General features: G+C 53.0%; 88 protein-coding genes (2 of these 88 cut by a window edge). 43 read left to right on the top strand and 45 right to left on the bottom strand.

Going from position 1 to position 115,343, the window contains the following annotated elements; all coding sequences use genetic code 11:
- Positions 1-845: the 3' portion of a PAS domain-containing methyl-accepting chemotaxis protein gene (locus tag ATY27_RS06895; protein WP_208932024.1), read on the top strand. 727 nt of this gene lie to the left of the window's left edge; 845 of the gene's 1,572 nt are visible here — the last part of the coding sequence; its start codon lies beyond the left edge, outside the window; its stop codon occupies positions 843-845.
- 41 nt (positions 846-886) lie between these two features.
- Here ATY27_RS06895 and ATY27_RS06890 read toward each other — a convergent pair whose 3' ends face one another.
- From ATY27_RS06890 to ATY27_RS06880, 3 genes are read right to left on the bottom strand one after another with little or no spacing between them, the layout of a single operon-like run.
- Positions 887-3,319, bottom strand: coding sequence for a diguanylate cyclase (locus ATY27_RS06890; RefSeq protein ID WP_208932025.1), 2,433 nt, complete (start codon positions 3,317-3,319; stop codon positions 887-889).
- Positions 3,312-3,752 (bottom strand): nucleoside deaminase, encoded by a 441-nt coding sequence (locus ATY27_RS06885; RefSeq protein WP_208932026.1) that lies wholly within the window; start codon positions 3,750-3,752, stop codon positions 3,312-3,314. Before ATY27_RS06885 ends, ATY27_RS06890 begins: the two co-directional genes overlap by 8 nt.
- Positions 3,753-3,805: 53 nt before the next feature.
- Positions 3,806-4,714: a LysR family transcriptional regulator gene (locus ATY27_RS06880; RefSeq protein WP_208932027.1), complete on the bottom strand. Its 909-nt coding sequence runs from the start codon at positions 4,712-4,714 to the stop codon at positions 3,806-3,808.
- Between the two features lie 116 nt (positions 4,715-4,830).
- Between ATY27_RS06880 and ATY27_RS06875 the strand changes: the two genes are divergently transcribed.
- The gene (locus tag ATY27_RS06875) at positions 4,831-5,589 is read left to right on the top strand and encodes an SDR family oxidoreductase (RefSeq protein WP_208932028.1); all 759 of its coding nucleotides are present in this window, start codon (positions 4,831-4,833) and stop codon (positions 5,587-5,589) included.
- Here the strand turns inward: ATY27_RS06875 and ATY27_RS06870 are convergent.
- Both ATY27_RS06870 and ATY27_RS19830 read right to left on the bottom strand, forming a co-directional pair.
- Positions 5,521-7,875 (bottom strand): exonuclease domain-containing protein, encoded by a 2,355-nt coding sequence (locus ATY27_RS06870; RefSeq protein ID WP_208932029.1) that lies wholly within the window; start codon positions 7,873-7,875, stop codon positions 5,521-5,523. The genes ATY27_RS06875 and ATY27_RS06870 overlap by 69 nt on opposite strands.
- Positions 7,876-7,959: 84 nt before the next feature.
- Entirely contained in the window at positions 7,960-8,277 is a 318-nt protein-coding gene (locus tag ATY27_RS19830; RefSeq protein WP_244151361.1) for an excalibur calcium-binding domain-containing protein, read from the bottom strand.
- A 132-nt stretch (positions 8,278-8,409) separates the two neighbouring features.
- Between ATY27_RS19830 and ATY27_RS06860 the strand changes: the two genes are divergently transcribed.
- The 4 genes from ATY27_RS06860 to ATY27_RS06845 are packed head-to-tail and all read left to right on the top strand — an operon-like array spanning position 8,410 to position 14,891.
- Positions 8,410-9,648, top strand: a complete 1,239-nt coding sequence (locus ATY27_RS06860) for an efflux RND transporter periplasmic adaptor subunit (RefSeq protein WP_208932030.1) — start codon at positions 8,410-8,412, stop codon at positions 9,646-9,648.
- A gap of 12 nt (positions 9,649-9,660) precedes the next feature.
- Complete coding sequence (locus tag ATY27_RS06855; RefSeq protein ID WP_208932031.1) at positions 9,661-12,786, top strand: efflux RND transporter permease subunit; 3,126 nt, start codon at positions 9,661-9,663, stop codon at positions 12,784-12,786.
- Between the two features lie 10 nt (positions 12,787-12,796).
- On the top strand, positions 12,797-14,257 hold the full coding sequence (locus tag ATY27_RS06850; protein WP_244151362.1) for an efflux transporter outer membrane subunit: 1,461 nt from the start codon (positions 12,797-12,799) through the stop codon (positions 14,255-14,257).
- A gap of 22 nt (positions 14,258-14,279) precedes the next feature.
- Positions 14,280-14,891 (top strand): TetR/AcrR family transcriptional regulator, encoded by a 612-nt coding sequence (locus ATY27_RS06845; protein ID WP_208932032.1) that lies wholly within the window; start codon positions 14,280-14,282, stop codon positions 14,889-14,891.
- A gap of 31 nt (positions 14,892-14,922) precedes the next feature.
- Here ATY27_RS06845 and ATY27_RS06840 read toward each other — a convergent pair whose 3' ends face one another.
- From ATY27_RS06840 to ATY27_RS06830, 3 genes are read right to left on the bottom strand one after another with little or no spacing between them, the layout of a single operon-like run.
- Positions 14,923-15,732, bottom strand: coding sequence for a hypothetical protein (locus ATY27_RS06840; protein WP_208932033.1), 810 nt, complete (start codon positions 15,730-15,732; stop codon positions 14,923-14,925).
- On the bottom strand, positions 15,732-17,237 hold the full coding sequence (gene glpK / locus ATY27_RS06835; RefSeq protein WP_208932034.1) for a glycerol kinase GlpK: 1,506 nt from the start codon (positions 17,235-17,237) through the stop codon (positions 15,732-15,734). Before glpK ends, ATY27_RS06840 begins: the two co-directional genes overlap by 1 nt.
- A 17-nt stretch (positions 17,238-17,254) precedes the next feature.
- Entirely contained in the window at positions 17,255-19,528 is a 2,274-nt protein-coding gene (locus ATY27_RS06830; protein WP_208932035.1) for a patatin-like phospholipase family protein, read from the bottom strand.
- A 337-nt stretch (positions 19,529-19,865) separates the two neighbouring features.
- Between ATY27_RS06830 and ATY27_RS06825 the strand changes: the two genes are divergently transcribed.
- The 5 genes from ATY27_RS06825 (at position 19,866) to ATY27_RS06805 (ending at position 26,763) form a co-directional block, all read left to right on the top strand.
- The gene (locus tag ATY27_RS06825; protein ID WP_208932036.1) at positions 19,866-22,388 is read left to right on the top strand and encodes an ExeM/NucH family extracellular endonuclease; all 2,523 of its coding nucleotides are present in this window, start codon (positions 19,866-19,868) and stop codon (positions 22,386-22,388) included.
- Between the two features lie 26 nt (positions 22,389-22,414).
- Entirely contained in the window at positions 22,415-22,966 is a 552-nt protein-coding gene (locus ATY27_RS06820) for a cohesin domain-containing protein (RefSeq protein ID WP_208932037.1), read from the top strand.
- A gap of 229 nt (positions 22,967-23,195) precedes the next feature.
- A complete protein-coding gene (locus tag ATY27_RS06815) occupies positions 23,196-25,517 on the top strand; it encodes an EAL domain-containing protein (RefSeq protein ID WP_208932038.1) in 2,322 nt (773 codons plus the stop codon).
- Positions 25,514-26,353: a DUF3034 family protein gene (locus ATY27_RS06810; protein WP_208932039.1), complete on the top strand. Its 840-nt coding sequence runs from the start codon at positions 25,514-25,516 to the stop codon at positions 26,351-26,353. Before ATY27_RS06815 ends, ATY27_RS06810 begins: the two co-directional genes overlap by 4 nt.
- Positions 26,341-26,763 carry a group 1 truncated hemoglobin gene (locus ATY27_RS06805; protein ID WP_208932040.1) on the top strand — a complete coding sequence of 141 codons (423 nt, stop codon included), beginning with the start codon at positions 26,341-26,343 and terminating at the stop codon, positions 26,761-26,763. Before ATY27_RS06810 ends, ATY27_RS06805 begins: the two co-directional genes overlap by 13 nt.
- Here the strand turns inward: ATY27_RS06805 and ATY27_RS06800 are convergent.
- Positions 26,754-27,467: a transporter substrate-binding domain-containing protein gene (locus ATY27_RS06800; protein ID WP_208932041.1), complete on the bottom strand. Its 714-nt coding sequence runs from the start codon at positions 27,465-27,467 to the stop codon at positions 26,754-26,756. The genes ATY27_RS06805 and ATY27_RS06800 overlap by 10 nt on opposite strands.
- 132 nt (positions 27,468-27,599) lie before the next feature.
- Here ATY27_RS06800 and ATY27_RS06795 point away from each other — a divergent pair, with 132 nt between their 5' ends.
- Positions 27,600-28,571, top strand: coding sequence for a D-2-hydroxyacid dehydrogenase (locus tag ATY27_RS06795; protein WP_208932042.1), 972 nt, complete (start codon positions 27,600-27,602; stop codon positions 28,569-28,571).
- 25 nt (positions 28,572-28,596) lie between these two features.
- On the top strand, positions 28,597-30,567 hold the full coding sequence (locus tag ATY27_RS06790) for a hypothetical protein (RefSeq protein ID WP_208932043.1): 1,971 nt from the start codon (positions 28,597-28,599) through the stop codon (positions 30,565-30,567).
- 58 nt (positions 30,568-30,625) lie between these two features.
- Here ATY27_RS06790 and ATY27_RS06785 read toward each other — a convergent pair whose 3' ends face one another.
- Positions 30,626-31,453, bottom strand: coding sequence for an RNA pseudouridine synthase (locus tag ATY27_RS06785; protein ID WP_208932044.1), 828 nt, complete (start codon positions 31,451-31,453; stop codon positions 30,626-30,628).
- 104 nt (positions 31,454-31,557) lie between these two features.
- On the opposite strand from ATY27_RS06785, the gene ATY27_RS06780 reads away from it, so the two are divergent.
- Positions 31,558-32,208 carry a choice-of-anchor H family protein gene (locus ATY27_RS06780; RefSeq protein WP_208932045.1) on the top strand — a complete coding sequence of 217 codons (651 nt, stop codon included), beginning with the start codon at positions 31,558-31,560 and terminating at the stop codon, positions 32,206-32,208.
- Entirely contained in the window at positions 32,205-33,137 is a 933-nt protein-coding gene (locus ATY27_RS06775; RefSeq protein ID WP_208932046.1) for a hypothetical protein, read from the top strand. The genes ATY27_RS06780 and ATY27_RS06775 overlap by 4 nt, the downstream gene beginning before the upstream one ends.
- Here the strand turns inward: ATY27_RS06775 and ATY27_RS06770 are convergent.
- The 3 genes from ATY27_RS06770 to ATY27_RS06760 all read right to left on the bottom strand — a co-directional run bounded on the left by ATY27_RS06770 (position 33,103) and on the right by ATY27_RS06760 (position 38,113).
- Positions 33,103-34,194, bottom strand: a complete 1,092-nt coding sequence (locus ATY27_RS06770; RefSeq protein ID WP_208932047.1) for a hypothetical protein — start codon at positions 34,192-34,194, stop codon at positions 33,103-33,105. The two genes, ATY27_RS06775 and ATY27_RS06770, sit on opposite strands and share 35 nt — an antisense overlap.
- On the bottom strand, positions 34,184-36,613 hold the full coding sequence (locus ATY27_RS06765) for a hypothetical protein (RefSeq protein ID WP_208932048.1): 2,430 nt from the start codon (positions 36,611-36,613) through the stop codon (positions 34,184-34,186). The genes ATY27_RS06770 and ATY27_RS06765 overlap by 11 nt, the downstream gene beginning before the upstream one ends.
- 108 nt (positions 36,614-36,721) lie before the next feature.
- A complete protein-coding gene (locus tag ATY27_RS06760) occupies positions 36,722-38,113 on the bottom strand; it encodes a PhoH family protein (protein ID WP_208932049.1) in 1,392 nt (463 codons plus the stop codon).
- 205 nt (positions 38,114-38,318) lie between these two features.
- Between ATY27_RS06760 and rapA the strand changes: the two genes are divergently transcribed.
- The 5 genes from rapA to ATY27_RS06735 all read left to right on the top strand — a co-directional run bounded on the left by rapA (position 38,319) and on the right by ATY27_RS06735 (position 44,575).
- Positions 38,319-41,231 (top strand): RNA polymerase-associated protein RapA, encoded by a 2,913-nt coding sequence (gene rapA / locus ATY27_RS06755; RefSeq protein ID WP_208932050.1) that lies wholly within the window; start codon positions 38,319-38,321, stop codon positions 41,229-41,231.
- Between the two features lie 11 nt (positions 41,232-41,242).
- The gene (rluA, locus tag ATY27_RS06750) at positions 41,243-41,893 is read left to right on the top strand and encodes a bifunctional tRNA pseudouridine(32) synthase/23S rRNA pseudouridine(746) synthase RluA (RefSeq protein ID WP_208932051.1); all 651 of its coding nucleotides are present in this window, start codon (positions 41,243-41,245) and stop codon (positions 41,891-41,893) included.
- 178 nt (positions 41,894-42,071) lie between these two features.
- Positions 42,072-43,133: an OmpA family protein gene (locus tag ATY27_RS06745; RefSeq protein ID WP_208932052.1), complete on the top strand. Its 1,062-nt coding sequence runs from the start codon at positions 42,072-42,074 to the stop codon at positions 43,131-43,133.
- Positions 43,134-43,248: 115 nt separating this feature from the next.
- A complete protein-coding gene (locus ATY27_RS06740; protein WP_208932053.1) occupies positions 43,249-44,025 on the top strand; it encodes a DUF3530 family protein in 777 nt (258 codons plus the stop codon).
- Between the two features lie 202 nt (positions 44,026-44,227).
- Positions 44,228-44,575 carry a DMT family protein gene (locus ATY27_RS06735; protein WP_208932054.1) on the top strand — a complete coding sequence of 116 codons (348 nt, stop codon included), beginning with the start codon at positions 44,228-44,230 and terminating at the stop codon, positions 44,573-44,575.
- An 11-nt stretch (positions 44,576-44,586) separates the two neighbouring features.
- Here ATY27_RS06735 and djlA read toward each other — a convergent pair whose 3' ends face one another.
- From djlA to ATY27_RS06720, 3 genes are read right to left on the bottom strand one after another with little or no spacing between them, the layout of a single operon-like run.
- A complete protein-coding gene (djlA, locus tag ATY27_RS06730; RefSeq protein WP_208932055.1) occupies positions 44,587-45,384 on the bottom strand; it encodes a co-chaperone DjlA in 798 nt (265 codons plus the stop codon).
- A gap of 2 nt (positions 45,385-45,386) precedes the next feature.
- Complete coding sequence (gene murU / locus ATY27_RS06725) at positions 45,387-46,061, bottom strand: N-acetylmuramate alpha-1-phosphate uridylyltransferase MurU (RefSeq protein WP_208932056.1); 675 nt, start codon at positions 46,059-46,061, stop codon at positions 45,387-45,389.
- Positions 46,049-47,062: a phosphotransferase gene (locus ATY27_RS06720; RefSeq protein ID WP_208932057.1), complete on the bottom strand. Its 1,014-nt coding sequence runs from the start codon at positions 47,060-47,062 to the stop codon at positions 46,049-46,051. Before ATY27_RS06720 ends, murU begins: the two co-directional genes overlap by 13 nt.
- A gap of 108 nt (positions 47,063-47,170) precedes the next feature.
- Here ATY27_RS06720 and lptD point away from each other — a divergent pair, with 108 nt between their 5' ends.
- The 7 genes from lptD to ATY27_RS06685 all read left to right on the top strand — a co-directional run bounded on the left by lptD (position 47,171) and on the right by ATY27_RS06685 (position 55,892).
- Positions 47,171-49,480, top strand: a complete 2,310-nt coding sequence (lptD, locus tag ATY27_RS06715; RefSeq protein ID WP_244151363.1) for an LPS assembly protein LptD — start codon at positions 47,171-47,173, stop codon at positions 49,478-49,480.
- An 11-nt stretch (positions 49,481-49,491) separates the two neighbouring features.
- The gene (surA, locus tag ATY27_RS06710) at positions 49,492-50,781 is read left to right on the top strand and encodes a peptidylprolyl isomerase SurA (RefSeq protein WP_208932058.1); all 1,290 of its coding nucleotides are present in this window, start codon (positions 49,492-49,494) and stop codon (positions 50,779-50,781) included.
- Positions 50,781-51,776, top strand: coding sequence for a 4-hydroxythreonine-4-phosphate dehydrogenase PdxA (gene pdxA / locus ATY27_RS06705; RefSeq protein ID WP_208932059.1), 996 nt, complete (start codon positions 50,781-50,783; stop codon positions 51,774-51,776). The genes surA and pdxA overlap by 1 nt, the downstream gene beginning before the upstream one ends.
- Positions 51,769-52,614: a 16S rRNA (adenine(1518)-N(6)/adenine(1519)-N(6))-dimethyltransferase RsmA gene (gene rsmA / locus ATY27_RS06700; RefSeq protein ID WP_208932060.1), complete on the top strand. Its 846-nt coding sequence runs from the start codon at positions 51,769-51,771 to the stop codon at positions 52,612-52,614. The genes pdxA and rsmA overlap by 8 nt, the downstream gene beginning before the upstream one ends.
- On the top strand, positions 52,611-52,982 hold the full coding sequence (gene apaG, locus ATY27_RS06695) for a Co2+/Mg2+ efflux protein ApaG (protein WP_208932061.1): 372 nt from the start codon (positions 52,611-52,613) through the stop codon (positions 52,980-52,982). The genes rsmA and apaG overlap by 4 nt, the downstream gene beginning before the upstream one ends.
- Positions 52,982-53,794 carry a symmetrical bis(5'-nucleosyl)-tetraphosphatase gene (locus tag ATY27_RS06690; protein ID WP_208932062.1) on the top strand — a complete coding sequence of 271 codons (813 nt, stop codon included), beginning with the start codon at positions 52,982-52,984 and terminating at the stop codon, positions 53,792-53,794. Before apaG ends, ATY27_RS06690 begins: the two co-directional genes overlap by 1 nt.
- Before the next feature lie 85 nt (positions 53,795-53,879).
- Positions 53,880-55,892, top strand: a complete 2,013-nt coding sequence (locus tag ATY27_RS06685) for a methyl-accepting chemotaxis protein (protein WP_208932063.1) — start codon at positions 53,880-53,882, stop codon at positions 55,890-55,892.
- Between the two features lie 142 nt (positions 55,893-56,034).
- On the opposite strand, the gene ATY27_RS06680 is transcribed toward ATY27_RS06685, so the two are convergent.
- The 5 genes from ATY27_RS06680 to rplU all read right to left on the bottom strand — a co-directional run bounded on the left by ATY27_RS06680 (position 56,035) and on the right by rplU (position 58,891).
- Positions 56,035-56,412, bottom strand: coding sequence for a DUF3718 domain-containing protein (locus ATY27_RS06680; protein WP_208932064.1), 378 nt, complete (start codon positions 56,410-56,412; stop codon positions 56,035-56,037).
- Positions 56,413-56,489: 77 nt separating this feature from the next.
- Positions 56,490-56,981: a type 3 dihydrofolate reductase gene (gene folA, locus ATY27_RS06675; protein ID WP_208932065.1), complete on the bottom strand. Its 492-nt coding sequence runs from the start codon at positions 56,979-56,981 to the stop codon at positions 56,490-56,492.
- A 9-nt stretch (positions 56,982-56,990) separates the two neighbouring features.
- A complete protein-coding gene (cgtA, locus tag ATY27_RS06670) occupies positions 56,991-58,148 on the bottom strand; it encodes an Obg family GTPase CgtA (protein ID WP_208932066.1) in 1,158 nt (385 codons plus the stop codon).
- 158 nt (positions 58,149-58,306) lie between these two features.
- On the bottom strand, positions 58,307-58,564 hold the full coding sequence (rpmA, locus tag ATY27_RS06665; protein WP_031566953.1) for a 50S ribosomal protein L27: 258 nt from the start codon (positions 58,562-58,564) through the stop codon (positions 58,307-58,309).
- An 18-nt stretch (positions 58,565-58,582) separates the two neighbouring features.
- Positions 58,583-58,891 (bottom strand): 50S ribosomal protein L21, encoded by a 309-nt coding sequence (gene rplU, locus ATY27_RS06660; protein WP_031566951.1) that lies wholly within the window; start codon positions 58,889-58,891, stop codon positions 58,583-58,585.
- A gap of 210 nt (positions 58,892-59,101) precedes the next feature.
- On the opposite strand from rplU, the gene ispB reads away from it, so the two are divergent.
- Positions 59,102-60,073, top strand: a complete 972-nt coding sequence (gene ispB, locus ATY27_RS06655) for an octaprenyl diphosphate synthase (protein WP_208932067.1) — start codon at positions 59,102-59,104, stop codon at positions 60,071-60,073.
- A gap of 67 nt (positions 60,074-60,140) precedes the next feature.
- Here the strand turns inward: ispB and mdh are convergent, their stop codons facing one another.
- A complete protein-coding gene (gene mdh / locus ATY27_RS06650; RefSeq protein ID WP_208932068.1) occupies positions 60,141-61,079 on the bottom strand; it encodes a malate dehydrogenase in 939 nt (312 codons plus the stop codon).
- A 259-nt stretch (positions 61,080-61,338) separates the two neighbouring features.
- Here mdh and argR point away from each other — a divergent pair, with 259 nt between their 5' ends.
- A complete protein-coding gene (argR, locus tag ATY27_RS06645; RefSeq protein WP_208932069.1) occupies positions 61,339-61,806 on the top strand; it encodes a transcriptional regulator ArgR in 468 nt (155 codons plus the stop codon).
- Positions 61,807-61,835: 29 nt separating this feature from the next.
- On the opposite strand, the gene ATY27_RS06640 is transcribed toward argR, so the two are convergent.
- The 7 genes from ATY27_RS06640 to ATY27_RS06610 all read right to left on the bottom strand — a co-directional run bounded on the left by ATY27_RS06640 (position 61,836) and on the right by ATY27_RS06610 (position 72,205).
- The gene (locus ATY27_RS06640; protein ID WP_208932070.1) at positions 61,836-62,762 is read right to left on the bottom strand and encodes a Dyp-type peroxidase; all 927 of its coding nucleotides are present in this window, start codon (positions 62,760-62,762) and stop codon (positions 61,836-61,838) included.
- Between the two features lie 1,335 nt (positions 62,763-64,097).
- Entirely contained in the window at positions 64,098-65,369 is a 1,272-nt protein-coding gene (locus ATY27_RS06635; RefSeq protein WP_208932071.1) for an ammonium transporter, read from the bottom strand.
- A 12-nt stretch (positions 65,370-65,381) separates the two neighbouring features.
- Complete coding sequence (gene glnK, locus ATY27_RS06630) at positions 65,382-65,720, bottom strand: P-II family nitrogen regulator (RefSeq protein WP_208932072.1); 339 nt, start codon at positions 65,718-65,720, stop codon at positions 65,382-65,384.
- 200 nt (positions 65,721-65,920) lie between these two features.
- Entirely contained in the window at positions 65,921-66,289 is a 369-nt protein-coding gene (locus tag ATY27_RS06625) for a YacL family protein (protein WP_208932073.1), read from the bottom strand.
- Positions 66,290-66,362: 73 nt separating this feature from the next.
- Positions 66,363-68,960, bottom strand: coding sequence for a bifunctional aconitate hydratase 2/2-methylisocitrate dehydratase (acnB, locus tag ATY27_RS06620; RefSeq protein ID WP_208932074.1), 2,598 nt, complete (start codon positions 68,958-68,960; stop codon positions 66,363-66,365).
- A 286-nt stretch (positions 68,961-69,246) separates the two neighbouring features.
- Positions 69,247-71,319: a M13-type metalloendopeptidase gene (locus tag ATY27_RS06615; RefSeq protein ID WP_208932075.1), complete on the bottom strand. Its 2,073-nt coding sequence runs from the start codon at positions 71,317-71,319 to the stop codon at positions 69,247-69,249.
- 223 nt (positions 71,320-71,542) lie between these two features.
- Positions 71,543-72,205 (bottom strand): TetR/AcrR family transcriptional regulator, encoded by a 663-nt coding sequence (locus ATY27_RS06610; RefSeq protein ID WP_208932076.1) that lies wholly within the window; start codon positions 72,203-72,205, stop codon positions 71,543-71,545.
- A gap of 120 nt (positions 72,206-72,325) precedes the next feature.
- Here ATY27_RS06610 and coaD point away from each other — a divergent pair, with 120 nt between their 5' ends.
- From coaD to ATY27_RS06595, 3 genes are read left to right on the top strand one after another with little or no spacing between them, the layout of a single operon-like run.
- Positions 72,326-72,808, top strand: coding sequence for a pantetheine-phosphate adenylyltransferase (coaD, locus tag ATY27_RS06605; RefSeq protein ID WP_208932077.1), 483 nt, complete (start codon positions 72,326-72,328; stop codon positions 72,806-72,808).
- Positions 72,805-74,220, top strand: a complete 1,416-nt coding sequence (locus ATY27_RS06600; RefSeq protein ID WP_208932078.1) for a capsule assembly Wzi family protein — start codon at positions 72,805-72,807, stop codon at positions 74,218-74,220. The genes coaD and ATY27_RS06600 overlap by 4 nt, the downstream gene beginning before the upstream one ends.
- Before the next feature lie 45 nt (positions 74,221-74,265).
- Positions 74,266-75,246 (top strand): hypothetical protein, encoded by a 981-nt coding sequence (locus tag ATY27_RS06595; RefSeq protein ID WP_208932079.1) that lies wholly within the window; start codon positions 74,266-74,268, stop codon positions 75,244-75,246.
- Here the strand turns inward: ATY27_RS06595 and ATY27_RS06590 are convergent.
- From ATY27_RS06590 to ATY27_RS06570, 5 genes are all read right to left on the bottom strand, one after another.
- A complete protein-coding gene (locus ATY27_RS06590) occupies positions 75,178-76,263 on the bottom strand; it encodes a heparan-alpha-glucosaminide N-acetyltransferase domain-containing protein (protein WP_208932080.1) in 1,086 nt (361 codons plus the stop codon). The two genes, ATY27_RS06595 and ATY27_RS06590, sit on opposite strands and share 69 nt — an antisense overlap.
- Before the next feature lie 76 nt (positions 76,264-76,339).
- A complete protein-coding gene (locus tag ATY27_RS06585) occupies positions 76,340-77,662 on the bottom strand; it encodes a sugar MFS transporter (protein WP_208932081.1) in 1,323 nt (440 codons plus the stop codon).
- A gap of 89 nt (positions 77,663-77,751) precedes the next feature.
- On the bottom strand, positions 77,752-78,882 hold the full coding sequence (gene nagA, locus ATY27_RS06580) for an N-acetylglucosamine-6-phosphate deacetylase (RefSeq protein ID WP_208932082.1): 1,131 nt from the start codon (positions 78,880-78,882) through the stop codon (positions 77,752-77,754).
- 110 nt (positions 78,883-78,992) lie between these two features.
- Positions 78,993-79,991 carry an SIS domain-containing protein gene (locus ATY27_RS06575; protein ID WP_208932083.1) on the bottom strand — a complete coding sequence of 333 codons (999 nt, stop codon included), beginning with the start codon at positions 79,989-79,991 and terminating at the stop codon, positions 78,993-78,995.
- 13 nt (positions 79,992-80,004) lie between these two features.
- Positions 80,005-80,931 (bottom strand): BadF/BadG/BcrA/BcrD ATPase family protein, encoded by a 927-nt coding sequence (locus ATY27_RS06570; RefSeq protein ID WP_208932084.1) that lies wholly within the window; start codon positions 80,929-80,931, stop codon positions 80,005-80,007.
- Between the two features lie 312 nt (positions 80,932-81,243).
- On the opposite strand from ATY27_RS06570, the gene ATY27_RS06565 reads away from it, so the two are divergent.
- The gene (locus ATY27_RS06565; RefSeq protein WP_208932085.1) at positions 81,244-83,850 is read left to right on the top strand and encodes a family 20 glycosylhydrolase; all 2,607 of its coding nucleotides are present in this window, start codon (positions 81,244-81,246) and stop codon (positions 83,848-83,850) included.
- Between the two features lie 70 nt (positions 83,851-83,920).
- Here the strand turns inward: ATY27_RS06565 and ATY27_RS06560 are convergent, their stop codons facing one another.
- Positions 83,921-84,922, bottom strand: a complete 1,002-nt coding sequence (locus ATY27_RS06560; RefSeq protein ID WP_244151364.1) for a Gfo/Idh/MocA family oxidoreductase — start codon at positions 84,920-84,922, stop codon at positions 83,921-83,923.
- 24 nt (positions 84,923-84,946) lie between these two features.
- A complete protein-coding gene (locus ATY27_RS06555; protein WP_208932086.1) occupies positions 84,947-85,897 on the bottom strand; it encodes a glycoside hydrolase family 16 protein in 951 nt (316 codons plus the stop codon).
- A 737-nt stretch (positions 85,898-86,634) separates the two neighbouring features.
- Between ATY27_RS06555 and ATY27_RS06550 the strand changes: the two genes are divergently transcribed.
- Genes ATY27_RS06550 through ATY27_RS06520 form a run of 7 tightly spaced genes read left to right on the top strand, consistent with a single transcriptional unit; the run spans position 86,635 to position 96,546 of the window.
- A complete protein-coding gene (locus tag ATY27_RS06550) occupies positions 86,635-87,822 on the top strand; it encodes an efflux RND transporter periplasmic adaptor subunit (protein ID WP_208932087.1) in 1,188 nt (395 codons plus the stop codon).
- Complete coding sequence (locus ATY27_RS06545) at positions 87,819-90,911, top strand: efflux RND transporter permease subunit (RefSeq protein WP_208932088.1); 3,093 nt, start codon at positions 87,819-87,821, stop codon at positions 90,909-90,911. Before ATY27_RS06550 ends, ATY27_RS06545 begins: the two co-directional genes overlap by 4 nt.
- Positions 90,912-90,924: 13 nt before the next feature.
- Positions 90,925-91,887 carry an acyltransferase gene (locus tag ATY27_RS06540; RefSeq protein ID WP_208932089.1) on the top strand — a complete coding sequence of 321 codons (963 nt, stop codon included), beginning with the start codon at positions 90,925-90,927 and terminating at the stop codon, positions 91,885-91,887.
- 15 nt (positions 91,888-91,902) lie between these two features.
- Complete coding sequence (locus tag ATY27_RS06535) at positions 91,903-92,352, top strand: hypothetical protein (protein ID WP_208932090.1); 450 nt, start codon at positions 91,903-91,905, stop codon at positions 92,350-92,352.
- On the top strand, positions 92,352-93,947 hold the full coding sequence (locus tag ATY27_RS06530; protein ID WP_208932091.1) for a GMC family oxidoreductase: 1,596 nt from the start codon (positions 92,352-92,354) through the stop codon (positions 93,945-93,947). The genes ATY27_RS06535 and ATY27_RS06530 overlap by 1 nt, the downstream gene beginning before the upstream one ends.
- Positions 93,944-94,978 (top strand): alpha/beta hydrolase fold domain-containing protein, encoded by a 1,035-nt coding sequence (locus ATY27_RS06525; protein ID WP_208932092.1) that lies wholly within the window; start codon positions 93,944-93,946, stop codon positions 94,976-94,978. Before ATY27_RS06530 ends, ATY27_RS06525 begins: the two co-directional genes overlap by 4 nt.
- A 59-nt stretch (positions 94,979-95,037) precedes the next feature.
- Complete coding sequence (locus tag ATY27_RS06520) at positions 95,038-96,546, top strand: tryptophan halogenase family protein (RefSeq protein WP_208932093.1); 1,509 nt, start codon at positions 95,038-95,040, stop codon at positions 96,544-96,546.
- A 61-nt stretch (positions 96,547-96,607) separates the two neighbouring features.
- Here the strand turns inward: ATY27_RS06520 and ATY27_RS06515 are convergent, their stop codons facing one another.
- The 3 genes from ATY27_RS06515 to ATY27_RS06505 form a co-directional block, all read right to left on the bottom strand.
- Positions 96,608-98,119 carry a tryptophan halogenase family protein gene (locus tag ATY27_RS06515; protein WP_244151439.1) on the bottom strand — a complete coding sequence of 504 codons (1,512 nt, stop codon included), beginning with the start codon at positions 98,117-98,119 and terminating at the stop codon, positions 96,608-96,610.
- 5 nt (positions 98,120-98,124) lie between these two features.
- Complete coding sequence (locus ATY27_RS06510) at positions 98,125-99,672, bottom strand: tryptophan halogenase family protein (protein WP_208932095.1); 1,548 nt, start codon at positions 99,670-99,672, stop codon at positions 98,125-98,127.
- A 124-nt stretch (positions 99,673-99,796) separates the two neighbouring features.
- Positions 99,797-102,862, bottom strand: coding sequence for a TonB-dependent receptor (locus tag ATY27_RS06505; protein WP_208932096.1), 3,066 nt, complete (start codon positions 102,860-102,862; stop codon positions 99,797-99,799).
- A gap of 456 nt (positions 102,863-103,318) precedes the next feature.
- Here ATY27_RS06505 and ATY27_RS06500 point away from each other — a divergent pair, with 456 nt between their 5' ends.
- Complete coding sequence (locus ATY27_RS06500) at positions 103,319-104,347, top strand: LacI family DNA-binding transcriptional regulator (RefSeq protein ID WP_208932097.1); 1,029 nt, start codon at positions 103,319-103,321, stop codon at positions 104,345-104,347.
- Between the two features lie 60 nt (positions 104,348-104,407).
- Here ATY27_RS06500 and ATY27_RS06495 read toward each other — a convergent pair whose 3' ends face one another.
- Positions 104,408-105,658, bottom strand: a complete 1,251-nt coding sequence (locus ATY27_RS06495; RefSeq protein WP_208932098.1) for a DUF819 family protein — start codon at positions 105,656-105,658, stop codon at positions 104,408-104,410.
- A 436-nt stretch (positions 105,659-106,094) separates the two neighbouring features.
- Here ATY27_RS06495 and ATY27_RS06490 point away from each other — a divergent pair, with 436 nt between their 5' ends.
- Positions 106,095-106,847, top strand: a complete 753-nt coding sequence (locus ATY27_RS06490) for a 3-hydroxybutyrate dehydrogenase (protein ID WP_208932099.1) — start codon at positions 106,095-106,097, stop codon at positions 106,845-106,847.
- 77 nt (positions 106,848-106,924) lie between these two features.
- Positions 106,925-110,455: a PAS domain-containing hybrid sensor histidine kinase/response regulator gene (locus tag ATY27_RS06485; RefSeq protein ID WP_244151365.1), complete on the top strand. Its 3,531-nt coding sequence runs from the start codon at positions 106,925-106,927 to the stop codon at positions 110,453-110,455.
- Positions 110,456-110,466: 11 nt separating this feature from the next.
- Here the strand turns inward: ATY27_RS06485 and ATY27_RS06480 are convergent, their stop codons facing one another.
- From ATY27_RS06480 to ATY27_RS06460, 5 genes are all read right to left on the bottom strand, one after another.
- Positions 110,467-111,936, bottom strand: a complete 1,470-nt coding sequence (locus ATY27_RS06480) for a diguanylate cyclase (RefSeq protein WP_244151366.1) — start codon at positions 111,934-111,936, stop codon at positions 110,467-110,469.
- Entirely contained in the window at positions 111,937-113,163 is a 1,227-nt protein-coding gene (locus ATY27_RS06475; RefSeq protein WP_244151367.1) for a WD40 repeat domain-containing protein, read from the bottom strand.
- 95 nt (positions 113,164-113,258) lie between these two features.
- Positions 113,259-113,837 carry a DUF3617 family protein gene (locus ATY27_RS06470; protein WP_208932101.1) on the bottom strand — a complete coding sequence of 193 codons (579 nt, stop codon included), beginning with the start codon at positions 113,835-113,837 and terminating at the stop codon, positions 113,259-113,261.
- A gap of 40 nt (positions 113,838-113,877) precedes the next feature.
- Positions 113,878-114,525: a response regulator transcription factor gene (locus ATY27_RS06465; protein WP_208932102.1), complete on the bottom strand. Its 648-nt coding sequence runs from the start codon at positions 114,523-114,525 to the stop codon at positions 113,878-113,880.
- A gap of 522 nt (positions 114,526-115,047) precedes the next feature.
- Positions 115,048-115,343, bottom strand: the 3' portion of a protein-coding gene (locus tag ATY27_RS06460; RefSeq protein ID WP_208932103.1) for a hypothetical protein. The gene runs 280 nt beyond the window's last position; only the last 296 of its 576 coding nucleotides appear in the window; its start codon lies off the right edge, out of view — the gene reads right to left on this strand; it ends in the stop codon at positions 115,048-115,050.

Raw genomic sequence — 115,343 nt, 5'->3', positions numbered from 1 at the left:
TGACGCGGATTGAAGATTCCGCCACTACGGTCGCACAGCGTTCAGTGTCCGCTTACGAATTGTCCAGTCAGTCGGTGCAGCATCTGCAACAACAGCAACAACAGACGGAGCTGGTTGCCACCGCAATGCATCAGATGACCACGACCATCGCCGAAGTCGCCAGTCATGTGCAGGAAACCGCAACCAAAGCCAATGATGCCGATGCGCTGGCACGGCAGGGTTCAGCCATTGCCCGGCAAACCCGCGAAGCTATTTTGCAGCTGCAGCAAACAGTCAACGGGGTGAGCCAGGCGGTCACCACCCTCGCCGGCCAAACCAGCCTGATTAATCAGGCGGCACAAATCATTGAACAAATCGCCGACCAGACCAACCTGCTCGCTTTAAATGCAGCGATTGAAGCAGCTCGCGCCGGAGAACAAGGCCGTGGTTTTGCCGTTGTTGCCGATGAAGTCCGTCATCTGGCCTCCCGCACCACCGAATCCACCCGGCAGATCTATCAGATCATCCGGCAACTGTCTGAACAGGCGAAAAGTTCGGTCACTGTGGCTGAAAATGGTGTACAGGACGCCGCAGTTGGGGTGTCCAAAGTGCAGGAAGCCGAACAAATGCTGAGTGGCATCAGCGATGTGGTGATTGGCATTGCCAGTATGGCCACGCAAATGGCCGCCGCGGTAGAACAACAATCTCACGTTGCTGAGGACATTAATCAGCAAGTCGTCTCAATCTCTACACTTGCCAACGACAGCATGCAAAGCGGTAAAGAGGTGTGCCACAGCAGTGAGCAGTTAAACAATACGGCCGAAGAACTGCATGAGCTGGTGCTGCGTTTTCGCCGCGATACCTGACAAAGATGTTATGGCAAGAAATTGACGCTGCCAGAGCCGGTTTATCGGCCCTGATGGCGCTGTTGTTTCTGCTGATACATCCGTTCATCCGCAATACGGATCAGTTGCTCCGCATCTGATCCATCATCCGGAAACAGCGCCTGACCAATACTGCAGCCTATCTGTACTGTTGCCATACTCAACACAAATGGTTGCGCCAATGCTTCGGTGATTTTCGCGGCGACTTTGCTGACTTCCAACGGCGACTCCAGCTGCGGCAGTAACACGACAAATTCATCGCCGCCAAGCCGTGCCACTGTGTCCGAAGCCCGCAGTAGTTTGCGTAAAGATTCGCCGATAGCTTGGAGCAACTCATCACCGGCGGCGTGACCGTATTCATCATTAACCGGCTTAAATTTGTTCAGGTCCAGCAGTAAAACTGCCAGCTGGCGCTGATGCCGGCTGCAATAAGTCAGCGCCTGCTGCAGCCGATCCATAAACAGCGCCCGGTTCGGCAAGCCGGTCAGGCTGTCGTGCTGCGCCATATAACGCATTTGTTGTTCCGTTTTGCGCCGTTCTGTCAAATCGCGGGCGACTCCAACTACACCGATAAATTCGCCGGCTTCGTTATAAATACCCCCGGTTTTCACTTCGCTCCACACGGTCCCGCCATCTTTATGCGGTTGTTCCAGGTCGGCGACAAATTCCGGATAAGGCTTACCAGCCGCGACCAGCGCACTGGCCTGGATCATTTGATTCCATACCAGTTGTGCCGAATCCGGCGTTAAAGCTTCCGTCAGGTGCTGTTGCATCACTTCTTCGGCGGTAAAACCGCGTTGGCGTTGCACCGAAGGACTGACATAAGTGATATTGCCGACCAGATCCATAGTCCAAATCACATCGCTGGCATGGTCGGTCAGCAGCCGGTGGCGGGCTTCACTCTGGCGCAATGCTTCCCGGTCACGCTGACGTTCCAGACTAATCGCGATCAACGAGCCAACATCACCGAGTAATTCATAATCCTGCGCGCTGAATTCGGGTTGCTGCCAGACCAGCAAAACACCGGGGATCTGGCTACAGTCGCCTTGCAGTGGAAAGGCACAAAACCGCAGCTGCCCTGCGGCCACACCGGTAAATTCCGGGCTGGGATTGCCGAGCTGCGGCACCGCCAATAAATTTAGTCCGGGAATATCACAATCGTTGTCAAACACCGCGATCCGTTGCTGCATATCGCTCCAGCCCGCAGCGCTCAGATCGATATGGATCAGTTGCGGCAGCTCGCCGCGCCGGTCCAACAATAACAGCGGATGAAAATCGCTGCGAAATTGCTGCAATTGCTGTAACACGCTGGTCAGCAGTTCATGCGGCGCAGTTTCATCCCGCAACATTTGTTGCAGGATCTGACTGCGCGCATGTTGCCAGCCTTGTTGCTGACGCTTTTGTTGCAACAACTGATGCAAGCGGCGATTGACCTGGGTGATATAGGCCAGCAGCGCTAGTGCGAGTAACAGCCCAAGCAACACCAGCAGCGCAATTAATACCCAGGTTAAATCAATAGTACTGGCCGGCTCGTATAAAAACCCATCCAGATCCGGAATGGTCGTTAACAGGCCCTGTTGCTGATACACCGACGCGATATGCATCCAGCGCACCGGATTAATATAACCAGGCTCGATTAAATCGGTCTGCAATAACGACTGCATCGCTGCCGCTTCGGCCAGCAGCAGCGACCGGCTTAACCCGCCGGGATAATGTTGCACCATGTAATCGACCACTTCGGCCGGATGCTGCATGGCATAGGACCAGCCTTGCAGGCTGGCGGCGCGGAATTTTTCCACCAGCTCCGGTTTTTTCCGCATCAGCGCCGCGCTGGTAAACAGATTGTCACCGTAAAAATCAATGCCGGCACTGCGCGGAGAAAATAAATGATAAGGGATCCCTGCTTGTTGCAGCAGAAGCGGCTCGTTACTGCTATATGCCGACACGGCGGCGACCTGACCATTGATCAGGTCCGGCAATGAGGTGCTGTGCTCCACCAGCTGATAATCCGCATCGGTCAGGCCTTCGCGGCGTAAATAAGCCCGCAGTTCCTCGGCACCGGATTCCAGCATCACTTTCTGACCACGCAGTGCCTGGATATCCGGTATCGCACCAGTCGGCCGTGACAACAGCACCAGCGCCGAATGCTGGAATACGTTGGCCAGTAAGTGCACTTGCTGGCCTTTGGCATAATCCAGTAACAAACTGCTGGTGCCAACGCCAAACTGCGCCCGGCCTGCCATCACTTCGTTCAGTACCTTTAGCCCGGGACTGGCTGCGACCAGTTCAACTTTTAAGCCGGCCTGCGCGTAATAACCTTGTTGCTCTGCCGCGTAATAACCAGCGAACTGAAAACCATGCTGCCACTTTAGCTGCAGGCGGACTTTTTCTGCCGCCAGCAGGACGCCAGCCGGCCAGCACAGCAGCAATAAGGTCCAGAACCAGCGGCTACTCACCGATATCCTCGAACCACAATGCCGGACGTTCGGCAATAAATTGCTGCATCAAAGACTTACAGCGTTCATCCTGCAGATTTACCAGTTCAACGCCACGGCTTTGCAGATAAGCTTCCGGTCCCTGAAAGGTCTGGTTCTCGCCAATCACCACTTTCGGGATGCCATACAACAGCACAGTGCCACTGCACATATCACAGGGCGATAACGTGGAATACAACACGGCACGGCGATAATCGGCGGCGCTAAGCCGGCCGGCATTCTCCAGACAGTCCATTTCGGCATGCAAAGTACAGCTACCTTTTTGCACCCGTTGATTGTGGCCCCGCCCGACGATTTTGCCGTCAATGACCAGTACAGATCCAATTGGAATGCCATCTTCGGCCAGACCCAGTTCGGCTTGTTCTATCGCCGCCTGCATAAAGGGATCAGACATCTTGCACTCCGCTGCTAAGTTCTGCTTAAGCCTGTGCCGTCAATGGCTTGCCGTCAAGGTTGCTGCAGCAAAGGCGTGATTAAATTCTGCAACCACTGCAAAGCCCAATGCAACCGCGGTGTCAGATGGCGCCGGTGTGGATACAACAGCCAGACCGGCATCGCCGGCTGCGGCAGCCCCGGCAACACTTCGACCAGCGCCCCGCTGGAAAAATACTGCTGCAGGCCAAATTTCGGCGCCTGGATCAGGCCCAAACCCTGCAGGCACGCAGTCTCATAACTGTCGGTATGATTGACCGTCACCGCGCCCGGTAACGCAAAATACTGCAGCTGCTCGTGCAGCAAATAGGCCGGCCCCGGGTCCTGCGCGCCAAAATGGCGGACATAATGCACCTGCTGGTGGCCAGCCAAATCCGCCAGCTGCAACGGCGTGCCAAACCGCGCCAGATAGGCCGGGCTGGCCGCCAGTGTCAGCGGTGCAACACCGAGCTGTTTCGCCACCAGACCTTCGCTGTCGACACTGCCGATGCGCAATACCAAATCAAAACCTTCGGCGACCAAATCCACTTTGCGATCGGTGCAGCTGATATCCAGTTGTAATTTGGGCTGCGCTGCCAGTGCCGCCGGCAACGCCGGAAGTATCAGCAATCTTGCGATGCCGGTAGGCAGGTCAATCCGCAGTTTTCCGCTCAGTTCGCCTTGTTGCGGCACAAACAGCTGATTCAACTGATCCAGTTCGGCCAGTAGCTCAACACAACGCGGATAAAACAACTGGCCGTCACTGGTCAGCTGCACTTTGCGGGTGGTGCGTGCCAGCAAGCGGCTGCCCAACTGAGATTCGAGCTGGCGCACCAGTGTCGACACATAAGTATTCGACAGGCCCAGACTTTCCGCCGCCAGATGGAAACTCTTTAGTTCGGCAGTGCGGGCAAAAACCCGGTAAGCCAGCAGTAAATCCTGCATGCCAATTATCCTCAATTAGCGAATAGTTTAAGCATTTTTAGCATATTTATTGGCTATCTGCTTATCAATACACTGCAGCTGTCGGTGGCACTTTCGCCCACCTGAAGGAGCAACAGATGAGCAATAAAATCGTTTTGATTACCGGCGCCAGCCGCGGTCTTGGCAAAAACGGCGCGTTAAAACTGGCACAGGCTGGCTTTGATTTGATCCTGACTTATCAACACAATGCACTGGAAGCTGAGCAAGTGGCGGAACAGGCACGGGAATTAGGCCAGCGTGCCGTGGCGCTGCAACTGGATTTAGCGGCCCCGGATACGCTGCCCGATTTTGTCCGCTGCCTCAGTGAAACCCTGCAGTCGCGTTGGAATGGCCGCACACTGGACGCGCTGATCCACAATGCCGGCATCGGCGTCCATACGCCTTTTACCGAGACCAGCATGGCGCAGTTTGATCAGCTGCTGAACATCCATGTTAAAGGGCCGTATTTCCTGACCCAGCAGCTGTTGCCGCTGTTGGCCGATAACGCCCGCATTTTGCAGTTGTCGACCGGCCTGACCCGTTTTGCCATCCCGGGTTACAGCGCTTATGCGATGATGAAAGGCGCAGTGGAAACTATGACCTTGTATCTGGCGAAAGAACTGGCGCCGCGTGGCATCCGCGTCAATGTGCTGGCCCCAGGGGCAATCGAAACCGATTTTGGTGGCGGCGCCGTGCGGGACAATCAGGCGATTAACCAATATCTGGCAGCCAACACGGCACTCGGCCGTGTCGGTCAGCCGGATGATATAGGCGCTGTGATGCGGTTGTTACTCAGTGACGACGCTGGCTGGATCACCGCGCAGCGCATCGAAGCCTCCGGTGGTATGTTCCTCTGAGTTGGTAGTTATCTGTGCTGTCGCATTGGCCGATCTTTGCTGATTAATCAGCAACAACAATTCGGCCGTTGCGGCAGCATCGGCGAACGCGCGGTGGTGCTGCGTCAATTCGATACCAAAATGCGCCGTCAGATTGCCGAGGCTATAGGAGGCTAAGCCGGGGAAATAACGCCGGCTCTCCACCACAGTACAAAGCTGCGGTAACTGCAGCGTATAACCGCAGCGGGCAAATTCGGCGCGGATAAAACCATAATCAAAGCGCACATTGTGCGCGACAAAAATACAGCCCTGCAGCAACTGCCACAGTTCAGCGGCGATGTCACTGAAACCTGGCGCTGTTGCCACCATGCGATCGGTGATGCCGGTGAGCTTACTAATAAAAGACGGAATGCGCCGCTGCGGGTTAATCAGCGTCGAATAACGCGCAATTTCACGGCCATATTGCAGTTTGACCAAACCAATTTCGGTCACCCGATCATTGCCAGCCGTGCCGCCGGTGGTTTCGACGTCGACCACGGCATAAATCCGCGCCGGATCCAGCACCCACTGCACCCGCTCCAGCCGCAGCGCAAAGCCAAGGTCGCGCAGGCTATAGAGCCGGCTTAACTGATTGCGCCGCACACTGTCGCCCGGGGCTTTGATTTCAATAAACTGCAGATCCTGCACTTGCCCGTTATTTTCACTGTCGCAGTCACGCCACAGCATTAAATCCGGATAACCACTGCTATGACGGCGAAAATCCAACGCCATTTTGCGTAGTACCGCAGCCAGAGCGCCGGCCGGCGCCCCCTGAACCAGCGCCAGCAGCGGCCGCGTCAATTCCGGATACCAGCTGAAAATTGCGTTCTGTTTGCCATAATGGCGCGTACTTTGCGCCAGCAAATAACGGCAAGCCGCGGCTTTGTCGTCCAGTAGCTTCAGCTGCGCCTCAATAGCCACACCATGGCGCTGATAAAACAGCGGCGTGGTTAGATCACGCGGCCGGCGTTCAAATTCGTTGTAAATACTGCTGTCGGGCGCTTCAAATAACTGCGGCCACAGCAACAAGCCAAACAGAGCCAGCCACAGGTTGTTTTCCAGATGTTCAGCCTGATAACCCTGCTGCCGGTAATAAAACAAGGCACCTTGCTCCGGTGCATTGGCCCAGAGTTCGTCCAGCGCTAATACAGCCGCTTGCTGCAGCAGATGTGTGGTTGCGGTGATACGGCTTTGCTTGAATACGCGGCGGCTGAAATCCAGCGCCAGATAATATTCTTCGTCGCAACAAGGTTCGGTTTGCATTTGCGCCAGCAACGCCTTGAGCTCGTCGCGCCGGCCCAGCTTGTGATACAGCCGCATCAGGCGTTCCGACGCCGGATAGCCGCCACCGGCCAGATACCAGTGAATGGCGGTATCGACCTGGCCGAGCCGCTCCGCCTGACGGCCCAAGGCTTCACAGAGTTTCTCCCGCGCCAGTTCAGTGCGCTCATCCAGCGGTTCCGGCCATAATGCTGACTGCGCCTGCCATTGCTGTAATTGCTCAGGGCTCAGCACACTGTTTTTGCGTGGCAGCGCCTCGCGCAGTGCGGCTTTTAATTGAGCATAGGCATAAGCCGCCTGCGCGGTGGCCACATCAAGAAAGCGCGCCTGATACAGCGGTTCGCTGCGATCCGCGGCTCCCGCAGGTGCGGTACCGGCCTGGGCTTCAGTGCGCAGGCCACCGGTTGCCATCACGCCTAAATCGCGCAGCGTAAAAGCGGACAAATCGGTTTCAATCCGGCCAAAAAACAAAAACAATAAATACTGCAAGGCGTCGGTCTGACGCAGCGCCAGCCAGTCGCCACTTTGTGCCAGTAACGCGGGTTGCAGTAACGCGGCATCTGTCACTGCTTGTTGCAAGGTTGCTTTATCAGCAGATTTTTTCGGCAATTGCAGCAGTTGGTTCTGGGCCAGCCCCAGCTGCAACAGGTCCCACAGCTGTTGTTTATTGGCTTTCAGTAACCAATTGGCGAGATCGGCATCTTGTTCCGGCCGCGCGGCAAAACCACTTTGCAGCAACAGCGTTGCGGCCGCCGGCTGATCGCTGATTTCGGCATACTGCAGGTCCGCCAGGGCAAACACAGTGCCTTTGCGGCTGAACATCCGCAGCCACAAGCGCCGCGCGTCCGGCGACAAAGCACGATAATCGCCAATAAATTGCAGCTCCACCGGCCCCAACAGCCCGGCATATTGCGCTTCCACGCGTGCCAGAAACTCAGCGAAATGCTGCAGATAATAATCCGGGGGTAATACAACAGGCGCAGGCATCAGCAAGTCCGGTCAGAAAAAAGCTTGTCTTACTGTAGCAAAATAAATACTGGATAAACAAACAGCATTTTAGTCCAAAAATCTTCATCTCCATCGAGAATCGTTTTCGCATGGTTCGCCATCGTTATCACCATCCATTTTGGTATTAGGGCAATTGGCGATAAAAAACTCAGCTTCTTCAAGAGTTTTCATCTGACTACAATACTGCCGGCCATCACAGGCAAAACTCTGCGTTGCCTGCTGTGAACTGGTATCTGACCATCGCGGATCTTCATTCAATGCTGCAGGCGTTGCAGCAACAGTCACCTCTGGTGGCGCTGTGCTAACAGCGACAGATTGGTGACCACGCCACCACTGCCAAATCCCAATCAAAATAACCAGAACCAAGAGTTTATTCAGCATTTCAAAGTTCCTTTTATCGTCACAGTCAGCTCTCTTTATGCAACATTTACCCAATCCTGACAATTCTCCCCGTTGATTTTTTCACCGCCATTAATTAGAATGAACGTTCACTCTAATTTGGAGATCTTTCTGATGCAGCCTATTCGTCGTCACCAACCTCTGCTGCAAAGCACTTTCACCCTGCTTGCCAGCGCCTTGTTTTTAACAGCCTGTGGCCAGCAAGCCCCTGCCACACAAGGCGCAGGCCCTGCAGCTCCGCAAGTAGGCGTTGTTACCCTGCAACCGCAGGATGTCACCTTAAGCCGTGAATTACCGGGCCGGGTGCAGGCCGCGCAGATCGCTGAGATCCGGCCGCAAGTCAGTGGCATCGTACAGGCGCGCCATTTTACCGAAGGCAGCCGGGTTGAAGCCGGCGCCACTTTGTATCAAATCGACCCGGCGCCTTTTACTGCGGCGTTGTTAAGCGCACAAGCGGCCGAAGCCAGGGCCAAAGCCAATATCGCCAGCACGCAGGCCAAAGCTGAACGTTATCGCGAACTGCTGAAAATCAAAGCGGTCAGCCGGCAGGATTTTGATGAAGCCGAAGCGGCTTTTTTACAGGCCAAAGCCGATTTACAAAGTGCTAAAGCCCAGGTCAGCACGGCACAAATCAATCTGAATTACAGCAAAGTGCTGGCCCCTATTGCTGGTCAGATCGGTAAATCGACGGTGACCACCGGCGCTTTGGTCAGTAGCGGCCAAAACCAGGCACTGGCCACAATCACACAATTAGACCCGGTGTTTATCGACCTGACGCAGTCCAGCAGTGAATTGCTGGCGCTGAAACAAGCACTGGCGAAGGGCGCTATCGGCCAGGCGGCCAGCCAGACCGAAGTCAGCCTGAAACTGGAAGATGGTTCCGTCTATCCGCACAAAGGTACCCTGCAATTTGCCGAAGTGACGGTGAACCCGGATACCGGCTCTGTCACTTTGCGCGCCAGCTTCCCGAATCCTGACCAGCTGCTGCTGCCGGGCATGTATGTCCGCGCCACGGTGCAGGAAGGTCAGCAGGCGAACGCCATGCTGGTGCCGCAACGCGGCGTCAGCCGCAACGCCAAAGGTGAAGCCACCGCGCTGGTTGTCAGCAAGGACGGCAAAGTGGAGCCGCGCCTGCTGCAAACCCACCGCACCGTCGGCAGTAATTGGTTAGTCACCGCCGGTTTACAGGCGGGCGACCAACTGATTGTTGAAGGTCTGCAAAAAATCCGCCCCGGCGCTGTGGTACAGGCGGTACCGGCGACCTCCACTGAAGTCCCTTCTTCTGCAGCGCCTTCCCCTGCAGTCAATGCCAGCAAAGGTTCTGCCCCGGCAGTACCGGCTGCGGCCCGTTAAGCGAGGTTCCTGATGTCGCATTTTTTCATCAACAGACCGATTTTTGCCTGGGCGCTGGCGATCATGGTGATGCTGGCCGGTGTGCTGGCGATCCGTGCCCTGCCCGTGGCCCAGTATCCATCGATTGCGCCGCCGGCCATTAGTGTCAGCGCCAGTTATCCCGGTGCTTCCGCACGCACGCTGGAAGATACCGTCACGCAAGTGATCGAACAGAAAATGAAAGGATTGGACGGCCTGATGTATATGTCGTCCACCTCGGAGTCGAGTGGCCAGGTTACGTTGACGCTGACATTTAATGCGGAAACCGATCCGGATATCGCCCAGGTCCAGGTGCAGAATAAACTGGCACTGGCGACGCCATTGTTGCCGCAGGAAGTGCAGCGCCAGGGCGTCACCGTGGCCAAATCAGCCCGTAACTTTCTGATGGTGGTCGGTTTTGTTTCCGAAGACGGCAGCATGACCAACATCGATATCGGCGATTATGTTGCATCGAATGTGCAGGACATTATTTCGCGCGTCGAAGGTGTCGGCGAAGTCCAATTATTCGGTTCGCAATATGCAATGCGCATTTGGTTGGACCCGGCCAAGCTGCAGAATTTCAAGCTGACGCCGGCCGATATCAGCGCAGCCATTGTGGCGCAAAACGCTCAGGTGTCGGCAGGTCAGATTGGTGGTTTACCAGCGATGCAGGGCCAGCAACTGAATGCGACCGTGACGGCACAAAGCCGGCTACAAACGCCGGAACAGTTCCGCAATATTCTGCTGAAAAGCGCTTCCGATGGCAGCGTGGTGCGGCTCAGTGATGTCGCAACGGTCGAGCTCGGCGGTGAAACCTACAACGTCGTCGCCCGCTACAACGGCAAACCTGCCTCAGGTATCGGCATTAAACTGGCGAGTGGCGCCAACGCGCTGAATACCGCCGACGGCGTCAAACAGGCGCTGGCCGATTTAACGCCATTTTTCCCGGCCGGCCTCAAAGCGGTGGTGCCTTACGACACCACACCTTTTGTCGCGCTGTCGATCGAAAAAGTCGTGCATACGCTGATTGAAGCCGTAGTGCTGGTGTTCTTAGTGATGTATCTGTTTTTACAGAACTTCCGCGCCACGCTGATCCCGACTATTGCCGTGCCTGTGGTGTTGCTCGGTACTTTTGCCATCCTGTATGCCTTTGGTTATTCGATTAACACGCTGACGATGTTTGCCATGGTGCTGGCGATTGGTTTGCTGGTCGACGATGCCATCGTCGTGGTGGAAAACGTCGAGCGCGTGATGACCGAAGAGAAATTGTCGGCGCTGGAAGCAACGCGCAAATCGATGGATGAAATCAAAGGCGCACTGGTCGGCATCGCCATGGTGCTGTCAGCCGTTTTTGTGCCGATGGCTTTTTTCGGTGGTTCGACCGGGGTGATTTACCGGCAGTTTTCCATCACGCTGGTGTCCGCGATGGCCTTGTCGGTGCTGGTCGCCCTGGTGTTAACGCCGGCGCTGTGTGCCACTTTGTTAAAACCCAGCCATGTGCATCAGCCGGGATCGCTGGCCGGACGCTTCTTTGGCGGCTTTAACCGTGGTTTTGATAAAACCAATCAGGGCACGCAGAGCTTGGTCGCCAAAATGATTGCGCAAAGTAAAAGATACCTGCTGGTGTATGGCCTGATTTTTGGTGGCCTGATCTACATCTTCAGTCAGTTACCCTCAGCGTTTTTACCGGACGAAGACCAAGGCATTTTGTTTAATCAGGTCGTGTTGCCGGCAGGCAGCACCACAGAACAAACGCTGGGTGTGGTCAAAAAAATGGAGCAACACTTTCTGGTCGATCAACAGGAAGCAGTCAAATCCATTTTCACTGTGGCCGGTTTTAGTTTTGCCGGCTCCGGCCAAAATGCGGCCATTGGCTTTGTGAACCTGAAGCACTGGGATGAGCGGCAAAGACCGGACCTGAGTGTCGGCGCCGTCGCCGGGAAGGCGATGGGCTATTTCTCCACCATTAAAGAAGCTTTTGTATTTGCCTTCCCGCCGCCAGCGGTGGTGGAACTTGGCACTGCCAATGGCTTTAACATCTATCTGCAGGACAGAGCCGGCCTTGGTCACGACCAGCTGCTGCAGGCGCGTAATATGTTGCTCGGCATGGCCGCCAAAAGCCCGGTGCTGGCAGGCGTACGCCCCAATGGTCAGGAAGATACACCGGAGCTGAAACTCGATATTGATTTAGCCAAAGCCGAGGCGCTCGGGATCAGCCAGGCCAACATCAACAGCACGCTCGCCACTGCCTGGGGCAGCAGCTACGTCAATGATTTTATTGACCGCGGCCGGGTGAAAAAAGTCTTCCTGCAAGGCGCAGCCGACAGCCGGATGGCACCGGAAGACCTGAATAAATGGTATGTCCGCAATACCAAAGGCGACATGGTGCCATTCGCCGCCTTTGCCAGCAGCCACTGGAGCTACGGCTCGCCGCGGCTGGAACGCTACAACGGCTTCTCTGCGATGGAAATTCAGGGCGCTGCAGCACCGGGTTACAGCACAGGTCAGGCAATGGAAGAAATGGAACAGCTGGTAAAACAGCTGCCACCCGGTGTTGGTTTTGAATGGACCGGCATTTCTTATCAGGAACGGTTAAGTGGTGGCCAGGCGCCGCTGCTGTATGCGCTGTCGTTGCTGGTGGTATTCCTCTGTCTGGCGGCGCTGTATGAGAGCTGGTCAGTTCCTGCCGCCGTCATGATGATTGTGCCGCTTGGCGTGTTTGGTGCGGCATTGGCTGCGCTGGTCGGCCAGCTGTCCAACGACATCTACCTGCAGGTCGGTTTGCTCACCACTATTGGTCTGGCGTCGAAAAACGCCATCCTGATCGTCGAATTTGCTATCGCCCGGATGGAACAAGGTCTGGGGCTGGTCGACGCCGCGATTGAAGCGGTGCGGTTACGGCTGCGGCCGATCCTGATGACGTCGATGGCCTTTATCTGTGGCGTATTGCCGCTGGCGATTGCCTCGAGCGCAGGCTCTGGCGCGCAAAACGCGCTCGGCATCTCGGTGATTGGCGGCACTTTAGCCTCCAGTATTCTGGCTGTGGTGTTTGTTCCGCTGTTTTTTGTGGGGGTGCGCCGGGTGTTCCCGGCCAAGCCTGCCGCTGATACCCAGAGTTAAGGAGTTTTAGATGTTGATGCAATCAAAACCAACAGGCAGTACCCGCAGGTTCCGCCTGCAGCTACTCAGCGTGCTGACCGCCAGTGCGCTGACCGGCTGTTCTTTAGCACCGGATTTACCGGCAACTCCTGCAGCAGTGCCGACTCAGTATGCGCAAGCACCACTCGAAACTCAGCACACAGCAGTACCAACCTGGCAGGCATTTTTTCAGGATCCGCGACTGCAGCAGCTGCTCACGCAGGCGCTCAAGCAAAACCAGGACCTGCGTCTGGCCGTGCTGAATGTCGACCGCGTGCGGTCGTTGTACCAAATCAGCGACAGCAACCGGTATCCGGCACTGGATTTATCCGCCAGTCAAAGCCGGCAACGGTTGCCGGCAGATCTAAGCCAAAACGGGGGCCAAAACGGCAGCGCATCGATTCAGCAGCAAGCCAGTGTCACGGTTGGCAGCAGCTGGGAGCTGGATCTGTTCGGCAAAGTGCGGAATCAATCCGAGCAGGCGCTGCAACAACTGTTTGCCAGCGAAGCGGCGCAGCGGGCCGCAACCGTCAGTTTGCTGTCTGAAGTGGCCGGCAGCTGGTATAGCTATGCCAGCAATCTGCAATTGCTGACGCTGGCCCAGCATAGTGCTGCCAGTTATCAGCAGAGCCTGCAGTTGACCGAGCGCAAAGTTGCGCTCGGTGCGGCGTCCGAGCTGACGCTGAGCCAGCAGCAAAGCCTGCTGGCAATCAGCCAGGCCGATATGGCGCGCTATCAGCGTTTGCTGCAGCGCGATCTGAATGCATTGCAGTTGTTGCTGGGCCAGCCGCAAGCTGATCTCAGTGCTTTATTGCCAACAGCACAAGACCAGCTGACGCTGCCGGAACTCGCCGCCGGTAGCCCGTCGCTGCTGCTGACTCAAAGGCCGGATCTTCAGCAGGCTGAACACCTCCTCAAAGCAGCCAACGCCAATATCGGTGTGGCGCGGGCGGCGTTTTTCCCGTCGATCAGCCTGACCGCAAATGCCGGCACCGCCTCCAATGAACTCAGTGGGTTGTTTGCCGGTGGTAGTGGCAGCTGGAGCTTTGTGCCGAACATCAGCCTGCCGATTTTTAATATGGGCCGCACCCAGGCTAACTTGCAGCTGGCCGAAACAGACCGTACTATCGCGCTCGAAACTTATCAGCAGAAGATCCTGCAGGCATTTCGGGATGTGTCTGACCAGCTGGCCGACAAAGCCGGTTATCAGGCGCAGTTAAGCGCGCTGCAAACGCTGGAACACAGCAGTTTTCGCAGCAAACAGCTCAGTCAGGCCCGTTTTGACGCAGGTGCCGACAGCTATCTGCAGCTGCTGGATGCCGAGCGCAGCTGGTATAGTGCACGGCAACAGCTGACCAGTGCCCGTCTGAGTTATCAACAAGCCCAACTCGGCTTGTATAAAGCACTCGGCGGTGGCTGGCAAAGCACGAATGCAAAGGCTGTAACGCAGTAACCCCACAAGCGGAGGAAGCAAAATGAATACAAAAACCAGACGGCAAGATCCATTGCTGGCGCAAAGCCGGCGTTTGCAGGTGCTGGACGCGGCTTCAGATTGCTTCCGCCGCCGCGGCTACCATGGCGCCGGCATGGCCGAAATTTCCAAAACCGCCGGCATGAGCCCGGGCCATATCTACAACTATTTCGACAGCAAAGACGCCATCATCGATGCCATTATTGCGCGTGATATGGAAGAGATGTTTTCGGTATTCGACGGTTTTTTACAGGCCGAAGGTCCCTTGCTGGACGTGATGCTCGATGGCTGTGAAAACGGTGTCGACAAACATCTGGACGTAGAAAAAGGCGCGTTAAAACTGGAAATGATTTCGGAAGCGGCGCGTAATGACAAGGTCGCCGTATCGTTGCAAGCGTCAGACGTTGAAGCCCGCCGGCTGATGAAACAACTGCTGCGCCGTGACGGCAGCCTGGTTCGTGACCTGCCGGAAGCGGAACTCGACAGCCGGATCAGCGTGATGTTTGCGCTGTTTGGCGGCCTGATGATCCGCCGGGTGCTGAATCCGCAACTGGACCGAGATACTGTGTTGATTGCGTTAAAACCGGTGATCCGTACTTTATTGACACCGTTTTAAAACGCACAGCGTAATAAGAAGCTCCAGACTTTCAGTGTTCCGCCAGCAACACTTCCTGCTCTAAAAAACGTTTGCGCTGCAAAAACGCCTGCGCCAGACCATACAGCTGATGTTGATCGGCCAGGTCCACCGCGCGTTGCAGCTGTGCAGCCGTTTTGGGCTCGGCGCGAAAACCGTCCAGCCACTGCGTTAAATCAGGTGGCACGACAAACTGTATTTTGCGGCCATAACGTTTTTGCAGATGGTCAAACACTTCCAAACCGGCGCTGTCAAAATCAAAGGCGCAATAAACCTGCTGATATTGCTCCAGCAATGGGCTTAACAACGCCGAACCGATACGGGACCCGGCCGCAAGCGCCACATCACAGTGGGTCAGCGCAAAAGACTGCGCCAACATCTGGCTACAGAGCGTCAGCACTTGTGGGTAGCGGAAGAAATTTTCTTCATTTTCAATCAGTAACAAGGTTGGTTTTGGCTCGAAGCCTAGGCTCAGCTGTGGCTGCCCATCGCCTGCAGTGCTGCCGGTGGCCAGCACCAGATCCGGCCTTGGGCCGGCACAAGCAGCGTGATACAACAGTAAATAACAATGGGACGTCTGCACCCGGTGTGAGTCGCCCTGCAAACTGGCTGTGACGCGATCCGCCGGTGTACCGGCGCTTTGCAGCAGGGCCTGAAACAACGCGGCATCGGCAATACTGACCTGCCACTTGCCGGCGCCGCTGGCTTTGACTTTAAACAGCTCAGTGCGGCGCTGATAAAACGCCGGCGGCAATAATGCCAGCAGTTTCTGATAATTAACCGCTTTACCCTGCTGCACATTTTGCAGATATTTCAATAACATCAGGGATTCTCCGTTGCCAGCAACTGCGCTACCGCGCGCTGCCAGCCGGCCAGTAGTTCTGCGCGTTGACCAGCGCTTAAATTCGGATAAAACCAGGATTCAGCCCGCACCAGTTCTGGCAAAGCGTCTAAATCGGCATACCAACCAAGCTGAATACCGGCCAGCAAAGCCACACCAAAAGCGGTGGTTTCGGTCTGTAACGGCCGCATCACATTGATATCTAACACGTTTGCCAGAAACTGACAGAACCAGCTGTTATTCACCATGCCACCATCCACCTGCAGGCTTAACAAAGCAGCACCATCAGCACGCATGGCCTGTAATAAATCAGCGGTCTGATAGGCCACAGCTTCCAGCACGGCACGGGCCAGCTGGGCTTTGCCGGTACCGAGCGTTAAGCCGGACCACTGCGCCTTCAACTCTGGCCGCCAGTACGGCGCGCCAAGGCCGGTAAAGGCCGGCACCAGATAAACACCGCCATTGTCGGTCAGGCTGGCCGCCAGCGTTTCCGTTTCTGCCGCGTCCTTGATCAGACCAAGTTGATCACGCAGCCATTTCACTGCGGCGCCGGCGACAAAAATTGAGCCTTCCAGGGCATATTGCGTCTGGCCCTGCACGGTGCAGGCCACAGTACTGAGCAGTTGATGTTTGGACTGCAGTAAATGTTCACCAGTGTTCAACAATGCAAAACAGCCGGTGCCATAGGTACTTTTTAAGCCACCAGCCCGCACACAACCCTGACCGATCGCCGCCGCCTGCTGATCACCAGCCAGCGCGACAATGGGCAGTTCGCGGCCAAACCAATGCGCGTCGGTGCGGCCATAATCGTCGGCACTTTGCCGCACTTGCGGCAGAATTTGCGCCGGAATATCAAACAACTCCAGCAATTCAGCATCCCATTGCAACTGCTGAATGCCAAACAACAAGGTGCGGCTGGCATTGGTGGTATCCGTGGCATGCACCCGGCCGCGCGTCAGCCGCCACAGGATAAAACTGTCAACAGTGCCAAACGCCAGCTCGCCCTGCTCTGCGGCCAGACGCAGCGCCGGCTCCTGCAGTAACCAGTTCAGCTTGGATGCAGAGAAATAAGGGTCCAGACACAAACCGGTGCGGCTACTCACCCAGGCCTGATGACCACGTTGTTGCAGCATCTGACAATATTGCAGCGTGCGCCGGTCTTGCCAGACAATCGCCGGCGCCACCACATCGCCACTGTCACGGCGCCACAACAAGGTCGTTTCACGTTGATTGGTGATGCCAATGCCGCAGACTTTCAGTTGCAAGCTGTCGGCCTGCGCCAGTACTTCGCGACAAACGGTCAATATCGATAGCCACAGCGCTTCGGCATCCTGTTCAACCCAGCCGCTTTGCGGATAATCGCAGGCCAGTTCCTGCTGGGCTTGCGCCCGCACCACGCCATTGCGGTCAAACAACATGGCACGGCTGGATGAGGTGCCTTGATCTATCGCCAGGATCACGTCCTGCGTTGATGTGCCGTCAGTCACTGTTTTCACTCCTTATGTCAGAAGGTTTGCCCCAATGACAAATAAAACCGGTAAGGCTGCTCGGCCGAGTTAGAGTCAGCCTGACCATAACCCAGATACAGCGGCCCAAATGGGCTGTCCCAGCCGGCGAAAATACTGCCGGCCCAAATCCAGTCGTCTACCTGCACATCGCGAACAGCGCTAAACCGCGACTGCCGCACCAGCCCGCGCTCCAGCGACGTGCCCAGATAAAATGGCGCTTTAAACAAACTGAGCCGCGACTCCGGCCACTGATACTGATACACCAGGCTGGCAAACTGTATTTCGGAGCCGAACAAAAAGTTCTTCGGATAACCCGACAGATTCAGCAAGCCACCCAGCGAAAACTGGTCCAGCTCGACCAGATTATTCGGCCCATCAACCCGGTCAAACCGCAGCCGGCCACGTAAAATATGCGACTGCCACTGGCGCGCCGCCTGCGCCTGCAAGCCATACAACTGGCTTTGACTGCGCACCGACAGGTATTCGTCATTCAGTCGCTGCCAGTTGGCGTCAACCCGTACACCACGACTGGGGAAACTGCGGCTGTTCAGCGTGTCATAACTCATTTGCATATTGGTGCCGCGCCGCAAATACGGCAGGCGATCAAACGGCAGTTGCTGCGCCAGAATCGCGGGCAGACGGAAACGACCGTCCCGACGCTGTAGTCCAACCGAGATCTGCAGCGGATCGACCGGTTCCCAGCCCACTGCGGCGCGTAAAGTCAGCTCGCGCTGATTTAATTCGCCGCCGGAGCGGCCGGCATCATCTTCCAGACTGAATACAGTGCGGCTCTGATCAACCTTTAACTCGCCATAAAAACCGGACAATCCCAGCGGCCAATACAAAGTACTGGCCAACTGCTTGTCAGTGCCCAGCGCCACAACGTTTTCCAGTTCAGCGCCATAGGCCGACAAACCGGTCCACAGATGGGACGCTGCCAGCTGATAGTTGTGGGTATTTTCAAAATCATCTTCCAGCGCAAACCGGAAGTTCAGATAAGCGGGCCCCCAGCTTTTGGCTTCTGCTTTTAACAGCAGCCGTTGTTTACCTTCAGCATCCTGCTGCAAAGTGCTGCTGACGCGTTCCAGCATATCCAGGCCGTAAATACGCCGGACGCCTTGTTGCAACGTCTGTAACGACACCGGTTGCTGCAACGGCAGATTTAAGCGCTGCAACAGCAACTGGTCATCCAGCGCAGTGTGATTTTCCAGCGCAACGCCCGTCAGTTCGATCTGTTGTGGTTTGCTGACACGCTGCTGTTGCCAGGCCGCATACAAGGCCGGCTGGCTCAGGCGGCCAAGTGCGGTACGGGCCGCCGTGACCGCAACCTGCCCGGCTGCGATGGCCTGCGGCATTTTATCAAAATCCAGCGTGCCCACTGTTTTCAGCTGCGGCTGGATCAGCACATCGGCGGGCCCCAATAATGCCAGCTGCCGGCTGACCGCTTCTGCCACCAGAAAGTTGGTCAGTTGTTCAGTGATCGCCATCGCGCTGTTTAATTCGCTGCCAGCCAGCAATGGCGAGTCAATCGACACTGCAATGACGTGCTGGGCTCCTAACGCCTTGGCCACACTGATCGGCAAATTGTTAGCCACGCCACCATCGACCAACAGGTGATTTTGCAACATCATCGGCCGCACTACACCAGGAATGGACATCGACGCCTGGACCGCATGCAGCAGATTGCCATGACTCAGCACCACCGCTTCACGATTGGTCAAATCGGTGGCAACGGCACGAAACGGCACTGCCAGCTGATCAAAACTGCTGAGCTCAGGTGCCAGGCCGTACGCACGCTGCAACAATCCCGCCATGGCCTGACCATGCAGCACGCCTTTGGGCACACGTAAACCTTCCGGGCCAACGCCTATATCCAGGTTGATCGGAAATTGATCGCGTTGATCTTTGCGCCGCGCCGGCACTTCATCCCGATCCACCCGGTCACGGAAACCATCACTCCACGGCAGCTCTAACAACAGTTTTTCAATCTCGGCCGGGGATTTACCCTGCGCATACAAGCCACCGACAAAAGCGCCGATGCTGGTGCCGACAATCAAATCTACCGGGATTTGCTGCGCTTCGAGCTGGCGTAACACAGCCAGATGGGCACCGCCACGAGCGCCACCACCGCCGAGTACCAGAGCCACGCAAGGCCGGTGTTGCACCCGGGCACAGGGACTGTCAGCCGGTTGTTTAACCGAATGTTCAGCCTCAGCAACCTGGTGTGCCAGCAACATCACTCCGAACACAAACCAGCGGACTGGGAACATCGGCCTTTTCTCCTGTTGCTGTTATACCAATACAAGCTATTGATAAAAACTAGGATTTAAAACATCTGCGTTAAAAATCTGCTGAGCAGTGTAAATAAATTTTTCAAAATTTTCCTGTTCTCAGATCAACAGCTTAGCTTAAAAATGTGTCAGGTTACTTTACAGTTGCTGTAATGTTTTCTGAAAAACTTAATAAGCCTTTATTGAAATTGTCACAAAGGTCATTTAACGTACAAGCCCCTGGTCGGAGCACATGCAGAATAATAGCCGTCCAGCCGCTCAGACCCTGCGCAGGGTCCGGGACATTCAACCAAAGCTCTTACAAACGGACGTCATCATGAAACTGAATATGTTGTTGCTGGCAATGCTGCTGGCCCCGGCTGTGCATGCAGAACCCTTTATCTCTGAGTATGTCGAAGGCTCGTCAAACAATAAAGCACTGGAAATATACAATCCGGCCGATGTCGCACTGGATCTGACTGGTTATTCCATCAAAGTGTTTTCCAACGGCGCCACCACTGCCGGCAAAACTGTCCCGCTCAGCGGCACTCTGGCCGCCAAAAGCACGCTGGTATTAACTGATACCGCCTCTGCCGCGGCACTGGCTGCCAAAAGCAATATGACGTTCGGCACCAGCAACTTTAACGGTGACGATGCCATCGCCTTATATAAAGGCGCTGATTTAATTGATGTCTTTGGTCAGATTGGCATGGATCCAGGCACCTCATGGGGCAGCAATAACAATTTCACCCACGACCGCACTTTAGTGCGGAAAAGCAGTGTTGTGCAGGGCGACGCCAATGGCAGTGATGCGTTTGATCCCAGCTTAGAATGGGATTTTTACGCCAAAGACGAATTCAGTAATCTGGGCAGCCATAGTGGATCAGGCAATGGCGGCGGTGATGGCGGCGGTGTGGTAGTCCCACCAGTCGGTCCGGTCATTGGTAACTGTGGTGACAGCGCGACGTTAATCAGTGCCGTGCAAGGTGCTGGTGCTGCATCACCAGAAGCAGGTAAAACAGTAGTGGTAGAGGCTGTCGTCAGCCGGGTCACTGCGTTTGCTACCGGCTTCTATATTCAGGAAGAAACCAGCGATTCTGACAACAACCCGGCCACTTCTGAAGCTATTTTCGTATACAACGATGCAGCAGCAGATTATCCGGCAGTTGGTGATAAAGTCCGGGTCCTCGGCAAAGTCGAAGAGTATTTCACCAAAACCCAAATTCGCCGCACTGGCCTGGCTGCCTGTGGCACTGCCACTCCGGTGCAACCTGTTAGCGTGACGCTGCCGGTGAACAGCCTGAATCAGTGGGAAAGCCTGGAAAGTATGCAGGTGACCTTCCCGCAACAGCTGGTCGTTGCCGATCACTATAACCTTGGCACTTACGGCGAGCTGACACTGGCACCACAACGCCTGTTCACACCAACCAACCAATTCCGCCCGGGTACAGCTGAAGCGGTGGCCTTGGCGTCACAAAACAGCCGCAGCAAAATCGTGCTGGATGACCTCGTCAATGGGAAAAACCCGGCCAATATCATATATCCTGCACCGGGCCTGAATATGAACAACCCGGTCCGTGTCGGTGATGCTGTCAATGCCAACTTAAGCGGGATCCTGGACTATAGCTTCAGCGCCTGGCGTTTACTGCCTGCCGGTACTGTGCAATTCACCGCCAACAACCTGCGCGAAGAACAACCAGTCATGCGTAACCTTGGCAACCTGAAGGTAACCAGCGCGAACGTGTTGAACTACTTCAACGGTGATGGCCAGGGCGGTGGTTTCCCAACCTCACGCGGCGCATCAACAGCCGTTGAATTTGAACGTCAGGCCGACAAAATTGTCGCGGCGTTAAGCGCAATCAACGCCGATGTGGTCGGTTTGATGGAAATTGAAAACGACGGCTATGGCAGCACCAGCGCTATCGTCGATTTAGTCAGCCGGCTGAATCAGCGTCTCGGCGCCGGTACTTACCAGTTTGTGCAGGTTCCTGGCAGCACTGAACTTGGCACTGATCAAATCAGCGTCGGTATGTTGTATAAACCAGCCAAAGTGACGCCGCTTGGTAATGCCGTCACCACCAGCGCCGGCGTATTTGGCTTTGGTAACCGCCAGCCACTGGTCCAAAGCTTCAAACAGAAATCCAACAATGAAGTGTTCACTTTTGCCGTCAACCACTTTAAGTCAAAAGGCAGCTGCCCAAGTGGTTCAAGCAATCCTGACCGTGACTTGAAAGACGGCCAGAGCTGCTGGAATGCTACCCGCGTGCAGGCAGCAACTGAACTGACTGCGTGGCTTGCCACCAATCCAACCGGTTCTGCTGATAAAGACGTGTTGATCATGGGCGACTTAAACGCCTACGCCAAAGAAGATCCAATCCATACGCTGGTCGGCAAAGGCTTTGTCAACCTGGTGGAGAAGTTCCAGGGTAACCGCGGTTATTCTTACCTGTTTGGCGGTGAAAGCGGTTATCTGGACCATGCGTTGGCCAGCTCAGCTTTATCTGCTCAGGTCACTTATGCGATGGAATGGCATATCAATGCCGACGAGACCACGCTGTTTGACTACAACATGGAAGATAAAACGGCGCAGCAACAAGCTGATTTCTATCAACCAACTGCGTTCCGTGGCTCTGACCATGATCCGGTTGTGGTCGAACTGGCACTGAAAGCGTTAAACCCGGCCGATCTGGATAAAGACGGTGACGTCGACAACAACGACATCACTCTGTTTAACAACCTGCTGAAATCAGGTGTAAAACTGGGTCTGGAATACGATTTTAACAAAGACGGCGTGGTGTCAAGCAGTGACGCCCGTGCCATGGCAACGCTGTGTACTTACGCTCGTTGCGCTATCAAATAATTACGAATAAACAGTAGGAATTTTAGATGAAAAAGTTAATTGCATTATTCGCGCTGTGCCTGACTTTCAGCAGCCAGGCCACCGTGATCAAAGTTGAACTGGACAAAGCCCAATACCAGAAAGATGAACTGGTACAGGCGCAAATCCGGGTGCAAGGTTATGAAGATGGCCTGGCTGGTTTTAAACTGGACCTGAGTTACTGGACAACTGCGCTCGGTTTTGAGTCTGTGACTTTTGGCCCGCACTTCTCGCCGTTCGAGCCAAATTTTGGCGACTACAGCCAGAGTGGCAGCAAACTGACCATCAGTGAACTGAACCTGTTTGATTTCGCCTGGGATCTGGCTGCAGTACAAGGCCCGGATTTCACGCTGGCAACTATCACTTTTAAGGCATTAGGTGGTGGTTTGCATAAACTGACTCTGGGCAACGTCGAACTGACTGACGCCTGGGGCAGTATGGTTGACGGTGTCAGTCTGCAAAATGGCCTGGTCAATGTGGCAGGTCCTGCGGTACCGGCTCCTGCAACAGCCCTGTTGCTGTTACCGGCACTGCTGATGCTGGCGCGCCGTCGCGCTTAAGCCTGATAGTTTTCCCAAAAAGCCGGCGCCTTTGCCGGCTTTGTCATTTCTGCTGCCGCTCGTCTGTTTACAGCACCAATCCACCACAGATCTTTGAGTCAGACTTAATTAACTGCTATGGTTGATGCGTTCACCCTTCTGGGTAAAATCAGGTTAATCTGTTGTATCAATTGAATAATCAGCAGACGCACTCCGAGTGCTTACTGCTGAAACACCGGCTTGAGGTGGCATGTTAGATTCATTGCGTAGTCGTCTGATCCTGTTATTGCTGGGCATGCTGACCTTTATGACGGTGGCTATGGGCTTTGCTGCACTTGGCGCGATGCAACGCGACAGCGCGGCACAGGCGCGTCAGGCGCTGGATGTTGCCAGCCGGGTATTTCAGGAAGCGCTAAGTAACAGAGCCACCCAGCTGGGGAATTCAGTGCGGCTGGTGGCCAGCGATTTTGGCTTTCGTCAGGCCGTCGCGTTGCGTGAACAGGACACCATTGCCTCGGTACTGGAAAATCATGGCAGCCGTATTGATGCCACACTCACCGTGTTATTGACCCCCCAGGGTGAGCTGATCGCCAGCAGCGGCCAGGACGTCAGCGCTGATCAAATCACACAGTTATTCAAAGATATGCGCTTATCCGGTCAGGATTCTGTGTCCGATATCGTGCATATCGGCAACAACGCGTATCAAATGGTGATGGTCCCCGTGAAAGCGCCGCAGCTGATTGCCTGGGTGGCGATGGGCTTTGCGCTGGATACCGCACTCGCCGGCCAGATTAAAGCGTTGACCGATTTGGATATCAGTTTTGTGTTTGGTCGTGGCACTGCCGGTGCAGAACTGCTGGCCTCCACACTGGCACCGGTGCAACAGATGGACTTAACCGTGGCCCCGGCACCAATCTCACTCCAAGTACTGGATCAGCCACTACTGACCACCGAGCGTCCGCTGGACCGCGCCGGCACTATCAGTGCCCTGTTGCATTTATCGACAGCGCCATGGCAGGAAACCTATCAACAGGCCCGCACTCAGTTATTGGCAATTTTTGGTCTCGGTCTGACACTTGCCGTGTTATTCGCGGTTGGACTGGCGCGCAGTATTACCGAGCCGCTGCAGCTGCTGACCCAATTCGCCCGTGCTATCGGTTTGGGTCAGGCACTGCAGGCCCCGACGATCAAACGCGGAGAAGTTGGTTTACTCAGTGAAACCCTGCAAAAAATGCAGCAAGATATCCGCCAGCGTGAACAACAAATTCTGTTTCAGGCGCAGCATGACACCCTGACCGGCCTTGCCAACCGTCATCTGGTGGAATTGCAGTTACCCATGCTACTGAGCAGTCAGCCACTGTGGTTATTGCTGATCAATATCAAAGATTTTAAACACGTCAACGATGCCTTTGGTTATAAAAATGGCGATTCACTGTTGGTGCAGCTGTCACAACGGCTGGTGAAAGCATGGCCGGTGGCATCGATGATTGCCCGCCTCGGTGGTGATGAATTCCTGCTGGTCAGTCCAACACTTTTACAACAAAAAGACCTGCCAGCACTGCAACAACTGCTGTCGCATGATTTTACTCTGGACAATTCCCGTTTAAACCTGAAGCTGACACTGGCGTTGTATCAGGCCCCGGCCCCGACGGCGGCGTCGGCCGGAACGGCCAATGATGCGCTGCGCCGGGTTGAGATCGCGATGGTCCACGCCAAAACCAGCCATCAGCTCATTGCCGAATATCAGCCAGGTCAGGACGAAAGTCACCAGCGGGAACTGACCTTATTACACGATTTACCGTTATCGCTGCAATCCGGTCATATGTTTGTGGTGTATCAGCCCAAAGTCAGTCTGCACAGCCGCAGCGCACACTCGGCCGAAGCGTTGATCCGCTGGCAACATCCACAACTCGGCTTTGTACCGCCCGATGAATTTATCCGCCTCGCTGAGCATTCCGGGCTGATTTCACGGGTCACCGACTGGATGATTGCACAGGTGATCGGGCAATTGGCAACATGGCGGCAACAAGGCATAGAACTGACGGTCGCGGTCAATTTGTCAGCGTATGATTTACTCAGCAGTGATTTGCCGGGGCAAATCGCGGCGTTATTGGCACAGCATCAGCTGCCGGCAGCAGCACTGGCACTTGAAGTCACTGAAGGTGCGGTAATGCAAGATCCGGAACAAGTGATCCAAAACCTGCAAACGTTACGCGAAATGGGCATTGAACTGGCGATCGATGACTTCGGCACCGGCCAATCATCGCTGGCTTATCTGAAACGTTTGCCGGTGCATGAAGTGAAAATTGACCGGGCCTTTGTCAAAGATATTGAGCATAATCATAATGATGCGCTGATTGTACAGACAACAACCGAGCTGGCACATGGTCTCGGTTTGCTGGTGACTGCCGAAGGGCTGGAGAATCTGGCGGGTCTTGCCAAGTTACAGGCCGCCGGCATAGATAAAGTACAAGGCTATTATTTCGCCAAACCGTTGAAAGCTGCGGATCTGAGCGGTTGGCTGACCGAGTTTCAGCAAAACAACGACAGATGGTTTCCTGAGGTTTCATGAAAAAACCGCTCCTGTGTACCGCATTATTACTGTGTAGCATGAATGTCACCGCCGCCGGCAGCAAAGTGCTGGCCACTGGCGGAGCCACCAGCGTTGAAGGCGCTGCCGGCGGGGGCATAGTGCCATGGGCCGTGATCAATGGCTATGGCAGCTCTGAGCAATGGTCGGTGACCGGTTACGCCAGTCAGGTTGGCGTCGACGATTTTACGCTGAACAGTAAAGGCATCGGGCTGTCCTACGACAACAAATACGAACTGAGTTTTGGCCGGCAGGAATTAAAACTCGATACGATGGGCGGTGAGCTGAACCAACAAATCATCGGCCTGAAATATAAAATTGCCGGAGAGCTGCTGTACAGCGCAATACCGCAGATCAGTGTGGGTCTGCAACTGAAAAAACAACTGGATTTTGCCATCCCTGCCGCTGTCGGCGCCCGGCGTGACAGTGGCACCGATGTCTATGTTGCCGCCAGTAAAGTCTGGCTTGATGCTTTGTGGGGACGCAACGTCTTACTCAACGCCACTGTACGCGGTACCAAAGGCCAACAAACCGGATTGCTTGGTTTTGGTACGGTCAGCAATGACCATTACCAGTGGGTCGGCGAATTTTCGGCAGTGTTGCTATTCAACCCGCAATGGGCCATCGGTGCTGAATTTAAACAAAAACCCAACGAACTGGCGTTTGCGCGCGAAGATCACTGGCGCGATGTGTTTGTCGCCTGGTTCGCCAACAAACACCTGAGTCTGGTGGCGGGCCATGTTGATCTTGGCAGTATCGCGACCTTTGACCGTCAAACCGGATATTACCTGGCGCTGGAGTCCACATGGTCGTTTTAATCCGCTCTGCCCTGTTGTTATTGTTGGTTGGCTGCAGCAGCGCACCAGAACCGAAAGACTGGTTATATCAGCAGCTGGGCGCCGAAACCGGTGTGACCCAGCTGGTTGATGGTCTGCTGACTGAGATTGAACAGGATCCGCAAATCGTCCAGCACTTTAAAGACACCGACATCCCGCGTTTTCGCAAGTTATTGATTGAACAGCTGTGTGAACTCAGTGGCGGGCCGTGCCGCTATAGCGGTGCTACGATGCAGGAAAGCCATACCGGTTTTCAGATCACTCAGGCCGATTTTGATAATCTGGTCGATCATTTAATTAAAGTGATGACGGCACAGAAAGTAGCGATTGGTGCACAAAACCGCCTGCTGGCAAAGCTGGCTCCGATGTACAAAGACGTGGTTTACCGCTGAACCGCAGGAAAGCTCGCTTGCTGGTAATGCTCGGCATAGATTTGCTGCAGGCGACCACTTTGATACAACCGCTGCATGCCACGGTCGAATTCAGCGGCAAGCTGGCGGCCGGTAAAGGTATTCTGAAATACCGGGAATAATTGTTGCGCCGGTGACAGTTGTAAACGTTTTAATTTAGGTCTGAGCGCCTGCGGCACGTTGTAATCATAACTGATATAGGCATCCAGCCTGCCATACTCCAACATATCAAAGCCAAATTGCTCAGCAGAGACTTCCACGCCTTCGACTGGTACCGGTATAAACTGACCGAAGTCATATCCCAGCATCCAGCCGACCGTCTTGCCTTGTAACCCATCGGCTTTGAGCAATGGTTGCAGACTAAACGCCACCACCGGCGGGTCCATATCAATATGCCACTGTGGAAAAAACTGCCGGTTGCCATTGCTGCGATAGTCGGCAAGTAACAGGTCCGCGCGGTTGGCATAAAACATCTGTTTGGCACGTTTCCAGTTGGTTACCCGGAATTTCAACTCAATGTCGGTGCCGCTCAGTGCCTCCCGCAGCACCTGAAAATACAGCCCGCTGCCATCGGCAGCCGACATACCGCCCCAGGCTCCAGCCGCTACGGTGATCGTTTTTGCCTGCAGTGGTAAGCCGATGCTGATACAGGCAAATAAACACAGCAGACGAGTCTGCCTGGCCATTGTCCGGGTCCATTGTTCACACTGCCACTGCCGTGCCAATCCCCGACTCCGCTGTGTTGTTTTAAAAAGTGCTTTATTTTTAGAGGTCTGGTCTGGTAAAAGCAACCTTTTTGATGAAAAGGACTCAGGCTGATGCAGCAAATTGTGTTTCTGGATACGGACACTATGGCGGGCGCCGATTTATCTGTGCTTAAGATCGCAGGCACTCAGCTGCTTTGTTACCCGACAACCAGCGCTGCAGAAGTGTCAAAGCGCATCCGTGACGCCAGCGTGGTGATTAGTAACAAAGTGATGCTTAGCGCAGCCGATCTGGCGACGGCACCGCAGCTCAGACTGATTTGTATTGCCGCCACCGGCACCAATAATGTGGACCTGGCCGCAGCAACCGCACTGGGTATTCAGGTCTGTAACGTGCAGGATTATGCGCTCGGTGCGGTACCGCAACATGCAATGGCGCTGTTATTGGCGCTGAACAATCAGATCTTGCTGCAACAGCAGGCTGTCTTGAGCGGAAAATGGAGTCAGAGCCCGGTTTTTTGTCTGCATCAGCAACCGGTACAAAGCCTGCAAGGCAAAATTTTTACAGTGGTCGGATACGGCGGCTTAGGTCAGGCTACTGCGCAACTGGCGCAGGCTTTTGGCATGCAGATTTGTCTAGCAGAACGCCCGGATGCCGCTTCTGTCCGTCCAGGTCGGGTAGCCTTTCGCGAGGCTCTGGCGAAGGCTGATGTCATCAGCCTGCATTGTCCGGCACAGGCCAACCAAGCACCTTTGTTAGGCAGCGAACAGCTGAGCTGGCTGAAACCCAGTGCTTTGCTGATCAACACTGCCCGCGGTGCACTGATTGATGAGGCCGCGCTGCTGTTGGCCTTACAACAAGGCCGGCTGGCAGGCGCTGCCCTCGATGTACTGGTGCAGGAGCCTCCGCCGGCTGACCATCCGTATCTGACTGTCGCACTACCGAATCTGTTACTCAGTCCGCATATTGCCTGGGCCACCACCGAATCGATGCAATTGCTGGTACAGCAACTGGCCGGCAACATTCTGGCGTATATTGCTGGCTCCCCGGTACGCACTTGCAATATGATCGGGTCTTGTCCCTGACCCTGGTCTTTTTCCGGAGCTGCTGATGCGTCTGTTGTGCTTTCTCATTGCCTTTTGCTGGTTCAGTACCGCGGCAGCTGCTGATTTTCAGGCCGAACGGAAAAAAGTTGAGGCCGATCCAGGTACAGCCATAAACCAGCTCACCGCGCTGGCGGCTCCCACAGCAGAACAGTGGCTGTTGCTCAGCCACGGCTACATGAAAATGCACAATAAAGATGGCGCTTTATCCGCAGTCGATAAAGCGCTTGATCTGGGGTTAACGCCGGCTTTGCACATCGAAGCGTTGCAACATAAAGCACTGGTTTACGGCATTATGTTTCGCGACAGCAAAACGGCGATCGCAGTCCTGCAACAAGCAGAAACAGCGCTGCAGACCTACCATGAAGACGATAAACCCGCTTTGCAGACCAGTATCTATGAAAGTTTTGCCCAAGGTTACAACCAACGCGGCGACATCACTGCTGCACTAAAATATGCTGAACTGAGCGTGGCGATTGCCACTGAATACAAGTTGCCTAAAGCTGAACTACAAAGCCGGTTGATTGCCGGCAGGCTGGCGCTGCAACAAAACAACTTCAGTATGGCGCAACAACATCTGAGCCGAGCCCTGGAATTAGCGCAACAATCTGACGATCAGGCATCGCTTGGCTCTATCCATCTACGCCTCGGCATGGCCTACGACAAACTGGAATTACATCAGCTGGCAGCTGATCACCTGCATCAGGCTGAGCAGTTCCTGCAGATGCCAGATCGTCGCAATCAGCTGGTCACTGTGTTGCTGACGCAAATGGATGTCTGGCTGTCAGCGGGCGATTTAACCCGCGCCGAAGTTGCCCGGCAAAAGGCCCGCGATTTGCTGCAACAGCTAAAAGATCCCTACCTCACCGCACAACTGTCATTCTCTGAGGCGCAATTATCGTTGGCTCAGCATCAACCAGCGGCGGCTGAACAGCAACTGCTGAAAGCCGCGCAGTTGTTCCAGCAGCTGGGTAATCGCAGTATGCAGCACGAAACCAGCATCACCCTGACTGAAGTAGCGCTGCAACAGCAACAACTGGAGAAGGCCCGCGCTTATCTGCCGGCCGACCTGCAAGTCGACACTCTGCCGGTATTTTTACAAAACAAGTATTGGGATGTCTTGTCGCGAATTCATGCCAGCTCAGGTCAATGGCAAGCGGCCTATCAGACAGCATTGACCGCCTATCAGACCCGTTTTGAATTACAGGCCGCGCAACAACAGCAGCGGTTGGACCAACTCACAAAAGGCTTACAGCAGCAGCAAGAAATGGCAACACTGTCAGTGCAGAACAGCATGCAGCAATATTGGCTGTGGAGCCTGCTGGCGGCGCTGCTCGTCAGCTGGCTGGGTGTTCTGCTTTATTTTATTCGGCGGCGCCGTAAGCCTAAGATCACGCCGCCCGGACAAGTCTGGGTCAAAAGCTGGACAGCATTCGGCCGGCAGCTGCGCAAGGACCAACAGCGGGATCCGTCGTTATGTCTCATCGCGGTGCAACTGCAGCAAATCAGTGAATTCAAACTGGCGGCCGGTGAACATCTGCTGCGTCAATCAATGCGGACTTTGCTGGAACAACTGGCCTGTGCGCAATTGCTCGACAGCACCGTGCATACCGATGTGTTGTGGTTATCGGTCAGTCAACCCGATGCGGCATGGCAACAACGGCTCTGGCAGGGGTTATCGGCCATCCAGCAACAACTGCCCGGCCAACCCGCATTCCGCATCTGGCAAGGTCAATTAACCGCATTATTGGGACACGACTGGCAAGAACAGGATATCAACGGCCTGCGTGAACTGGTGTGGTACAGCTGGCAGCAACAACAAGCCGCTGCCGGCGAGTTGTTACATTTTGCACTGAGCGCCAGCCAGCAAGTACCCTGTAGCTGGCAAGCGGATAATTTACGCCAGGATATCAGCAATGCGCTGGCGCTTGGTCTGCTGCAACTACGCTGTCAACCGTTAAAGCAGCAACCAGTTTAAACGGCGCATCGCGCAGCATTCCCGACCGCGCAGGTATGATACGCGCTTTCCCTTTGCTTTACCGCCGTAACGCCGGCGGTAATTCATACTGTCGCAAGCCTTTGCCAGGCAACTCAAACGCTAATCTCGTCGCCTGCAACGCCAGACCCGCCGGGTCCTGATTACCAATGCCGTATTGCGGATCGCCCATCACAGGATGGCCAACCGCAGCAAAATGGCGGCGAATTTGGTGCTTGCGGCCACTGATCAGGTCGATTTCCAACACCGCCCGGCTTGGCTGCTGCAGAACTTGTACCAGGCGAAAACGGGTACAACAGACCTTGCCATCCAGTGGCAGGTTGATTTCACCTTGTGCCTGCAACGTCGCGTCCGGTACACCGGAAACCACGATGCGATATGTTTTTTCAATTTTGTGCTGCTGGATCAGCTGGCTTAACGTCGCAGCCATCGCTTTATGGTGGGCGATCAACACCAGACCACTGGCTTCCCGATCAAGCCGGTGCAACAAAAATACCGGCCGTAGTGGGGTAAAATGTTGTTCTGCCAGCCGCAACAAAGCCAGATGGTCACCCCATTCATTGCCTTGTGACAACAGGCCCGCCGGTTTAAACCAGACGCTGTAGCCGCGTTCATCCGCCAGCAATACCGGCGCATTGGCCTGGCGCTGCAGGATGTCATCATCATAATGCAATTCCAGCACATTGCCGGCCACTACTTCAGCCTGTGTCCGGCGCAGCCGCTTGTGCTGCTTGCCCTGCACCAGTTGCACGGCACCTTTGTTCATGGCGTCTTTCAGCCGGCCTTTGGACAATTCAGGGCAGTTTTTGACCAGCAACTCAATGGCCTGTCCGGGTTCGGTCACGGCGATACGTCGGATTAATTTCATAAGTTATTCAGCTTTTTAACTCAAATAAAACAAGTGCTGAGGGATTCAGCCAAGATTCAGAGCATAGAGACGAGGATCATACCAAAGCCACCGGAGAATCACCTATGAAAACCCAACTGACCGCCTGTTTACTTGCACTGGCCAGCTGCACGCTACACGCCGATCCGACTGAACAGATGTTACCTACCCGTGAGATCCACGCCGACGCCAGCGTAGCGGCCGCCAATACGGATGCAAATACCGCCCCGTCGGCCATCACACTGAACCAGGATTTCAGCAGTAGCAGCTGGTTTGATTCGGTAGATTTAACACTGCGGCACGACCGCGATGGCGACCGTTTTTATACGCAGATTTACATTCGTTTTGATGCTCATACGCAATATACCGAACAGCCGGTGTATGCGGTCTACAGCCTGATTGGCCCCGGTCTGAACCGGATCTTTCATACCAGCAGTATCTTTACTTTATATGGCAGCAGCCGCAGTGACTGGTTCGCCATTGAAGTCGATATGCGTGACTTACCGCGCGATTATTACAAACTGAAAATTGAACTGCGTGATGCACGCAGTGGTGCAAAACTCGCCGAAATTTCAGGGTATGAAGCGGCTGCACTGAATAATCTGGCGTTGGAAGACGGCCCGGCGGACACACCTGTCAGTGTGATAGTGCATGAATCATCTGGCGGCAGTCTTGGCTTTTTCTGGCCGCTGGCATTAAGCTGGTTATACCTGAAGCGGCGGAAGCTGATGTCTTGAAACGAGTTTTATGTACGTTATTGCTGCTAAGCAGCAGTACAGCGTCAGCACAAATGCTGCTACAACGCACAGCCGCAGGCCAGCAAACCGAGTTCAGTTACCAGTTACCAGCGGAACCGGCACTGGTGTTTCGCCTCGACAACAAATTACTCAATCAATATCGAGGCATGAAACGTTATATGCCGCATCTGGCAGAACAGGCTGTCCGGCATGCGTTAATACGCAAAGCCGCTTCGTTACAGCAAAAGGGTGTGCGGATCCAGTTTTCACCACCGAATTTACCGCTGCAGTTCAGTGTTCAGGCCGATGACAATAACAAAGCAGCTGCTGTCGCAGCGACTTTGCGTGCTTTGCAAAATTCAGCGTTAGATGAGTATCTGGCGCAGGGTTATTATTTTCTGCTGGATGATCCGGTCAAAGGCAAAGGCGTAATCCCCGATCATCTGCGTTTTATGCGGGATGCAGTGAGACAACTGCAACCGGTGGCTGATGCGTTTATCGCCAACTATGGCAAAAAAAATATCCGCCAAATCGCCGCCCGGCTGACCTTGTGGATCCAGCAGATCCCATACCGCGACCTGGATAACCGCATAGAATCCAACGGCAAAGGTTATGCCCCGCCGGTGCAGCTAATTTTCGACCACAACGGCGATTGTGACAGCAAAGCTGTGTTATGGGCGACGGTGATGCGTCTGATTTTCCCAACGCTGATGATCAAAATCATCTACCTGCCCAACCATGCCGTTATTGCCGCGCAGGTTCCGGCCACAGATACAGAGCAAGTCATTGATTTTGCAGATGCATCTTTATTACTGATCGATCCGACCGGGCCAGCCCCATTAAAATTAGGGCAGGTCAGCCCGGAATTTCAGGCCGCGCTGCGTAGCAAGCAGTTCAGTCAACGAACTTTTCCGCCCCTCGATCTCTGAGCTGTTCAGTTTGTTTAAACACGGACTCCCATTCCAGCGGGACATGACGAACACCCTGTACGTCACCACGCTCTAATCGCGCCACGTGGATCAGTAGACGAGCAAACGGCCGCAACACCTTGCGTTTAAAACGTGACAACATATAGAAGTACAACACCAGCAGCGGAATGCTATACAGCAACAATTCGCTGGCAAAGCGGATCAGTTCAGCCCTGGTGTCACGCACCGCATCTGGCTGGATGTGCAGGGCAAAGGGTAATGACTCGAGTTGCTGTAAACTGTCATTTTGATCCGAACCATTATAAGTCGTCGCATCCGCTAACTGGCCATCCTGCACGGCCAGCAACACTTTACCAACTTTGTCCATCAGCATCAGCGTGGCGCCATGCTGAGAAACTTTGACCTGCTGTAACATCGCCAGCAAATCAATTTCCAGCAGCAGATGCCCTACTACATTTTTGTCCAGCTTTACCGGGATATGCAGCGCATACCGTTGTTTCAGTTCATCTAATACCAGCATATTGGCCGAACTGCTATTGAGCTGCATATGGACCAATGCGGCGATTTGTTGCACCGCCACATTGGCCAACTCGACGGAGCTGGCGTCCGCATCAGTCAGATGAAACCAGTGCAAGCCTTCAGAAATGTAAGACACATTAAGCAAGTACCGCGTTGCTTGTAACTGCTGACGAAACCAGGGCTCCATTTGCTGTAACATGGCAGTTTCAGCAGCTGTCAGGGGTTGGACTTTTTGTGATTGATCTGCCGGGCGCAATGCAGTCAGCTGCCCTGCAGGCAGCGAAGATTCTGCTGGTGGTTGCTGTAGCGCCTGACTGGCTTTGGTTTGCATCACTTCTGCCAGATGTAACAGCGGCAGCAACTGATGATCAAAATCACTGGTCGCCGCATTTAACTGCAGTTGCCGCAAATCAAGCCGGTCAGATAACGCCATCAGATAGTCCAGCAACGCCATAGAAACGGCCAGCAGGATAATCAGTACCAAACCATTGCGGCGGTTTCTTTTTTGTTCGTTTAACAGCGGGTTGCTAATTTTCATCCGTAATCAATCTTTCCGAAAGTTGAAATAAACGCTGACTCAGCATGGCCAGCCCCTGCGATTGAGTCCAGACCAGCTGCGACTCGTCCAGCGCATCAAGCGCGACCGGCTGGGCGGTGTACCATAGCAAGGGCTGCTGGGTCAGCTGGCCTTGCCACTTCGCTGAATTCTCCAGCGGCAGCATCAACAGCTCATTACGCGGTAATGCCTGTTCCGGCAGCAGCGTCATCGGCTGATAGCCCAACTGACTTAATACTTGTTGCAACACCCAGCCATCCACAGTGTTGGCCGGTGCCAGCCAGACGCGCCGCACCTGAGGACCAAATTCAGCACCTTCGGTTGCAACCAGGGCTTGTTGCAAGGCCCCGCCAAGCACTGGCTTGCTGATCAATCGCAGCTGAAAGCTCTGTTGCAATGTCTGCCACTGATCGGGCTGTTTTGCCAGCACCAGTAATGCCAGCTGCGGGAAATAGCGTCGGACCACCTGAAATACTTGTGTCGCAATTTGCTGATCGGCATTGATAAAAGCTTCATCCAGGATCAGGTAATCCAACCGGGCGTCACTTTGCTCGCTGCACCATTGCATGAATTGGGCAGCATCATCGAGTGGCATCAGCGCTAACCCGGTTTGTTTCAGCATCCGCCGGTACAACTGTTGTGCATCACCGGCCGGACACAGTAATAATGCCGCACCATCAATCAGTTGCAACTCACTACCGGGACGGGCTTCTGCCAATACCTGTAACGGCAAAGTCAGTAGTAACTTATTGCCACTGAATTGTTGCTGTGCCGCACTCAAATGACCACCGGCCTGTTGCAGTCGTTGCAGTGCTGCCGGCCATAGCGTCTGATCCTGGCCCGGATGCAATAAGGTCAGCCATTGTCCGGTCGCGACAGTATCGCCATCATCGCTGATCTCCAGCATCAACCGCTGCGGTTCCGTCACTACGACTTTAATCATCACAGTACTGACATCATGCTGCGCGAGACGAAGACGTACCACCCAATCGAGCGCATCGCGCAAAGCCCCGGCATCCAAACTAACCCAGGCCGGCAGATCCGGCGCCAGTTCCAATAACAATGCTTTGGCTACCTGCTGTTGCAAATGGGTTAATTGCAAACTCAGTAATAATGCCGGCTGACAATACACCGGGCCTTGCGTCTCAGTGCGGGATTGTTGTAACCAAAGTTCTGAGATCTCCCGCAGGTTGTGTGCGGATGAGGGTTGTGTCAACCAGGCCTGTAATAAGGTTTGAGCTATTTTTAACTGGTTTTGTTGCTCTGATGGTTCCACGATTAACGGTTTTATCACCAAGCCAGGATCCGTGACCGGCGTTGCTGCGGGCAACGTAACCTCAGCAGTAGTTTCAGCCAGCTCTGGCGAAGGTAACAACTCATTCCCGCCAAACACCGCAACTTGCTCCTGCTGCTGAACACCACGTTGGATCAGCCAAAATAACAACAGCAAAATCAGACTCAACGCCGATAATCCCAGCAGCAAATACTGCCGCAAAGTTTTGCGCTGCAGTTGCAGGCTATTAAGATCGCGCTCTGCCACCAGGTAAGCCTGCCAGCTATCTGACCAACGCCAGCTGGCGACACTGGAACGTCCAAGATAATTCGGCACAAATAACGGCGTCTGCCCTTGTTTACTGGCGTTCATCAACTGTGCAAGTGGCGTTGCCGGCCACGCCATACTGCCGTCATAACGCTGACTACTGCGGGTTAAGTCTTCCGGGGGGCGTTTCAGTTGAAATTTCAGACTCTGGTCATCACGCAGATCCGTCAGTCCAAAGCGCGCCAATAACGTTTGTTGATAGCGGCTGGGCGATACCAACTGCGCAGTCGCAGACACCAGTAATACTTCGCCGGCGCCGCTTTGTTGCGCTTTTTGCAGATTTTGCTTCAGTGCAGACAAGTCGAACCAGAACAGCAGGTGCTGATTATTCAGTTCAAGGTGCACAGGCGCAACCCACAACGCAGGCAATACCATCGGCGTCAGGAACTGATGATTGCTGCTGAAATCGGTCGCCGTAATGGTAAACAACTGACCGGCGACACTATTGCTGAGGCGGACAGCGCGACCGGCTTCGTCCAGCAACGCATAGCCCAGCAATGCATCCGGCCAGGGCGCGTGCTGAATTTTGTCGTCTAGTTCCTGCCAGGGGTCATAAATCACATTGTCGGTGGTCGCCGGCGTCATGCCCGCTAAATCCGCCCGCAAATAATCCAGATGTAAACGGTAGTTTCTTTGCCAGTCTTCCAGTAATACTTCGCTGCGTTCCAGTTGCAGACTGAGCTGGCTATAGAGTTGCGTTTGCTGGCTTTGATTGGTCTGCAACCAGACCCAATAGCCACAACCCCACAAAAAGCTGAGCGATAGCAGAAAAAACAAACTGGACCAGGAAAACAGTTTCACGGTGGGACGGCATCCTTGTAAGCGGACAGCGACATGCTGACGACAGAACAGACTGACTAGCCTAACGGATTACGCAGGCAAGTCAATCTGTTAACATCTGTAAAACCGCTACAGATTGGCCTCTGCAAAGGAGGCCAGCCGGCTGCGAACCACCCCATTGAGGTTAATCGTGGTACTGCCTTCGAAGTTTTTAAAACGCTCCACAATATAAGTCAGACCCGAAGTCACCGCAGTCAGGTAGTTACTATCAATTTGCGACAGGTTCCCGGAACAAATCAGTTTGGTGCCTTCGCCACAGCGGGTGATGATGGTTTTCAGCTGCGCCGCGGACAGGTTCTGACATTCATCCAGCAACACGATAGCGTGCTGAATGCTGCGACCCCGCATAAAATTGACCGACTTAAACTGAATGTTGGCCTTATCCATGATGTAGTTGACGCTGGAGTGTGGGTGCTCGTCGGTTTTATGCAGCACTTCCAGCGAATCGGTAATAGCTGCCAGCCATGGCGCCATTTTCTCTTCTTCAGTGCCTGGTAAAAAACCAATCGATTCAGCGATTTCCGGTGTGTTGCGCGTCACGATCACTTTGTCATACATGCCGCGTTCAATCACCAGTTCCAACGCAGCCGCCAGCGCCAGCAGGGTTTTGCCACAGCCGGCCGGCCCGGTCAGGATCACCAAATCCATATCCGGGTCCAGTAAGGCGTTCAGCGCCATCGCCTGATAAATGTTTTTCGGGTGAATGCCCCAAGCGTGGCGGTGCATCATCCGCTCAAACCCCAGGTCCAACACTTTAATTTGTTGATCGTTGATCGACACCACACGGCCGGCAAATGTTTCGTGCTCATCCACCAGATATTCATTGATGTAGGCATTGGGTAATAATGTGCGTGGCAAATAGTGGTAGGTGTCGCGGCCTTCGTTTTCACTGCGGCAATCTTTGACCTGACTCCAGAAATCACCGGCAAACTTAAAATAACCTTTATACAAAAACCGCACGTCATCGATCAGCTGGTCAGTGCGATAGTCTTCGACCAGTTTTAAGCCGGCGCCTTTGGCTTTGAGACGCATATTGATGTCTTTGGTCACCAGGATCACTTTGACCGGTGCTTTTTCACGCTGTAAAAACAACGCCGTATTGATGATCAGGTGGTCGTTTTCACCGCCCGGCAAGCCGGGGATCTGGTCGCTGATATGATGGTCATTGACGATGAATAAATGACCACTGGCTTTATCATCGGTATGTTGCGGTAATTTCACGCCCTGTAGCATTTGCTCCGGGGTTGCATCCTTCAGCACGTCCTCCAGTGCGCGGATCGCCACACGAGCTTCGCGGCTGACATCTTTGTGTTTGTCTTTGATATGGTCTAATTCTTCTAACACAGTCATCGGGATGACCACATCATGTTCCTGAAAATTTAAGAAGGCGAAGGGTTCATGCAGCAGGATATTGGTATCGAGGACGTAGATTTTTATGTCTTTACTTCTTCTTCGCGCCATATGCAGCTCCTTAGCAGCGGATGAAAAAACCCGGCGGGTTCTTATGTAATTTAGATCAAGAATCCTTGTACCGGATGACAATCTCATGACGATACAACGCTTTTCATTTGTGACTCAGACGGTGCAGAAAAATTCCCGGCCAGGCGGATGCAGTTTGTCCGGATTTTCAGTACCATAGCGCCCCCTTTGCAGAGTGACCCGGATAATGATGAAATTTGCCCTTGGACAACGCTGGATCAGCGACGCGGAATCGGACTTAGGTTTAGGCACCGTTGTCGGTATTGATGGCCGGATGGTGACCATGTTGTTCCCCGCCAGTGGCGAAACCAGGCTGTATGCCATGAGCGAAGCGCCGCTGACCCGCGTACAGTTTAATCCGGGTGATACGGTGAAAAGTGCGCAGGAATTCAGTCTCGTCATCGAACGGATTGAAGAAGTGAATCAAACGCTGGTTTACCATGGTGAGCGCACTGACACCGGTGAAGCGGTTAGTCTGCGCGAAACCTTTCTCGACCATTTCATCAGTTTCAGTTCGCCACAGGACCGGCTGTTTACTGGTCAGATTGACCGCTTTGACTGGTTCACGCTGCGTTACCACAGCTGGCAACATCTGCATCAGCAACAACAAAATCCGCAACGCGGTCTGGTCGGCGGCCGTTTAAGCCTGATCCCGCATCAATTGCATATCGCCAATGAAGTGTCGCAGCGTCATGCACCACGGGTGTTACTGTCAGACGAAGTAGGCCTCGGCAAAACCATCGAAGCTGGCCTTATCATCCACCAGCAACTGCTGTCGGGCCTTGCCAGCCGTGTATTGATAGTCGTGCCGGAATCGCTGCAACATCAGTGGCTGGTTGAAATGCTACGGCGCTTTAATCTGAAGTTTGCCATTTTTGATGACGAACGCCTGACAGAAGCCACCGCCGACGGTGGCAATCCATTTGAAACCGAACAGCTGGTACTGCTGAGCCTCGACTTTCTGACGCGGAAAAAAGCCGCCTTTGAAGCGGCCGCTGAAACACACTGGGATTTGCTGGTCGTTGACGAAGCGCATCACCTGACCTGGAGTGAAGCAGCAGCGAGCACCGAATATCAGCGCATTGAAACGCTGGCCCAAGACACTCCGGGCGTGATTCTGCTGACGGCAACACCGGATCAGCTGGGTCATCAGAGTCATTTTGCCCGGCTGCGTCTGCTCGATCCCAACCGTTTTTATGATTACCAGGCCTTTGTCGCAGAAGAACAGCAATATAAAGCGATTGCGACATTGGCGCGTGCACTACAGCAGGAAGCGCCATTATCGGGTGACACTGCCGCGCAGCTGCAACAGTTGTTACAGGAAACCGATATCAGCGCGCACTTGTCGCTGCTTAAATCTGCGGACACCGGCAGCGAGCGCGATGCCGCCATCGATGCGCTATTGAGTCTGTTGCTGGACCACCACGGCACCGGCCGCATCCTGTTTCGCAACACCCGCGCCGCTATTGCCGGTTTCCCGCAGCGTCAGCCACAGTTCATTGGCTTGCCGCTGCCGGAGCAATATCAGAATGCCATCAAAGTGCAGCTCAGTTTTATGGCCAACCAGACCGACGAATTCAAAGCGAAAACGCTGTTGTTCCCCGAGCGGATTTACCAGGAATTTGAAGGCAGTAAAACCAGCTGGTGGCAGTTTGACCCGCGTGTTGAAGCGGTGATTGCACTGATTAAACAACACAAATACAAAAAGTTTCTGGTGATTTGTGCCCATGCCGACATCGCCATTGCACTGGAAGAAGCGATGCGGGTGAAAGAAGGCATCCGCGCTGCAGTATTCCACGAAGGCATGTCGATTTTTGACCGCGATAAAGCGGCCGCATATTTTGCGCAAGATGATCAAAGTGCGCAGGCGCTGATCTGCTCGGAAATCGGCTCCGAAGGCCGCAACTTCCAGTTTGCCCACCACTTAGTGTTGTTTGATCTGCCGTTGAACCCTGATTTGTTGGAACAACGGATCGGCCGGCTCGACCGGATTGGTCAGACGCAGGATATCCAAATCCATCTGCCGTATTTCATCGACCAACCGCAGCAAGTGTTACTGGACTGGTATCACCAGGGTTTAGGCGCGTTTGATGCGACCTGCCAGACCGGTGGCGCCGTCTATCAACAGATGCGTGAACGGCTGTTACCACTGTTGGCGCAATCAACGCCAGATCCGGCAGCAGTCAGCAACCTGCTGGCAGATAGTCGTGAGATGAACTTACAGCTGAAACAACAGCTGGAACAAGGCCGGGACCAACTGCTGGAACTGAACTCCAGTGGCCGCGGCCAGGCGCAACAGTTAGTCGAACAAGTCCGCTTACAGGACGACGCCACTATTCTGCCGCTGTATATGCTCAAAGCCTGGGATTTGCTCGGTGTACAGCAGGATGACCGCAGTGACACCAGCATTGTGCTGACGCCTTCAGAGCATCTGCAAGGTCATTACCCGATGCTGGACGAAGATGGCATTACCGTCACTTTTGATCGGGCCACAGCACTGGCGCAGGAAGATATTCAGTTCCTGAGCTGGGATCACCCGATGGTTCAGGGCACTTTGGATATTGTCACACAAGACACGATGGGCAACAGCGCGGCCGCATTGCTGCATAACAAGCAACTTCCGGCAGCGACATTTTTTGTCGAATGTATTTATCTGGTCGAAGCGTCTGCACCGGCGGAACTGCAACTGGGGCGCTATCTGCCACCCACACCCATTCGCTTGTTGCTGGAAAAAACCGGCAAGAATCTGGCGCCGAATGTGCCGTTTGACAACTTTAACCGTCAGCTCAAACCGGTCGGCCGCCAAACTGCCAGTAAACTGGTCGGCGCGCTGCAAAGCACAATCCACCCGCTGCTGGCCAAAGCCGAAGCCTATGCCGATGTGCAGTTAAAACAACTGCAACAAGAAGCTTTGCGCAATATGCATAACCAGTTGCAGGCGCAACAAGACCGGTTACAGGCGCTGGCAAAAATCAACCCGCTGGTACGGCCGGAAGAAATTGCCCACCTCGCGGATAAACAACAGCAGCTGGATCAATACATTGGTAAAGCACGTCTGCGCTTTGATGCGATCCGCGTCATCGTCGTCAGTCACGATTAGGCCACACGGACATGTTGCTGGAGTACCGGCCGCCGCAAACACCTTATCTGGACATCCTGTATCAGGATGAGGCGCTGCTGGTCCTGAATAAACCCAGCGGCTTGTTGTCAGTACCCGGCAAAGCGCTGGAACATCAGGATAGTTTGCAGTTGCGCGTGCAACGGGTGTTCCCGACGGCACGTACAGTACACCGGCTCGATATGGCCACATCCGGTTTGTTAGTGATGGCGCTGACTCTGGATGCGCAACGCGAGCTGAACTGGCAGTTTGAGCGTCGGCAAACGCAAAAACATTATATTGCCAGACTCGAAGGCCGGTTACAGACGCAGGCCGGCACCGTTGACCTGCCGCTGATTTGTGACTGGCCAAACCGGCCAAAACAAATGGTTTGTTTCAGCCGGGGCAAACCAGCCCAGACTCTATTTGAAAACATCGGTTATGAAGAGAACGCCACGCGCGTGCGACTGACGCCGGTCACCGGCCGCTCGCACCAACTGCGGGTACATATGCAGTGGTTGGGGCATCCGATTTGTGGTGACAAATTTTATGGCTCGGCGCCGGACGAAAAAACTGAACGTTTACAGCTGCATGCAGCAATGCTGGGGCTACGCCATCCGCTGACAGGCCAATGGCTGGAGTTTCGGTCACCGGCACCATTCTGAATACAAAGTACCCAAGTGTTAACCGCAGATTCATCTTCAGCGGTTAGCATGACCCCGCTGACGCGTGTTGCGCTGACAACAAAGAGATGTTTTTGTTCAGCAAAACAACAGTAAATTTGTTTAATCTAAACAAATCAAATAAAATTAGCGCGTTGGAAAAACCCCTAAGGAGATATGGATGAAACTGAAAACTAGCGCAATTGCCGTTCTGGCAGCTTTACCCCTGATGACTGCTGTAGCATCAGCCGCCCCTACTGCTGCTGAATTACAAGATCGGGTTTACGGTTCTGTGTTCTGGGAGCACTACGCACCGGACAACGACAAAACTAAATCATTAGACTGGAAAGGTCAGAACAACGGCAACGGCACTGGCCTGAACATCGGTTACCGTATCAGCGAAAGCTGGGGCATCCGCGCAGAATATGTTCGCCAGGATCTGGAATCAGAATTCTCTGACGCCGATATCAAAGGCAACCGCGTTGGTATGGACCTGGTTTACCACGTTGACAGCCTGCCGCTGTACTTCGTGGGTGGTATCAAAAACTACACCACTGGCCGTTCAGCATCTGCTGCCAACATCGGTATGGGTGTGAACATGTTCGTCACTGACGAAGTTGCTTTCTTCGTTGAAGCAAACCGTTACCAGGGTATCAGCAAAGCGTTTGGCGATCATGGCGTGAAAGTAGGTCTGACCTACAACTTCGGCGCTGCTCCTGCCGCAGAACCAGCACCTGCGCCAGAGCCAGCTCCAGCGCCAGCACCGGTCATTGGTGATGCCGATCAGGACGGTGTAACAGACGATAAAGATCAGTGCGCTAACACGCCAATCACTGACAAAGTAGACACTGTCGGTTGTTCAATCTTCACTGAAAACTCAGTCAGCATCGCGCTGAATGCTCAGTTTGATAACGACTCTTCTGTCGTGAAAGAGCAATACCATGCAGAGATCGAAAAACTGGCAACCTTCCTGAAACGCTTCCCGAACACTGATGTAGAAATCGGTGGTCATGCGTCTAACGTTGGTACTCCGGCTTACAACCTGGCGCTGTCACAACGTCGTGCTGACGCCATTGCAGACGTTCTGGTCAGCAACTACGGCATCGAACGCAGCCGCGTGAAAGCAGTTGGTTACGGTATCACCAAACCAAAAGCTGCAGGCAGCTCAAAAGCCGCTCATGCAATCAACCGTCGTATCGAAGCGACTGTGACTGCATCTGTGAAAGAAGCCGTACAACGTTAATTCGTTTTACTGCTGACAAAGCCACCTTCGGGTGGCTTTGTTTTTTCTGCCAGCACTATAGTGCGGCGAAATGTGGCCGATACTGACATTAATCTCAAGTCCGGCGGAATTTACGATGTTGCGAGCCTTCTCCTGTTTTTCCCTGAGTATCCTGCTGTTATGTCTGCCATTTCTGCTCAAAGCGGAGGCTGCGTTATGGGATGAACAACAAACTGCCGCAGATTTACAACGCCAGCTTGCCACCAAACAAATCAATGCGCTGAAATCCGACCAACAATCCTTTTTAACTTTACAACGCACGGCGATGACACCTTTTGTCAAAGGCACTGTGATCTTAGTCCCTGACTGGTCGCAGCATGCCGCCAGTCCACGGGCTGTTGAGTACCTGAGAAACTACTTGATTGATTTTGGCTGGAATACGATGGCGATGATGGTACCGCCTGGCGTGAGTGACCCCAGTATGGAAAACCTGCAGGCCTACCAGCTACAACTGCTGGAACGACTCAAAGTGGTCATGCAGGAGGCCGAAGCTAAACCCGGCACTATCGTCGTGATCGGCCTCGGTCACAGCGGCGCCTTGTTGAACAATCTGTACAAAAATGAAGAACTTAGTCCGCCACAGGCATTAGTGTTAATCGGTGCCGCGATGCAGGACGTCGCGTTAAATGAACAAGTTGCAGAGGCAATCAGTCAGCACAAAGTGCCGACACTGGATTTATTACCACAAATCGACAATGGTTTCGCCCGCAACAGTGGAGCCCTTCGCTTGCAGCTGGTACGCAAACATATCAAAGAAATTTACCGGCAACGGCTGTTGCCGGGCTCTGTGGAACAGGATCACCCTTGGCTCGGCGGGGAGATCCTCGGTTGGCTGCGTTACATCGGCTATTAACAGATGTCGGCTAACTATTTTCAAAACGCTTTATTTGCTGGCAGATTCTGGCACACAGCATCCTAATTCTTGCTGATCGTTGCCTTGAATCCATACAACACAAGCATCGCCTGTCACCGAAACGGTGGTTCAGCAAATGCCAAATGCAAATTACCTGACCGCCCGGTAAACTGAGAATAATTCAGTGATCAAAGGAATATCAATGTCTCCGGTTTTGACTACCATCGGCTTGCTGGTTCTGAGCAATATCTTCATGACATTTGCCTGGTATGGCCATCTGAAACACCTGAAATCATCCGCATTGCTAACCGCCATTCTGGTGTCTTGGGGCATTGCGTTTTTTGAGTACATGCTGATGGTGCCGGCGAACCGCATTGGTTCGCAGGTACTGAGTCTGGCGCAGTTAAAAATTTTGCAGGAAGTGATCACGCTCGCGGTGTTTATCCCGTTTGCCGTGTTGTATATGAAAGAGCCGTTTAAGCTGAATTATGTTTATGCCGGGGTTTGTCTGCTGGGCGCGGTATATTTTATGTTTTATTACAAAAGCTGAGCCGGCCAGGCTCAGCTGCGATGTTGTTTTAACAGCTCGTATGCCGCCTGGATTTGCTGAGTTTTCTGATTGGCCAGCTCCAGCATTTCTTTCGGCAAGCCTTGTGACATCAGTTTGTCCGGATGATGCTGTGACATTTGTTTTTTATAAGCTTTTTTCAGTTCGGCCTCACTACAGTCCGGCGCAACACCTAACAGTTGATAAGCATCGGCCAGCGCATCGGCGGCAGGCGCTTGCTGGGTAGGCCGCCGCGAAAAACGTGATTCAGCTTCGTATCTGCCGAGCAGATATTGTAAACGGGTGTTCGAAATCGCCAGTGCTGCAGCCACTTGTTGCAGCAGTTTCAGTTCGATATCACTTAACCGGCCATCGACATAAGCCACTGAAATCTGGATCTCCAGAAACATCTGCAGCAAATCAGGTCGCCAGCGATATGCCTGACGCAACGACTGCAACTGCTGTTGCAATGGAAACTGACTATCTTTGCCTTCACGAAAAGCCCGCTGTGCTTCCTGCTGTTGCTGCGGTCCTAACCCCAGCTGTTGCATAAACGCCACCGCTTTGTCGATGTGCGCCGTGGTGACAACGCCATCAGCTTTCGCCAGATGCCCCATCACCGCAAAAGTGCTGAACATAAACAAGCCTTGCGCTTCGCTCTGATCGCGTTTGAAGCCATTGAATCCACCGGCTTGCTCAAACTGCTGGCGCATACTGCGGTCAAACCAATGGCCAATAAAAATGCCGATAATCAGGCCCGGAATTTTAAACATCGCCAGGCCAAACAAACCGCCCAGTAATTTACCCCACATATTCAGCTCCTGCTGCGAAAATGAAAATCAGCCTCTGCCAGACGCTGTGGTGTGCCAATGTCGGCCCAATAACCCTGATACAACTCGGCGGTGATCTCGCCACGCTGCATCGCAGCCCGTAAAAACGGCGCCAGTTTTTGTGCACCCGGTGGTACATCATGGAAAAACTCCGGCCGGTACAGCGCAATACCACTAAAAGTATATTTAACCGGACCGTCGACGCAGGCGTAATCTTGCTGCAGCGCAAAGTCGCCTTGCGGATGCTGTGGCGGATTGGGCACCAGCACCAGATGCGCCATTTTATCCGGCGCTAACGCATGCAGCAGTCGGCTAAATGGGAAATCAGTCAATACATCGCCATTCACCACCAGAAACGGCGCATCCCCCAGCAGCGGTAACGCCAAGCGGATCCCACCTGCCGTTTCCAGCCCGGTCTCACCTTCTGGCGAATAAACAATATCAAGGCCAAACTGCCGGCCATCACCAAGCCTGGCTTCGATTTTTTTGCCAAGCCAGGCATGATTAATCACCACCGATTGAATTCCGGCATGGCTCAGCGCCAGCAGATGATGTTCAATCAATGGCCGGTCGCCTACCGGCAACAGCGGCTTTGGCAAGTGATCGGTTAAAGGCCGCATCCGCTCGCCACGGCCGGCAGCCAGAATCATTGCGCGCATGCACTGACCTCAGCAAACCGCGCTAGCACGACTGAGTCAAACCACTGGCTAAATTCGGTCAGTTCCGGATAAATAGCTGCAATATCGCGAACATAACCAACCACTCGTGGCAAATCGGCCAGATAACCGGCTTTGCCATCACGATGGTAGAGGCGCGCAAAAATACCACAAACTTTCAGGTGACGTTGCAGGCCGGTCCAGTCAAACGCCCGGCGAAATTGCACCAGCGAGTAGTCGGCGCTCACGCGGTTGTGTTGCTGTAACAGCAGATAAAACTCATCACGCAGGGACGCCACCAATGCATCCGGCCAGCGCAGATAACAATCCCGTAGTAGAGACACGGCGTCATAGCAAACAGGACCGACAACGGCGTCCTGAAAATCAATCACCGCCAGCGATTGATCGGGCTGGATCATCAGATTGCGGCTATGAAAATCGCGGTGCATGCCCGCTTGCGGTTGCGCCAGTACTTCATCCGCGATCCGTTCAAAAGTACTGTTTAGCATCTGGCTGGTTGTAGCATCCAGCGTGATTTGCAAATGTACCGGTAAAAACCAGTCGAGGAAAATTTGCAGTTCCCGCAACACAAAGGCGCGGTCAAATTGTGGCAACGGGCCTTGCGAGGTGGCCGTGACTGTCTGCATCATGGGTAATAACCGCAACGCCTGACGATACCAGTCAGTTGCATTTTGTGCATTCAGGCTAAATTGCAATAAGTCATCGCCCAGATCCTGCAATAACACCAGGCCGGCAGCCGGATCCGAAGTCAGTACCGCCGGCACTTGCAGACCGGCAGCAGCCAATGCATTTGCCACAGCCATGAAGCGCTGACTATCTTCCAACGCCGGCGGCGCATCCATTAATACCCAATGTGCGGTATCATTTAGTACGCGGAAATAACGCCGGAAACTGGCGTCGCCACTGATCGCGTGAAACTGTATAGGGCTGTCAGCCTGATACTGCTGTAAAAAATTCTGAATTTGTGACAACCTTTCCGCCACCTGAGCACTCCAAACCGGGCAAAAGCCGCACTATAACGGATTAGCCGAGCGGCGAAAATTGATTTATCATACAGGCCCTCTTTTTGCACACAGGTCAGCTGTGGCCTGATGGAACAGAGCAACTTTTTGGAACGCCGGATGAAATACCATGCCTTGTACCTGCTGATGTTCGGACTTCCGGGTCTGGCGCTTGCTGCTGAGCCGGTCAGGCAATGTTACCCTACACTGACGTTGCCCGAGCGGCTGGCGCAACTGGATAAAAATGATAACAACCTGCGGATATTTTCCGGCAAAGTCAGACTGAACGATAACCAAAGTGCTGTATTCAGTGACGGTGTCGAGCTGACGCACCGCGATACCTTATTAAGCGCGCCCAGTGCGACTTTTTCCAAAGCTGAGCAACATATGTTCGCTGACGGCGGCATTAGTTATTACAGCCCACAACTCAAAGTCAGTAGCAGTTCGTTCAGTGCGCGTGTCAACGACAACAATGCCACCATGACCGATGCCGACTACCGCTTTATCAGCCAGGCTGGCCGGGGTTATGCAAAGGAAATGCAGGCGTCCAGCGAACAGGTCACCTTAAAAGAAGCCAGCTTTACCACCTGTCCGGATGGCGACAACGGCTGGGCACTGGAAGCTGAAGATATCCAGCTCAATGCCGATGATGGCTGGGGCGAAGCCTGGAATTCGGTGGTCAAAATCAAAGGCGTGCCGGTGTTGTATTTGCCATATATGACCTTCCCGGTCAGTAATCAGCGCAAATCTGGTCTGTTAATTCCGAAGTTTGGCAGCTCGCAAAAACTGGGCGTGGATTTACAGCTGCCGTATTATCTGAATCTGGCCGACAACTACGACGCCACCATCACGCCACGCTACATGAGCGAACGTGGCACTCAACTGAAAACCGAGTTCCGCTATCTGACAGCACAGGACAGCGGCAAACTACAGCTGGAATTTTTGCCGGATGACCAGGATAAACCCGCCGGTTTTGGCAGTCGTTACCTGAGCCATGTCGAACATCGTTCTGATTTTGCCGATAATTGGCGCGCGCAGGTCGACTTTACCGATGTCAGCGATGATGGTTATTTAAGTGAACTTGGCTCCGATTTTAATAATCAGAGCGATACGCAGCTAAATCGTCAAGCAAGCCTGAGTTATTTTGGTGCAGACGTGCGTTCAGATATCAGATTGCAAGGCTTTGAAATTTTGGGTAATTATGCTGATACATACTCCTACGCGGCGCTGCCGCAATGGGATTTACAATCAGCACGCCCGCTACAACTGCCCGCCGGCGTTGAATTCAGCTGGCACAGTCAGTATTCCCATTTTGCCAATGACAACGCGCCGATTAAACAAGCCGATCGGTTGCATCTGGAACCCACATTACGGTTGCCTTATGTGACGCCGGCCTATGAGCTACAGCTCGAAACCGGTCTGATGTCGACGTTTTACCAGCAAAAACGCCGCACCGATCTGGCCACATTACCGCCAGAACTGGCATTGGTGGCTGAAGATACCGAACGGCATCTGCCGAAAGTACAGCTGAACGGTAAACTGAATTTTGAACGTGACGCGCGTTGGTTTGGTCAGTCGTCGTTACAGACGCTGGAACCACAAATCCAGTACCTGTACATCCCATACCGTGACCAGAGCCAAATCTGGCAATACGATACGGCACGGCTGCAAGATGACTACTACGGGTTGTTCCGGCAAAACCGTTTCTCCGGCCTGGATCGGATCAACGATTCGAACCAGCTGACGCTCGGTGCGACGACGCGGATCTATGACGAATTTGATACTGAGCGTTTCCGTTTCAGCCTCGGCCAAATCCTGTTTCTGGCAACGCCGGATGGGAAAAATCTCGACAACAATCAACCGATCGCTGCCACCGAATCGATCTTTGCTGCTGAATCTGTGCTGCATTTTCAGCAACGCTGGTTTTTAAACAACGGCGTACAGTATGATTCGAAAACTAAGCGGGTGATTAAAAGTAACGTGTCGCTGGATTACCGTGCTGATGATAAAAATCTGCTGCAGTTGAACCATCGCTACAGCCGCTATGTCTCAGGCAACGAGATTGAGCAGTTAGGTGCCTTGGGTACCATGCCGCTGAATAATCAATGGCAGCTGGTTGGCAGCTATTATCGCGATTTACACAATGACCGGATGATTGAAGCCAACGTCGGATTGCAGTATGAATCCTGCTGCTGGGCAGTCCGGCTGATCGCCCGCCGGCAAATTGAGACCAATCTGGATTTGCCGATCAACAATATCAACTCCCCGTTCAAACTCGACAGCGGCATTGCGTTGCAGTTTGTGTTAAAAGGGTTTGGGGATAGTGCCGGTTTTAACGTGTCGGACATGCTGTCCACTGGGGTCTTTGGTTATCGCCGTCCCTATTTATTAAATAATTAGACTGGAAAATTATGAAGTTAACACAGCTGATTGCCGCGACTCTGACCACTTGTGTCATGTTGAATTGCCAGGCCGTCGAAACCAAAGTCGATGCCGTAGCCGCGATCGTCAACAATAGTGTCGTTCTGGAAACTGAAGTACGCGACATGGTCGCCCGCGTGAAAAAGAACGCAGCCAAACAAGGCCAGACCTTACCTTCTGATTCGGCCTTACAGGTGCAAGCCCTGGAACGTTTAATCATGAACAGCCTGCAGCTGCAGGTGGCGAAACGGATGGGCCTGCAAATTACCGATGCGCAGCTCGATCAGACCATCGAAAACATCGCCCGGGAACAAAAAGTCTCTGTTGAGCAATTCCGTGCTCAGGTCGTGCGGGAAGAAGGCAGCTACGAGCTGTTCCGTGAGCGGTTGCGCGAAGAAATCACCACAGGTGAAGTGCTGCGTGCCAACGTACAACGCCGCATTTATGTCAGCCCGCAAGAGATTGATACGCTGACCAAAATGATGGAACAACAAGGCGCCAGTAACGAACAATACAACATCGGCCATATTTTACTGGCACTGCCAGGCCAGCCGAGCGAAGAACAGATCAAAGATGCGGAAAGCAAAGCAGCCAAAGTGATGGAATTGTTGCGCGGCGGCAGCGATTTCAAAAAAATCGCCATTGCATCTTCGTCTGCTGAAACTGCGCTGGAAGGCGGTGATATGGGTTGGATGAATATCAATGAAATGCCAACTTTGTTCGCCGACCAGGTGCGTGGCAAAAAGAAAAAGGATCTGATTGGACCGCTGCGTTCAGGTGCTGGTTTCCACATTCTGACCATCTTTGATATCAAAGGCGCTAACGTGGTTGAATTCGAAGAAATTTCTTCGCGCCATGTCTTAATCAAGCCATCGATCATTGTCAGTGAAGAAAAAGCTAAAAATATGCTGGCGAAATTTGCCGTTGATTTTAAAGCGGGTAAAGCGGATTTCGCCAAGTTCGCCAAAGAAAATTCAGAAGATCCGGGTTCACGTTTAAAAGGCGGCGAACTGGGTTGGGCTGATCCAAACGTGTTTGTTCCTGAATTCCGCGATACTTTAAAATCGCTGAAAAAAGATCAGCTCAGCGAACCGTTCCGCACCGAACACGGCTGGCACATCGTACAGTTGATGGACCGCCGCACCGTAGACGCCACTGCCGAGAAAAAACGTGAACAAGTCACGCGGATGATTTATAACCGCCGCTTCAACGAGGAATCCAGCAACTTCCTGCGTGAGATCCGCGACGAAGCCTTCATCGAAGTATTGGCAGATAAATAATGACGTTACGGATTGGCGTCACACCGGGCGAACCTGCCGGCATTGGTCCGGATCTGATCATTCAGCTGGCACAGCAGGACTGGCCAGCTGAGCTGGTGGTTTGCGCCGATCCATCGTTGTTGTTGGACAGGGCAAAGCTCATTGGTCTGCCGTTGCAGTTACTGCCCTACCAGGCTGACCTGCCACCGCAGCCTCAACGCGCCGGCACGCTGACCATTGCGCCTTTTGCCTTGGCTCAGCCAGTTGAACCCGGCGTGCTGAATGAAAATAATGGCCGCTACGTGGTCGATACGCTGACTTTTGCCGGTCAGCAATCGATGCAAAAGCAGTTTGACGCCATTGTTACAGGTCCGGTACACAAAGGCATTATCAACAAGTCAGGTATTCCTTTTAGTGGTCACACCGAATTTTTCGCCCTGCAATCCAATACGCCTTATGTCGTGATGATGCTGGCAACGGAAGGCTTGCGTGTGGCCTTGGTCACGACGCACATTCCACTGGCGTATGTTGCCAAAGCCATCACCCGCGAACGTTTACTGCAAGTCACCCGGATCCTGCATCAGGATTTACAACAGAAGTTTGCCATCGCCAATCCACGCATTTATGTCTGTGGACTCAATCCACACGCCGGCGAAGATGGCCATCTCGGCCGGGAAGAAATCGACGTGATCCGGCCGGCTTTGGATGAACTTAGGGCGGAAGGCATGGACCTGATTGGACCGTTGCCGGCCGACACCTTGTTTCAAAGTAAATATCTCGATAACGCCGACGCAGTTCTGGCGATGTATCATGATCAGGGCCTACCGGTGCTGAAACACAAAGGTTTCGGCCGTTCGGTCAATATCAGCCTTGGGCTGCCTTTGATCCGCACCTCGGTCGATCACGGCACTGCATTGGACCTCGCCGGCAAAGGTCTGGCAGATCCCGGCAGTTTCCAGCATGCGCTGGACCAGGCCATTTTTTTAGCGACTCAATCAAAAGCACAACATGACTGATAAAGTACACATGGGGCATCAGGCCCGTAAAAGATTTGGCCAGAACTTCCTGCATGATCCGGCTGTGATTGAACGCATTGTCAAAGCGATAGCGCCAAAGCCGGGTGAGCATCTGGTAGAGATCGGTCCAGGTTTGGGTGCATTAACTGAACCTGTCGCTGAACGTTGTGGCCATCTGACCGTCGTCGAGCTGGACCGGGATTTGGCGCAGCGCCTGCGGGAACATCCGACGCTGGCTGATAAACTAACTATTTATCAAACGGATGCAATGAAATTTGATTTCAGTCAGTTGATGCCGCAAAACGGCAAATTAAAAGTATTTGGCAACCTGCCATACAACATTTCCACGCCTCTGCTGTTTCACCTGTTTGATTTTGCCGACTGCATCGAAAACATGCATTTTATGCTGCAAAAAGAAGTGGTGGAACGAATGACAGCCGGACACGGCAGTAAAACCTACGGCCGGCTCAGTGTCATGACCCAGTTTTTCTGCCAGGCCATTCCGGTGGTGGAAGTAGGCCCCGGTGCATTTAAACCTGCGCCGAAGGTTGACTCTGCAGTAGTCCGCCTCATTCCAAAACCGGTCGCAGAACGCGCCGACGTACCGGTCGCTGTGTTAAACCGGGTGTGTCTGGAAGCCTTTAACCAAAGACGCAAAACACTGCGGAACTGTTTCAGTAACTTTGCAACTGCTGCCGATATCGAAGCACTGGGCATCAATCCGGGTCTGCGGCCAGAACAGTTGTCGGTCGGCGAGTTTATCCGCGTCGCCCAGTGGCTGGCACAACAACCCGATGCGATGGGAGTTGCAGTCAGTAACGACGGAGAAGTGTTGTGATTTACCAAATCCCAATCAGCGTCGAGACGTTTTACATCGCGGGCCAGTCCGATGCCGAGGCGGAACGTTTTGTCTTCGCCTATACCATCACGATCCGCAATGAATCGGGCTCAGCAGTCAAATTATTGCGTCGCTACTGGTCGATCACCGATGCAAACGGCAAAAATACTGAAGTACGCGGTGATGGTGTGGTCGGCGAGCAACCGGAACTGGCGCCAGGGTCCAGCTACACCTACACCAGCGGAGCAGTGCTGGAAACGCCGGTCGGTACTATGCAGGGCCACTACGAGATGCAAACTACGGATGGCAGCGAATTTGAAGCGCCGATCCCACTGTTCCGCCTTGCAGTCCCTAACGTGCTGAATTAATGGCCCGTTATGTCATTGGGGATGTACAGGGCTGCTTTGACCAGCTGCAGCAGCTGCTGGCTTTAATCCAATTTGACCCGACTCAGGATCAACTATGGTTCTGCGGTGATTTGATTGCGCGCGGCCCAAAATCTCTGGAAACTTTGCGTTTTGTCAAAAACCTTGGTGCTTCAGCGATCACAGTGCTTGGCAATCATGACCTGAACTTTCTGGCGAGCTTACACGGTTATGGCCGGGTCAGCCCGGCAGACCAACTTGAAGCGTTACTCCAGGCCCCCGATCTGTCCGAACTTGCACACTGGTTACAGCAACAACCACTTATTCATTACAATGAGACCGAGCAATTACTGCTGGTCCATGCCGGGCTTGCACCTGAGTGGAACATTGATACTGCACTGCAGGCCTGCCATGCCGTCGAGCAGCAGCTGCGGACTGACCCGGTCAGTCTGTATGCACAGATGTATGGCAACACCCCGGATCTATGGTCAGACTCCAAGACAACTGCTGAAAAATTCCGGTTTACTATCAATAGTTGCAGCCGGATGCGCTACTGTTTTGCCGATGGCAGGCTCGAACTGCGGCAGAAAGGCGAATTATCAGATAATCCGCTGTTGACCCCTTGGTTTGATTTCTGGTCTGATAGGACACATCCAACGATCTTTTTTGGTCATTGGGCTGCGTTACAGGGTTATTCCCCTGTTTCGGGAATTCACGCACTGGACACAGGTTGTGTCTGGGGGCAGGCTCTCACATGCTATTGTATTGAATCTCAACAGCGTTTTAGTGTTGCCGGCTACGAAAAAAGACTATAATAATTGGGTTTTATCCATACCGATCCCGAACAATTGCATGGAAGCTGTTGAAGGCGATTGTTGACCAACCCGTTGGGAGTTCCATATGAAGTTAACCGTTGCATTGCGCATCATCGGCGGCTTTGGTGTGATATCAGTGTTGTTACTGATTATCGGCCTTACCTCCTACTCCAGCCTGAACAATATCAGTGATTCAACAAGCCAGGTAAATACCATTTCGATCCCGGCACTGGAGAACAGCGCCACGCTGAAAAGTGAATTCGTGATCATGAGTAAAATCACTTTGCAGGCGTTTTATACCGATGAAGTGAAAAAAATAACGGCTTTTGAAACAGCATTTGCTGCAGAAAAAGATGCGTATGATGCCGCTGCAAAAAATCTTCAGTCTGTGGTTGGTAATGAACCCGTTCTCGCCGCAAGCTTCAAAGACGTTACTGGTCAATACGACGAATTTATTCCAACCAGCAATAATCTGTTTGCTCAGCTGAAAAAATCACTGTCACTGCGCGATTCAATCAACAGCAAACTGGGTGATTTAGAAAGTAACGCTGACGATTCTGCTTCGTTAATCCTTGATTTCAGTGATGTGCGGGATGTCAGTCGTCGTTTCCCGAAAGCTGCCGAAGCCGCTTCTGTCCTCGAGACCAGCATGAACTCGATGGTGAGTACTGTGGTGGATTTAACCCGGACTAATGCAGCTAATACCTCAGAAACGCTCAGCAATGAGATTAAAAACCGGATGACGGATATCGTGGCGAAGATGGCAATCATCAAAGCCGAAGCCGGTGGTGCTGTTGATATGGTGGCTGATTTAGACGAAAAAATTACCACTATCAATGAATTACTCACCGCTGAAGATGGAATTCTGGCTTTAAAATCGAATAAATTAGCGGCAGAAGCTTCAGCCGCGAAATTATTGGCAACAGCTGAACAACAAACGACAGACGCAAGTGCAGCTCTCAGTAAACTGCTGACTAAAGCCCGTGAAGCTGCAGGCGAGATTCAGGAAGAATCAGAGTCTAGCGTCTCCAGTGCTATTGTGTTGATTTTTGGCGTCATGGCTTTCTCCTTCGTTGCAGCTGCTGCAATCGCATTGTGGACGCGTAACAGCATCACCACACCGCTGGGTAAAGTGAATGCGATTCTGGGCGTGGTTGCATCTGGAGATTTGACCAAACAGTTAGACGATTCGGCGCAGGATGAATTTGGCGAACTAGCGCGAAACTGTAATCAGGTGATTGGTAATTTGCGTCAATTGATTCAGGGTATCATTTCACGGTCAACGCAATTAGCCGCAGCTTCAGAGCAGACTTCTGCTATTACTGTACAGTCAACCGCAGCGATCCGTGAGCAGAAATCACAGGTCACACAGGCCGCGACCGCAACGACCGAGATGAGCAGCACTTCACAAGGTGTACTGCAAAGTTCAAACGATGCACTGGCTGAAATCAAACACGCTGATGCAGAAGCAGAACGTGTCAAAGGCATCTCCTCCAACAACAAACAGACCATTCTGCAGTTGTCACAGGAAGTTGAACAGGCTTCCAAAGTTATCAATAAACTGCATCAGGACAGCGCCTCGATTGGCAGTATCCTCGATGTAATTCGTGGTATCGCTGAGCAAACCAACTTACTGGCGCTGAACGCCGCAATCGAAGCAGCGCGGGCCGGTGAACAAGGTCGCGGTTTTGCGGTAGTTGCAGACGAAGTACGGTCACTGGCCAGTAAAACACAAAGCTCAACGCAGGAAATTCAGGCGATGATTCAAGTGCTGCAAAGTGGTGCGCATGCAGCAGTTGAGGCGATGAACAAAGGTAGACGTCAGGCAGAAAACTGTGTGGCGCAGACTGAAGTGGCTGATCAGGCGTTAGATTCAATCACCCATGCTGTACATATGGCTCATGACATGAGTGAGCAAATCTCTCATGCTGCGAAAGAACAGAATCAGGTATCGCATGAGATCAGCAAGCTGCTGGAATCAATCGTCAATATCGCCGAGGAAACGGCTTCTGGTGCAGAGCAAACCTCAGACTCCAGCCATGAAGTAGCACGCCTGGCAGAAGAACTGCGGTTGTCGGTTGATCAATTTAAAGTCTGATTGAACATCAAGATTAAAAAAGGAGCTTCGGCTCCTTTTTTGTTGTGAACTTGCTTAGAACAGCCAGACTAAGTTATGAGTCGAATATCTGCGGGCGTAAAAAAACCGTGGGATCCACGGCTTTTTTGCTGAATTTTTATGGCTATTCGCCACCACCTGCCCGAGCTTTCAGTACCGCAATCAATGCCGAGCCTGCATGATTAGATTCTGCCCAAGCGATATCACCTGATGCAGTAATTTGGGCGGCAGGTAACTGTTTGACAATAAACTCCCCTGCACCGGCTGCATTACTTTTTACTGCAAATCGGATCAGGGATAAACCGTCACAAACCACACCGTCATAAATATTACGTAACCTTAATCGGTTATCAGACAACAACTTACGAAAGCGATTCTTATCATCTGCTTTGACATAATCGCACATCGAAGCAGCCAGCTGTTCCTGAGCCTGAGCGGCTGGTGCAACGAGCATTAAACCTGCAGCCAACGACAGACATAACGTGGCGTTTATTAATTTCATAGGCAACCTCTGAGGCAGAATTAGCAAAACAAAATTAATAGTAGCAACATGTTAGGTGATGCGCAACGCTGGAAATTTCAGCGTTCACGCTCAAGTTGTAAGAAGCGGTAATCTACCGGATTCTTATCATCCGCCTGGAACAATTGCTCTGAACTTATCCGCCACTGACCAATTGCGTGGTAGTCTGGAAAATACGCATCTCCAGCCACTTCAAGCGCAAACTCGGACAAATAAAGCCGGTCTGCCATCGGTAAGGTCTGGCGATACAACTCAGCACCACCAATAACCATCACTTCTGGTTCCTTTGAAAGCAGCGTTAACGCATCTTCGAGACTATTGACCCAATCGGCAGCAAAACCCTCTGGTTTAACTTGACGACTGATCACAACATTGCGCCGGCCCGGCAATAACCGTCCAATTGAATCGAACGTCTTACGGCCCATCACCACCGGTTTCCCTAAGGTCACCTGCTTAAAATGCGCCAGATCAGCAGGCATATGCCAGGGCATCTGGTTGTTTAAACCGATCACCCGGTCATTGGCCATTGCAGCAATCAGACTTAACAACATGCAGCATCCTTAACGGCGATAAATCACTTCGACTTCGTAGTCATCATCATCGAAATCATCGTCATCATCCAAATCGTCCGCCAGATTCATCGCATCCGCGTGATAGTCGTCCCATTTGAACTGTACTGGATCAAGCAGCTGCTCTTTTGGCGCTTCTTTTGGCAACTGATCAAGGTAAGCCTGAATATCCTGACACAAGGCTTCTGTATGCGTTCTGGACGCCGCAGAGACCTGATACACAGGACCATCCCAGCCAATCGCTGCAATCACTTTCTGCTTGATCTCGTCAAGTTCGTCTTCGAGCACCAGATCGATTTTATTGAATACCAACCAACGTGGTTTATTTACCAGTTTGTCACTGTATTTGCCCAACTCGTGGATAATGACCTGTGCATTTTCGGCTGGATCTGAACCGTCGGCTGGTAAAACATCAATCATATGGAGTAACAGGCCACAGCGTTCAAGGTGTTTCAGAAACTGAATGCCTAAACCGGCCCCTTCTGCCGCGCCTTCAATCAGACCCGGGATATCGGCGATCACAAATGACTTGCTGCTTTCAGTCCGAACTACACCAAGATTTGGTACTAATGTCGTAAACGGATAGTCCGCTACTTTCGGTTTTGCTGAAGAAACTGCACGGATAAAGGTAGATTTGCCGGCGTTTGGCAGACCTAACATACCAACGTCTGCGAGCAGTAATAATTCCAGCCGCAGATTTCGAACTTCACCTGGCGTGCCATTGGTTTTTTTCCGCGGTGTGCGGTTAGTACTGCTGGCAAAACGGGCGTTGCCCAGGCCGTGCCAACCGCCTTTAGCAACCATCAGTTTCAAACCATTTCGGGTTAAGTCACCCAAGACTTCATTCGTGTCGACATCAATTGCCCGCGTGCCAACCGGAACTCGTAAAATTGAATCTTCACCGCGCTTACCAGTACAGTTCGTACTCATGCCATTCTGGCCACGCTGTGCGATATGCAGTTTTTCAAATTGGTAATCAACCAACGTATTGAGGTTACTGTCCGCAATCAGATAGACGTCGCCGCCGTCTCCGCCATCACCACCATTTGGTCCACCTTTGGATACAAATTTTTCGCGGCGGAAACTGATGATCCCATTACCACCATCGCCGGCTTCGACCCGGATCAGAGCCTCATCAACAAATTTCATTTCGACCTATCCTGCTAAATACATTGCGAACATTATAAACCTATGATTCTTGAACTGCGAAAACAAAGGCCTGTTGTTTCAAAACTATGCGTTATCTTTTTACTGATAAGCAAAAAAAAACCCCGCTCTGTGCGGGGTTTCTTCGGAGATTTCAGCTGTTATTCGCTAACGATGCTAACGAATTTACGGCTGTGCTCGCCTTTCACTTCAAACTGAACTTTACCGTCAGTTAAAGCAAACAGCGTGTGATCTTTACCGATACCCACGTTGGTGCCAGCATGGAACTTAGTACCACGTTGACGCACGATGATGTTACCAGCCAGAACTGATTCACCGCCAAAACGCTTAACACCTAAGCGTTTCGCTTCTGAATCACGACCGTTACGTGTACTACCTACACCTTTTTTACTTGCCATGAGTCGTTACTCCTGAAATTAAGCGCTGATGCCAGTAATTTTCACTTCAGTAAACCACTGACGGTGGCCAGCTTGTTTACGGTAGTGCTTACGACGGCGGAATTTGACGATTTTAACTTTATCGCCACGGTCATGTGCGACCACTTCCGCAGTAACTTTACTGCCTTCTACGACTGGAGTACCGATTTTTACATCGTCGCCGTTTACGATCATCAGGGCAGCAAACTCAACCTTTGCACCCATCTCTAAGTCCAGTTTTTCTAGACGAAGGGTTTGACCTTCAGTCACACGGTGCTGTTTACCACCACTTTGGAAAACCGCGTACATAGTTAGAACTCCGTACAGATCACGCCAACCGCAGAGGGGGCGTGTTAATTAGATTCACAGGGCGCGAATTGTACGCAATTTCCCCTACCCTCGCAAGCACAAATATTAAAAAGATCATCAACCCACAAAAAGGATCGAGATTTAGTTTTGCCACTTTCGTTGTTGTTGTAGAATCCAGCCATTCTGGTTTCCTGAATTAACTGACCCCGCATGACGCTCGATGAAATCCGCTTACTGAGCCAGCACGATATGACTGCTGTGAATGAACATATTTTTTCTCAGCTGAATTCTGATGTTGCGCTGATCAACCAGCTCGGCATTTATATTGTTAACAGCGGCGGTAAGCGTTTACGCCCACTACTCGCGGTCCTTGCTGCACGCGCGCTCGGCTATCAGGGGGCGCAGCATATAACACTGGCGACCATTATTGAGTTTATCCACACAGCTACTTTACTGCATGATGACGTCGTCGATGAATCGATGCTACGTCGTGGTAAAGAAACTGCAAACGCGGTTTTCGGTAATCAGGCTAGCGTATTGGTCGGTGACTTTTTATACACCCGAGCCTTCCAGCTGATGGTGTCGTTGGAGCGTATGCGCGTCATGCAAATTCTGGCAGATGCAACCAACGTGATTGCAGAAGGTGAAGTACTGCAGTTGATGAACGTAAACGACCCTGACACAACGGAACAAAGTTATCTGCAGGTCATTTATTGCAAAACTGCGCGTTTGTTTGAAGCTGCAACCGAATTGGCTGCAATTCTTGCAGACAAAGACGCTGCAACCACAGAAGCTATGCGGCTTTATGGTCTGCACCTCGGTACTGCCTTCCAACTAATTGATGATGTCCTGGACTACCAGGCGGACGTAAATGAACTTGGTAAGAATATCGGCGACGATCTGGCTGAGGGCAAACCGACATTACCGTTGATCCATGCACTCAAGCACGGTAATCCGACGCAACAGGCATTAATTCGGGAAGCGATTATCGAAAGCAATGGGTTGCAGCACTTCGACGCGATTATGGCCGCTATGCACGATACAAACGCTTTTGGTTACACCCGAAATCTTGCGGAAAGGGAAGCTGAGTTGGCAAAACAGGCTATTGAGTTTTTGCCGCCAAGTCCTTACAAAGACGCTTTACTGACACTGGCGGATATCGCTGTGGAACGCTCTCACTAGAGTACCTGGTTGTCAGTACTAAAATGCAAAAAGCCAGCTGATGCTGGCTTTTTTATCAGGCCTGATATTAAGCCTTATTCACGAACTCTTCACCAAGCGCGATATCTGCTTTTAAAGTCGGCAGCATATCGTTCATTGCATTTTGTTCATATGCGCTCAAAGTACCAATGTCTAACAGTGCTTCGACGCCGTTTTTACCCAAAGTGATCGGCTGAGCGAAGAAACGTGCGTGCTCACCTTTGCCTTCCACATAAGCGTACTCAGTAACTGTCTCGCCTTGCAGGCCTTTGATCAGCGACACACAGAAACGTGCGGCAGCCTGGCCCATCGACAGCGTTGCCGATCCGCCACCCGCTTTGGCTTCAACCACTTCTGTACCGGCGTTCTGGATACGGTAAGTCAGAGCAGCAACTTCTTCGTCGGTAAATGTCACATCTTTAACTTGTGACAACAGTGGCAGAATAGTAGTACCACTGTGGCCACCAATCACCGGAACGATCAGTTCCGCAGGATTTTTACCTTTTAATTCCGCAATAAATGTTTCCGCGCGGATGACGTCCAGCGTCGTTACACCAAAAAGCCGTTTTGCATCATAGGTTCCGGCTTTTTTGAATACTTCAGCAGCGATTGCAACTGTTGTATTCACTGGGTTAGTGATCACACCGACCAGCGCTTTTGGACATTGAACAACAATGGCTTCGGCCAGGGTTTTCACCACACCGGCGTTGATGTTAAACAAATCAGAACGGTCCATACCAGGCTTGCGTGGCATACCGGCAGGGATCATAACAACATCTGCACCTGCTAACGCGGTATGCAAATCGTCTTTTCCATAACCCGTCACTTTTACCGCGGTTGGGATATGACTCAAGTCTACAGCAACACCCGGCGTCACCGGAGCCAGGTCGTATAACGCTAAATCAGTACCAGCAGGCAGATTTAACTTCAGTAATAAAGATAGGGCCTGACCTATACCACCAGCAGCACCTAAAACGGTAACTTTCATGCTTATCTCCAATTGTCGGTTCACCGAAAAAAACGCGCCAACAATACTGAAATACGGCGCAAATTACAAATGACTTATACCAAAGTAGCAGCACATTAATTAACCAGATCAATATAGGACAATATTCAGCAAAGCCCATGGATAATGGCATTCTTGCACGCAGCAAAGAATTCAGTGGATCCAACGGCGGTTTTTGCTATGGTATGCTTTGTTGCATGATGCTTGAGTAAGACTTAATTAAGTGAATTAACTGGTAACTATGACCAAACAAACCAAACAGGAAGCGCTGATCCAAGCCTTTAAAGCGCTGCTGAAAGAAGAAAGGTTCGGTTCACAGAGCGACATTGTGGATGCACTGAAAGCGGAAGGATTTGATAACGTCAGTCAGTCCAAAGTCTCGCGGATGTTGAGTAAATTCGGTGCTGTCCGTACCCGCAACGCCCGCCAGGAAATGGTCTATTGCCTGCCACCCGAATTGGGCGTGCCAACAACCAAAAGTCCACTTCGCCAGCTTGTCCTCGACATAGAACACAATGATGTGATGATTATTATCCGCACGAGTCCCGGCGCAGCCCAGTTGATCGCCAGACTGCTGGATTCGGTGGGTAAAGCCGAAGGTGTGCTGGGTACAATCGCCGGAGACGACACCATATTTATCGCACCAACCAGCGTGAAAAATATAAATTTCACATTGAAGAAAGTGACTGAATTATTTGAAAAGGTCTGAGTTTTTTGGATGCCTTGTCAATAAAAGCATCACAGACCTGCCTGGTCTTCAAGAAACGAGATAGATGGTGCGAAAAAAGCCGCGCCACTATCGGCTTGCACATAATCCAGTAACAAATCGTAGTTTTGCCCGCCCGAGTCGCCTAAACGCCGGTTGAGCCATGTCAGGTATGCTGTTGGCTCAGCTGAACAAGCCAGAATGACCAGCCCTTGGACCTTTAGCTGACCAAACGGCATATTTTGAAACACCAGCGGATAAAACTCACCAAAATCATCTGTCACAGCAGCCTTTACTGCATGACTTTGTTCATGTAGCTGTGCCATTGCCAATTGCTGTCCATCCAGTTTTCGCTGGCCAATAATGACTTCTTGTTGTTGTTGAGTCAGTTGTTGCCAGCGGTTTAAATCAAGTCGATATCGCTGATAGTACACATAGCTGCCCTGAGCTAACTCTGGCTGTGTTGTCTCAGATATCAGTGCTAACTCACGTTTTTTGCGGCCACGTGGCGATTGTGGCTGATCGATAAAACCGGTCAGATCACGGCCATCCATAAAACGAAAACAATGGGTTTGTTCGACCAGCTCAAGATGCGGCATCAGCTGTTGATAACATTGCTGAATAGCCAGATGCAAGACATCATAACGATCTGCCCGGATCTTCAGCAATACATCATAAGGCACGGCTGGCATCGCCAGATCGTCTACCAGCAGAGGAGAAAACGGCTGAAAATCCAAGGGCCGCAGCGCCGGATACAATGCGTCCCAATAACCTGGACCAATCGCAATGACCGCGTTCAGGTTGGCTTCGGAAAATTGCTCTGTGAGTTTTTGAATCAAACCCGGGATCCGCCCAAGCACTCGCCGGATATGCTGCTCGTGCCCATCTAAAGCGTTCATCAGCAACAACAACCCATGTAAGTTTGGTTCTGCACAGACACCTAATTGTTCTCTTGCCATAGTCCCAGCATTACAGTTATCAGATGCCGCCATGCTAACCAAAAAAGTTAGTGGCGCCAAATCTACGTGAACTTTGTGAGATATATCTCACATTTGAGTAGGCTAAAGCGCCTTTTGGTCAGCGATATCAAGCCAGCAACTTCAGTAAGTTGCTATTTTTATTAAATATTTTATATGTTGAGTGATTATTGAGTGACTCCAGCTAAGCCTATCTTGGCTCACAACAACAAAACTCTCATAAATTCAGGGCATAATTCTCTCACCGGACAGGAAGACATCACAGCAATGGTTGTGAAAGCTCAATCAAGGATGGTTGATAAGTCAGATTGTCATGGACAGGCTCAGGAAGAGCTGAGATTTCAGGGTGAAGTCTCTAGGGAAATGGACACCGGGAACGGTGGTGTTGGCAGGATGCCAGCCAATGGAGTAGTCGCTCCGGAGGAGCAGATGTTGTTCAGGGATTGAACAACACAACAAAGGACGCTACAGGATGTAGCAGCGGTGTCAGGATGATACCCAAAGGAACAGGACGCTACAGGATGTAGTAGCGGTATCAGGACGATACCCAAAGGAACAGGACGCTACAGGATGTAGCAGCGGTATCAGGACGATACCCAAAGGAACGGGACGCTACAGGATGTAGCAGCGGTATCAGGACGATACCCAAAGGAACAGGACGCTACAGGATGTAGCAGCGGTATCAGGATGGTACCTCAATGGAATGGAAAGCCAGGATTGGCTTGAAGTAGGACACTGCACTGGCAGCGTTTTATGAGCACGGATGTTAAAACCTTCACAGCGCGTGAATCTCCTTCGGGAGGCAGGGATGGATGCCCATTGGGCACAAAATGGAATTTGGCAAAGTATTACGGTAGCCGCTCCCCAAAAAGGAGCGGCTTTCCTGTTTTTATGGTTCTCATCATTGAATTTGTCTGCGCCTCGTGCGGCTCAGTCTGGTTCCAACTGCCTGCAACCCAACCAGATTGAGTTTCGCCCCGGTGACGCCTGTATCCCAACCCTGTCTTTAGCGGACTCATCCAACCCGGCAGGAACACCTACCTAAACATCGTGAACAGATGATGACTGACAGTTGAAATTTTTTTCATCGTACCTTTGCCTACTTTTCAGCTGGCATCTGCACTGATAGATTAGATTTTGTCCGCACATAAATAAAAAACCCCACAGGCTAGTACCAGTGGGGTCGTCTTAGAAGACAAAGGACAAGGATAGACGATTTGGTGGTAAGGGTTTAGTGTCCCGCTTCGGCAGTCATCACATGCACTGCCGGGCGGGATACTCGCTCCTGAGAAGCCCCACCGGCTCTCCTCAGGCTGCTTACTTTAAGGTCGACACAAATTCAGGGTATGCTTCAATACCACACTCAGAACGGTCTACACCTTCATATTCTTCCTGTTCACTGACCCGGATGCCCATAGTGGCTTTCAGCACACCCCAGACAATCAGACTGCAAACAAAGATCCAGACGAAGATAGTCGCGGCACCAATGAACTGCCCCAGGAACGATGCACTGTCTTTGGTCAGTGGCACAATCATCAGACCAAAGAAACCCACTACACCGTGCACTGAAATCGCACCAACCGGGTCATCAATTTTGATTTTGTCAAAACCGATAATCGCCGCAACCACCAGTACACCCGCTACCGCACCAAAAATCGTTGCTTGCAGTGGTGTTGGCGTTGATGGTTCAGCCGTGATAGCGACCAGACCTGCCAATGCACCGTTTAATACCATCGTTAAGTCCGCTTTACGGAACAGCACCATTGAAACGATCAGAGCAGATAAAGCACCACCCACTGCTGCAGCGTTGGTATTGACGAAAACCATCGCCACACCATGCGCGTTGCCGATGTCCGCAAGTTTCAACATAGAGCCGCCGTTAAAACCGAACCAGCCCATCCACAGGATTAATGTACCCAGAGTTGCCAATGGCATGTTTGAACCTGGGAATGCATGAGCTTTACCATCTTTGGTAAATTTACCTTTGCGGGCACCCAACAAAATTACACCTGCTAAAGCAGCTGCTGCGCCTGCCAAATGCACAATACCTGAACCAGCAAAATCAGAGAAACCAAAGTCAGCCAGGCTATACAAACCGAATACCGGTTGACCACCCCAGGTCCATGACCCTTCCATTGGATACAGCACACCGCACATCACCACTGCGAAGGCAAAAAATGCCCACAGTTTCATCCGCTCAGCGACTGCACCCGAGACGATTGACATCGCAGTAGCAACAAACACGACCTGGAAGAAGAAATCTGCAGCTTTAGAGTAAGCGGCTTTACCAGTGAAACCATTTTCACGGCTGGCAATACTGGCTAATGTCTCATCGACATTCATTGCTTCAATCCCGCTTAAGAAATACCCACCACCGTACATAAACTGGTAACCGCAGATTAAGTACATCAAACAGGCAATGGCATATAACACGAAGTTTTTCGTCAGAATTTCAGTAGTATTTTTTGCCCGGACTAAACCGGATTCCAACATGGCGAACCCAGCCGCCATCCACATAACTAAAGCGCCACACACCAGAAAATAGAAGGTGTCCATGGCAAACTGTAAATGATAAATCTGTTCTTGCATGATGAACTCCTGCTAGATCGCTTCTGCGTCGGTTTCGCCGGTACGGATCCGTACCACTTGCTCGAGGTCGTACACGAAAATTTTACCGTCACCGATCCGACCGGTGTGGGCGGCTTGCTGGATCGCCTGGATCAGGCGGTCGACATTTTCGTCCAGCGTCGCAATTTCCAATTTAACCTTCGGCAGGAAGTCCACCTGGTATTCCGCGCCACGGTACAGCTCTGTGTGGCCTTTTTGCCGCCCGAAACCTTTGACTTCCGTCACGGTCAGGCCTTCTATCCCAATGTCCGCAATCGCTTCACGGACATCGTCAAGCTTAAATGGCTTGATGATGGCTGTTACGAGTTTCATAGTTTTTATCCTCATTGATTCCCGGACCGGCGCAAATCGGCCCAGGCAACTTGTTGCTGTTGCTATTTGTATAAGAAAGTCGTGTGCCAAGTTTTTTATTTCTTTAAATACAGATAGATAGAACAAATCAGCAAGAATTGGATAAAAAAAACGCACCATGATGGTGCGCTTCTTCCCGTTGCAGGTGCAGCAGAAAACAATCAGGCTGGCAGAAATTGCTGCCAGGCCTGGAGCAGCCGGAGCAGATCTTCGACACCACATTCTGACTGAAGACTGGCGTCATCCGTATTGAGATCGGCTTCGATAAACTGGTCGTCCGGTTGAATTTGACCGCAGCTATGATGAAACACCCGCACCTCCATACGTTCGACGTGCAGCGAATACTCGCGACCGGCGAACTGATACTCATCATAAGGACCCAATGTACTGAGTTTGTCGGCCAACGGTTGATAACTCCGGGCATTTAAGTCGAATTCTTCCAACAAAAAACACTGCAAAGCATGTTGTTCTGACGGTAGTTTCAGCAGATATCGCCGGCTGTCAGCCAGATAAATAAAATCATGTTCCACTGTAACTTCTCTCCGGAAATACAGAGGCCCGCAATCGCGGGCCTCTTTGGCAAACTACTGCAACTAACTGAAATTAAACAGCTTGCTGCACAATCACATTCGATGCTTTGCTGGTGTACTGGCTCATCTGATGGAAGTTCAGGTAGCGGTAGGTATCCGCTGCCGTCGTTTCGATCTGCTTCGCATACTCCAGATACTCCGCAACCGTTGGTAAGCGACCGATGATAGACGCTACACCCGCCAGTTCAGCAGAGGCCAGGTACACATTGGCGCCCTGGCCTAAACGGTTCGGGAAGTTACGGGTTGAGGTTGACACTACTGTGGTGTTGTCGCCAACACGGGCCTGGTTACCCATACAGAGTGAACAACCCGGGATCTCGATCCGCGCACCGACGCGGCCGTAAATGCCGTAGTAACCTTCTTCGGTCAGCTGGTCTTTATCCATTTTGGTCGGTGGAGCGATCCACAGACGCGTCGGGATTTGACCTTTGAATTTGTCCAGCAGTTTACCGGCTGCACGGAAGTGACCGATGTTGGTCATACAGGAACCGATAAAGACTTCATCGATCTTCTCACCGGCGACTGCTGACAACAGACGGGCGTCATCCGGATCGTTTGGCGCACACAGGATTGGCTCTTTCACGTCAGCGAGGTCGATTTCGATCACCGCGGCGTATTCAGCATCCGCATCTGCACGTTCCAGTTTCGGATTGGCCAGCCAGGCTTCCATCGCGTTGATACGACGCTCAATAGTACGGATATCACCGTAACCTTCACTGATCATCCACTTCAGCATCACGATGTTCGATTGCAGATATTCACTGACTGAATTCTCCGACAGCGTGATAGTACAACCGGCAGCTGAACGTTCAGCAGAAGCATCTGACAACTCGAACGCCTGTTCAGCAGTTAGATGCTCCAGACCTTCGATTTCCAGCACGCGGCCAGAGAAGATGTTGACCTTGCCTTTTTTCTCCACCGTCAGCAAGCCTTGCTGAATCGCGTAATAAGGGATGGCATGGACCAGATCACGTAACGTGATACCTGGCTGCATCTCGCCTTTAAAGCGCACCAGCACAGACTCAGGCATATCCAGCGGCATGACACCTGTGGCTGCGGCGAATGCAACCAGACCTGAACCGGCCGGGAATGAAATCCCCAGCGGGAAACGCGTGTGTGAATCACCGCCGGTACCAACAGTATCCGGCAGCAACATGCGGTTTAACCAGCTGTGGATCACGCCGTCACCCGGACGCAGCGAAATACCACCGCGGTTCATGATGAAATCAGGCAGCGTGTGGTGTGTGTTTACATCCACTGGTTTCGGATACGCTGCTGTGTGACAGAATGACTGCATCACCAGGTCGGCAGAGAAACCTAAACAGGCCAGATCTTTTAACTCGTCACGCGTCATAGGACCGGTGGTGTCTTGTGAACCGACTGTCGTCATTTTTGGTTCACAGTATTGGCCAGGGCGAATACCTTTGACACCACAAGCTTTACCCACCAGTTTTTGCGCCAGCGTGAAGCCTTTGTTGGTAACTTCAGTCACCGCCGGACGTTCAAACACTGTTGAATGCGGCAGGCCCAGCGCTTCACGGGCTTTGTCAGTTAAACCACGACCGATGATCAGTGGAATACGGCCACCAGCGCGCACTTCGTCTAACAGTACGTTTGAACGCAGTTCAAAGGTTGAAATCACTTCATCAGTGCCGTGACGTTTGACCACGCCCTGATGTGGGAAAATGTCGATCACATCGCCCATCGCCATGCTGTTTACATCCAGCTCGATTGGCAGAGAGCCTGAATCTTCCATCGTGTTGAAGAAGATTGGTGCGATTTTGCCGCCTAAACAGACACCGCCAGTGCGTTTGTTTGGCACGAATGGCATGTCGTCACCCATGAACCACAATACTGAGTTGGTCGCAGATTTACGGCTTGAACCTGTGCCGACCACGTCACCGACGTACGCCAGCGGGAAGCCTTTGGCCAGCAGCGTTTCGATTTGTTTTACCGGGCCTTTTGCACCGGCAACGTCCGGCTCAATACCTTCACGGGCGTTTTTCAGCATCGCTAAAGCGTGCAGTGGGATATCCGGCCGTGACCAGGCATCCGGGGCTGGTGACAGATCGTCGGTATTGGTTTCACCAGTGACTTTAAACACAGTCACCGTGATTTTCTCAGGAATAGCAGGTTTGCTTAAGAACCACTCGGCATCGGCCCAGCTTTGCAACACGTTTTTCGCATGCTGGTTGCCTTTATCGGCTTTCGCTTTGACGTCATGGAAAGAATCAAACATCAGCAGCGTGTGAGACAGACCTTTGGCGGCGATAGCGCCTAACTTGTCGCTGTCCAGCAGGTCAATCATCGGCTGGATGTTATAACCACCGAACATAGTGCCCAGTAATTCTGTGGCGCGCTCGGCCGTCACTAACGGGCTTGGCACTTCGCCTTTTGCAACTGCTGTTAAAAAGCCGGCTTTGACATAAGCAGCTTCATCAACACCTGGTGGAATACGGTTTTCGAGTAAGTCGACGAGGAATGCTTCTTCGCCGACCGGAGGATTCTTTAATAATTCAACTAAGTCAGCCACTTGTTGCGCAGTCAGCGGCTTCGGAGGAATGCCTTGGGCGGCACGTTCAGCGACGTGTTCACGGTATTGTTGCAGCACGGTAATGTCCTCTGGTTGGTCCACCCGAGCCTGTGCTCAAGCGGGTTTGCAGCAAATCAAACGGCTGGATTATAAGAAAAATCAGCCACAAATGACACCGAAGTATATGCCGCACTGCTTATAGTGGCTATAAGTTTGATGAATGGTTAGCGTTTAAAACAATGATATGGGAAATTGTTGGGCAGGAATTCAGCTAAACGCCGATACCGCAGTTTGCACCGGTACGCCAAGTAGCAAAAAGGCCGCGGGGAGCGGCCTTTGATTTGATTGCAAGCTGGCAGATTAATTACCAGATTTTGACGCGGTTTTCCGGTGCGATGTACATCTTGTCGCCTGGTTTGACGTTAAATGCGTCGTAGAACTCAGGAATGTTCGACACGATACCAATAACACGGTATTCGCTTGGTGAATGTGGATCTGTGGTCAGCATGTTACGCAGATACTCTTCGCGACCTTTACGACGCCACACTTGTGACCAGCTCAGGAAGAAACGCTGTTCACCGGTGAAGCCATCCATGACTGGCGCTTCTTTACCTGCCAAAGACAGCTTGTAAGCCTTCAGCGCAACAGTCAGACCGCCCAGGTCACCGATGTTTTCACCCAGCGTCAGCTCGCCATTGACATGCATGCCTTCCAGTGGTGAGTACTGGTTGTATTGTGCCACCAGCTGCTTGCCGCGTTTTTCGAATTCAGCTTTATCCGCATCGGTCCACCAGTTGCGCAGGTTACCGTCGCCGTCAAACTTGGCGCCCTGGTCGTCAAAACCGTGGCCCAGTTCATGGCCGATCACCGCACCGATACCACCGTAGTTCACTGCATCATCGGCATCCAGATTAAAGAATGGCGGTTGCAGGATCGCGGCCGGGAACACGATTTCGTTGTTCACCGGGTTGTAGTAGGCGTTGACGGTTTGTGGGGTCATAAACCATTCTGAACGGTCAACTGGTTTGCCAAGCTTGGCCGTCATCTGGCTGTAGGCGAACTGTGCAGCCGCTTTATAGTTGCTGACCAGATCGTCGGCTTTGATGCTCAGGTTGCTGTAGTCTTTCCATTTATCCGGGTAACCGATTTTTGGTGTGAACTTGTTCAGCTTCTCATGCGCGGCTTTTTTCGTTTCCGGCGTCATCCATTCCAGCGTATCGATGCTCTGGTGATAAGCTTTGATCAGATTGTCGACCAGCACTTTCATCCGCTCTTTGGCTTCTGGTTTGAAGTGTTGTTCGACGTATAGTTTGCCAACGATTTCGCCGAGCACTTCATCAGAAGCATTCACGGCTTTTTTCCAGCGTGGTTGCTGCTCTTTGGTACCTGACAGTACGGTACCGTAGAAGGCGAACTGACGATCAACAAAAGCTTTGCTCAATTTGGCTGAATATTCAGACACAAAGCGGATGCTCAGGTAGTCTTTCCAGGTTTGCAGATCGGTGTCTTTATAGATCCCGGCAAAAGCTTCGAAGTAGCTTGGCTGTTCAACGATGATGTCTGACACGCCATCCAGCTTGACGACTTTGGCATACTCTTCCCAAGGGAAAGCACCCAGTTTGGCGGTTAAATCTGCTTTGCTGAACTTATTGTAAGTCTTATCGGCGTCGCGGTTTTCTACGCGGCTCCAGTGTTTCTCTGCAATTTTCAGTTCCAGCGCATAGATGCGCTCCGCCGCTTTCGCAGGATCTGCTACGCCGGCTAAGGTCAGCATGTCGACCAGATATTTCTGATATTCGGTGCGGATTGTGTCGAACTTCGCGTCTTTGTTGAAGTAATAATCTTTATCCGGTAAACCCAGACCGCTTTGGCCCAGATACAACGCGTTTTGCGTTGAGGCTTTGGCGTCGTTATTGACGTACCAGCCAAATGGCAGACTGGTGCCAGCCAGCTGGAATTCACCCATCACGCGGGCCAGCTCAGTGTGGTCTTTGATCGCAGCGATTTTGTCTAAATCGGCTTTGATTGGCGCGACGCCTTTGGCTTCGATGCCGGCTTCGTCCATATAGCTGGTGTAGAAATCACCCAGCTTCTGTTCGTCAGTACCCGCTACTTTATCTTTTTTCGCGGCAGCAGATTCGATAATAGTGCGCATTGCCACTTGTGAATCGTCGTACAGCTTGGTGAAAGAACCGTAGTTGGATTTGTCGGCCGGGATCTCGGTTTTTTGTAACCAGGTACCGTTTACGCTGTAGAAGAAGTTTTCAGTATGTTTGACCGCCGGGTCAAAGTTTTCCTGCTCAACACCGGATACCAGTGTTTTGGCCGGAACGGCGGCGACTGCCGGAGCTTCAGCCGGAGCCTGTGCGGCTTTTTCGCAGCCGGTCAGACCAAGCGCCAGTGCAACACTGAGCGCCAGTACAGAGATATTTTTCATCGGGATAATTCCTGGTTGATTTTTATAAGACCCTGAGTCTTAGGCGGATGCGGATCGGGATGCAGCCTGCTGCAGATGCGCCTGAACTCTGCTTGCATGGTAACGCGGCGCACGTCAGCCGACAACGATAGCAACGGGCAAGTTGTAACGAAATGCAACAAAACACCGCATCAGGTGTAAAACTTCTTTACAGCAACAGCGCAAAATGGCCACTAACCGGCGGTTAATTCAGCAACGGCTGGCCGGCCAGATGCTGGTAATGCCGCTGCAGATTCTCAATGCGAGGCAATGCCTGATGCGACGAATAAGGTTTAAATAACAACAGCACTTTTAATACGCCCTGATACGCCTGCGCCTGATCGATCGCCGCCTGCGGCGCCTGCGTTTTCAGGTAACTGATCCAGAAAGTCACTACCAGTTTGATGGTGTGAGCGAAGTTGGCGATATCAGCGTCATCTATTTCAATGACATCGGCCGCTTTTAATGCCTGTAACACTGAGACTACTTTGCTTTGTACACCTTTTTGCACCAGCAGATAATCCTGCTGCAGCAATGGGTCGCGGCTGAGGATATCCGGCAGGTTGGCGTAAAAAAAGTGAAAGCGCCACATCAGTTCAAATACGGTATCCAAATATTGCGCTAATGCATCCAGCGCCTCGGAATGCCGGCTTGGCGGCTGCAGACGGCTGTCCAGCAATTTGGCATATTCTTTAAAAATCTGCCGGACAATGTCTTCTTTGTTCCTGAAATGGTAATACAGATTACCCGGACTGATACCGAGATGGGCAGCAATATGGTTGGTGGTGATTTGACGCTCGCCTTGCTGGTTAAACAACTCGATGCTGGCTTGTAATATTTTATCTTTAGTGCGCAACTTCTTGTCCATGACCGGCACGGGCTTATAGTGAAAGGGATTATTTTGTTATAGTAACGTCAAATCGAAAAAAAATACCAGCCCTGCCTGCGCCAGCCTGCGCCGGTACCGCTGCGACCACAGGCGCCCACGATGAAAACCAAAGCAATTTATCCCGGGACTTTTGACCCGCTGACCAATGGCCATACCGATTTAGTCATCCGCGCGGCCCGCCTATTTGATGAAGTGATCCTGGCCGTAGCCGCCAATCCGAGTAAACAGCCGATGTTCAGTCTGGAAGAACGGGTTGCGCTGGCACAGCAGGTGTTCGCCGATCTGCCGAACGTGCAGGTTGTCGGATTCGCCGGCTTGCTGGCTGAATTTGGCCGCATCCATCAGGCACAGGTGTTAATCCGTGGGGTGCGGGCTGTCGCTGATTTTGAGTATGAATTCCAGCTCGCCAGCATGAACCGGCAGCTCAATCCTGACCTCGACAGTCTGTTTATGACCCCGTCAGAAAAAAACATGTTTATCTCCTCTACGCTGGTCAAAGAAGTGGCGCGGCATGGTGGAGATGTTTCCCCTTTTGTCGCACCGCAAGTGCTGGATGCGCTGAACCGGAAGTTAGGCCGATGAAATTAAAGCTGTTAACGCTGTCATTCACTCTGGCGCTTTGTACCGCGCCTGCAATAGCGACCCCATGGCTGGACACCCAGGACAATTATCTGCGTCAGTCGTTACAAAGTCTGGCGCAAGCCGGATTGTTAACCGGGCCAGTCAACACTTATCCGATCATGTGGAAGAATATTGCCATCGATTTAAATCGGATCGACAGCGCGGCCTTAAGCCCGGAGCTGCAATTCGCTGTGGCGCATTTACGCAGTGCGTTACATGCCAACCGCGGTGAGCGTCAGTCCGGGGTAAAAATCAAAGCGAACAGCGCGACATCGAACCATCAACATTTTGGCGAAAGCTATTTTGAAGATGCGGCGCTGAGTCTGTTTCAGGAAGTACAAAGTGATTCAGTCGCCGGCCGCTTGCAAGTCAATCGCCGTGCACTGGCCGATGACAGCACCGAACAAGCCAGCACGCTGGATGGCAGCTATCTGGCGTTGATCCGCGGCAACTGGGTATTGCAGGTCGACCAGACGCCTGTCTGGTGGGGACCGGGTCAACAAAGCAGTTTATTACTCAGTAATAATGCGCGGCCGATGCCCAGTGTGCGGCTGACGCGTCATGGCTGGCAACCAGATGAACGCAGTTGGTTGCGCTGGCTGGGTCCCTGGTCGGCCACGACTTTCCTTGGCTACGGTCAGCACAACAGTGTGGTACCACAAACCCGTTATTGGGGGGGGCGCCTGACGTTAAGGCCAGTTCCTGCCATTGAATTGGGGGCCAGCCGTGTGATCCAATGGGGTGGCCAGGGCCGCAGTAATGGCTTCAGTACTTTGTGGGATCTGGTGAGCTATGACAAACGTGATGAAATCCCGGCCGACCAGCGTGCTGCGCTTGATGCCGCCTGGCACCTGCAACTGGCTGGTTTTCCGCTGACGCTTTATACCGAACTGGCCGACGATGACAATCAAAGTGGTACACCGGATCAGTTATTACAACTGTGGGGGGTGCGCAGTTATTTTGGTGAAACCGACGGCATTCACACGCTTAACTTTGAATATTCAGATACATACCTGAAATGCGCCGACCAGCTGGAACCCGGTGATTGTGCGTATCAGGGCGGACTTTATCCGGACGGGTATCGCCGCTACGGCCGCATTATCGGCAGCGGTTATGGCGCTGATGCAGAGGTGTTGAGCAGCGCCTATCATTATCAGACCTTAGGCGGCATCAGTTGGTCAGCACAATTGACGCTGGCACGCTATCATCAGGCGGCCTTGTCAGATACCAGCTGGCAGCTGAAGCTGGAACATCGGCGCGGCTTGTTTGACGGCTTACTCAGTCTGCAACTTCGTTACTTGCAGCAGTCACCATTGCGGCCAGAGCTGGACCATCAGGTCAGTGCGGCTGGCAGCTGGGAATACCGGTTCTAAGCGATTTCTCACCGCGCGGCGTGAGAGGACGGAGCGTGGATCTGCGTGAAAAGATGGTTAGCGTTCGGGAACAGCTTAACTGGCTGCCTATTGCTGCTGGCATTTTCGGCCACAGCTGTGATTGCTGTTGAAAATACCGGGGCCAGCCAGATCCGGGTACCGAAACCGCGCTCTGTCCACGATGTATCCCATCAGTATTATATGGAACTGCTGCACAAAGCTTTGCACAAAGCCGCTGCCGGGCGGCCCCTGCCCGATATCCTGCCAGTAGCTGAAATGGAACAGGGCCGCGCTGTACGCGAATTGCAAAAAGGTCAGATCATCGACTTATTTTGGATGGGGACTGACCGCGACAAAGAACAACAACTCCGAGCCATCCGTATCCCGCTGGAGCGCGGCCTGATGGGCTTCCGGATGCTGACTATTCAACGTAATCAACTGGAAAAATTCAGCCAGATCAGCAATCTGCAACAACTTCATAAACTGACTGCCTACCAGGGTCTGAGCTGGCCTGATACGAAGATCCTGCAACAAGCGGGTTTAAAAGTGCTGACCTCACCAGTCTATGAAAACCTGTTTAAACAGGTCAATGCCGGCCGATGTGATTATTTTCCTCGCGGCTTACATGAAGGCCAGACCGAACTGCGTGAACGCGCAGCTTTGTATCCCGGCTTGATGCGTTATCCAGATATGATGCTGCACTACCCTTTTGCCATCTATTTTTTTACCGGCAAACAAAATGAAGCATTGGCGAAGTGGGTAGAACAGGGGTTGCAACTGATGATCAACGATGGCGAATTACTGAAACATATGCAACAACACCCACTGACAGCGCATGTATTTCCACTGAGTCAGTTCACCATGGCGCATTGGCTGGAACTAGCCAATCCGGGCCTGAGCCCGGATACAGATTATACCGACCGCCGCTATTGGTTTGTGCCGGCCGATTTCACTGGTTCAGAGTTTGATAAAAATCTGCCGGCGGTACAACCAGAGGGACAAAGCCCAGAACAGCACCACATGTAACAGCGCAAACACCAGCGATGCCAGTTGCAGTGGCATGAGCACTGATAAACCGTCATACAACAACCCGGCGACTGACTGAGTCCCCTCACCTGCCGACCAACTGAGCCAACGCCCGGTCGCCACGGCAAACATCCAGCTCAGCATATAAATAAACAACGGGTTGGTGCCATAAATCCGCAGCGGTTCAGTCAGCCGGGTCGCTTTACGGATGTCCACCAGATACACCAGCACCGCCAGCAACCACAATAACAAACCACAACTCAGCGCCACATAAGTACCGGACCACAACGCTTTATTCACCGGCCAGAACCAATGCCCTGCCAGCGCCAGAATAATCAACGCCGCACCAAAGGCAACAAGGTCACGTACTGCTTGCTGCGGTGCTTTGCCTTTGAGGCCAGTCGCAACCAGATAACCCAGCAGCACGTTAACAGTGGCCGGCAAGGTACTTAATAAACCTTCGGGGTCAAACGGTATGCCAAAACCCTGATAGACATGGGCCGCGCCAAACACAGCCAGATCCAGTGTGCGGACGATATTCTGTTCCAGCGAAAATGGCGCTGGCGATAGCTGTAACAATGCAAAATAACCGCCAAGCAACAGCAGAATCGCCGCCCAAAGCCCGCGTTTGGGCAAGCTCAGGATCAGCACGGCGGCAATGACATAACAGATGGCGATACGTTGCAACACGCCGGGAATGCGCAGTGTCGACAGCTCCGGATGACTTAAAAAATTCAGCAACAAACCACAGCCAAACATCAGCAGGCCACGTTTAAAAATTTTCTGTAGCATGGAGCCATCAAGTCGCGCATCTTTCAGTGAAAACGCCATCGCCGCGCCGACGACAAACAAAAAGCCCGGAAACACGATATCGGCAAAGGTGAAACCATCCCAACTGGCATGCAGCAGTGGGCTATACACATGCGACCAGCTGCCTGGTGTATTGACCAGAATCATCAGCGCAATCGCGAGTCCGCGCAGCACATCCAGCGCGTAAAACCGTCCGGTATTTTGCATTTTTATTGTTCTCCGGTTGCTAAAACACAACAGGGCTGACGTTGTCAGCCCTGAGACTCCTATCTACCAGCAGTGGTTACCACTGTCGTTTTTTGTAGCCGCTAAAGGCGTAGTACAGGATAAAGGCGTAACAGGGGATCATCATCCAGTAAGCGCCCTGAGCATCACCGGACGCTGTAGACAGATAGCCATAGATTTTTGGCAATACAGCACCACCAGCAATCCCCATGATCAGTAACGCAGATGCGGTTGCGGTGAATTTACCCAGACCTTCCAACGCCAGTGGCCATACTGCTGGCCACACCAGCGCATTGGCAAAACCGAGCATCGCCAGGAACAGGACAGTATCAGGCACAGTTGGAATACCAGCCCAGCCAAATAAGACCGCCGACAACTGGTGGCTTTCAGCCGAACCAAACATCACGCCCAGCGTAAACAGGATGCCAAACAGCGCCGAGCCTTGCAGCGCGCGCGGTTGCGACAGATATTTCGGAATGCAGCTGACACCAACCAGATAACCTAACACCATGAATACCATCGTATAAGATGTCAGTGCGCCCCAATGCGACACATTCAGGTGCTGACCGTACAGACCAATGGTATCGCCGGCGATCACTTCGACACCGACATAAAAAAACAACGCCGCCACACCCAGCATCAGTTGCGGGAACTGCAGCACAGAGGTGCGATGCTCCGGCGCCACACCTTGCTCAACGGGTTGCTCCAGCTCAGGTTCAGGTAATGGTGAGAACTTCACAAAGGCCATCAACGCCAGCAGCGCAACGGTCATATAAATGTATGGGGTGACCAGACGGTTGGATAACTCCGCAATGCGGCTGGCTTTCTCTTCTTCGCTCAGCGCTGCCAGTACTTCTGGCGTGAACTGGTCCATACCGGTCAGGATCCAGGCGGTGAAAATCAGCGGCACTAACACGCCAGCGCCTTTATTCACCAAGCCCATGATACTGATGCGCATCGCAGCTGTTTCGCGTGGGCCAATACATACGATGTACGGATTCGATGCAGTTTGCAGAATGGTTAAACCGGTACCAAGCGTGAATAAGGCGACCAGAAACAAGCTATACAAAGTGGTTTGTGCTGCCGGAATAAACAACAGCGCACCGGCGGCCATAATACCAAGACCGGCCACCATGCCGTTTTTATAGCCAACTTTGTTCAGTACCCACGACATCGGTAACGCCATCACCACATAGGCGATGTAAAATGCAAAAGTCACCCACATCGCCTGCGATTCGGTCAGATGACACACCAGCTTCAGGAACGGGATCAAAGATCCGTTTAGCCAGGTGACGAAACCAAACACAAAAAACAAAGTCCCGATGATCACCATCGGTAACACCGTATTTTTTTGCTGCGGTCGTTCCAATACCGTATCCATATTCACCTCTTTATCGGTTGTTATTATGAGAGTTGGCGCAGGCGCCAGACTGATTGCCCTGTGATGTTTCTACTTGTTGTCAGTTAAAACTATTTAAACGCCTTACCAGCGATATAGCACTGTTGTACCACGCCTTGGGCGTCGAGCAGTACCAGATCGGCCCGATAACCCGACAGGATCCGGCCATGACGACTGGCAATGCCCAAAAACTCTGCCGGATATAACGCAGCCATCCGCAGCGCTTCGCCTTGCTCAATACCGAGTTCTGTCACGGCATACTGCACGGCGCCAGCCATATCCAGTACGGAACCGGCCAGCGAGCCGGCATCATTGGTCAGTTTGTTGCCGACGCGGGTAACTTTACCGGCAAAAAACGGGAATTCGGTGTCAGCGGTGCCCACCGGTGACATCGCATCGGTGACAATCAACATTTTGCCGCGGGGTTTAGCCGCCAGCGCCAGTTTTGCCGCCACCGGATGCACATGATGGCCGTCAAAAATGATGCCGCACCAGCTGTTACGATCAGCGAGCGCGACGCCCACCATGCCGGGTTCGCGCGAGGTCAGCGGCGACATAGCGTTGTATAAATGGGTAAAACCGGTCGCTCCGGCGGCCAGCGCCGCTTCAACCGTTGCGCCATCGGCGTTGGAATGGCCGAGGCAAACAATGACGTTCAGTTCGACTAGCTGACGGATTTGCTCCGGTGTGACGTTTTCCGGCGCGACGGTGACCAGCTTAATACCAAGGTCAGTGCGGCCATACAACGCCAGCTCATCTGCCGTGAGACCGCGGATATGTTCGGTCGGATGCACGCCGCGTTTAGGAACTGATAAATGCGGGCCTTCAAAATGCACACCGAGAATACCGGGTTCACCGGCGGCAACTGCTGCGGCAATGGCATCGGCGCATTGTTGCATTGTGGCAACAGAGTCGGTGATCACCGTTGGCAGCATCGCGGTGGTACCAAAACCGGCATGGGCTTTGAGCATGGTGCGCAGACTGTCGATAGTGGGCGCTGTGTTAAATAAAGCACCGCCGCCACCATTAACCTGCACATCAATAAAACCGGGGACCAGCGTCAGGTCAGTACATTCAGCTGGGGCACAGGCTGCGATCCGGGTGATGACGCCTTGTTCGGCCGTCACCCTAACGTTGGAATGCCACTGTTCGCCATCAAATAACCGCGCGACTGACCACTGCTGTTGCGTGGATTGCTGCATCAATTCCGCTCCTCTAATCCTGACCTGTCCAGCTTGCCAGCAGTCATACTACGTCAGACACAAGAAAAACGAAACCATTCGGATCTAAAAAACGGTTTCGTTTGATTTCGTTAAACTGTTTTGGTGACTTTATTTAAGCCTGGTGGTGCATCCGGGTTAACACCACGGCTGCGCGCAACCGCTTCGACATCGAGATAAAAACGTTGTAATAACAACAGCGGCAGGACGCGTGGATGGCTGGCAAGCTGACCATGATGCAGATGCACCAGGCTGGCGCCACGGCTTTGTACTTCGGCGATCTGCGCTTTGTGCGCCTGGAACGCTTCGTCCTGGATCGACACATCGATAATGGCAAACTGATCTTTGACCAGCGTGACCGGGCCATGCAGGAACTCTGCGCTGGAGAAGGCTTCGGCGTGAATACCGCAGACTTCTTTTAATTTCAGGGCGATCTCACGCGAAATGGCATAACCAGGACCACGACCGAGTACCACACAGTGCTGGACGCCGGCCACCGACTCGGCAGTCAGTTGTGCTGGCAACTGCTGCGCCTGTAATAACAGTTCAGGCAACTGATCGACCGCTGTTTGCAGGTCACGGTCAGCGGACCAAACCGCAACCAGCTGCAATAAAGCGCTTAAAGTGGCCAGATAACTCTTAGTTGCAGCAACGGCTTTTTCCGGCCCGACAAACAACGGCACGACAAAATCGGCCTGCTCTGCCAGTGGCGACGTGGTGTCATTCACCAGAGCAACCACCAGCGCGCCGGTGTTCTTCGCCATCGCGACCTGCGCCAGAATGTCCGGGCTACGGCCACTTTGCGAAATACAAATCACCAGTGCATCAGTCAGTTGCAGCTGTTTGTTGTACACACTGGCAATCGATGGCGCAGCTGCCACAACGGGCAGACCAATCACACTTTCAATCAGATATTTACCGAACACACCGGCATGATCTGATGAACCACGACCGACCATGTAAACATATTTCGGCTGACGCTGACGGATCTGCGCAACCACCGCGGCAATAGTTGCAGCATTGGTCTGGAGCTGCTCACGGATACGGATTGGGGCTTCTGCGGCTTCTTGCGCCATGATGGTGCTGGTCATGCGAATACTCACTTCATTGATTGGAGACGGATAAAAATTCTTGGCCATTGCGGGCCCGACGTTGCCGGGCAAACCAGACAGCACCAAATTCAGGCGCCGCCTGTGCTGGTACAATTAACGCTTGCACCTGTGCGGATAAATACGGCTGCACTTTATAAGCAAGGCCACCAATCAGCGCGAGGCGCGGCGGATCCAGACTGAACAACCGCAAGGCAATATTCTCAATATGCCGGGCACCGGCCTGAATAATCTCTGCAGCGACCTGATCCCCCTGCTCTGCAGCGGTAAAAATCAACGGTGCATAACGGGCAAATACAGTCGGTGTGGCATGCATAAAATGGCTGACGATTTCCAGTGTTCCACTAACCCCAAGAGCTTCAGTCAGCAGCTCCGTCAGCAATGTTGCCGCACCAATCTGATCTTTGTGCAGCAGCACATGATGGACCAGCTGATTGCCGAACCAGGCGCCACTGCCGTTATCACCATAAGGGAATCCATGGCCACCGATATCCAGGCACTGACCTTTCACATCAGCCAGGCCACAAGAGCCGGTGCCAATAATAATCACCGCGCCATCGTCGCCTTTGTGCGCGCCAATGCAGGCCGTATGTAAATCGGAGGTCAGATGGAATTCGGCAAACGGATGTTGCCATTCACTGAATAGCTGAAAATATTGCGGCATATTAACGCCGGCCAAACCAGCACCCGCGATCAACCGCGACATGTCATTAAAGGTCATGCCAGCGGCCAACAAGGCTTGTTGTGTTGCGGTCAGAATAGAATCGGTCGCGACTTTCATGCCACGCAATGGATTAGCCGGCCCACCCAGCCCCTCTCCCAACAGCTGATCTGCGGCATCGACGATCACCACACGGCATTTGCTGCCACCACCATCAATGCCCAGATACAATGGGCTGTGCTGCCCTGCTTCGCTACTCATCTAGCACCCTCGTTGCACGAAATGCGACTGTCTTTGCCGTGTTTGAAGGCCTGTAATGGCCCCTGTAGAAATATTCGGCACTTTTAATTATGACAGCGTTGTCATTTTTTCAGTTCAGCATATAATAATTTTGACAAATAACAAGACCCCTGATTAAAAATCAGACTTAATTTAGCTGTATTGTCAGTGCGCATATTAAAAACAAAATAAAAATCAGCGAGTTAACTCAGTCACTTTGCCGTAATCTCTGAGGAAAACCGCTTAAAACGGACGAGCAGTGTGTCCACTCTGCTTTTTGCAACAGGAAATACGATGAAGAGATCTCAGCTTGTTTTTGCCACAGCCGCCGCTGCGTTGCTGTTTGCGCCCACGCTGTTTGCCCGCCAGTTTACTCAGCAGACAGACTTAAAGACATTCGCCAGTCAGGCTCAGTTTGAGATGGCCGTGATTAGTAATTTTCAGGACAAACCCGGTACTTTTAAAGGCCAGTATCGTCTGCACAATCAATCCGCTCAGGCTTTGGCTGCAGGGACCGGCAACTGGCAAATCTATTTCCATGCCGTGCGTCTGCTCAGTGCTGACGTTCAATCCGGCCTGAAACTGGAGCATATTCAGGGCGACTTACATCGTCTGACCCCAACCAAAGCATTTAAAGGCCTGCCGTCTGGCGCCGTCATCGCTATTGAAGTCAGTGGTGCGCCATCACTGGTCAGTTACAGTGATTTTATGCCGCGAGCCTTTATCGTCGCAGGGTCGTTACAACCGGAGATCTTCCGCAACACCGACACTGAAGATTTGACGAAGTTTGTTGCACCGTTTCGGCATAAAGAACAGCTGTATCGTTATCAAAAGCCACAACCTGACTTATATAAAGTGGCCGACAGTCAGAGCCGTTATCAGGACAACTTAGCAGTGAATGCGCCGCTGAATACGGATCTGAAAGTAGCGGACCAAATCATTCCAACGCCAAAACAACAACGCCTGACCGGCGGAACAGTGCTGCTGGATAAACAATGGAGCATCCGTTTTCCTGGTAGGCTCACGGCCGAAGCCGCTTATCTGCAGGAACGTTTTGGTCAGGCAGGACTGGCGCTGAGCAAAACTGCGGGCATTGCCGACACGGCGGAAAAACAGATTGTGCTGCGTGTCGACCCCAGCTTAAAAACGGCGGAAAGTTACCGCTTAACGCTCACCGACAGCCAAATCAGCATCAGCGGCGCAGATAATGCCGGGGTGTTTTATGGCCTGCAGTCGCTGTTAAGCCTGACGCCAGCACAATTTGACAGCGTCAGTCTGGCGCAGCAGGAAGTTAGCGACAGCCCACGTTATCGCTGGCGTGGCATGCATTACGATATGGGCCGGAATTTCCATGGAAAAGCAGTCACGCTGCGGCTGATTGAGCAGATGGCACGTTACAAAATGAATAAACTGCATCTGCATTTAACCGAAGATGAAGGCTGGCGTCTGGAGATCCCGGGCCTGCCGGAACTGACCGACATCGGTGCAACCCGGTGTTTTGATCTCAGTGAGCAGCAGTGCCTGCTGACCCAGCTGGGCACTGGCCCGCACAAAGATGGCTCCGGTAATGGTTTTTATAGTCGCGACGATTTTATTGAGATCCTCAAATACGCCAATGCCCGCCACATTGAAGTGATCCCGGAAATTGATATGCCGGGGCATGCCCGCGCAGCGATCAAATCGATGCAGGCGCGGTATCAGCGGCTGCTGAAACAAGGCAAAAAAACTGAGGCAGAACAATATCTGCTGAGCGATCCGCTCGATACCTCAAAATACATGACGGTTCAGAACTACAGCGATAACTCGGTCAACGTCTGTATGGACTCCAGTTATGCCTTTATCGACAAAGTGATTTATGAGCTGCAGCAGATGTACCGCGCCGCTGGTCTGAAGCTGAGCACTTATCATATGGGCGGTGATGAAGTGGGTGCCGGTAGCTGGACTGCATCACCACAATGTCAGGCGTTGTTTGCCAAAGCACTGCCGGGCGTGGCCGGGGTCGCCGATTTAAAACCTTATTTTGTCAGCAAAGTCGCCGACTTATTGCACAAACGCCAACTGGCACTCGGCGGCTGGGAAGACGGCCTGATGTATGACCCGGTCAACCCGTTTAACCGTGATCAGTTTGCCAGCAAACAGGTGTATGCCAACGTCTGGGACAATATCTGGGAATGGGGCGTGGCAGATCGGGCGTACCGGCTGGCCAATGCCGGTTATCAGGTGGTGTTGTCACACGGCACGCACTTATATCTTGATCACCCGAACGAAGCCCATCCGGAAGAGCGTGGTTATTATTGGGCGGCACGTTATACCGACCCGAAACGGATCTTTGGTTACATGCCAGACCATGTCTATGCCAACGCCGATAAAACCCGCAGTGGCGCCGTGATCACCGATTTGGAACAGTTGGTCGGCCGCGCGCTGCCGACGCTGGAAAAACCGGAAAATATTCTGGGCGTACAAGGCCAGGTCTGGACCGAAACGATCCGGACCGCTGAGCAATTGGAGCAGATGTTATTTCCACGTCTGGTGCCGATCGCTGAACGTGCCTGGCATCATGCGGCCTGGGAAGGCGATAAAGCCGACACTGCTGCGCGTGATAAATCCTGGCAGTTGTTCGCCCGTGTCATGGCGGAAAAAGAGCTGCCGAAAATGAGTCTGGCCGGCGTGCATTATTATTTGCCGGTCGTCGGCGCGGAGATCAAAAACGGCACGCTGCAGGCCAATGTGTCATTGCCGGGTCTCGGCATCGAATACAGCCTGGATCAAGGCAAAAGCTGGCTACGGTATCAGGAAGGCGTGCAAGTGAGCGCCAATGCCGAAGTCTGGTTGCGCAGCCGCAGTGTCGATGGCCGCAGCAGCCGGATCAGCAAATTGCCGGATAATACGCCGCAGCACTGATCACACTGAAACATAACGAGGCCGGTGTAAACCGGCTTTGTTATGTCTGCAGCATCAAAAAATTTAACCCTTACACCCGTCCCGCCAGGATCTGTTCCATCACCGCAGTTGTGCGTATCGCGCTATCGCCTGACGACGGATGTGGCGCCTCCCCCCGGATCTGCGCAGCGATATTCGCCACATGGTATTGCTGAATATGCGGCGGATTCTCGATAAACAGTTCCTCTGTCACTCCATTCTCCGTCAGTTGCAACAGCTCGTCCTGAAACACCGAAAAATGGATATGGCCCTTGCTGCCGATAATTTCGACCGCATCGCGCCGGCCGTCGGTGCCAAAATGCCAGAAACCGCTGCCAGTCGCGACATGCCCGACGGCATCCGGTGCAAACCGCCACTGCGCCGTCACCGCATCTTCGGCGGCATACAAACCTTGTTGGTTCAGCGCTTGTCCCTGCACTTGCGTGATGTCGCCAAGTAAATACATCAATAAGTCGAGGCCATGACTGGCGAGATCAACAAAATAACCGCCACCAGCCTGCGCCGGATCAGTGCGCCAGTTGGCAGCGCCGGTTAAATCGAGCGGATTGGCACTGCGGCTGAAGTTCCACTGCACATGGCGCACAGTGCCGATGCGCCCGGTATCCAGCCATTGTTTGATTTGTAAAAACCGCGGCAGACTACGCCGGTAATAGGCGACAAATAACGGCACTCCGGCGGCAGCAAATGCCGCATTCATTTCTGCACATTGCTGAGTATTCAGCGCCATCGGCTTTTCGACACAACAGATTTTGCCGGCCGCTGCGACTTTTAACGCGTACGACAAATGGCTGTCGGGCGGCGTGGCGATATAGACGGCGTCAACTTGTGGATCGTTGATCAAAGCATCGGCATCGCTGTACCAGACCGGCACCTGATGACGGGCCGCATAATCAGCCGCCTTGGCGGCATCACGGCGCATCACCGCCTGCACGACAAAACCAGGCGTTTGCCGATAAGCCGGGCCACTCTTCACTTCAGTGACATTGCCGCAACCCAAAATGCCCCAACGCAGCGGCTGAATATTATGCTTCATGCCCCCCTCTCCTTCAGCCTGTGGTTACAGGCCACAATCACCGGCACTGGCAGGTACTTTCGCTGCGACGGTATCGATAAAAGTCTGGCCACCTTGTCGCAGCAGTTGCAATTGCGCATCAACCTGCGCCGGACTCAGCTGTTGGTCGGCAATATACATGACCCAATCGATATCCTGCTGATATTGCCTCAGTAAATCTGACGCCACTGGCCCGCCGCTGCCGTCGGCCCCGCTGGCCATAAACCACAGGTTAAAGTTAATCGACATCCAGTCTTCCGGTACCACAGCTGCAGTGTGCTCGGCGAACAATTCGCCATCGACATAATAACGTAGCTGCTGTGACGATACCTGCAGGACCAGCGTGTGCCAGCCGGCCATCGAACCAGGCCGGCGACTATGCTCGTTCAGCGCCGTCCACGGCTGGAGCTGAAATGTTTCCCAGCTGGTGGCCCAAAGTGCCGCTGCAGAGCCCTGCCCCCAACCGCCATTTGGCAGATACTCAAAATCGGTCTCGCTGTAATCGGTATGCAAATCGGCCTGCAGCGGACTGATGGCATAAAATGTCTGGATCACAACATCGCCGTCCGGACCAAATGCCGGCGCATCCCGGAACAACACCCGCGCGGCATAAGTGCCCATTTTGTATTTACGCTGGTGGCAAATCTGCACTTGTCGCGTGTTGCTCCCCTGCCCGTCCGTGCTGGCACTCAGTTGCAAAGCACCGGCCGGAGCCTCTGCCGACGCCGGTAAAAATGCCACTGCATTGCTATCCCATTGCGCCCCTGGCAAACCGGGATGACCGGCCTGATGGCGTACCAGCCAGCCGTGCGCCTGAAACTCAGCCGCAGATTGGTAGGCAAAATCATCAAACAATAATGGCGCAGAGCCGGTCTGAGGTTGTTGCGACAGCGATGGCTCGCCGACGCAGCCGAATAACATAACAGTACTAACGCTGATTAACGGGGAGATCCGCATCTTATGACACTCCTTCAGATGATAAACAGCAGTGATGGTGCCGCACAAATGACATCGCTGTCATAATGGTTTTTACATATTTTTAATATCAAAGTGATATCCGTCGTGAAAACATCAGGTTAGATGCATCTGGTCGTCTGCGTTATCATGCCACAATGCGGTGCTATTACCGGAACGCGGTGTCGTTAAAAACGTCCCAAAAAAAAAGGATGCATCGCTTACGCACTGCATCCTGAATACCCTTGGATAAGGATTGGCAAATAAAACACAACATCCGTTGCAGCTGTCCTGTACCAGACGGTGATCCGGTACAGGTGTTCCGGGGCAAAGCGGAACACAGCGCCTGCGAATAGACTTCTACAGGGAGACAATCGATAAGAACCAACTACTAATCCGTATCGATGAACAGATACTAGCCAATTTATGACAGCGTTGTCAATATTTTATCAAATCGCAAATAATTATTTTAATTCATATATTTCAACTGCTTGCGTATATATGAAAAAATAAATCTGAAAAAAAATCAAAAATTAATCGTGCGCTGTCATCAATTTACCAAATCATGCATTAACTTACCGATAACATTTTAACGGTTAATTATCCCTTTTTTATCACTTTTTCGTCAGTTTCTGCCGCAGTGGATGCCCTATCCTGCCGCCGGCTGATCAAACGTCAGCACTGCGGCTGCAGTGTTTTTACTGCGCCGGCTCCCACTCACATCAATGCTGAAGATGGATATGACATTCAAACAAAAAGTGGCTATACCGCTGCTGACCGTGACTGCGCTGACCCTGAGCTGGTACATCATGCAACACCCGTCCGTTCCTGCGGCACCAGTGGCTGCACGACCGGCTGTGCACATTCAGATCAGTCAGGTGAAGACCAGCCCGCAGCGTTTTACCATTCGCAGTCAAGGCATACTGGAAGCAAAAGTCAGTGCACAAATCGCTGCTGAAGTCGCCGGGAAATTGGTCCGGGCCGACGTGCAGGTCGGCCAGTTTGTGCAACAGCATCAGGTGATAGCACAACTTGATATTGAACAGACCCAGGCACGGCTGGCGCTGGCAGCCGCTGAAATTGCCGCGGCAGAAGCAGAACTGAGTGAAAGTCAGGCGCAGGCCGAAGTCGCGCGGCATCAATTAGCTGGCCTGCAGTTAAAAACCTCAGCACTGGCACTGAAGCAACCGCAGTTAAAAAAGGCTCAGGCCAGTCTGGCCGCTGCACAGGCGCAATATAATTTCCTGAAGACGCAGCTGAATAAAGCCGAGATCCGCGCACCTTTTGCCGGCCTCGTCACTGCCAAACACGCCGAGACCGGCGACTATGTGCAAACCGGCGATGCTTTTATCACACTGGCAGCAACCGACACTGCACGGATCCGCGTCCCACTGACGCCCCACCAGCTGACATTGCTGGGGCAACCGGATGGCCTGCTGACACAGGCAATACCGGTGCAGGTGATCAGCGAGCAGGCCGGCCAGCCATTTTACCGCCCTGCTCGCCTCGTGCGCACCGAAGCGGCCGTTGCCAGCAACGAACAATTACATTACGGCGTGATTGAACTGCCAGACCCTTATTTTTTGCGCAAAAATGACAACGCTGTCAATTCGATCGTCTTTGGCAGTTTTGTCGAAATCAGCGTTGAAGGTCAGCATGCATTTGCCGTGACAGCGGTACCGGACAAACTGCTGCTAAATGGTAAGCAACTGATCGTCGTTAAAGATTCGCGACTGGAGATCCGTGATGTCGACGTCATGCATCGCAGTGGTGAACTGGCTTATATCCGCCATGGCATCAACGATGGCGAATGGATCGCCACCACACCGCTGGCTAATCCTATTCCGGGTATGCAGGTCGCAACCGAAGCCACACCTTTGTTGGCTGAACCCAATCGTCAGACCGCATTTGCAGGGGCTGTGCAATGAAAAACCGCGGTGTAATTGCCTGGTTTCTGGCGAACCCCATCGCTGCGGGCCTGGCCACATTATTTATCCTCTGCGCCGGCCTGGTGTCGGCCTACAGCATCGGCAAACAATATGAGCCGGTACAGCCAAGCAAACTGATTAGTATCAGCACCCACTATCCAGGCGCGTCACCACAAGAAGTGGAAGACGCCATTCTGGCCAAAATGGAGGAAGCGATCCGGCCTTTACCCGGCATCCGCAGCTTCAGCAGCGAAGCACGTTATGGCAGTGGCACGCTGGTGCTGGAGGCCAAAGATCCATCCGCGTTGCAGGCTTTGCTGGATGAAGTGCAACTACGGATCAGCAGTCTGTCGGCCTTCCCACAGGATGTGGAAAAGCCGCTGATCGAGGTGGTCCGCAACTGGCGCCGGGTGATGTTTGTGCAGATTTATGGCGACATGGATCAGGCGACGGTGAAAGAAGTCACCAAGCAGATCCGCGATGAAATTGCCGCGCTGCCTGGCATTGGCCGTGCCCATATTCCCTGGCTGGCCCGTTATGAAGTGGTCATTGAAGTGCAGCCGCTGCAGCTGCAGAAATATCAGTTGTCGCTGGCCGGCATCGCTGAGCAGGTAGAAGCTGCCTCCGGCAATATTGGCGCCGGCTTGCTCAGAAGCTCCGCCGGTGATTTACAGATCCGCGCCGCGGTGCAGGCCTATTCACCGGATGATTTTGCTGCGATTGCGTTACGTCAGCTGCCAGACGGCACTGTATTACGGCTTGGTGATGTCGCGACGATCCGCAATGGCTTTGAAGAAAAAGGCGCATTTTTTGGTTACAACGGCCAGGCCGGCGAAGCCATCAGTGTCGAGTCGATTGACGACCAGAATGACATCACCATCGCCGCCACGGTCCGCCAGTATCTGGAGCAAAAACGCCGGCAACTGCCGGCCGAAATCAAACTGGACGTCTGGTCGGATAATTCGTATTACCTGTCCAGCCGGCTGGGTCTGCTGGTTGCCAATCTGCTGTCCGGCGCCCTGCTGATTTTTGTCTTTATCAGTCTGGTGTTGAGTCCGCGCAGTGCGGTTTGGGTGGTCGTCAGCCTGTTGACCTGTATCGGGGCAACGCTGGCATTGATGCAACTGCCCTGGTTTGGCCGCCTGACTATCAATATGTATAGCCTGTTTGGTTTTATTCTGGTGCTGGGCATTCTGGTTGACGACGCCATTGTAGTTTGTGAAAGCGTCAGCGCCGAAGCCGGGCTCAGTGGTAAGCAGGACCGCAATACTGTACTGCGTGGCACCCGCAAAGTGGCAGTACCGGCCACATTTGGCGTGCTGACAACCATGCTGGCATTTGTACCGTTGCTGTTCCTGCACGGCGAACTGGCACAAATGTGGTACACCATCGGCATGGTGGTGATTGTGGCGTTGTCGATGTCGATCCTTGACAGCAAATGCCTGCTGCCATCGCATCTGGTCCGGACTGCTCCGCCTAAAGAGCCTGGCCGGCTCAGGCGTGCCGTTGCCCGGGGCATTGAGCGGCTGCGTGAACAGTATTATTTGCCTTTGTTGTGCCGCTTGTTACAACAACGCTGGACCGTGCTGACCGGCGCCTGCGCGGTATTGCTGCTCAGCGCTGCGCTGGTGCAGGCTGGTCATATCCGCACCTTGTTGTGGCCAGCCGTGCCCAGTGATTTCATCCAGGTCAATATTCAGGGTGAAGTCGGTCTGCCGAACCAGCAGGTGCATCAGCTGGTGCAACATTTCTCGGCCCGGTTACAACAGCTGGATGCGCAGCTTAAAACTGAAACTGGTCAAAGTGTGGTGCAGAATCAGCTGTACTGGCGTCAGGGCGACTCCGGCGCCGGCATGTTTATTGAGCTGAGTAAAAGCGAAGTGCGCGGCATCAGTACCGCCGAGGTGATTCAGCGCTGGCGGGCGCTGGCCGGCAGACCCGCGGGCTTAAAGACCGTCAGTATGGACGCGGCCAGCAGTACCGCCGGACCCAATCTGGCGCTGACGCTGACGGCCGCAGACAGCAAAGTACTGCAACAGGGCGCTGAACAGTTGCGCCAACAGCTGGCGCTGCAACCTGGTGTGCAGGATGTCTATGACAGTATGCAAAGTGGCAGTGAGCAGATTGAACTGCAACTGAAACCACTGGCACAAAGTCTTGGCCTGACCGTGGCTGAAGTTGCCCGCCAGGTACGCGCGGCCGTGCATGGCATTGAAGTACAGCGGCTCATCAAAAATGCCGAAGAAACCCGTGTCATGGTGCGGTATCCGGCGTATGCCCGCAAGGAAGTCAGCGACCTGGCGTCCTTACAGATAAAGCTCAGCAATGGCCGGCAGGTGCCGTTTCAGCTGGTCGCAGATCTGCAGCTGAGTAACGGCATCGCACAGATCCAGCGGCTGAATGGCCAGCGTGCAGTCACCATCAGTGCTTATATCGACCCGCAACAGATCTCGCCGGAACAGGTGATGCAACACCTGCAGACCGTGATCCTGCCCGAATTACAGCGCAATCTGCCCGGCCTTGGCACCGAGCTCAGCGGTGCCAGCCGCGAAACCGCCGAATTGCTGCATCAGTTGATCTGGTCAGCGGCGCTGGTGTTAATCCTGATTTACGCCGCACTGGCTATTCCACTGCAATCATACAGCAGACCGCTGCTGGTGCTGGCCGTGCTGCCATTTGCTATGACTGGCGCCGTGCTGGGCCATGCGGTGTTGCAGCTTGACCTGTCGCTGTTATCACTGCTTGGCGTTCTGGCGCTGTGCGGGGTGGTGGTCAATGACGGATTGTTATTGCTGGATAATTTGCGCCAACAGCCGGACGCGCCGCTGCAACAGCAGTTGGTTCAAGCCTGCCGCGACCGCTTCCGTTCCTGTTTGCTGACCTCGGTGACCACCATTCTGGGCCTGTTCCCAATTATTTTTGAAACCAGCCAGCAGGCGCAGTTTGTCATTCCGATGGCGGTTTCGGTGTGCTTTGGCCTGATGCTGTCCACGCTGGTGACGTTGCTGCTGCTGCCGGCTCTGGTGTTGGCGCTGGCCGATATCCGCCGCGTTTTTGCGCCGGAACTTGCAGTCCCTGTTGAACTATGAAAAGGAGATCCTGATGAGAAACAGCGGTTTAGATTATCTGAAGTTTGGTATGGCGCTGATGGTGATAGGGATCCATTGCGCCAGTATCGGTTACCACAGTGAGTTGTGGGGGGTGCTGACGGCACAGGGCTTGTTCCGGGTAGCCGTGCCGGTGTTTTTTATTATCAATGGCTACTACCTGTATGACAGCATCCGCAAAGGCCAGGCTACGGCCATAGTGTCGCAGCTGTTTATGCTGTTTACCTGCTGGCAACTGATCTATCTGTATTTTTATGCCGACCAGGCACTGACGCAGACCGATCAGTTTTTAACCACCTTACTGCTTGGTTATAACCATTTATGGTACCTGTCCGCGCTGGTGGTCTCGGTCATCGCCGTTTATTTCATCCGGCGCGGCAGTACCCGTCAGCTCAGTTATTGGGCGGTCAGTCTGTATCTGTTTGGCGTGTTGCTGCAGTACGGTACCAATTATCAGTGGCTGCCGATGGAAAATGGCTATCTGTATTTTCGCAGTGCGTTGTTTTTCGGTATTCCATTTGTACTGATTGGTTTTTTGCTGCGGCGCGAAGGCATCTCCCGCTTACCCGGCCGTTTTCCGCTGTTGTGGCTGCTGGGCGCACTGAGTTTATTGGTGATCGAGGCTGCACTGAATTATCAGCAACATCAGCAGGTGGTCGGGTACGACCTGCCACTCAGTGCCCTGCTGGCAGCGCCGGTGCTGTTCCTGTGGGCGCTGGGACTGCCATCCGTCAGTTCGGGCCGCTCCAGGCTGTATTCACAAATGGCCACCACTATTTATCTGATCCACCCCTGGTTTAACTATCTGCTGCACCTGCTGAATGTGCCACAGGGCTCGATCGGCAAATACGCCGGTTCCGTGCTTGGTTCGATGGCGGCTGCTTATTTATACCTGCTGTTTCAACAACTGCTCAGTAAATGGCAACGCGCCACCCTGAGTACAGACCGTGTCAGTTAACAACACAAGGTGATTATGGACCGTCGTATATTTTTGCAATCCGGCTTACATGCCGTACTGGCTGCCGCCACTCTGCCCTGGGCTGGCTGGGCTCTGGCCGCCCCGACCGAAGCAGCGTTATTACAACAGCGGCTGCAGCAACTGTTGGCGATACCAACACCTTATCTGCAGCAGCATCTGCCGCAGATTTGGCAAGATCTGACCGCGGCGGAACGCCAGACGCTGGCTGGTTTTTTAGTCGCGGCAGATCCGGCGGCGAACTGGTTAAAAGACGCCGGAGCCGGGCCATTGCTGAAGCAAATCAGCCGCGCTTTATATACCGGCAAACAGCTGCCGGGCCGGCCGGATGGCCGGTATGACCCGGACGGTGGTTATTGTCGCCAGCTGCTGCCAAAACTGTATAAAGCCCGGCTGACCTGCCACGGTCCGGTGAATTTCTGGCACAGCGTGGAAGGAGTGTCCTGATGTCGCAACAACCTTATGATGTCGTGATAGTCGGTTCTGGTGTCGCCGGCGCCATGACCGCCTGGAAAGCCGCCCGCAGCGGCCTGAAAGTGCTGATCCTCGAAGCCGGTCCGCGCCTGGAACGTCACCAGCTGGCCAGCCGCCACCGTGCTTCGTCACGCTGGGATTCGATGGCGCCCTATCCGGCCCAGCCGCATGCCCGTCAGGCCGATCCGATTGGCGATCCGGCCTATCTGACGTCAACGGCACAGTCTTACGACACCACATATATCCGCGCCGCCGGTGGTACCACCTGGCACTGGGGCTCAGCGTCGTGGCGCATCCCAGCCAAAGACTTCCGGCTACAACAACATTATGGTGTTGGGCGCGACTGGCCGATCAGCTATCACGATCTGGAAACCTATTACGCCGAAGCAGAACGCGAAATGGGCGTATCGGGCCGCGACATTCCGCATCTGGACCTGCCGCGCAGCAGTGCCTTCCCGATGCCACCGCCACAGTTTTCAGTGATGGATCAGGTGCTGGCCGGTCCGCTGAAGGCCATCGGCATGGAGCTGTTTCAGGAGCCGGTCGCACGCAACAGTCAGTTGTATGACAACAGGCCGCCGTGCTGTGGCAATAACAATTGTGTGCCGATCTGCCCCATTGGTGCGCAATACTGCGCCGATATGACATTAACCAAAGCGCTGCAAGCCGGTGCCGAAATTCGCTATAACGCGATCGTGCATCAGCTGCAGGATCAGTCCGACGGTCAGATCAACGGCCTGTTTTATCTCGATCCGGCCGGCCAGCGCCATCAGGTGCAAGCGCGTTGTTATGTACTGGCCGCCAATGCGATCGAAAGTTGCAAAATCCTGCTGATGTCGGTGAGCCAACACAGCCCGGCCGGTCTTGCCAACAGTTCAGGTCTGGTCGGCTGTAACCTGATGGACCACCCGCACATTTACGCCACCTTTGACTGCAGTTTTCCGGTGTACGCGGGGCGTGGTCCTATTGGTATCACCGGCATTACCCAGTTTATGGATGGCGATTTTCGCCGGCAGATGGGCGCAAAAAAGTTCTCGATCTTAAACGGCAACCAGCTCGAACCAGTCAGCGAAGCGCTAATTGACCAGGGCCTGACCGGTGAAGCACTGAACCAGGCGATCCGGCATCAGGCGGTCAGACGGTTCAGCTCTTATGTACAACATGAACAGTTGCCACATCCGGACAACCGCATCACGTTACATCCGACCGAAAAAGACGTGCTCGGCCTGCCGCTGCCGGTGGTGCACTGGCGGGTCGACGACTATGCCCGCAAAAGTTGTGAGCACAGTGCAGAACTATACCGGCAGATCGCTAAAGCCATAGGCGCTGAAGTCCAGATTGATATGCATATGGGCTCGGATGCGCACACGCTCGGTACCACCATCATGGGCACAGATCCGACCCAGTCGGTGGTGGACGCGCAGTGCCGCGCACATGACCATCCGAATCTGTACCTTAATGGCGGCACTGTGTTTGCCAGTGGATCCAGTGTTAATCCTACCCTGACGATAGCCGCACTGGCTTTGCGGCTGGCGGATCATCTGATTAACAGGCTCAACGCAGCATGAGTCGCCGCTGGCAGTCAGCCTTGCAGCGAATAGGCTTGCTGGCACTATGTAGCAGCGTGGCACCGGCTCAGGCGGAATCGGCAGCCGCAGCGGCATACCGGCAACAACTGCCGGCACTCAGCGCTTTGCCGTCGTTTCCCCAGCCTGGTGATCATGCGGCCTGGCTGGCACTGCGGCAGCGACTTGACCATGCGGCACGGCCCGCTGCGCTTGCACAAATACAGCGCAGTGGCGTGACGTTGGCTGAGCAGACTATCGGCGGTATAACAGTGCTGACCCTGACCCCGCCGCAGCTGTGTTACCGCCAGGTGCTGCTGTACCTGCATGGGGGTGCTTTTACGCTGGGCAGTGCCCACAGCAGCAGTGCACTGGCCGCCCGGGTCGCGCGGCGGCTGGGTATGCAGGTGCTGGTAGCGGATTATGCCAAAGCCCCGCAGCAGCAATGGCAGCGGATCCAACATTCTTTGTTGCAGCTGACCAGCGAGCTGAATACGTTGTATCCGCATGGATTGGTATATTTTGGCGATTCTGCCGGCGCAAACCTCGCGACAGTAATGGCCCTGCGCACGCAGCAGCCGCCGCAGGCGCTGCTGTTATGGTCGCCCTGGGCTGAACTTGGCAATACCGGTGACAGCCGGGACAGTCTGCGTGGCGACGATCCCTATTTCAGTTATCCACGTCACCTGGCCCGGGCGGCGGCGGCCTATGCCGCGCCGGCTGACTGGCAACATCCGTGGGTGTCACCAGTCTATGCACAATATTCAGCGCAGTTTCCGCCAACATTGATCCAAAGCGGCAGTCGTGAGCTGCTGCTCAGCGACAGTATCCGGTTATATCGCAGCATGGCGGACAACGGCGCTCCGGTGCAGCTGGATCTGTATGATGGCATGCTGCATGTCTTTGCCGCTGCGTTGCCGCAGGCGCCGGAAACACAGCTGTTGCTCAAACAAATGGCAGTTTTTCTGGCGCAAAAACTGCCGGTGCCGCCGGCACAACAAGGCCAGCACCAGCAGTGCCGCAACAGCGATTGACAACGCTGTCAGTGCAATGCTAAATAAGCTGTCATTTTCATTTTATAAGCAGAGCAGTCATGGCTAAACCCATCTCGTCGGTTGTAATTGTTGGCGGCGGCACCGCCGGCTGGATGGCAGCGATCAGCCTGGCCCGGATGACCAGAACAGAGCCTTTACAGATCACCTTAATCGAATCCAGCCGGATCGGCACCGTCGGCGTGGGCGAAGCGACTATTCCTGGCATCGTGCATTTTAATCATCAGGTTGGCCTGGAAGAAATTGCCTTTATTAAGGCAACACAGGCGAGCTTTAAACTCGGGATCCAGTTCGAAAACTGGTATCAGCAGGACAGCCGGTTTTTCCATCCATTTTCTGATTTTGGTCTGCCAATCGATCAGGTCGCTTTTCATCATTATCTGAACCGGCTGGCACTGGCTGGCCATCCGGTGAATTTTGAAGACTATTCTTTTGCCAGCGTGCTGGCGCGGCACGACAAATTTGCTCAGCCGCACCCGCAGCCCAGCTCGCCACTGGCCGATTTTAATTATGCCTATCACTTTGACGCCTCGTTATACGCGGCCTACCTGAAACAACATGCGATGGCCGCCGGCGTCAAACACCTGGATGCGGAGATCAGTCAGGTCGTGCTGCAGCCGACCACAGGTTTTATTGATCAGCTGGTGCTGGATAATGGCGAAACCCTCAGTGCCGAACTGTTTATCGACTGCTCCGGTTTTCGCAGTCTGTTACTCGGCGAAGCGCTGGGCGTCGGCTATCAAAGCTGGCAACAGTGGTTATTATGTGATGCGGCGCAGGCGGTCCAAACGGTCCGTACCGGTCCGATCCTGCCCTACACCCGTTCGATCGCGATGGATGCCGGCTGGCAGTGGCGCATCCCATTGCAACACCGGATGGGCAATGGACACATCTATGCCAGCGCTTTTTGCAGTGACGAATCCGCCCGGCAGACATTGCTGGATACGGTCGAAGGTGAAGTACTGAACAGCCCGCGCAAGCTAAGTTTTACGCCGGGCCGGCGCGACGTGATCTGGCACAAAAACTGTTTTGCCCTCGGTCTTGCCAGTGGTTTCCTGGAACCTCTGGAATCCACCAGCATCTCATTGGTGCAGACGGCGCTGGCCAAACTGCAGGCGTTTTTCCCGGATCAGGATTTTGCCCCTGCCGCGATTGCCGAAGTGAACCGGCTGCATAATGCCGAGCTGGAAAATATCCGTGATTTCCTGATCCTGCACTACAAACTGACTGACCGGCGCGATTCTGAATTCTGGCGTTACTGCGCCGCGATGCAGGTACCGGATACTCTGCAGCATAAAATGGACCTGTACCGCGAACGCGGTCATCTGGTGCAATATGATCAGGAATCGTTTAAAGGCGCCAGCTGGCTGGCGATGTACAACGGCTATCGGTTTCAGGCGCAGGGCTATGACCCAAGAGCCGGTCAGGTGCCGCTAGACCTGATGCAACAACGGCTAACTCAGCTCAAGCAATCGATCCAACAAGCCGCAGGTTCGGCCGTCAGTCATCAGGACTTTATCAGCCGCCACTGCGCCGCGACGCCGCTCTGAACCATCAGATGCAAGATTGCTGAACCCCTTGCGTTTTCAGGCGCCGGGGCTCAGTACGCCCTCACATCAGCTTTGGCGCCGCACAATATTGGCGAAGGAAATCGCCGTGTGACGGCTGTGTCTGCGCATAACGCAAAATACCTTGTTGGCCAGCCTGCAGGCTCTGCTGTAGTTTCTGCGCATTTAGCGCGTCAACGGTTGGGTTATACCGAGTCGGGAGCACGCCCATGCCGGTGAATACTGCATACCAGCTGGTCGGCTGGAACAACTCTTCGGCGCCCGGAATAATGCTGCCGCTGTGGCGGAAATAATCCAGTTTATAGCGCAGGCTGTCGGAGACCGGCATCTGCTGACACCAACGCCAGAACTCGGTGTCGCTGCGGTTGGTTTCGCAATAATGTAGTGCCAGAAAATCGCGGATCTCCTGATAATCGCTGTACACCCGGCGGTTAAATTCATTGCGCAGCGCGCTGTTGTCACCCCGGTCCGGGAACATCCGCACAAACAGCGCCAGCGTTTTTGACACTAAGTGAATGGCCGTCGATTCCAGCGGTTCGAGAAAACCCTGTGCCAGTCCGAGCGCCAAACAATTGCGTTGCCACGGTTGTTTGCGAATGCCGGTGACAAAAGGGATCACACGTGGCTCGATCAGCGGTGTCCCTTCAACTGTCTGCAACAACGTCTGTTTCGCCTGTTCGTCGCTGATAAAATCACTGCAATACACATACCCGTTACCAGCACGGTGTTGTAGTGGAATTTGCCAGGTCCAGCCGGCATCCTGCGCACGGGCGATGGTATAAGGCCTTGGATCTGCGACATTTTCAGTCTGTACCGTCACCGCTCTGTTGCAAGGCAGCATATAGGACCAGTCTTCGTAACCGGCTTTTAATGTCTGTTCAATCAACAAACCACGAAAGCCGGTGCAGTCGATAAAAAACTCGCCAGTTAATACCCGGCCATCATCCAGCAGCAATTCCTTGATATCGCCACAAGGATGCTGCTGCACCGCTGCGATTTTACCTTCGTGGCGCACCACGCCGAGGTTTTCTGCATACCGGCGTAAATATTGTCCGACCAATGCCGAATCCAGATGCAACGCGTATTGCGCCATCGCCAGCGGCGTATTGACAGCCTGATGTGGCAGGAAAAACTTATTGGCTTCGGCCAGCACCGCTTCAGGCGAATGAGACATCAGCGACGACGGATCGCCCATCGCCCGGCATTTTAACCAGCACTGATAAAAATCATGGCCATCGATTTGTTTGCCTAATACACCAAAGGGGTGAAAATAACCTTGTCCTTTAGTGTGCCAGTCTTCAAAACGAATGCCCCATTTAAAAGTGGCTTGGGTCGCTTTGATAAATTCAACCAAATCAATACCAAGGCTCTCCAACGTGGCGAGTAGTGGCGGAATCGTCGCTTCGCCGACACCGATAATACCGATCTCTGCTGATTCCACCAGCTCAATACGGACATTACTGCCAGCAAAGATCCGCGCCAGCGTTGCTGCGGCGATCCAGCCGGCGGTACCACCACCGGCGATGACAAATTTTTCAATCGGTTGTGCTGTCATTGTGTTCACTTGCTGGCCCCTGCTACTGCTTGCGGCATGCTCTGATAGCCACAGAAACGCCGTAAAAATTCCTGATGTTCCGGCACCGCCTGCACGGTCCGGCTGATGTAGTCACGCATCTGCTGTAACTGCGCTAATAACTGTTGTGGCGGCAAACTGTCGGCTCTGGCGTTAAAGGCGCCGGGTTTAACCCCCAGGCCGTCATACAACGCCAGCCAGCTGTCCGCACCAAAGATTTCCCACGGCAGCCGCGGCACCTCTGCATGATCCTGATAGGCCTGCATTTTGTCCGCCAGCTCGGGTGGCAATGTCATGGCCCGGCTTTGTCGCCACAACGGCGCATCATCGCGCTGATTCGCTTTGTAATGCAGGATAATAAAGTCACGGATCCGTTCGTATTCGAGCTTGGTGACTTCATTAAACCGATCGATATCGGTCTGATCATAAGCCGGCGTACTGAAGGTTTGCAGCAGCCGGTCAATTGAGGTTTCAATCAGGGCGATACTGGTCGATTCCAGCGGCTCGAGAAATCCGGACGCCAGCCCAAGCGCGACACAGTTTTTCACCCAGGCTTGCTTGCGCCGGCCCGGCGTAAAACGGAACTGGCGTGGGTTGTGCAGTGGCTGACCGCTGACATGCGACAACATAGTTGCAGTGGCTTCATCATCGCTGATGCAGGCACTGGCATAAACATACCCATTGCCATGGCGGTGCTGTAACGGAATTTGCCACTGCCAGCCGGCACTGTGGGCGGTTGCTTTAGTGCGTGCCACCGGCGCACCGCTGACTTCACTTTGTACCGCAATGGCCCGATCGCAGAACAACCATTGCGACCAGTTCTCGTAACCGCTTTGCAGTGCTTCTTCAATCAGCATGCCTTTAAAGCCGGTACAGTCGACAAAAAAGTCGCCCTTGACCACTTCCCCGCTTTGTAACACCAGCGCCTCAATACCATTGGCATTGGTCAGCACCTGGTCGATCATTGCATCAGTGCGCTCTACCCCGCGGGCCTCGCTGTATTCGCGCATCAACACCGCAAAGCGCGAGGCATCAAAATGCAGCGCCCAGTCAAAAATACTCAGCATCGATTGCGGCTGTGGCGCCGGTAAACAAAATTTGTTCTGCTGCGCCAGATTCACGCCGAGTGAATAAGCCGCCAGCGGCGTGGTGTCACCGAGCTGCTGCGCTTTGAGATAACAATGAATAAAAGGCACATCCTGCACCTGCTGGCCAAACAGACCAAACGGGTGGATAAAACTGCTGCCAACAGTGCGCCAGTTGCGAAATTCGATGCCAAGTTTACAGGTCGCTTTGGTCGCCGCGATTACTTGCGGATCGGTCAGGCCAAGCCTGGCGTAAAACCGGCGGATGCTGGGAATAGTCGATTCCCCCACCCCGACTGTACCCAGTTCCGACGATTCAATCAGCCGGATCTGTACCGGCTGAGCCCGGAATTGGGGCGTAGAAAAATGCTGACAAAGCGCCGCGGCGCACATCCAGCCGGCTGTGCCGCCACCGACAATCACAATGGTTCTTATTGTAGTTTTTTGCATGATTATTGTTGCTCTGTCTGCTGTGAATTTGCTGCACTTGCCAGTGCTACCTTATTGCAGTTTCTGCTGAAAAAAAACCGCCGCAGAGGCTGCGACGGTTTTATTTTTTAGCAATCAACTGCGCTTAGAACTTCACACGTACACCGGCAGTCCAGCGTGCTTCATACACGTTCTGGAAAGCTTTTTGGCTTTCGAATTCCAGATAAGTTTGCTGGAATTCTTCAGTGATGTTCGAACCGTTCACATAGAAGCTGGTCATGTCGTCGTAATCATATGACACGCTCAGATCTAACTGTGAATACGTGTCCTGATACAGTGACTGGCCGCCAACCGCATCTGAACCCTGAGTGATCAGACGTGGGCTGCGTGAGTTCCATGCCAGACGGGTTGAGAAACCACCCTGTTCATACCACACCACAAAGTTGTAAGTATCTTCTGACATGCCTGGGAATGGTAACTCTTTACCCAGTACATCTTTTTTGTCTTGTTTCGATTTGCTCAGCGTATAGTTCGCATCTAAACCGAAGTGCGACAGGAAGCTGCCTTCATCCAGCACGTCATTCAATGCCAGACGACCACCGATCTCCAGACCCGTCACGTTGCCGCCGTCACCCTGAACTTGTGTGGTGAATGGCCACGGACCCCGTTTCACACCGTCCAGATCCGGCTCATCAACCATGATTTCGCCGCTCTTCGTGAAGCTTTCGATGTCGATTTTGTAAGTCGACAGGTAAGCCATTGACGCGCTGCCCATGTAGTATTCTGCTGACAACGAGAAGTTGTCTGAACGCCATGGATTCAGGCTTGGGTTACCAGTCAGGTTGCCGTTACGTACGCGCAGACAGTTACAGCTGCCGTCGATGGTCATACCGACCGACTTACCGCCCCCCCAGACCATCAGGTCCAGCGGTTGCATGTTTTTCGAGAACGCACCACGCAGGATCACATCTTCTGCCGCTTCAACATTGACGTTCAATGATGGCAGGTAGTCCGTGTAGGTGCGGGTTGTCACTGCGTCACCGGCATCTGGTGCCAGGCCGCTGTGTGGTAAGTTCTGACCAGTCAGGTTTTGTTTGACGTACAGTTCGGTTTCAATCACTTTGATACCGAAGTTACCGCTGACAATACCTTGTTCGAAATTGGCTTGTGCGAAGTAGTTGAATTCATCCAGACCAACATCATAGCTGGCGCCAGCGTTTTCAACGCGCTTCACATTACCGAAGGTTTTTTCGTGGAATGCACGTGGGTCACGGAAGTTATTTGGATCAATCACCCAAACACCCGGAATACCCTGTACACCACCAAAGTTAGTCTGATAAGACACTGTGGTGTATTTATCCAGACGAGTTGGGCCTAACAGTGTGTATGGCATCCAGGTGCCCGCTTTGATCACCTGACCATCAAACACAGTATCAACTTTCAGTTTTTCACCCGCTGCAGCATTGCCTTCACAGCCTGCTGAGTTGATGTACTGATCCACCGCTTTCCACTGCGCGATATCACAGCCATTACCGAAATCTGATGTGTAAGTGAAGTCAGCACGGTCAACCGCACGTTCCAGTGCGCGGATACCGAAATCGACGCTCTTCACGAAGCCTTCCTGGAACTCATAGTTCCATTTGGTGCTGATAGTATTGATTTCACCATTGGTATCAGTGTTGCCTTCTGAAGAGAACGCACCGATGTGGTAAGAATTCAGATCTGCCATGTAGGCCGCAACACTACGTGCGCCAGCGCCACCATTAACGATTTGATCAAAACCACCGAATACCGGGTGTTTGCCTGACGCGTCATAAGTCAGCAGGAACTTGTTGTCTTCGATACCACCTGGTGAGAAACGGGCGAAACAGCCACCGTTCACGCCAACAATGGCTTCACCGTTTTTACAGTTAGCGCCTTGTGAGAACTGACCAGGGCCTGTCACCAGGGTGCCTTTGTCGATGCTCAGCATATCGCCTTCACCGTAACCGTGGCGCATGGTGTGTGATGCGTCAGCGCGCGTCACGCGGATGTCGCCTTTCAGCGGGCCGCCCTGATCGATTTTCAGTTGCAGGTTCAGGTTGCGTGATTTTTCTTCGTTGATATTCACCTGAGTGAATGACTGCATCCGCCATGGACGCAGCTGGAACGCATTGACAGCTTCCCACGCATTGCCATCTTTGTCCGTGAATTTGTCACCGGTACGACCATTGGCAGTTGGGAATGCATAGTCATTGAACGTGTACCAGCGGTTGTTTTGTGAGAAACCACTGCGGGCGTTAAAACGTTCCTGATCGGTATAGAAATAATCAGCGATCAGTTCAAAACCGCTGGCCACTTCAGCCTGGAAAGATGCCTGGAACGCGTTACGATCACGCTCTTCCTGCTTGTTAAAAGCGGCAAAACCTTGTGGTACAACGTGGCGGACTTTATCGCCGCGCGGGTTAGCACCCCAGGTATGGTTGTTGTTAGCTGCACCGATACCGCCATTTTCAGAGGTATCGAAATAACCGTTGTAGTCGGTCGCCAGATTGGCTTCTGAGGTCACGGCTGAAACCAGCACGCCCCATTTGTCTTCACGGAATGAAAACAGGCCGTTGACTGACGGATCAGTTTCTTTGCTGATAGAACCACGGGTGGCTTCAGCACCACCGGCAAAAGTGAAACCTTCTTCCATATCAAATGGACGACGGGTTCTTAAATCAATCGAACCTGAAATGCCTTTGGCGCTTTGTTTGGCTTCGCCAGATTTAAATACATCAACACCAGAGAACAGTTGTGATGGCAGATCACCGTAGTCGGCACGCGAAGAGTCAATCGTCGTCGCACTTAAAAATACTTCGCCATTTAGTGTGGTATCAATTTGTGGTAAGCCACGGATCGCCACCGGACCACCTTCACCTGCCACACGTTCAATCTGCACACCGGTGATCCGCTGCAGTGAATCTGCGATGGTGACGTCCGGTAACTTACCGATGTCTTGCGCCGTGATACCGTCTACCTGTGAAGTACCAAAACGTTTGGTGTTAATTGAAGCGGCAGTACTGGCACGGATACCGCGAACCTGGATCACTTCGATTTGTTGTTCTTTTTGTTGCGCGCCATCAGCCTGTGCCTGCTGAGCGAATACCGGCGCTGTAAACGCCACAGTACCAACCATCAGACCCAGTTTGACTGCTACGGCACATTTATTCATTTTATTGTGCGACATAAGCTTCTCCCATTCCTGTTTTTTTCTTCGTGTGCGATGAATTTTTTCTGTCCTGCAATGACAACGCTGTCATTAAATCTCAACATACACAAATTAAATTTACTTTGCAAACCCCATTCGCTGATTTTTTAGACTGATTTTGCCGTTCAGGACAATCGGCTGATCGTGGTTGATATTAGGACAAGACAGCGAGTTCATCCTTGTCTAGCCGCCAAATACATCTATAACAATATGTATTTATTGCACTTTTTTAATTGATAAATTTTATCTCCCGCCTGCTGCTCATTTTTTGTTAAATAAACAATTGCTGTTTTGGCCAAAACGTTGTATCCCTTAGTTCAATAATTCTTACAAAATGACTACCGCTGTCATTGCTGGCGTAAAGCGCCGGTTTTTCGGGCTGTTACCGCTATTGTAAACACCCGGCTGACAGCCTTTAATTTGCCTGGAAGCGCTATGAAAGTAACGATTAACGACGTCGCCGAACGGGCCGGAGTGTCCATCAAAACGGTGTCGCGGGTGATGAATAATGAGCCCTCGGTCAAAAAGACCACACTGGATAAAGTCACCGCAGCAATTGCTGAGCTGAATTATCAGCCGAACGCGGCCGCCCGCAACCTGGCCAGTACCCGCTCTTACAGCATTGGTTATATCTACGATAACCCGAACGCCTATTACATCATCGACATGCAAAAAGGTTTGCTCGATGCGTGCCGCAAGCATGGTTATGAACTGTTGATCCACCCAACCAATGCCAAGTCCGCCAATATTGTGCAGGAAGTGATTGATGTGGTGCAGCATGCGCGCCTGGCCGGTCTGGTGCTGACGCCGCCATTTTCCGAAATGCCGGAAATAGCCGAAGCGCTGGAACGGATTGAAGTGGATTTTGTCCGGATCATTTCCGGCTCTACACCGTCGCCGAAGCTGACTAATTGTGTGTTAGTCGACGACTTCACTGCCGCCTTTAAAATCACTAACCATTTGCTGGAACTGGGCCACACTGATATCGCGTTTTTATGCGGTGATGAAGAACACAGCTCCAGTGGCGAACGTCTGGCGGGCTTTCAGGCAGCACTGACGAAACGCGGTATTCAGGCCAATCCGAAATTTGTTTTACCGGGTAGCTACTCGTTTGAATCCGGCATCAAAGGCGCCAAGCACTTGTTAGGCCTGGCACATAAACCAACGGCGATCTTTGCCTGTAACGACGAAATCGCTGCCGGTGCGTTGTTTAGCGCCCGGCTGGCCAACGTGGCTATTCCAGAGCAGTTATCGATCGTTGGTTTTGAAAACAGCCCGTTCTCGCGCCAGACCTGGCCACCGCTGACCACCGCCAACCAGCCAAATAGTACTATCGCCTCGCAAGCGGCCGAATTGTTATTCCGCCACACCAGACCCGGCAATACCCGCAGTGCCGTTGAGCAACAACCGGTATTTATTCCGGAATTACTGGTGCGTGAATCCACCGCCATCTGCCCGCGCTGACAAACACTCACAACAAAAAAGGAGCCAACCGGCTCCTTTTTTATTACAACGACTTAGTCGTTAAGGCGCTACAGCCTGCATCATCAGTGCAGACAGATAACCACCATAAGTGCCCAGCGCATAACCTAATACGGCCAATAACACGCCCACCGGCGCTAATGACGGATGGAAAGCTGCAGCAACCACAGGGGCCGAAGCGGCGCCGCCGATATTGGCCTGACTGCCAACTGCCATGTAAAACACCGGCGCTTTCAGTAATTTCATCATGCCAAGTAACAAAGCGGCATGGATCGAGATCCAGACTAAACCAACGAGGAACATCACCGGATAATCGACGATGGCAGTCACATCCATATGCATACCAATAGTGGCGACCAGGATATACACCATCACCGAACCAACTTTAGACGCGCCTGTGGCTTCGAGGTGACGCAGCTTGGTACCGGATAACAGCAGACCAAAAGTCGTCGCCAGTACCACAATCCAGAAGAAGGTACTGGTCAGGCTATACATCGCCAGTTCTGGTGCGTGCTGTTCAATCCATGGTGCAATGATGTTGGCCAGCCAGTGCGACAGACCTGCCACACCAAAGCCAACAGCAATAATCATCATCAAATCATTGGTGGACGGATTGCGGGAGTTTTCTGCCTGATATTTCTCAATTTTGCCTTTTAAATGCTCCAGCGCGCGGGTATCAGCACCATTGGCTTTATCCAGGCGCGCTGCATTTGCTGCCATCCATAACAACACCGCAGTCCAGATATTGGCAACCAGCACATCGACCGTGATCATCACCGAGAAGATCTCGCCGCTTGGCTGAAACACTTCTTTCATCGCAGCCTGGTTGGCACTGCCGCCGATCCAGCTGCCGGCAATAGTCGACATGCCGCGCCAGGCCGCATCTGCACCCTCGCCACCCAGCTGCTCCGGGAAAAAATGGCCAACAGTCGCCAGCGCAATGGGCCCACCCAGCACGACGCCGACAGTACCGGTTAAGAACAATACTAATGCTTTAGGGCCTAAACCCAGAATGGCGCGAAAATCGACGCTCAGCGTCAGCAACACCAGACAGACTGGCAACAAATAACGCGAAGCCATCTGATACAGTTGCGAATGTTCGCCATCAATAATGCCAAAGCTGTTAAATAACGACGGAATGAAATAACACAGCAGTACCGAAGGTACATACCGGTAAAATTTTTGCCAAAACGGATTGGCACTATGGCTGGTATGAAATACAAATCCGAGGATCAGCGCCAACAAGCCGAGGACGACGGCGTCGTTGGTGATCATAGCGGTTGAAGTCTGCATGCAGAATTCCTTACGTGACAGGTCTACAGAATGAAGTGCAACTGAGCAGGACTTTTTCCGACTTAACGCGAAACAACGGCACAACACATTGTTATCAGCTGTTTTTTACGGTCTAAACTGCGAATGAAGCACGAGATAATTTTATTGTTATGCACCGAAACATAGCATAGATATAGGCTCTGGCAAAGACTTGTGCGGTTTTCTGACTGCTCAGCGCTATGAATGACCTTGTGTGAAGTTCTTCGCAATCTAGTCCCGTTGTGCCGCCATCGCCGGCTGCAGTTAACTGCATTGGTGTTGTTATTTTCACCAGCTGCTTTTCATCTGTGCACGCTATAGCACTAAAGTACCGTTTACCTGCCGTGCACAACCTTCTAGCCTGAAGATTGAATATCTGATGAAGTTCAGAACAGAATTTTTGCAAAAAGAGGCAGTTATGCGGGTTTTCATCACAGGTGGCAGCGGTGGTATCGGGTTTGCGGTGGCTTCAGCTTATGCCGCAGACGGACATGAAGTGATCCTGGCGGATATTAATCTGACGCTGGCACAGGAAAAAGCCGCGGAGCTGGTCGCAGCCGGCGGTATCGCCTCCGCCATGTTATTAGATTTAACGCAACAACAAAGTATCGAACAAGCGGCAGCAGCAGCCGGTGCTGTGGATATTCTGGTCAATAACGCCGGAATTCAGCATGTCGCCCGGCTTGAAGAATTTCCGGAACACAAATGGCAGCAGCTTTTACAAGTCATGCTGACTGGCCCGGCGATGCTGAGCAAAGCCCTGCTGCCCGGCATGCGCAGTCGTGGCTTTGGCCGCATTATTAATGTCGGTTCTATCCATGCGCTGATCGCGTCGCCGTTTAAATCCGCTTATGTCGCAGCAAAACATGGCTTGTTGGGTTTTAGCAAAGTCGTTGCGTTAGAGAATGCCGATTTTGATTTCACCATTAACACCATTTGCCCGGCTTATGTGCGCACGCCATTGGTTGACGCGCAAATTGCCGCGCAGTGCAAAGAGCATCAGCTCAGCGAAACGGAAGTGATTGAAAAAATCATGCTGGCGCCGATGCCGCAAAAAGCCTTTATCGGTGTTGATGAAATTGCCGCCACAGCAATGTTTTTGACCGCACCGGCCGCCCGGCATATCACCGCCCAAACACTGGTACTTGACGGCGGCTGGACGGCGCGTTAAGCCCAATCGTTACAGGGTAAACGGCCGGCGGATGCTTTGCGCCAGCAGGAACTTCAGGCACAATCAAAGGCTTCGCGGTGGAACCGGTAACATCTGAGATGATTCTGAGTCAGGGCAGTATTGGCATTGGCAGCATTGCCGCGCTGTCGCTGCTCTATTTATTGGTGTTATACAGCGTCGGTCGCCTGGGCCGGCGTTTTACCGGTAAACATCCATTGGCGCCTTGGGTGTTCAGTTTTGCGCTCGCCATTTACTGCACCAGCTGGGCTTTTTATGGCGTCACCGCGCAGGCCGCCGTCAATGGCTGGTGGATCCCCCCTACATATATCGGATCGTTGTTACTGTTCTGGTTTGGCTTTGGCCTGATCAGCCGCATTGCCATGGTCTGCCGCCGGCTGCGCATTACCTCAGTCGCCGACTTTATTGCCACGCGTTATGGCCACTCGCGCTTGCTTGCCGTGATCACCACGCTGATTGTATTAATGGCGGTGATCCCTTATATCGCGCTGCAGTTACAGGCGGTATCAACCAGTATCAACGCCTTGGTTGGCACCGATAAACTGATTGGCACTGGCAAAGCAACACTTTGGTATCAGGACACCGGCCTCTATGTCAGCCTGTGGTTAGCCGTTTTTGCCATGTTATTTGTTGGTCGCAGTGCCAAGGCCCACCAACCCAATCCGGGTCTGATGACCGCCATCGCCTTTGAGTCTCTGGTCAAACTACTGGCACTGTTGGCAGTCGGTTGTTTTGTTGTGTTTGGTTTGTTTGATGGCTTTGCCGATATTTTTGCCAAAGCGGCGCTGTCCAACGAGGTGGCCACGCTGCAAAGTCAGGGCGCACCGGTTTCGGTGTACTGGATCCATGTCTTGCTCGGTTTTGCCGCCACGTTATGCCTACCACGCCAGTTCCATGTCAGTTTTGTCGAAATTCAGCACCTGCGGCATCTGAAGCATGCGCGTTGGATCTTCCCGGGTTACCTGCTGCTGATGAGTCTGTTTACGCTGCCGGTGGCACTCGCCGGCACCTTATTGTTGGGCCATCATGCCAGTATCGATTTAGTCGTGCTGCAGCTGCCATTATTTGCCAATCGCACCGACATGGCGCTGCTGGCCTATCTTGGCGGTTTTTCTGCGGCCACCAGTATGGTGATCGTTGCCACTGTGGTGCTGGGCATCATGATCACCAACGACTTGCTGACACCGCTGATTTACCGGCAGCAACAAAAACCGGCCGATGGCAAACCCTGGATCCGGATGGTGACGCTGCGCCGGTTGTCGATGCTCAGTGTGTTAACGCTGGGCTATCTGTATTACCTGTTGATCGGCACAGAAACCGGCCTGGCTCAGCTCGGGCTGATGGCATTTGCTTTGATTGCCCAACTGGCGCCGGCGCTGATTTTAGGGCTCAGCAGCCGGCGGGTGAACCGTCAGGGTGCATTGGCTGGTTTACTCAGCGGTGCCGCGCTTTGGGCCTATATTCTGTTATTGCCCGAACTCAGCCGCGCCGGTCTGTTACGCTGGGACTGGCTCAGTCAGGGCCCTTTTGGCCTGTCGGCCCTGGCACCGAATGCGTTATTAGGCGGTCAGTTTGACCTGATCAGTCTCGGTGTCGTGGTCAGTCTCAGTGTCAATACGCTGATGTTGTTGCTGGTCAGCCAGCTCAGTCAGACCCGGCTGACTGAATATCTGGAAAGCGCACGTTTTTTCCGCCAGAGCAAACCGCAAGCCACGCAGCCGTCGCCGCCGCTGACGGTCCAGGATTGTTATTTACTGGTGCGTCGATTTGCCGGCGAACGCGAAGCACGGCTGCTATTACAACGCCACTTTAAAAGCACCACACCACAACTGGAAGCACGGGCACCGCAAAGTCTGCAACAAAGCGCCGAACGCACACTGGCCGCCGTCGTCGGTGGTGCGTCGATGCGATTGCTGCTGAATGCCGCCGGCAAAAACAGCCAGTTACCGCTGGAATCGGTGGCCCGCTTCGTCGACGAAGCCAGTCAGGTGTATTTGTTTAATCAGGCGCTGCTGCGCGCCACTATCGACAATATCAGCATGGGCATCAGTGTGGTGGACGCTGACCTGCGGCTGATTGCCTGGAACCAGCGTTATTTGCAGATGTTTGCTTATCCCGCTGGTTTGATTGAAGTCGGTCGGCCAGTGGCAGATTTGATCCGCTACAACGCTGAACGCGGTTGGTTTCACGATGCCGCCATGCCGGATGCGACGCAAATCAGCGCCGAGATCGAAAAACGGCTGAATTTCCTGCGTCAGGGCAGCAGTTATCGTTTTCAGCGCCGCCAGCGCGATGGCCGGGTATTTGAGATGCAGGGTCATCCGTTACCGGGCGGTGGTTTTGTCACGACTTACAGCGATGTCAGCTCTTTTATCGCCGTGCAGCAACAACTGGAAGCCAGTAACAGCACACTGGAACAACGCGTGATGAGCCGCACCTCAGAACTGGAACTGCTGAATCAGCAGCTGGCCACTGCCAAACAACAGCTGGAGGAACATACTGCCAGCAAAAACCGTTTTTTTGCCGCCGCCAGCCACGATTTATTACAGCCGTTTAATGCTGCCGCCTTGTTTTGTGGCCTAATCCGCGAAAAAAGCACCGACGCGCAGGTGCAGCAATTAGCCCGGGATCTGGCGGCGTCGCTCAATTCCGCCGAAGAACTGCTGGCCAGTATTCTGGAACTGACCAAACTCGATGCCGGCGTGATCAAAGCGCAAAAGGCACCGGCCAGTGTTGGCAGTCTGCTCGATCAAATCGCCCGGGAAGCTGGTTTATTATCTGCAGGTAAACCGATCCAGTTCCGCTACCGGCCAAGCCGGCTTTGGGTAGACACTGACAGCCGCTTATTGCGTCGCGTCGTGCAGAATCTGGTCGCCAACGCTTTACGCTACACCCCACAGGGCAAAATTCTGCTGGGCTGCCGGCGCACCCGGCTGCAGGGAGCACCAGCACTACGCATCGAGGTTTGGGATACCGGCATTGGCATCCGCCCGGATGAACAGCAACGGATCTTTTTGGAGTTTCAGCAAGGCAAACAGGCGGACAATCAGGGTTTAGGTATTGGCCTCGCCATCAGCCAGCGCATCAGTGATTTGCTGCAGCACCCGCTGACGCTGCGATCAGCGCCGGGTAAAGGCAGCTGTTTTGCCGTCACTTTGCCTTTGTGCACGGCTGCCGCGACGGCGGCTCCGGTGCTGGCGCCGCGGGAGCAACAAGTCAGTTTCAGCGGCAAAACGATTTTATTGCTCGATAACGACCCGCAGTTATCCGGCGCGGTGGCGGCACTACTCAGAAGCTGGGATTGTCAGGTGTTAGTCGCACAGCAGCCGGCACAGGCGCTGCATTGGCTCAGTGCCGGCCATCAGGTCGATTTATTGTTGTTTGATTATCATCTGGACCAGGGCGCGACCGGTGTCGAAGTGGCGATGCAGCTGCAGCAGCATTATGCACTGCAGGTGCCGGTGTTGATCCATTCGGCCGACCAGCAGCAACAAACGCGTGATCACGCACTGAATAACGGCTTCCACTTTATGCTGAAACCGTTAAAACCGGCCAATCTGAAACGGCTGCTACAACGCCTGCTGCGTTGATAAATACTGCTTTAATCCGCCGCCAGACAAGCGCGGTTGCGGCCGGCCAGTTTGGCCTGATACAAGGCGCGGTCAGCCCGCCGGAACAGTTGTTCGTAGTCTTCGTCGGTGCGCAGCTGCGCCACGCCAAAACTGGCGGTCAGCTGATGCACATCAGCGATATACACCTGTTGTAACTGCTCAATGATCCGCTCAGCGATATGCAGTGCCGCGGCGATTTCAGTGTGTGGCAATAACACGACAAACTCATCGCCGCCAAAGCGGCCAAGCAAATCAGCTGGCCGCAGCGACTGTTGTGCCAGCCGTGCCAGTTGCTGCAGCGCCTGATCACCAACATGGTGACCAAACTCATCGTTAATTCGCTTAAAATAATCGATATCAAACACCAGCAACGACAGCGGCTTGTGATCCTGCTGACTGCGGATAATTTCCAGTGCCGCGCGCTGTTCCAGCCGATCACGCGACGCCACCTGCGTCAGGCTGTCGGTGAATGCGACTTTGCGCAGCTGCAGGTTATCCGCCAACAAAGTTGGGATCGCCAAACCAAATAAGGTATTAGCCGCAATGACATTAATGGCAAATTGATAGACCATTACATAGTCCATCAAGCCAAACAGATGCACCCAGAACGCGATCAGGAAACTCGACAAAGCTACACTGCTGACATTCAGCAACGCTGATTCAGAACAGGCGATCCACATATGCGGGATCACCAGGAAGAAAATGGCAAAAGCGCTGTTGGGCGAGTCGGTGACCTTGGCCAACAGCATACAAAAAGTCAGTAACAGCGCATTCAGCAACAGTTTCATCAGATACTTTGAGCTGAACTGCTGTTGTTTGAGCCCGGCCAAATCCGTCAGCCGGAACAAAGCACTTGGCATCACGCGGCTTAACAAACCGACAAAAAACGGCGCCAGCACCATCACGCCGGCCATATCGCCAATCCAGAACGGCAGCCAGGTCGCCGCGACTTCCGCTTCGGCCATCATGTCCGTCACCACCAGCGTTGGGATCACCAGCCAGGTGGCGCAAAACGAACTGACCGCTGCGATCACTAAAAACTGCACGATGATGCGGCTGATATCGCGCGCACCTTGTTTTGCCAGCGTGCGCAGCACAATAGCGCCGACGGCATACGGCAGAATATGCGCCAGACCAAACAACAGCCCGGCTTTAAGCAACTGCAGTTCATCAAGTGAGATTTGGTAATGACGGGCGGTGTAAAAAGTGATCAGTACGCAGCCAGTCAATAAGGCCGGCAAGATGGAAAAACCAAGTAATAACAAAGACGCGAAAGTCAGACCCGCAACCGGATACCAAACACTGGCATGATGGGTATATTCCACCAGCCAGCCGATCTCAAACACCAGCAGCCAAAGGCATAACAATGCCACGTTGCGCAGCAACCAGGATTGCTGCAGCCTCTCCTGCCAGAGCCGGCGATCAAACAACGTTGCGCGGTGCAGACTTTCGGATTTCACTTACGACAACTTCCAGTAATAAATACTGCCATCATCACTACCACCGACCGCGGTGTTACCGTCGGGCGTCAGCGTCATGGGCCAGTTCATCAGCTTGGTGCCATATTGCCACAGCTGCTGACCAGAACAAGCATCGAACAGATAAAAGTTGCCCGGCGATTCGTTTTGATTGCTGCCGCCACTGCTTTCATCCGGCTTACCGTCGGTGGCACTGACCCGCGTTGCCGCCAGATCTAACGTCACGCCGGGATTGACCGCATATTGCACTGGTTTACTCCAGCGCAGCACAGGCCCCCACACCGGATAGTTGGCGATCTCCGACGCGGTTTGCTCTGCATCGACCCGATATAACACGCCGGCTTGCCCCTGATTAGCGCCAACGACTATCACCAACTGCAGGGTCGGCGTCTGGGTGATCGCAATGGCATAAGCGATATTCAGTCCGGTCAAATCTGGTTTGTAGACAAAGGCCGTGCTGGGCTGCACCGCCTGAAAAAAGGCACAACTGCCATCGTGTAACGCGGCGGCGGCATAAGCCCCGTCGGTGGTCGTAACCACCCGCATCACGCCCTGTGCTTGCTGATAGCTGGTCGCCGCGCCAAATTTGCCGTTATCCAGCACAATCTGCTGCACCAGACCGGTATACACCGGCTTGACGTTGTAATTAATCGCCCCGACCCAGACCCGGCTGCCATTTGGCGCCAGCACCGCGCTGTAGCTGGAAAAATCAGCCGGCAAAGCCATGCTGTCGCTGAGAGACCAGACCGGCGCCACAGTACTGCCGGTGGCATAGTGGTACAAACGTAATTCGTGCTGGAAATCCGCCAGCAATAAAGTGCCGTCGCTGCTAAATATCAGTTGATTGACCCGCGCCGGTAAATTGTTGTCCTGAAACAAAATGCTGCCAGTGTTGGCATCGAGGATACAAAGGAAGCCACAGGTTTTGCTGGTTTCACCACCACAAGCAGCAAAGCGTTTATCGTCGCTGACCGCAACCCAGAAAATGCCTTGCGTCACATTGGCGGCTGTAACCGGCACCGACCAGAGCTGGCTGCCGGTAGCGTCATAGCCATAAAAGTTAAACTGACCAGTACCAAATTCACTGGAGGTACCGCCGACCGTCAGTTGCCCATCCGGACTGACGGCGACTGAATTAACCTGTAAACCGGTTTGTGGTGTCTGTTGCCAGCTCGGCTGGCCATTGGTGGAGGTGGTGCTTGTCATCATGTCATCCTGTTGAGCAAAAATACCGTGCCCAGCATGCAACAAAGGTCGACGGACAGCAACATTCTGCTAACAGCAAATCCATCGGCAGAACCGGATTAACGCATCCCGGCCGGGCAATGAGCACTTTGCCAGCGCGATTCACTGCTCAGTTTAAATTGCACATCACCATTTTGCGCCTGACCCGGCAGCGGCATCTTATAACGACCGGTGCCCTGCATATTCATCTGCATCCATTGCGACGTTTTTAACGTGACTGTGCCTTGCAGCGATCCGGTGTAACCGCCTTGATCCTGACACTGGCCTTTGACCGACACTGTATTGGCAGTGCTGCCGGTCAGTTGCAGCTGGCAGCGGGGTAAGTCTTTTTTTGCCCGGCTCAGCCATTGCTCCGGGGTTTTTAATAAGGCGACTTCAGCGGCGGTCAGGCATTCCTGCGCAGTACTTAAGTCTTTTTTTGGCATCATACCGGCGACTAAAGCCCGTTGTTCTTCCGGTACTGCCGCCAGCACCTGTGACTGTAACGCCTGCATTTGCTTGAGAATATCTTCGCCATTGACCAGCACCTGATGCTGACTGCGCCAGTGCCCGGTTTGCGGCTGCAACTGCGTGGCGTGGCTGTGAAAAGTGTTGAACAAGGTGGAACAAGAAAGGATAAATAAAGTGAAACGGCGCATGCGGCGCTCTCCCGGGATGCTGAAGACTGGCAGTTAGAGGCTACAGGGTATCCGGAAGTTTCAGTTTTTCAAATAAGATCCCGGCCAGGGTGCGGTTATTGACATTGAGTTTGCGCAAAATCGCTGACACATGCTGCTTGACGGTGGTTTCCTGCACATTCATTTCATAGGCGATTTGTTTGTTTAACAGACCATCGGCAATCATTTTCAGCACACGAAATTGTTGCGGCGTCAGCTGCTCGAGCCGGCCAGCGAATTCTGCGTCAATCAGATCCTGCGCCTGCGCCACACTTTGTTGTAAATCGGCCGGTAACCAGGTCTCGCCGGCCATCACCGCATCGACCGCTTCGGTCAGCACTTCCAATGGCGCAGATTTTGGTAAATAAGCCGCAGCGCCCAGTTTCAGCGCCTGTTTAATCACGGCTGGATCTTCAATCGCCGACACCATCAGCACCGAAATATCCGGATATTCAGTACGCAATGCAGTCAGACCGGCAAAACCTTCGGCGTCCGGTAGTTTTAAATCGAGCAAAATAAGTTGAGTATCCGGATGTGCGCGCAGCAAAGGCCACAACTGCGCCATGCTATGCGCCTGATACAGGCTGGCATCCAGGCCCAGAATCGTCTGTAGCGCCTGCGACAAGGCAACACGGAATAACGGGTGATCATCAGCAATAATGGCAATCATAAGTCACAGGTCCAGACAGCAGAACGACCATGATGCGGTAGGGCGTGCAATGATGCAAGCGCGCATACTACCGCCCCCTTAAATATCTGCAAGATTCAAATAAAGCACCGACAAAAAAATATATAACCAAGCCATACACAATATGGTCTATCAAATCTACAAAATTCACCAGCCATGTAACTAATGTAAACATAACAATCAAAAGAACGACCTGAATAACGAAAACCCTAACCCTGTCAGCCGAAAAATTCAATTTCAGCGACGGCGCGGTTACTTTACGCAATGCTGAGATTTCAACAAAAACCGACAAGACGATCGAAACAAAAAATAAAACGATGAAAAATATGAACTGGTCACCACGAAAGTACTGATTAAAAAAATCAACACTGAATAACAAATATGATATAGCTGCTACTGCTGCATATGCGAAATATCTCAAGAAGCCACACCTCACTTTAAAAAAGTTAACTATACAGCATAAAACCTACATACGAAGCCATAAAAAAAAGACCAGCACAAATATCATTTATACTGACAGTATTCTGAATAGCTAGCTCCCTTGAGTTTGAAAACGAAATACTTACCAGCCGTTCTGTATTCCAGACTTGGAGCAACTAACAAGTAGGCCACCGCATCAATTAAAAACACTTCCTTATAGTTAACTTTATATCCTGGAAGCACTTTATGAAGTACATGATATGGCATTATTTCGCTAGCATTATTTTCTGAATAAAGATAAAGAACATCTTTAAACTTCTCACTCGAAAAAAACCGGCTGGGCCATACATCACCAGAATCAATGATTTCATCCAACTCTG

This window comes from Rheinheimera sp. F8 (assembly GCF_001518915.1).
This window is presented reverse-complemented; position numbering and strand designations above follow the sequence as displayed.

Bases quoted from the DNA above. Each gene is read 5' to 3' on its own strand.
- glnK (WP_208932072.1), bottom strand. From the start codon at position 65,720: ATGAAACTCGTAACAGCCATCATCAAGCCATTTAAGCTTGACGATGTC.
- ATY27_RS06575 (WP_208932083.1), bottom strand. From the start codon at position 79,991: ATGACCAGCACCATCATGGCGCAAGAAGCCGCAGAAGCCCCAATCCGT.
- ATY27_RS06745 (WP_208932052.1), top strand. From the start codon at position 42,072: ATGAAACTGAAAACTAGCGCAATTGCCGTTCTGGCAGCTTTACCCCTG.
- mdh (WP_208932068.1), bottom strand. From the start codon at position 61,079: ATGAAAGTTACCGTTTTAGGTGCTGCTGGTGGTATAGGTCAGGCCCTA.
- ATY27_RS06510 (WP_208932095.1), bottom strand. From the start codon at position 99,672: ATGCAAAAAACTACAATAAGAACCATTGTGATTGTCGGTGGCGGCACA.
- ATY27_RS06540 (WP_208932089.1), top strand. From the start codon at position 90,925: ATGAGAAACAGCGGTTTAGATTATCTGAAGTTTGGTATGGCGCTGATG.
- ATY27_RS06855 (WP_208932031.1), top strand. From the start codon at position 9,661: ATGTCGCATTTTTTCATCAACAGACCGATTTTTGCCTGGGCGCTGGCG.
- ATY27_RS06825 (WP_208932036.1), top strand. From the start codon at position 19,866: ATGAAACTGAATATGTTGTTGCTGGCAATGCTGCTGGCCCCGGCTGTG.
- ATY27_RS06615 (WP_208932075.1), bottom strand. From the start codon at position 71,319: ATGAAAAATATCTCTGTACTGGCGCTCAGTGTTGCACTGGCGCTTGGT.
- rluA (WP_208932051.1), top strand. From the start codon at position 41,243: ATGTTGCTGGAGTACCGGCCGCCGCAAACACCTTATCTGGACATCCTG.
- ATY27_RS06875 (WP_208932028.1), top strand. From the start codon at position 4,831: ATGAGCAATAAAATCGTTTTGATTACCGGCGCCAGCCGCGGTCTTGGC.
- ATY27_RS06470 (WP_208932101.1), bottom strand. From the start codon at position 113,837: ATGCGCCGTTTCACTTTATTTATCCTTTCTTGTTCCACCTTGTTCAAC.
- argR (WP_208932069.1), top strand. From the start codon at position 61,339: ATGACCAAACAAACCAAACAGGAAGCGCTGATCCAAGCCTTTAAAGCG.
- ATY27_RS06860 (WP_208932030.1), top strand. From the start codon at position 8,410: ATGCAGCCTATTCGTCGTCACCAACCTCTGCTGCAAAGCACTTTCACC.
- ATY27_RS06800 (WP_208932041.1), bottom strand. From the start codon at position 27,467: ATGGCCAGGCAGACTCGTCTGCTGTGTTTATTTGCCTGTATCAGCATC.
- ATY27_RS06570 (WP_208932084.1), bottom strand. From the start codon at position 80,931: ATGAGTAGCGAAGCAGGGCAGCACAGCCCATTGTATCTGGGCATTGAT.
- ATY27_RS06850 (WP_244151362.1), top strand. From the start codon at position 12,797: ATGTTGATGCAATCAAAACCAACAGGCAGTACCCGCAGGTTCCGCCTG.
- ATY27_RS06640 (WP_208932070.1), bottom strand. From the start codon at position 62,762: ATGGCAAGAGAACAATTAGGTGTCTGTGCAGAACCAAACTTACATGGG.
- ATY27_RS06515 (WP_244151439.1), bottom strand. From the start codon at position 98,119: ATGACAGCACAACCGATTGAAAAATTTGTCATCGCCGGTGGTGGTACC.
- ATY27_RS06530 (WP_208932091.1), top strand. From the start codon at position 92,352: ATGTCGCAACAACCTTATGATGTCGTGATAGTCGGTTCTGGTGTCGCC.
- djlA (WP_208932055.1), bottom strand. From the start codon at position 45,384: ATGTGGGGTAAATTACTGGGCGGTTTGTTTGGCCTGGCGATGTTTAAA.
- ATY27_RS06585 (WP_208932081.1), bottom strand. From the start codon at position 77,662: ATGGATACGGTATTGGAACGACCGCAGCAAAAAAATACGGTGTTACCG.
- ATY27_RS06795 (WP_208932042.1), top strand. From the start codon at position 27,600: ATGCAGCAAATTGTGTTTCTGGATACGGACACTATGGCGGGCGCCGAT.
- ATY27_RS06885 (WP_208932026.1), bottom strand. From the start codon at position 3,752: ATGTCTGATCCCTTTATGCAGGCGGCGATAGAACAAGCCGAACTGGGT.
- ATY27_RS06535 (WP_208932090.1), top strand. From the start codon at position 91,903: ATGGACCGTCGTATATTTTTGCAATCCGGCTTACATGCCGTACTGGCT.
- ATY27_RS06770 (WP_208932047.1), bottom strand. From the start codon at position 34,194: ATGAAAATTAGCAACCCGCTGTTAAACGAACAAAAAAGAAACCGCCGC.
- ATY27_RS06735 (WP_208932054.1), top strand. From the start codon at position 44,228: ATGTCTCCGGTTTTGACTACCATCGGCTTGCTGGTTCTGAGCAATATC.
- ATY27_RS06600 (WP_208932078.1), top strand. From the start codon at position 72,805: ATGAAATTAAAGCTGTTAACGCTGTCATTCACTCTGGCGCTTTGTACC.
- ATY27_RS06505 (WP_208932096.1), bottom strand. From the start codon at position 102,862: ATGTCGCACAATAAAATGAATAAATGTGCCGTAGCAGTCAAACTGGGT.
- cgtA (WP_208932066.1), bottom strand. From the start codon at position 58,148: ATGAAATTTGTTGATGAGGCTCTGATCCGGGTCGAAGCCGGCGATGGT.
- ATY27_RS19830 (WP_244151361.1), bottom strand. From the start codon at position 8,277: ATGCTGAATAAACTCTTGGTTCTGGTTATTTTGATTGGGATTTGGCAG.
- ATY27_RS06760 (WP_208932049.1), bottom strand. From the start codon at position 38,113: ATGGCGCGAAGAAGAAGTAAAGACATAAAAATCTACGTCCTCGATACC.
- ATY27_RS06685 (WP_208932063.1), top strand. From the start codon at position 53,880: ATGAAGTTAACCGTTGCATTGCGCATCATCGGCGGCTTTGGTGTGATA.
- ATY27_RS06475 (WP_244151367.1), bottom strand. From the start codon at position 113,163: ATGATGACAAGCACCACCTCCACCAATGGCCAGCCGAGCTGGCAACAG.
- ATY27_RS06610 (WP_208932076.1), bottom strand. From the start codon at position 72,205: ATGGACAAGAAGTTGCGCACTAAAGATAAAATATTACAAGCCAGCATC.
- ATY27_RS06555 (WP_208932086.1), bottom strand. From the start codon at position 85,897: ATGCGGATCTCCCCGTTAATCAGCGTTAGTACTGTTATGTTATTCGGC.
- rapA (WP_208932050.1), top strand. From the start codon at position 38,319: ATGATGAAATTTGCCCTTGGACAACGCTGGATCAGCGACGCGGAATCG.
- ATY27_RS06525 (WP_208932092.1), top strand. From the start codon at position 93,944: ATGAGTCGCCGCTGGCAGTCAGCCTTGCAGCGAATAGGCTTGCTGGCA.
- ATY27_RS06815 (WP_208932038.1), top strand. From the start codon at position 23,196: ATGTTAGATTCATTGCGTAGTCGTCTGATCCTGTTATTGCTGGGCATG.
- ATY27_RS06680 (WP_208932064.1), bottom strand. From the start codon at position 56,412: ATGAAATTAATAAACGCCACGTTATGTCTGTCGTTGGCTGCAGGTTTA.
- surA (WP_208932058.1), top strand. From the start codon at position 49,492: ATGAAGTTAACACAGCTGATTGCCGCGACTCTGACCACTTGTGTCATG.
- rsmA (WP_208932060.1), top strand. From the start codon at position 51,769: ATGACTGATAAAGTACACATGGGGCATCAGGCCCGTAAAAGATTTGGC.
- ATY27_RS06785 (WP_208932044.1), bottom strand. From the start codon at position 31,453: ATGAAATTAATCCGACGTATCGCCGTGACCGAACCCGGACAGGCCATT.
- rpmA (WP_031566953.1), bottom strand. From the start codon at position 58,564: ATGGCAAGTAAAAAAGGTGTAGGTAGTACACGTAACGGTCGTGATTCA.
- ATY27_RS06500 (WP_208932097.1), top strand. From the start codon at position 103,319: ATGAAAGTAACGATTAACGACGTCGCCGAACGGGCCGGAGTGTCCATC.
- ATY27_RS06805 (WP_208932040.1), top strand. From the start codon at position 26,341: ATGGTCGTTTTAATCCGCTCTGCCCTGTTGTTATTGTTGGTTGGCTGC.
- murU (WP_208932056.1), bottom strand. From the start codon at position 46,061: ATGCGCGCAATGATTCTGGCTGCCGGCCGTGGCGAGCGGATGCGGCCT.
- ATY27_RS06740 (WP_208932053.1), top strand. From the start codon at position 43,249: ATGTTGCGAGCCTTCTCCTGTTTTTCCCTGAGTATCCTGCTGTTATGT.
- ATY27_RS06490 (WP_208932099.1), top strand. From the start codon at position 106,095: ATGCGGGTTTTCATCACAGGTGGCAGCGGTGGTATCGGGTTTGCGGTG.
- nagA (WP_208932082.1), bottom strand. From the start codon at position 78,882: ATGCAGCAATCCACGCAACAGCAGTGGTCAGTCGCGCGGTTATTTGAT.
- ATY27_RS06840 (WP_208932033.1), bottom strand. From the start codon at position 15,732: ATGTTATTGAAATATCTGCAAAATGTGCAGCAGGGTAAAGCGGTTAAT.
- ATY27_RS06690 (WP_208932062.1), top strand. From the start codon at position 52,982: ATGGCCCGTTATGTCATTGGGGATGTACAGGGCTGCTTTGACCAGCTG.
- ATY27_RS06830 (WP_208932035.1), bottom strand. From the start codon at position 19,528: ATGTTCCCAGTCCGCTGGTTTGTGTTCGGAGTGATGTTGCTGGCACAC.
- ATY27_RS06820 (WP_208932037.1), top strand. From the start codon at position 22,415: ATGAAAAAGTTAATTGCATTATTCGCGCTGTGCCTGACTTTCAGCAGC.
- ispB (WP_208932067.1), top strand. From the start codon at position 59,102: ATGACGCTCGATGAAATCCGCTTACTGAGCCAGCACGATATGACTGCT.
- ATY27_RS06495 (WP_208932098.1), bottom strand. From the start codon at position 105,658: ATGCAGACTTCAACCGCTATGATCACCAACGACGCCGTCGTCCTCGGC.
- pdxA (WP_208932059.1), top strand. From the start codon at position 50,781: ATGACGTTACGGATTGGCGTCACACCGGGCGAACCTGCCGGCATTGGT.
- ATY27_RS06870 (WP_208932029.1), bottom strand. From the start codon at position 7,875: ATGCCTGCGCCTGTTGTATTACCCCCGGATTATTATCTGCAGCATTTC.
- ATY27_RS06520 (WP_208932093.1), top strand. From the start codon at position 95,038: ATGGCTAAACCCATCTCGTCGGTTGTAATTGTTGGCGGCGGCACCGCC.
- ATY27_RS06845 (WP_208932032.1), top strand. From the start codon at position 14,280: ATGAATACAAAAACCAGACGGCAAGATCCATTGCTGGCGCAAAGCCGG.
- ATY27_RS06880 (WP_208932027.1), bottom strand. From the start codon at position 4,714: ATGCAGGATTTACTGCTGGCTTACCGGGTTTTTGCCCGCACTGCCGAA.
- ATY27_RS06790 (WP_208932043.1), top strand. From the start codon at position 28,597: ATGCGTCTGTTGTGCTTTCTCATTGCCTTTTGCTGGTTCAGTACCGCG.
- ATY27_RS06560 (WP_244151364.1), bottom strand. From the start codon at position 84,922: ATGAAGCATAATATTCAGCCGCTGCGTTGGGGCATTTTGGGTTGCGGC.
- coaD (WP_208932077.1), top strand. From the start codon at position 72,326: ATGAAAACCAAAGCAATTTATCCCGGGACTTTTGACCCGCTGACCAAT.
- rplU (WP_031566951.1), bottom strand. From the start codon at position 58,891: ATGTACGCGGTTTTCCAAAGTGGTGGTAAACAGCACCGTGTGACTGAA.
- ATY27_RS06635 (WP_208932071.1), bottom strand. From the start codon at position 65,369: ATGCAAGAACAGATTTATCATTTACAGTTTGCCATGGACACCTTCTAT.
- ATY27_RS06565 (WP_208932085.1), top strand. From the start codon at position 81,244: ATGAAGAGATCTCAGCTTGTTTTTGCCACAGCCGCCGCTGCGTTGCTG.
- folA (WP_208932065.1), bottom strand. From the start codon at position 56,981: ATGTTGTTAAGTCTGATTGCTGCAATGGCCAATGACCGGGTGATCGGT.
- ATY27_RS06810 (WP_208932039.1), top strand. From the start codon at position 25,514: ATGAAAAAACCGCTCCTGTGTACCGCATTATTACTGTGTAGCATGAAT.
- ATY27_RS06545 (WP_208932088.1), top strand. From the start codon at position 87,819: ATGAAAAACCGCGGTGTAATTGCCTGGTTTCTGGCGAACCCCATCGCT.
- lptD (WP_244151363.1), top strand. From the start codon at position 47,171: ATGGAACAGAGCAACTTTTTGGAACGCCGGATGAAATACCATGCCTTG.
- ATY27_RS06465 (WP_208932102.1), bottom strand. From the start codon at position 114,525: ATGATTGCCATTATTGCTGATGATCACCCGTTATTCCGTGTTGCCTTG.
- ATY27_RS06590 (WP_208932080.1), bottom strand. From the start codon at position 76,263: ATGCAAAATACCGGACGGTTTTACGCGCTGGATGTGCTGCGCGGACTC.
- ATY27_RS06550 (WP_208932087.1), top strand. From the start codon at position 86,635: ATGACATTCAAACAAAAAGTGGCTATACCGCTGCTGACCGTGACTGCG.
- ATY27_RS06780 (WP_208932045.1), top strand. From the start codon at position 31,558: ATGAAAACCCAACTGACCGCCTGTTTACTTGCACTGGCCAGCTGCACG.